Below are 115,343 nucleotides of genomic sequence, written 5' to 3'. Positions count from 1 at the left end.
AGCGGGACTCGGTGACGGTGGACGTGGAGCAGGCGCCCGCCTCGGTGCGCACGTCGGAACTGACCAACCTCCTGGTCATGATGACGGCCGCGTTCAAGCGCGTGGAGGATGATGACGAGGTAGAGGCCCACCTCGCCAGCGGGCCTGTGCTGCGCCTGGAGCCCAGGGACTCGCGCGTGCGCCGGACCGGGCCTTCCCGGATGTGGCTCACCGCCGCCGGGGTCGCCGTGCTCGCGGTGGGCCTCGGTGTCTGCTCTTCGTTACTCTGGCATCGCGAACCTGAGCCCATGCGGACGGATGAGGCACCCGGCGAGTCTCCGATCTTCGCGGATGGACAGGACCTCTCCCTGGCGGTCATTGCCTATCCGATGCCGGAGACGCCTTTCAAGGAACAGCGCAAGCCGCCGTGTCTCGAAGGGACGGAGACGGAAATCCGGGGGGGCTGCTGGATCCAACACAAGCGGGATGCGCCCTGTCCGCGAAACACGGCCGAGTACCAGGGCAAGTGCTTCATCCCCGTGAAGAAGCCGGAGCCTTTGCCGCGCTCCGTGATGCCCTGAGCTCCAAGGGGGGCAGGGCGTGACAGCACGGGCGGCACGGAGGCAGGACGTGGTGTTTGGACGACTCGTAGGGAGTGAGGTGTTGGCACGAGTTCAACGAGTCCTTTGACACCTTCCCGGAGGCCACTCAGTGCGCATAGTGCAGATGCCCGTCGCCTCGGCGTGACTGCCTCGCGGCGTATCCACTGGCACCGAGGTCCGCCACGTTTCCCGATAAAGGCCGCCCTCCAAGTGGGGAGCGAGCCCCAGGGTCCTCACCAGTTCGTCGACCATGGACGCAATGTAGGACCGCCGAAGACAGCTGAACTCAAGAGCTTCTCGCAGCCTTTTCGATTCAATCCTTGGCGCTTCAGAAGCAGTACGGTGTGGGAGTCCACAGACAGTGGATGCCCTGGTGCGCTACTTCATTTAGGCGTGTGCTTATCTTTAAGGCGTTTCTCGCACGCCTCCAAGTAGGCCTTCTGGTACCACTTGCCTAGAGGTCCATCAAATGCCTCATGTTCCGCAATGATAACGCCCACCTCTGCGTCGCCGAGAAAATCTCGAAGAACAAGCCATCCCAACAACCGAGGAGTTGTCTGAAGTCTGCCATCTACCAACGAAGCGATGGCGAGGAAATCTCGTTTGTTATCAGTCATTACGGCCTTGCTGATTTTCCTGGCGGCAGCGGCGCAGGAAAGTTCGCCTTGACCTAGCTTATTGGAGAGCTTTGATACTTCATGCAAATCATCTATTGAAATCGGTATTTTTCCAATTGCACCCGTCTCCAAGTGAGAGTTCAAGCGATCCTGAAGTGCGCTCTGTGCCGGGGTGGCAGGGGTGCTCCGTGGCTTGATGAAGCATTCATAAAGAACAGTTTGGGTGGTTATATACGTGTGTTTACATGCCCGCGACCGACGAAAGAGCGTCTCGGATGAGAGCAGATTCCAGAGCGCGCATGTGTCGATGACATTGATGTCTACAAAGTCTTCTGGAATCATGTTTCACTCCAGATTTGCTCGCCGTATGCTGCAGCAATTGGTGGGATCTGTGGGATACTTACACGCAGTGTGTCGGCTAGTTTCCCTATTGAAATAAGCTTTCGATGATAAGCTTCGAAACAAGTTTTGACGTAGTCTGGAGAAAGACCACGCTCCAAGATGTAGTATCTTCTCTGCTTGACCAACCCGGGCTCCCCCTCGATTTCCGGGTCAACCTTGCTTGCCATCGCAACTTTTCGCTTTTGCCTCAAGGCTTGAAACTCGGCATCATCAATGCGGCCAGCATCTTTGAAAGAGATGAGCCCTACGTCATAATTTACCTTATAATGCAGGCACACCTTAAGGATGGTGTCAGCTTTTTCCTCGGGACTGCTTCCCAGGGAGATGTCGCTGATTGCCGAAGGGGGAATGAGCAGTCTTCCTGCAAAGGTATTGGCGCGAACCTCTCGATAGTATTTGTCGTCTGCTCCTCTGCTCTTCAATCCCGACACAAGATCTTCCTTGAACGTCAGATTTACCTTGTAGTCTGTATCAAAAAGTGCATGGCCAAGTTCATGCAGGGCTGAGAATTTTTGCCGATAGATATCCTCGTCGTAATTCACGAGAATGCACTGCCCGATCTCTGGGTGTCGCATAAAAACACCGGAGATTTTAGAGTTGCCGAGTTTTCGGCGAAAAATATGACATCCCAACTCGCGCGCCAAATGAAAGGCATTTGCGATCGGGGATGTTCCCAGGCCAAAGTCTCGTCTCAACTTCTCGGCATTCTCTTGCCCATGTCCTTTTCTGTACTTTTTGTCTGGGGTCGGAACATAATTCCGGGTGCGAGGGCGGCCTCCCATCATGGCTTCTAGTTCGTGCTCGAGCCGACATAGGAGTAGAAACTCTTGTATTTGCTTTCTGTCGCTTGGACTGAATTGGTCGCCATGCATCCGATAAAGGTCAGTGGCTCTTTCCAGTGTTGCTGACTTTTGATGTGTTATGAAGTACTGAAAGGGCTCGTTATAGATGTCTGACAGGATTAGAATCTGATCTCCCGTCGGTTCAAGCAGTCCATTCTCCATCTTCATCAGGTCTGATGGGGGAATGCTTGTGTGTTCGGAGACCTCCTCTACAGACATCTGGAGAATCTCCTGCCGAATATTGCGGAGCTTTCGACCAAGCTCTGTTAGATCTATTGGCATACAACCAACCCTGCCGGTTCCTGATATGCAGCGCGACGTTGTTGAGTTCGAAGCTGCGGGTACCCAGAAGGGCCCAGGTCCCCTGCCGCGTCCCTCATAGTACATGCACCTGAGTCTGGCGGCCAAATCGGTGGCCATCCGGATGATGGAGGAGTAGGCGGGATGGGAGCCCTGTTGCGGGAGAGGGACGGGGTAGGTGGTAGGCTAGGGGGGCCGCGCGACACGACCAGGACAGAGCAGGATGGTCCCCATGGCTACAGTGGTGCGCGCCGCACCATTTCACGCGCTCGGAGGGCCTCTGCCCGGGGATGAACGCCATGCCCCGCCGGATGATGTCGCCCGGGCCGTGCAGCGCCGAGCGGTCATCCGCAGAAGAGATGGCGCTGGAACTGGCTCAGGAGTCGTAGCCGTGGTGCCCATCGGGCACGATGACCTTGCGGCTGGCCGGGTAGAAGAGGACGCCCCACTCCTTGAAGTCGTGGCAGTTGTGGCAGGCCACCTCTCCCCCGGAGAACCAGGCCTAGACGTCGCCGCCGCCGACGTAGGCATCCAGCTGCGAGAGCAGCGCGACGCCAGGCCCGCGCGGTTCGTGACGGTGCCGTCAGTGAAGGACGGCAGGGACTGGTCCGCCCTGAGGTGCTCCACGATGGCCTGCAGCGTCACCGGCTGGGTCGGGCTCTCGGGCGTGGCGTAGGCTGCGATGGAGGAGATTTCATACTAGGACAAGGGGGTGGACCCCACGTTCCACGCCGCGCGCGTGGGCTCCAGGGACGAGGTGTCGGCGGCGGTGATCGAGAACGGCTGGGGGGGACACCTCGCAGGCGCTCGCGTACGTGCAGCGCAGGACCTGGCGGTAGGTGCCGCATTGGCCGAAGTCCGTCGTGCCCGCGGGCTGGGAGTGGTAGCAGTTGTAGACGGCGGGGTCGCAGCCTGGGCTGGGCCAGACGTCGTAGGCGTCGCCATCGGTGACCGCCAACTCCGTCACGCGCGCGACGAGGCGCGCCGTCTTCTGCATGGCCACGCCGTCATCGGCTCCCGCGCTGAACAAGCCTGTGACATGCCTCAGGCGGGGACTGTGTCAGTCCCGTGCCGTGAGCCTCCAGCCCACGAGGTTCTGGAGGCTCCGTTGCCGGGGAGGGCAGGGCGGGTGCTTCGGCTCAGTAGGCCTTGGAGAAGACGATGCGGCCCGGAGAAGGCTCGCCCGTCACCACGCACTTGCCGGGCTCCTGCTTGAGCGCGAACGGCCGGTTGCGCGTGGTCAGGCCCGTCTCCTCCTTGATGCGCGCCTCCACCTTCGGATCCAGGTTCCAGTGCGCCAGGAGGAAGCCCGCGTCCGCCTTCTCCTTCATCTCCTCGTAGCTGTTCACCTCGAAGGTGTTCGCCTCGCGGAACGTCTTCGCCTTCTCGAACAGGTCCTTCTGCATCTGCTCGAGCATCTCCTGGGCCCGCGCCACCGCCTGGTCCAGCTGGACGAACTCCTTCTGGCGAGCATCGCGGCGCACCATCACGCACGAGCCCTTCGCCAGGTCCTTGGGACCCAGCTCCACCCGGAGGCACGTACCAATCAGCTCGTGCTCGCTGTACTTCCAGCCGGGGCTCTTGGTGTCGTCGTCGTCCACCACCACGCTCAGACCGGCCTTCTTCAGGTCCGCCGCGAGCGCGTGCGACTTCTCCAGCACCTGCGTCTTCTCCGCGTCCGTCGCCTTGCCGGCGATGGGGATGATGACCACGTGCGTGGGCGCCAGCCTCGGCGGGACAATCAGGCCCGCGTCATCCGAGTGCGTCATGATGAGACCGCCGATGAGGCGCGTCGACACGCCCCACGACGTCTGCCACACGTGGTGCTGCTTGCCGTCTCGGCCCTGGAATGTCGTGTCGAAGGCCTTGGCGAAGTTCTGCCCCAGGTTGTGGCTGGTGCCCGCCTGCAGCGCCTTCTTGTCCTGCATCATCGCCTCGATGCTGTAGGTGCGCAGCGCGCCGGCGAACCTCTCCGACTCGGACTTGCGCCCCGTCATCACCGGCATCGCCATGTAGTCCTCGGCGAACTTCCGGTAGACCTCCAGCATCTGCAGCGTCTCCTTCTCCGCGTCCTCCTCGGTCTCGTGGCAGGTGTGACCCTCCTGCCAGAGGAACTCGGTGGTGCGCAGGAACAGGCGCGTGCGCATCTCCCAGCGCATCACGTTCGCCCACTGGTTGATGAGCAGCGGCAGATCCCGGTAGCTCTGGATCCACTTGGCGAAGCTGCGGTTGATGATGGTCTCCGACGTGGGCCGGATGACGTAGGGCTCCTCCAGCTTGCCGCCGCCCGCGTGCGTCACCACCGCGAGCTGGGGGTTGAAGCCCTCAACGTGCTCGGCCTCCTTCTTCAAGTAGCTCTCGGGGATGAGCAGCGGGAAGTAGGCGTTCTTGTGGCCCAGGTCCTTGAACATCTTGTCCAGGACGCGCTGCATGTTCTCCCAAATGGCATAGCCATTGGGCCGGATGACCATGCAGCCCTTCACGTCCGAGTAGTCGGCGAGCTTCGCCTTCTGGACCAGGTCCACGTACCACTCGGAAAAGCCCTTCTCGCGCGGTGCCAGCTTCTCGGCCATCTGCTTGAAACCCTTCGAAAATGAGTGAGGGCTGTTGCCTACGCCAGCCCCTGCCCAGAATCAATGGTTGCGGGCTACTCGCACCGCTGGGCCTCGTGCCGGCAGTCATGGCCGGAACGATCCAGCTCCAGCTGGTAGAGGGACTGGAGGGCCTCGTTCTCCAGGGAGACCCCCACCCGGCGGGGGCCCGTCCCCGGCTCGTTGAGGAGGATGTCCACCGTCTGGAGGTTGCGCTGGGGCACCGGGTCCGCCGGGGCCGCCACCACCTCCCGCTGGCTGAATCGCTTCCAGCTCGGGGGGGCCCCCGTCGCGCTCACCGTGGCGAAGCCCTCGGCGCAGTCGGCCGTCCCCCCCACGAAGCTCGCCTGGTAGACGCGCGCGCTGTGGCTCCCCGCGGCTGCGCACATGCCCCCGGACGCCCCGGCCTCGAAGCTGTTCCACACCACGCACCCGCTGACGATGGCCGTGCCGCTGCCCGTCTGCTCGTGGGGCGCGCCGTACCTCACGTACCAGCCCGCCTCCAGCGCCCCGGCTTCTTTCGCCCCCGCCGTCACGTCCCCGTCGGCGTTGAACTGGGACACGTCCACGAGCTCGTCCTCCGTCAGCAGGGCCTTGTCGTACTTGGTGGCCTCGGCGTCGGTGCCGAAGGTGCGAGCCTTCTTCACCCCGTAGCTCCAGAAGCCATAGAAGCGGTGGGGGCTGGTGGCCGGCGGCGGCTTCGTCGCGGCGACGGGAATCCAGTCATCCTTCGACACCCGGCAGCCCCACGAGGTGCCGGTGCCGTCACAGGTGTACTCCAGCCTGCCCGAGGCGCTCGCCGTGCAGCCGTTCTCCGCGCCGTAGTTCCAGGCAAGTGACACCTTCGTCGAGCCACAGGTCCCACCGGCCGTCCCCGAGGTGGGGGGACTGGGGGTGTACGTGTAGTTGGCGTAGGTGGTGGTGGAGCTCCAGGCCGTCGAGCCCCCGCGCTCCACGGTGACGGTCTGGCTCGCCCGGCAGCCGAGCTGCGCGCACCCCAGCGGGTTGGAGAGCCGGCACGTCGTCCCGCCGCTCTCCGCGAGGTTGTAGCGGTCTCCCGTCCCCACGAAGGTGCGCAGGTAGCCCGTGTCCGCCTGCACCGTGTTGGAGGTCATGTAGCTGAAGGAGGGCCGCACGGCGTCCTCGTCCGAGGCCTTCACCTGGAAGGCGCGGGCCGCGAACCAGTTCTCCACCCGCCCCTCGGCCGAGCGCACGCCTGGCTGCCAGAAGCGCACTGTCCATACCTGGCCGCCGTAGTCCGCCACCGTAGCGGTGTCGAAGAGCAGGTCCCCGTCCGGCTTCGAGCTCAGCTCGCCGCCGATGTCCATCATCGCCACGCTGGCGGCGAAGGGGTGGCGCAGGTGCTCGGAGCGTGCGGTGCCGTCACCGTGGAAGAAGCTCCACAGCGTCTCGCCCGTCTTCAGGTCCACCATGGCCAGGCCTCGGCCACGGCTGAGCGAGCGGTCATAGCCCCCGTTCAGGAAGACCACCCACTCCTCACGGGCCGGCGAGCCGTCCACGCGCCACGGGCCCTCGGGGTCCGCCATCGCCACCGGGCCGATGGGGGGAGGCCGGGGCGCGAAGTGGCCATCGCTCTCACCCAGTTGCAGCGCGAGCCCGTCGCACGGCTGCGGCCACATCCATAGGAAGTCACCCTTTTGGTTGGGAGCGCGGCCTGGCTGCCCAGCGCCCGGGCTCTTCAGCAGCTCCGTCAGGTCCAGCGCGAAGCGGTGCACCCCGCCCGTGCCCGAGCCCACGACGGCCACCGTGCGGAACTCACTGGCCTGCTTCTTCCCGTCGGCTATCGCGTCCCGAGCCTTGCCTACGCCGTCCAGCCAGGCCTCGCGCACCATGGGCGTGCCGTCCACGAACCAGCCATGCTTGCCCAGCTTGGGCAGCAGCTTGGGCAGCATGTCCGGCGGAACGAAGGCCCAGAGCTCCTCGCCCGTGCCCTCGTCGTGCTGCGGCAGGCCGGTGAGCGGGTCCTTCCCGGAGCGGCTCCCGTTGTGGAAGGCGTGCAGCATGCCGCCGTTGGAGCCCACCAGCACCACCCGGTCGCGGTCCTGGTGCAGCTTCACGTATTCGTCATAGGCCCCGTGCGTGCGGCCCGAGCTCGTGTCCGTGTACGCCGCCTGCTCCGTGCGGCCCGTGTGGAGCGTCTGCAGGCACTGCTGCGAGAAGCCACAGTAGTCCCGGGGCATGGGGGGCTCCACGCTCTGCGGCGCCGAGTGGAAGATGTCGTGCAGCAGGAAGGGCCGGTCGAAGTCGCGCCGGGTCCTGTCCACGTTCAGCACGTCCGCGCCCCGGTAGTAGCGGATGACGGCTCGGGCGCAGGCGTCCGGGCCCAGCTTCTCGCCGGCCACCGTGCACCCGCCCTCGCCGATGCCCAGGTAGCCGCGCAGCGCCGTGGCGTTCTCCTCGGTGAAGGCCACTGGCGTGTCATTCGAGTCGATGCGCCCGTCCGGCACGCCCGTGGGGCCTCCGTTGTCCACGATGGTGTAGAGGGCGCGCGTCTTCCACCGCTGGGTGGGCGCTGCCGAGGCCTTCAGCTTCTGGCCCGCCTCCCAGAAGGGATTGGCTGGCTGCAGCCGGTCCTTCAGCTTCACGAAGTCCCCCAGCTCGTTCTCCACAACGGCATCGTCGTCCGCGTCGATGAGGTGGGCGTCCTCGCAGTCCTTGTCTCCGTTGAGATCCCACGGGTCATCGCCCGCGCGGGCCCGCGACGGCGTGCAGCCGAGCAGCAGCTCCGAGGCGAGCTTGTAGCGGTACAGGTACCCGCGCCACGGCTCGTCGTGGTCTCGGCCCGGACGCAGGCGGGGGACCAGCGTGCCCGTCGTGCCCCCGAGCTGCCCAGACATGGACGCCGCCGAGAAGGACGTGGAGCGCCGGTTCACGTTGGCGATGATCTCCTCCAGGGCCTGCTTCAGCCCCGCGCCGTCGTTGGCCTGGTGGTAGAGCCCGCCGCCCACGCGCGCGGCGTTCTTGAGGATGTTGGCGTTCACCCCGAAGCCGATGGCGTGGATGGTGAGGCTCTGCCGGCCCGTTGTGTCGAATTCACCCACTATCTCGGGGCTCGCGCGCTGCAGGTCCTGCGTGGCGAGCAGCTTCGCCACGTCGTCCAGCTTGTGCTGCGCGTCCTCCACGCACGGCTCCGAGGCAGGGCACTCCACCGCGCCTCCGTTGAGGGCCTCGAGGGTGCCGGCCGGGACGTGGTCATCGGCGCTCGGCTCGCCGTCCGTGACGATGACGATGGAGGTGGACTGGCAGCCCCAGCACCAGCTGCGCTCCGGACGCGCGAGGAGCGTGTTCTGGAAGCCGCTCTTGAGGTAGCTGCTGTCGAAGCCAAAGGTGTCCGTGTAGAGCGCGTTGCTGGAGGAGAAGTATTGCCCGAGGTTGAGGAGTGACTCGGCCAGCGGGGTGGCGGCCTTGAAGCGCAGCGCGTCCACGGCTGCCAGGTAGTTGGAGCGTACGGTGTCGAAGGCCCGCGGGTCCGCGCTGAGCTGGTCACACGCGGGGCCCTGCGGCATGGCCATGAGCGCGCCGTGCACCGAGTTGTCCGCGTCAAAGTAGCTGAGGCCCACGCGCACCCGGCGCATGTCCTTGATGATGGACTTGAGGACCGCCTTCGCCGTCACGTACTTGGGCGGGTTGAAGTTGAGCAAGCGGCCCGAGAAGGCGAAGGTGAGCTTGCGCGGATCCGTGCCCGGCCTCGCGCCCGTGGCACCGGGCCGCTTGTAGAAGCCCTTCGTCTGTAGGCACGAGAGGCAGGCGTTGTAGAGCGCTCGGGTCGGATCCGCGCTCGTCGGGTGCTGGAACGCGCAGACCTCCTCCTTCGTGTTCCACTGAGAGGCCGGTGCGTTGGAGTCCTCCCAGAACATGTACCCGTAGAACTTGTCGTTCTGGAACAGGGTGGGGTGGTCCGCGTCGGGCACGGGGTAGTTCACGGCCGGGTTCCACCCGTTGGCCGCCTGCATCGCGAGCAGGTCCGGCTGGGAGCAACCGTCGCCCGAGGCGAAGAAGGCCTCGTGGTTGCCTTCCTGCACCTGGGGCAGCTCGCGCATGGACGCCGAGGTGTCGATGAGGAAGTGGACGTTGGGCGGCGTGCCCTCGCTCATGAAGAAGCGCTCGTCGCCGGTGAGGTCCTCCCCGCGCAGGGCCTCGGCGGCCAACGAGGTGGTGAGCTGACAACAGGCGGCCTTCGCCTCGGGCTCTTCCGCGTGGGTGAGGGCGGAGGTGAGCAGGAGCGCGGCGGCGGACAGGCGGGGGAGATGGCTCCAGGGGTTCATGGGGGTGGTTCCTCGGAGGGGGGCTACTGAAGGCCGACTCGGACGACGAACTCGACTTCCCGCTCGGGGCCGCCCGGGTACTCCTGGCAGAGCGCCGTGACGGAGTACCAGTAGGCCCCCTCGGCCGCGTCGCCGAGCGTGTTGCTGATGTCTCGGGCCGTGTCGCGCGAGGCACCCACGAGGTTGGCGGGCAGTCGCTCCACGTGCGTCAGCGTGGGCGTCGGAGCCGTCTCGGAAGCGGGTGCCGCGGGCGTGCCGGTGAAGTGGCCGGCGCGGATGAGGCCCTGGCCATAGGCGTCATCGAGCCGCACCTGACCGGCGGTGCCCGGGGTGAGCACCCGCAGGCGTGCGAGGAAGAGGTTGCGCGCCGCCTGGGTGCAGGCCGAGAGCGAGTCCTCGCGCGTCTGGAGCACCGCGGCGTTGCGCTCGGTGCCGGTAAAGGAGATGGCCCCCGCCACCAGCAGGGTGACGAGGACCACGACGATGAGCGCCAGCACGAGGGCCATGCCTCGGGGGGCGGCGCGACGGGGACGGAGAGGCATGGGCTCAACCTCCTCCTGGGTGGATGGGGATGAATTGCGAGCGCATCAGCAGGTTCTTGGGGGCAATGGCCTCGCGCATCACGGCGCGGCTGAAGCCACCCCCGCGCGGGTCGAAGGTCTTCGCGGGCGTGGTGCCCAGGTTCTCGAGTTGCCGCCAGGAGGTGGTGCCGGAGGGGAGGGAAGGGCCCTCGGTGCCCTCGACGCCTGGGGTGAGCACGTCATCCCCCGGGCGCTGCGTGTCGGCCTTGGTGCTGCGCGCGACGAGCGTGAGCCGCACCTGGCGGATATTGGCGGGGTGCGAGCCGAGACGCCGGGGCGAGGCATAGGCATCATCCAGGCGCGGCCGGTCCGTCTCGGGCGTCCCGGTGTGCCACGTCTCGCCCCAGGGCACGGTGTCCTCCACGCCCACAAGCGGCGGTGGCGTGTTCCCCAGTGTGTTGAGGATATAGGCCACCTGGAGCTGCTCGATGCCCACGGCGATGGGTGCGGCGTCCGCTCCGTCGATGGTGCCGTCTCCGTTGATGTCCGTCCCCCGGTGCAGCATGAGGTAGGGCGTGGCGTCGGGAGTGGCCGGGTCCCCGTCATCATCGAAGGCCGCGACGTAGAAGCTGGAGCGCTCCACCTTCACCACCACGGGCGACTCCGTGTCGTGGAAGCAGGCGTCACTCAACTGCTCCTGCTCGTGGAAGAGCGCGCCCGGAGGTCCCGAGGGCGAGTCCACCGGAGAGGCGGCGGTGTCCAGTTGGACGGTGGTGGCTCCCTCGGGAGCGGTCTCACCTACCGTCACGTAGGCGTAGCGGATGGCGCCGGGGCAGAGGACGAGCAGAATCTCTCCCTTGTGCAGCGGACGCTGGAGCTCGCGATCAAACTGCAGGAAGTCCGTGCCCACGGTGGTGGCGCGGCGGCGGAAGTACAGGTCACGCGCGTGGACGGTGATGCCGTCCGGGTACCCGTTGCCGGGCGCGTTGCCAGCCGCGTCGAAGGAGTCGTAGGCGAGGATGGCCCGGTCCGGGTCCACGCCATAGCCCGCGTTGCGCACGTGCCGCTCCACGAAGCCCAGCGCCTGCCGCACGCTGGACTGCACCGCGCGGCGGCTCGCGTGGGCCTGGTACTGCCAGGCCTGTGAGATGAAGACGAGGCAGATGCCAGTGAGCACCACGCCGCCGATGGCGGTGGCGACGAGCAGCTCGACGAGCGAGAAGCCGCGAGGGCGACGAGGCGCGCGCATGCTCAAATCTCCGGGATGGCCGCGGCACCCCGGCCAATGGCCTGAGGGTTGAACTTCACCGCCCAGACGTTGACCTGCTTGAGGCTCCCGGCCGTGGTGGGGAAGCGCACCATCACCAGGATGCGGCGGGCCTCGGTGGTGCCCTCGTCGTTCTTCAAGGGCGCCACCCGCCACGCCACCTCGTAGGCGCTCTCCGTGCTCACGCTCGCGTGGGCCGCGCCGAGCAGCGGGCGCTCCCCAACGAGCGCCACCGCGTCCGCCAACATCACCCGGCCGTCGGCCTCGTCGAAGCGGGCGAAGCGTGGATCTCCCGGGTCGATGGTGCTCTCGGTGGACAGCAGCGCGTGCTCAAAGGGCAGGCGCTCGAAGGCGTCCACCATGTCGCGGGCAATCTTGCTCGCGGTGGACTGGCGCCGGGCGAGCCCGTTCTGCTGGCTGGCCAGCACGTTCATCTGCAGCACGCCGAGGATGCCGATGGTGAAGACGACGAGGGCCGCCATGGACTCAATGAGGCTGAATCCACGGAGCCTGCTGCGGGCGTGAGGAGTCGGAGACATGGTGACGAGTCCTCCTAGAAGACGCGGATGGCACCGGCCGGCGCGGCGATGACGACCCACCGGGACGGGCCGGACCTGCGCGAGTCGGGCGCGAAGGCGATGACGCCGCCGGCCTCCGTCTCACCTGTCATCAATTGGACGGTGCCATTGGGAGAGAAGCGGATGACGCCTCGGGCGCCGCCGGTGCCCTCGGTGCAGAAGGTGCACCCACCGAGCAGTCGACCCGAGCCGGACGGCGTGAGGGTGATGGACGTGAAGGGCGCGGGCAGCGTCTGGAGCTCCGTGCGCGTGGCGCCGAGGTCCAGGAAGCCCAGGCCGCTCTCATGGGACAGCCGCAGACGCTCGTGCACGAGGCCGCCCACGGCGGAGAGGTTCGTGACATCGTCGCCGGCCCAGTTGAAGGCGCCGAGCGAGTCGGCACGCTCCAGCAGCGACACGCCGAACTCGGAGCCGTCGTCATGGAAGACGACGTAGTGCGGCACGCCCATGCTGGTGGCCCGCATCTGTGCAGCGGTGTACAGCGCGCTCACCTCGAAGGCGGCATTGCTGACACGGGAGCGCGCGGTGCCGTGGAACACCGCCAGGCTCGCGAGCGTCGCCAGGACGCCGAGGATGGCGACTCCCACGAGCAGTTCAACGAGGGTGAAGCCTGTGGAGCGGGACCGGGTGGACACGCGGAAACTCCTTCCGCTCGGCCGCTTGTGCAAAGTGCGGCCCACCCATCCCCTGGGGCAGGGACTCCCTTTCCAAGTCCTTGGAACAAGAGGGAACTTCTCTTTCCCGAGTGACCGCCGGAGTTACCTCTGGCTGGCCTTTCTACTGGGAAAGGATTTTCCCTTCTTGTAACGATTGCACCCCTGCCTGCCCTGTCTGTCCATCAGCTGCCTCTGCCCATCAGCAGGGGCGAGGCGAGCCGGTTCTCGGGGTGCATCCGGAGCAGGAGGTGGATGACGCCGCTGAGCCCCGGCATCAGGCCGGGGGAGAAGGCCTCTCGGGCCAGTCCGCCTACCGGTCCGCGCTCCTCCAGGCTGGAGAGGATTTCCGCGTCCATCCACTCGCGGTCGAGTCCCGTGTAGTCGGGGTCGATGCGCCGCACGGTGTTCAGCAGCTCCCACAACCCGAGGTCGCCATGGCAGAGCGTGTGGCTCCACCCGAAGCCTTCGCGGAGGCCGGCGGCGCAGGCCCGCCGGGCTACGTCCAGGTAGCGTCGTTCCTTCGTGCGGACGTAGAGATCGCAGGCGGCCAGCCCGATGCCCGTGCTGCCATGGCACCAAGCCGTCAGGAACTCGACGGCGCTGCCCTTGCGCGCATCGGCCCAGTTGCCCGCCTCCGCGCGGTACAGCGACTCCTCGAAGGCGAAGGCGCGGTCGGCGAGCTCGAGCCACCGTCGACGGTCGGACTCCGTGCCGGCGGCGCTGAGCCCCAGCCGGGCCAGTGCCCAGCCGATTCCCGTCGCGCCGTGGGCGAAGCCACCAATGGCCTCGGGGAACATGGAGGTCGACCACCGCGCGCCGGTCTCGTCGAGCTTCGCGGTGCTCTCCAATCGGCGGCTGGCCGCGGCGGCGGTGTGCAGCCATCGCTCCTCGCCGGTCTGCTCGGCCAGGTTGAGCATCGGCACGATGGCGCCGGACACCCCGCTGATGAGCTCCAGCAGGTTGTCCTCCTCGCCCATTCGCTGGTCGAGCACCTGGGCGCGGGCGCGCGCACGCTCCAGCATCCACGGCTCGCCCAGCAGATCGTACAGCGTGCTCCAGGTCCACACCTGGGAGGCCAGGCCCAGGAACGCACCGAGCTGCGGCGTGGGCACCTGGTCCTCCGTCGCGCGGAGCACCGCCAGGGCGCCGACGAGGGTCTCCGCCACGCTGTCCACCGCATCGGCTCGCCGGCGACGCACCTCGTGCAGGTATTCGGCGAGGACGATCGAGACACCGCCCTGTCCGCTGTAGACGTCGGCGGTCAACGGGCGGATGGCCCAGCCGAACTCGGTGAGCACCGGGCTGATCCACGTGGCGGTGCCGTCCTTGCCGCGGATGGCCGCGTCGCACAGTTGTTTGACCAGCCGGGCGGCGACGGCCCTGCGGCGGGTGTCCAACCGCTCCCGATTGAGTCGCTGCGTGGGGACCTGCTTGCGAGGCGGCAGGACGCGCTCGTTCAGGTAGGCGCTGACGAGTGCGCCCTGGATGGTCATCTCCTCTCGGGGGAGGTCGGCAGACCGCCACGTGTGGACGGTCTTCTCGAGCAGCGCATCGTCCACGAGGGCCGTGAAGACGGGGACGTCGCCCGCGAGCAGGTCGCCAATCTCGCGGTGGATCTCCTCGGGCCCGGTGGGTGCGCCGGGAATCGCATGGGCATTGCGGAGCAGGATGTCCCTGGCGCGCTCCACCGCGGCGGGCTCGTTATGCAGCGAGGCGGGATGCCACAGCATCCGGCCGATCTCCGCATAGGCCTGGGTCGGCCGGAGGATGCGCCGGGCCTCGCAGCCGCGGAAGGGGTGCAGCAGCTCGGTCATCCCGCGCTCTGCGTCCAGCTTCACGAGGTGCGCGGTCAGCTCCCGGAAGCCGGTGACGATCTGGTCCCAGTAGCGTTCAAGGACGGGACGTGGACTGGGGTGGTTCTTCGTCGGTGGCAGCTCCACCGTGGTCATCCCCAGGCGCGCGGAGGCGCTACCTCCGTCGACGATGGTGGGGACCTGAATCTTTGGTTGCTGCCCGGGCAGCGCGCCCACGGCGGAGATGTCCACGCCGGCCAGGGCGAGACCATCGGCGCGGATGGGCAGCAGGCCGGTGCGCAGCACGGTGCCGCGGATCGTCTCGGCGGCGAGGTCCACCGCGTGGCCCCGGCCGGAGGGTGGAACCACGGGGTCCTGGGTGAACAGGCTCTCCACGTCTACCACCACGGGGACGGGGCCGTGCGCGATGAGGTTCTCCGAGTGCAGGTCCGTGCCGCCGAGCAGTCGCATCACGGCGAGCCAGTGGCCGAGGTTGCGGTAGAAGCGGATCAGCTCGGCCTCGCCCTCGCAGTAGCGGTGCTCGACGAACTCCGCCCAGCCATAGCCGTCACGCATCAGCACTTGTGGAATCCGGATGCGCTCCTGGGCGGGCGTATCGGTCAGGACGCGGTCCAGCAACGCCTGAAGCGCGCTGTCGACCTGGACCGATCTCGGCTTGTACATCACCGAGCCGTGCGCGAAGTCGAGCCGCGCCACGGTGTGTCCGCCGCGGTGGGAGTCACCGGCGCCGAGCGAGAGGGCGCGCAGCTCTCCACCGGGCTGGCCCGGCAACTCCTTGAGGGCGTCCCGATCGGCGACGAAGCGCTCCACCAGGGTGAGCACCGCATCCATCTGCAACCGGCAGACGGTGGCGAGCCGCTCGTGCAGCGTCGGATAGCGGCGACGCAGGTGTTCGCCGAAAGGGGCTGTGCAGGCCAGCTCGATGAATTGTGCCCACCGCTGCTGCTCGTCGGTGGCGCTGAGCTTTCCCGTCATTCCCGCGGCGTGGAGCTCCAGCAGCAGCACCCGGTTGAGCCTGGCCTGGGCGTTGTTGCGGAGGGCCGCATCCGCGGCTGCGTGGATGATGGCACGCTCCGCCTCACCCAGGCCGCGCACCTGGCCCAGCCGTTCGGCCAACGTCGCCAGGAACGGCGCGATGAACAGGGCCACTGGGCGTGCGAATCCTTCCGAAGAGGGGCTCTCGGCCACCTTCGACTCCTCATTTCCCATGACAAGGCTCTCCCGCTCGACTCAACCATCCCATGATGAGCGTGCGGCACCGGAGCCAAGGCACGATGCCGCACGGTGTTTCACGATGACTTCCTGGGACGGCGATCAGCAGCAGTAGCTGTGCAGCGACCCGGTGCAGGAGCTACAGCCGGTGTACAGCGCATCCGTCGAGTTGGTCAGCGCCGCCTCCGTCGCCTCGCCACCCAGATACAGCGGGCCCGCCGGATTGTTCATGCCAAAGGCAGACTCGGAGCCAGACAGCCAACCAGCCAGGATCTCGTCAACATGGGAATCAGTCATTGAATCCTCCAGGTGATGCGAGTTGGGACGGCAAGGCATGATAAGCGTATAAGCGTTCAGAATGCCAACCCCTACCCCATCTTTTGCTGCTTCTGGGGCTCCGCCTCTGTGGCGGCCCCGTTCGTAGGTGCCTCTCCCCGCAGCAGTCGCTCCAGCGCGCCCGAGGAATCCAGCACCCGCGCCCGGTCGAGCACCTGTTGCTCCTCGGCTGCCAGTGCCGCCTGGAGCGTCGCGTCGAGCTCGCGCAGCCCCTCGCCCGTCTCGCCCTTGCGGACGAAGTTGCCCCGGCGGCTCAGCCGCGGGTCGAACCGCGCTTCGAGTTTCTTCATGAAGGCCACACTGCACTGCTCCACGAGCAGGGGCAGGCGCTCCTCGTCCAACGCGATGCCACTGAACTGGGCCACACGCCGGATCGTCCCGGGCAGATCCGCCTGCATCTCTTCGTAGGAGAGGAACAGCACGTTCGGCGCGTTGCGGTGCTCCAGCCAGGAGAGGACATGCCGCGCCCAGCTCCCTCCGTTCGTGCGCCGGTTCACCAGCATCTTCACGAAGACGTCGAGCCCGCCCCGGAAGTCCTCCATCAGGAGGTGGTGGTAGTAGTACGAGACCGCGACGTCCTTGAGGTTGCGGACGACGTAGATGTACCGGGCCCCGGGTGGCACGTCCTCGTAGGAGAGGTGGCTCTTGAAGAAGCGGGGGGACTCGAGCGCCTCCAGTCGGGGCAGCTCCGCCGGGCCGCAGCGATCAATGAAGGGGACCACGTCCTCGATGTGACGGAAGTCCAGGCTCCCTCCCGACTTCAACTGCCAGGCGATCATCTGCATCCAGGTGGTGCCGGACTTCGGATACGTCACGATGAACACGTCATCCGGGCGCGTCTTGAACTGATACATCCGGAAGCGCTTCCACCGCAGCCGCATCAAGAGCGAGTGGAGGGGCCCCATGAGGCCCCAGACCCCTGACGCCAACAGGCCAAGGACGGTGATGCCATAATCGAGCAGACGTCGATGCATCGGGGAGCGGCTCCTGGGCGACAGGCCGGTGGTCGGGGGCGGATGGGGTCAGGATAGAACGCCAGGTGCTTCCAGGTCAGCCACCGAGGGTCACCGGGAGGTGCTCCAGGCCTCGGATGAAGGCCGTCTTGCGCCACTCCAGTTGCTCGGGCGGCACCGCCAGCCGCACCCGAGGTGCCCTCTCCAGGAGCAGCTCGAAGGTCACCGCAGCCTCCAGCCTCGCTAAGGGCGCTCCCAGGCAGAAGTGGATGCCGAAGCCGAACCCCACGTGCTTGTTGGGCGTGCGTCCCACGTCGAACCGCTCCGGCTCGGGGAACACCTCCGGGTCGTGGTTGGCGGCCATCAGCCCGGCAATCACCAACTCCTCCGCTGGAACCGTCTGGCCATGGAGTGTGAGGGGCTCCACCGTGAAGCGCGTCGTGCTCGTCTCCACCGGGCTGCAGTAGCGCAGCATCTCCTCCACTGCCGTTCCCATCAGCGTCCGGTCCGCGCGCAGCCGCTCGAGTTGCTCGGGGTGCTCCATCAGCGCCAGCAGTCCGGTGCCCAGCAGGTTCACCGTCGTCTCGTGGCCCGCCACCAGGAGCAGGAAGAGCATGCCGATGAGCTCATCGGCACGCAGCCGGTCTCCCTGCTCCTCGGCAGCGATCATCGCGCTGACCAGGTCGTCACCCGGCTCGGACCGCCGCCGCTCGAGGAGCGAGGTGAAGTACTGCACGAAGTTCATCCCCGCTTGTTTGACGGGCTCGAGGTCTCCGTTGGTGGGGGGGACGAGCAGGGTGTGCGTCCACTCGCGGAAGGGCTCGCGGTCCTCAACGGGCACGCCCAGCAGCTCGGCGATGACGATGACGGGCAGGGGGAAGGCGAAGGCATCAATGAAATCCACACTCCCACGCGCGAGCGCCGCCTCCATCAGCTCCGTGGCGATGGCGGTGACGCGTGGGCGCAGCGCCTCGATGCGCCGGGGGGTGAAGGCCTGGGAGACGAGTGAGCGCAGCCGGGTATGGTCCGGCGGGTCCGAGTTCAGCATGTGCCGGGTGAGCTCATCCAGGGAGAGCCGGAAGAAGTATGCGCGTCTCTCCGGGCTCAGCTTGCGCGAGTCCTTCGCCAGACGTCCATCGCGCAGCAGCGCCACGACATCGTCATGACGCGTCAGCAGCCAGAAGGGCATCTTCCGGACGGGATCCACCAATCTGACGAGTGGGGCCTCCTGTCGCATGCGCGCGTAGAGAGGCCGGGGGTTGGCGCGATGGGCGGGCGTCCACAGGTCATAGGCGTTCTGTGTCATGCGATACTTCGTAGCGCGAAGTGCTATGGCTTTCCGGCAACAGGTTTGTTTTTGGTACAAGGGTCAACAGCCAAGGAGCGCGCCATGCTGCGTCCGCTGTCCGAGGATCTCTTCATCAAGGATGTTCCCTTCCGCGTGAGCGGCTTTGACCTGGGTGCACGGATGACGGTGATTCGCCTGTCGGAGGGAGGCCTGTGGCTGCACTCGCCCGTGAAGCTGGATGCGGAGACTCGGAGCGCGGTGGACGCTCTGGGGCCGGTGCGCTTCCTGGTGGCGCCCAATGTGATGCACCACCTGTGGCTCGGGGACTGGGCCGCCGCGTACCCCTCTGCGAAGGTGCTCGCGCCCGCGGGGCTGCGGAAGAAGCGGCCGGATCTGCGCATCGACGTGGAGCTGTCGGACGTGATGGATGTGGGCCAGTCACCGGACATCGAGCTGTTGCTGGCGCACGGCATCCCCAAGTTCGAGGAGTTCGTCTTCCTGCACCGCCCGAGCCGCACGCTGCTGCTCACCGACGTGGCCTTCAACATCCATGAGTCCTCCTCGTGGCTGACGCGCAACTACCTGAAGCTGTGCGGGGCGTATGGCCGGCTGGCGCCCACCTGGGTGCTCAAGTTCATGGTGAAGGACAAGGCCGCGCTGCGTGCCTGGAGGGATCGCGTGCTCTCGTGGGACTTCGACCGGGTGGTGCCGTGCCACGGCCGGGTGCTCGAGAGCGGCGGTCGAGAGGCGCTGCGAGAAGGCTTCGCCTGGCTCTAGTTCCCCATGCTCCCCTCGATTGCCCGGCTGCTCTCCTGCCTGGCTTCTCGGGGTAGGGAAGACGGTCTGCCTTATTGCTGCGATGATGGGTCCCCCCCTCCATGCGAATCGACCGACTCCTCGCCGGCCTGTTCCTGGCGACCCCGCTCGCCTGTTCCTCTCCCGCCCTCCGCACCGGGTCTGCTCCCGTGACGCTCTCGGCCCCAGGGGCCCTGGCGGTTCCCGTCATGGCGCGGACGCAGTCTGAGGGGGACCTGCGGGTCATGACCTTCAACATCCAGTCCGCGCTCCGTGGCCTGGACAAGGTGGCCGAGACCATCCGCTCCGCCGAGCCCGACATCGTCGCGCTCCAGGAGGTGGATGTGAACACGCGGCGCTCCAACGGGTTGGACCAGCCCGCGGAGCTGGCCCAGCGCACCGGGCTGCCCTACTACGCCCACTTCCGCACCACCTCCCTGCACGGAGGGGACTACGGTGTGGCCATCCTCTCCCGCTTCCCGTTGGAGTCCGTGGAGCAGCAGCCGCTGCCCGTGGATCCCGGCACCGAGCCTCGTACCGTCGCGCGCATCCTCATGAAGGTGCATGGGCAGGAGGTGAGCGTCTATGTCACCCACCTCACGCGGCGCCCCTTCAACGGGGACATCCGCGTGCGCCAGAGCGCGGCCATCATGAGGTGGATGAGCGAGGATCCGCGGCCCAAGCTGTTGATGGGCGACATGAATGACACGCCCGAGGCGGGCTCGCTGCGCCTCTTCAAGCGCGAGCTGATGGACGTGTTCGCCCTGCGCGGCGAGGGGGCCGCGGACACCTACCCGCTGCCCATCATCCCCAACCTGCGCATTGACTATGTGCTGGCGTGTGATCGCTTCATGCCCAAGCGGGGCAAGGTGCTGCGCGTGAACGCGTCCGACCACTACCCCGTGGTAGCGGACCTCACCCTGCTCGAGCCCGTGAAGGCGCCCACCGTCGAGGTGGTGCAGCGCCCGAGCGACGAGGCCTCCGCCTCCTCCAGCCAGTAGTCACCGCCCAAGGGCGGCGGCTCACTCGAGCTGCAGTCCGCAGTCGCTGCACGCGCCCTTGACCAGGGGCGCCGCCGTGCCGCACGCGGGGCACGGCAGCTCGCCGTCCTCGGGGACGGCCCGCGGGGCCTGGCCTTCCGGGAGGAGCCCCTCACGCTGAAGGCTGTCCATCCAGCGCTGCTGGAGCAGGCTGGCGACCCGGGGCGCGTCCTCGGGACGCACGAGCACCTGGAATTTCGGGGAACAGCTCGGCTTGCTACACGCCTCGCGGTGGACGAGGGCGGGCACGCCCTGTGCCAGGCATGCCTCTACCAATTGGCGCGCGTCCGCGAGCTGCATCTCCACGCACGGCACCACTTCCGCTTCCGCCAGGGCCTTTTCCGCTTCGTGAGGAGTCATTGGCCCGCAGTGAAGCGCAGCCGGAGGCACCCGTCCACGGTCTCCCGCGTGACATGTCTGGCAGGAGGGGAGGGGAGCCACCGGGGCCTTGCGAGCCCCCGGTCACCCGCGAGGCCGGTCCTTCGACTCGGCCGAGGCGATGAGCTTCTCGAGGATTCGGAAGAGGGCCCGTCGGTCGGTGGTATCCAGGTACTCCAGCATCCGCCCCATATCCTGGACGACGGTTCGGTCCAGCTTGCGGTGGAGCCGCGAGCCCGAGGCCGTCAGCCGACAGCGGATGACCCGGCGGTCCTCGGGGCTGCGCTCACGCTGCACGTGACCCTCGCGCTCGAGCCTGTCCACCACGCCGGTGACTGTCTTCTCGGTAATGCCGAGCCGCCGGGCCAGCTCGCCCATGGTGAGTGCCCCGTCCTGCCCCAGCCACAGCAGGGCGTGGATTTGAGGCGCCGTGAGCTCCATCCGCTCGCAGCGCCTGGCGAGCGGATCTCTCAGTGAATGCAGTCGGCCCAGTTCAAACAGGAGCTGCCGGAATCGGTCGACGTCACCTGCTGCGCCTTCCGTTATAGAGACATTCCGTGACACGGAGCTTCCTCATCCCGGGCCGCTCGATGGTGCACCCGCCCCGATACGGCGCAATGTTGTCCCGCCGCGCCCGGACGAAAAGCCATGTGCTTGCCTCCAAGGCGTCACACCCGTGCCTGTTGCGCCGGAGAGCAGGCATGCATTCAAGCCTCTCGGACACCACTGGAGAAGTCCCTGGGCAGACGGGACCTGCGGGGTCAGGTTCCCTTCAGGCCCGGCGGGGAAGAAGCCTGACAGTTGGCGTCCCCGGGAGCCGTGCCGAAGTTAAGCCCAGGAACGCATCACGCGACTCACACAGGACGGGAGAGAGAGAGCATGGACGCCATCGAACTGTTGACGCAGCAGCACCGCGAGGTCGACGAACTGTTCGAGAAGTTCGAGAAGGCTGGTGAGGGCAAGGATGAGTTGCTGATGGACCTGTTCGTGCGCATCGCGGACAACCTCGCGGCGCACGCCATCATCGAGGAGAAGATCTTCTATCCCAGCGTCTACGTGGGGCCCACGGCGGACAAGCTCCAGGAGGCGGTGGAGGAGCATCTGTCGGTGAAGCGCGTCATCGCGGATCTGCTCGACATGGATCCCTCCGACGTGCAGTTCAAGGCCAAGATGAAGGTGCTCCAGGAGTTGGTCGAGCACCATGTCGAGGAGGAGGAGAAGGACCTCTTCAAGAGCGTGAAGAAGCTGATGACCAAGGAGGAGCTGGCCGTCATGGGTGAGCAGCTCGAGGCCATGTTCTCCGAGGTCATCCAGACCCAGCCGCGCATGCAGGTGCCTCGCGAGACGGACGAAGCGGCGCCGCTGGCCTGATACTCTGGGTCCGTCGTCAGGCCGGGGCGCGCTCTCCTAGAGTGCGCCCCGGAGGACGACATGGCCCGAAGCAGCACCCGAGCTCCCGCACTCACCATTTCCCTCGAGCGTGCTCGCGCGCATTGGCACCGGAAGCAGGGGCTTGCCGAGCCCCTCGGAGGGAGTTTGGAGGAGGTGGTGGCGGCCACGGGCTGGCCGCGTACCCTCGGGGGTGTGGACGTCTACCTGGCGCTGCGGGCCCGGGTGCCCGGGTTGAAGCGCCAGCAACTTGACGATGCCGTCGCTCAGTCACGGCTGCAGGTGATTCCTGCCGTGCGTGGCTGCATCTACCTGGTGCCGCGTCCGGAAGTGCCGCTCGTGTTGCGCATCGCCGAGGAGCAATACCGCAAGCGTGCCGACCGTGAGCACGAGAAGGCGGGTATCGCTCCCACTGAGCTCGCTGACGTGGGCGAGGCCGTGCTGAAGGCCCTGCGCAAGGGGCCGCTCTCCACGGATGCGCTGCGCAAGGCACTGCCTGAAGGCACCGTGCGCAGCCTGGGTGACAAGGGCAAGAAGGTGGGCATCTCCTCAACGCTGCCCCCGGCCCTGCGGCACCTCGAGTTTGAGGGCAAGCTGGAGCGCACGCTGGAGGGCGGGCGACTGGACACCGAGCGCTACCTCTGGCGGTTGCCGACGAGCAATCCCTTCACTGGCGCGAAGGTGCCTGGTGAGCCCGTGGAGCGGCACGCGCTGATCGCTGCGCTCTTCTTCCGGCAGGCTGGGCCCGCCACCGTGGAGAACTTCACCACCTGGGCGGCGCTCTCCCAACGTGAGGCCCGTGCCGCGATGGAGAAGCTGCCGCTCGTGCCGGTGGCGGTGGAGGGCTTCGCTGACGAGGCCTGGGTGCTGGAGGAGGAGCTCGCGCACTTGCGTGAGAAGGCGCCCGCTACGTCGTCCGTGTCCATGCTTGCGTTCGAGGACGGCTACCTCGCCTTCCACGGAGGCCCCGCGCTCTTCACCGACCCCAAGCACCACGCTTGGAAGGTGCCGGTCTGGGGCAATACCCGGGGCGGCACGCTCGGCGACGCACGCCACATGTTCATGCGCTCGCTGTTCGACGGGGACAGGCTGGTGGGCTTGTGGGAGTACGACCTGGACGCGGGCGCCGTGGTGTTCGGCACCTTCGACACGCTGGCCCCCAAGCGCCGCAAGGCTGTCGAGGCCCTCGCCGAGGAGGTCGCGGCCTTCCTCCGCGACGACATGGGCCACGCGCACAGCTTCGTCCTCGACAACGACGAGGCTGTCCGGGAGCGTGCGGCAATCGTCAAGGCGCTGTGAACCATCGCCGGTCCACGGTGGCGAAGCCTGCAAGCAACTCCCCCGCGAGCCGTGGCCGCGCAACCTTTTCCGAGCGCCGCAGGTAGTCATTGAGGACTCGGCCGCGGGCGTCTCGGCGGAGACTCGGCCGGGTGAGGTGCAGCTTCGAGCGTTTCACGCCTCCGCCCGCGCGGTGCACGAACGTCACCGTGCCGTCCCGCTCTACACGCTCCACCACGCCGATGTGCGTGAGCCCGTCATTGCGTCGCCCGTCGCGGTTGCGGTCATACGTCTCACGGAAGAAGACCAGGTCACCCGGACGCGGTTTGTCGTGCAGCGCGCCAAGTGCCTTGGCCTTGCGGTAGATGGAGGCGACTCCACCCTCTCCTGGGATGGGGCGGTCATGCATCAGGCTCAACCCTCGCTTGCGGTAGGCGAGGTTGGCCAGCCCGGAGCAGTCATCATTGACCGAGCGGCTCACCCGCGAGAGCGAAGGGAGCCCCACCCACAGGGAGGCGCGGACCGCGGCTCTGTGTGCGAGCGGACCAGAGGCGACCCGAGTGCTCTGGCTTGAGGCGGCACGGCGAGCGGCTCTGGCTTCGGAACCCGGGAGCAGGAGGCCCAACAGGGCACACATCAAGAAGGCACGATGCATGCCGGATTGCCCAGAGCAACCCGCGTGCCCCTCCGTTTTCCGGGTGTGCTGTCCGCTCGCCGACGCGAGCGGTCCCCCGATGTGTCCTGAACGTGGAAGATGTCTGCCCAGCCTGTTTCTCGGGCGACGTGCTCCAAGCCAGGAAGGGCGACCCGCGGAGTCAGTGCATTCGCACCCCGTGGGCCAACCAAGAGCTCCCCCCGCCTCGGGTGTGCGCAATCCAACACGTGCGCGCTCCTCGCGGCTGGGGGGTGACTCGAGTTGTCAGCCAACCAGCATGTCCACGGCTTGAGAGGGAGCTGCCAAGTTCAATCTTTTCACCGCAGGTCGCACCCTTACGGATGGGTGATTAACCGTCGTTTCCCACCCTTACAGGGACGGCGTTGATGAATTCCGCACCAGGCCAGGACTCTTCCCCCGTCATCCGCGCGGTGGAGCGCCTGCTTCCTCCCCACTATGCCCGTCAGGAGCAGATCATCGGAGCCCTGCGGGACATGTGGGCCACCCGGCACTTCAACATCGAGCGGTTGGAGGAACTGCATCGCTCGGTTCGCGTGGATGGACGCTTCCTCGCGTTGCCCATCGAGAAGTACCCCTCGCTCGTCACCTTTCAGCAGCGCAATGACGCCTGGATTCAAGTCGCGCTGGAGCTGGGCGAGCAGGTGGTGCGTCAGGCGTTGGATCGCACGGGGCTCACCCCCCGGGACGTGGACCACATCTTCTTCGTCACCGTGACGGGCATCGCCACGCCGAGCATTGATGCGCGGTTGATGAACCGGCTGGGCATGCGCCCGGACATGAAGCGCACGCCCATCTTCGGCCTGGGGTGCGTGGCGGGCGCGGCGGGCGCGGCACGGGCCTCGGACTATCTCCGGGCCTGGAAGGGCCAGACGGCGCTGCTGCTCGCCGTGGAGCTGTGCTCGCTCACGCTGCAACGCGAGGACCTCTCTATCCCTAACATCATTGCCTCGGGGCTTTTCGGCGACGGCGCAGCGTGCGTGGTGCTCCAGGGCGCCGAGCGGAGCGGTGCGGCAGCCGGCCCTCGCGTCGTCGCCACGCGCTCGGTGCTCTACCCAGACACCGAGCGCATCATGGGCTGGGACGTGGTGGACTCGGGCTTCAAGGTGGTGCTGTCCGCGAAGGTGCCGCAGCTCGTGCGCGAGTTCATCCGCCGGGACGTGGATGGGTTCCTCGCCGAGCATGGCCTCACGCTCAAGGACGTGAAGCACTGGGTGGCGCACACCGGTGGCCCCAAGGTGTTGCAGGCCTTCGAGGAAGCGTTGGAGCTGACGCCGGACTCACTGGCGCACTCCTGGGCCTCACTGCGCGAGGTGGGCAACCTGTCCTCGGCCTCCGTGCTCTTCGTGCTGGGCGACATGCTGGAGTCCGGCCGAGCCCAGCCGGGGGACTGGGGCGTGTTGATGGCCATGGGACCGGGCTTCTGCGCCGAGCTGGTGCTCCTGCGATGGTGAGCTCGCTAAACGGGTACCTGGCCTTTCTGGGGCTGCTCGCCGCCGAGCGGCTCGTGGAGCTCGTCATCTCCCAACGCAACGCGGCGCGGGCCTTCGCGCGCGGCGGTGTGGAGACGGGGCAGAGGCATTACCGGGTGATGGTGGTGCTCCACTCGCTCTTCCTTGTCGCGTGTGTGGCGGAGGTGGTGGCGCTCGGGCGTCCCTTTCCGGGCGGTATTGGCTTCGCCGCGCTGGGTGTGGCGCTCGTGGCCCAGGCGCTGCGCTACTGGTCCATCGTCTCACTGGGAGCGCTCTGGAACACGCGCATCATCGTGGTGCCGGGCCTGTCGCCGGTGACGCGCGGGCCCTACCGTTACCTGCGTCACCCCAACTACGTGGCGGTGGTGCTGGAGCTGGCCGCGGTGCCGCTCATCCACGGAGCGTGGGTGACGGCCGTGGTCTTCTCCCTGGCCAATGCATGGCTGCTCCTGGTGCGCATCCGCGCCGAGGAGGCGGCTCTGGGCGCGGCCTATGCCGACGCCTTCGCGAACAGGCCTCGCTTCATTCCGGAGGTGCCCCGTGGTTGAGAACGAGCTGGTCGTCCTTTCCGAGATACGCCGCATCTTCTCCCAGGAGTTGGATTGGAAGGGCCCGGTGGATCCCTCGCAGCAGCTCATCCGGGACCTGCAGCTGGACAGTCTGGGATTGACGGTCCTGGCGGTGGAGCTGGAGAACCGCTTCCGCATCCGTTTGTCCATGGAGGACTCGGTGGGGGTGCGCACCGTTGGAGATCTCATGCGGCTGGTGGCCTCGCGCGCCGCCGAGGAGTCCCAGATGACATGTGCGGGAGGCGCGCCATGAGGGGACCGGCGTTGCCTCGGGTGAAGCACGCCACCCTTGACGAAGCACTCGCCGCCGCGGCACGGAGCTCGCACGGGCTCGTCTTCGTGGACGCGACCGAGCGCGAGACGTCCCTGTCCTGGGCGCAGGTGTACGGGCGGGCTCGTCGCACCGCCGCGGGCCTGCAACGCCTGGGGGTCTCTCCCGGAGAACGTGTGGCGCTGCTGCTGCCTACCTCTCCGGGCTTCATGGATGCCTTCTTCGGCGCACTGCTCGCGGGCGCGGTGCCGGTGCCGCTCTACCCGCCAGTGCGCTTGGGGCGGCTGGATGAGTACCACCGCTCCACCGCTCGCATGTTGGAGGTGTCCGGCGCGGCGGTGGTGCTCACGGACGCGAAGGTGCGGCTGCTGCTCGGCGCGTCCGTGGCGGCGGCGCGTCCAAGGCTCGGCTGCCACACGGTGGACGAGGTATCCCGCGAGGAGGGAGACCTGGTTGTGTCCGTCACTCCTGAGGCGCTCGCCCTCATCCAGTTCTCCTCGGGCTCGACGGTGGACCCGAAGCCGGTGGCGCTTCGCCACGGCCATTTGATGGCGCAGCTCGCGGCGCTGGAGGCGGAGCTTCCACCCGCGCCGGGCCAGGCTCCCGTGGGGGTGTCGTGGCTGCCGCTGTACCACGACATGGGGCTCATCGGCTGCCTGCTGTCGGCGGTGTACTACCCGGGCAGCATGGTGCTGCTGCCTCCCGAGGTGTTCCTCGCGCGCCCGGCGTTGTGGCTGCGTGCGTTGTCGCGGCACCGTGGCTTCGTCTCACCCGCGCCCAACTTCGCCTACGGGCTGTGCCTCAAGCGGGTGAAGGATGCGGAGTTGGAGGGCGTGGACCTCTCGGCCTGGCGGTACGCGCTCAACGGCGCGGAGCCGGTGTCACTGGAGACGCTGCGCCGCTTCACTGAGCGTTTCTCTCGGTGGGGCTTCCAGGCGGGAGCGCTGCGGCCAGTGTATGGGCTGTCCGAGGCCTCGCTGGCCGTCACCTTCCCGCCAGCGGGTAGAGGGCCGCACGCGGTGGGCGTGGACGCGCGGGTGCTGGCCACGGAGCGGCGTGTGGTGGACGGTTCGCGCGAGGTGGTGTCCGTGGGGCGTCCGGTGCCGGGCTTCGAGGTGCAGGTGCGCGACGGGCTGGGCCAGGTGCTGCCGGAGCGTCGCGTGGGGCGGGTGTTCGTGCGAGGGCCCTCGGTGATGGCGGGTTACTTCGGCCTCTCGGAGGCGACGCAGCGCTCGCTGGACGCCGAGGGCTGGTTGGACACGGGGGACCTGGGCTTCGAGCAGGACGGGGAGCTGTTCCTCACCGGCCGAGCCAAGGATGTGGTCATCATCCGCGGCGCCAACCATGCGCCCCAGGAGTTCGAGGAGTGTCTGGAGACAGTGGAGGGCCTGCGCACGGGCTGTGCGGTGGCGCTGGGCTTCACCCCCGAGGGAGAGCAGGACGAGGCGCTGCTCATCCTCGCCGAGCAGGCGCCGGGCGCGGAGGTGGAAGGCCTGGAGGAGCGGGTGCGCGAGGCCGTCGTAGCGGGCACAGGCGTGCGTCCGCACACGGTGCGGGTGCTGGTGCCAGGGACGTTGCCGCGCACCTCGAGCGGGAAGCTGCGCCGGAGCGAGGCCTTGCGGCGCTACCTGGCGGGTGAGCTGTCGGCGCCGAAGAAGGTGGGCACGGTGGGGCTGGTCGTGGAGATGGCGAAGAGCGCGCTGGCCCTCGCCCGAGCAGGGGGCCACGAGGGGTGAGCGCCTGGGACGTCGTGGTGGTGGGTGGAGGGCCGGCGGGGTTGGCGGTGGCGCTCACCACGGCGAAGCGAGGCCTGCGCACGGTGGTGTTGGAGCGCGCCGCCGTGCCACCGGACAAGGCGTGCGGTGAGGGGCTGATGCCCTCGGGCGTGGCGGCGCTGGAGCGCTTCGGGGCGCTCTCGCTGTTGGACCGGCGGGAGTGCGCGCCCTTCGTGGGCATCCGCTATGTGCAGGAGGATGGGAGCGGCGCGGAGGGCCGGCTGCCGGCGCCCGGAGGCCTGGGCGTGCGGCGGGTGGCGCTCGTGACGGCGATGGCCGAGCGAGCGCGGATGCTTGGCGTGGAGCTGCGCGAGCGTTGCGCGGTGCGGGGCCAGCGGCGCACGGCGGAAGGGTGGGAGCTGGAGACATCGACCGGGCCACTGCGGGCGCGGATGCTCGTGGCGGCGGATGGGCTGGCCTCGCCGCTGCGGCGCGCGGAGGGGCTGGAGCTGGACGTGGCAGGTCCGAGGCGCTTCGGATTGCGGAGGCACTTCCGGATGAAGCCGTGGACACCCTTCGTGGAGGTGTACCTGGCGGAGGGCGCGGAGGCGTACGTCACGCCGGCTGGGGACGAGCGGGTGGGCGTGGCCATCCTCTGGGCGGACGGGCTGCCGGGGCGCATCAGCTTCGAGTCTCTGCTCACGCGCTTCCCCTCGTTGGCCGAGCGGGTGATGGGCGCGGAGCCTGACTCGAGGGCCCGGGGGGCGGGACCGTTGGCGCGCGCGGCGAGGGCGCGGGTGGCGGACCGTTTCGCCCTGGTGGGTGACGCGGCGGGGTACGTGGACGCGGTGACAGGGGAGGGGTTGTCGCTGGCCTTCACGTGCGCGGAGGCACTGGGACACCTGCTGCCGGACGCGCTGGCGAAGGGCGCAACGCGTGAGTCATTGCAGCCCTACGAGCGGGTGTTTCAACGGACGTTCCGCAAGTATGCATGGTTGACGCGGAGTCTGTTGTTGCTGGCCAGCAGGCCGAGGCTGCGTCGTCCCCTGGTGCGCTGGCTGGGCACGAATCCGCGCGTCTTCGAGCAGATTCTCGCCCACGCCATCGTTTAGCAATTCAGGGCGCTGGAGCGCCGCTTGGTTGGAACGCTACGGTGGCGCATGGAACCAGCTTCCTGACATCAATCATGGGGAAGCTTGCGCAGTACCTCGACAGCATCCTCGTACACCCTGCCAAGCACCTCGTCTCGAGGTTTGTGTTCCGCCAGCAGATCGGCGTCTTCTCTATGCCCCACATACTCAAGGAGGGTCGCGGCCTTGATGATGCGGATAGCCTCTGGTGCAGCGGCCATGCTCCGGGCCACCTCGCGCAGCACGGTGCGAGCCTTGAATGGGAGCGCGGGAAAGAGGCGCTCGCGATGCAGGAGCAGCAGGGTGAAGAGGCGATCACAGAAACGCCGTTCCTGCCCCTTGCGTGTAGATGCCACTTCGATGATGGACCCGGCCAGGAAGATGAATGAGGGGAGCAAAGGGACCAGTTCATCTGGCACCTCCTCATCCAGCATGGTCAGGACCTTGGTTTTTTGCTCGACAGGCACTGATTCATCCTCGATCCACGCTCGCAGCTGTTCCGGGGAACTCTCCAGCAAGCGGAGGAGGGCTTGCAGGCCCTCGGAGGCGGGTGGGGCGATCCTCTCCAGTGCCTCGCGAACAGCGTGGATCATCTCTGGATGACGCTTGCGCCAGATTGCGTAGGTCAAGTCATCCACATCGGACGCCACTGGCTTGCCAGCGGCTAGTCGATTCAGCCTGCGCACGAGAGTTGCCCTCGCGCTAGCGCTTTTGAGGTGACTGAGTGTCTGGGTGATGACTTGCACGACTGACGAGGCGTCGTGGTCCCCTCGTGACTCCTCCAGGAGGAGTTGCTGCTCCAATCGTTTGGCGCTCGTGGAACCACCCAGCTCGCCCAGGCCGAAGGCCGCTGCCTGGCGTACCTTCCCGTCGGGAGACTGGAGCATGTGTTCCAGAACGCGCTGCGCTCTTCTGGGCTGCGCCTCGCGCAATGTCGCTACCAGGGTGCGCGCCCTCTCCTGTTCTCCCCAGTGGAAGGCGTCAACCAGCTCTGCCTGCCATTGCTCCAAGTCGATTTCCCGCGCCATGTGTCGATCCAGAATCCTGGCTATGGGTATTGAACTCCGGGAGGCACATACCGCCGGACGAGCGTTCCATTGAGCAGGTAAAGCTCGTGAATGGCATCCGGGTCTGCTCGGCACATGGCTTCAAACGCATCCAGCTCACGCCGCAGGTCCTTCGCACTAGAAACATAGTTGGTATTGTGTCGTACACCATCGGGGCGTAGCGAGGACGCATCGGGCTTGCGGAAGCGTGTGCCCTTCACGGGTCTGGTATCGAAGACACGATCACCTGCGGAATCCCTCTGGACCTTGTTCTTATCGAGCCTGGTATGTCCGGCGCTCTCCCTGGAAGCGAGCTCATCCTCAATGGCTTCATTGTGGGGTGGGTTGCTCCGAGTATGCGGAGGTCCATAGCGGGTTGAGAGCGCCGGGCTTCTGCCACTGGAACTGCTCGCCATGGAGCACACGCCCATGTTGACGCAGGTGGACGAGATGGCGAGGTCTGCCGAGACTCCGGTGACAACAATCGTTCCATCCGCCACCACCTGCGCCGTGCTGACTGTTCCTACCGAGGCTCCTCTTGCCAGGGCTGCGCTCCAGGAACGAACCTCTCCGGCAATGCCCCCAGCCGGGACATCCGGAAGCAGACGCCCCATCCCCATGGTGGCCACCAACACCACCACCCGGAAGCCCACGCCCCCTATTGCTGCTCCGAAGTGCTCCGAGGCCGCCTCCAGTTGCGCTGGCGACCTCGCCGCCTGCGCCTCCTGGTGAAGCCGCAGACACGCCTGTGCCACGCGCGCCAACTCCACCAACCCCACCACCATCGCCAACCTGACCGTCAACGTCGCCGCGAATGCTTTTGAGAAGAGGGGCTCGGGCATGAGCCACGCGGAGAAATACAGCATGACGGACAGGTACACGCCGTGGATGAAGAGTGGCGAATTGAAGAGTTCCTCGGCTGCTTCTCGGACGCCCTCGCCCATGAAGCGAGGAGACATCTTCAAGGCGGCCCACAGAGGACTCCCCTCGGCGGAATCCGGCAGTGGCAACACGCCAGACCCGAATCCGGCGAGAAACTCCTTGCGCACCTGTAACTGGAACTGCTGGGTGGCATATTGCGGCGGGTGCCTCGGGCCAGCCACCTCCAACAGGCGGAGGCGAGGTTCGGGAGATGGCTGCACTGCCGTCAGGGTCTCGAGCAGGATGCGCGCTTCCGTAACGCTCAGGGTTCCAAGAGACGGAGGCACAGGGCGCGGAGGCAGGAACACCTTGACGCTCCCGTTCTCCATCGCTCGTATCCCAACAGGAAGAGTGGGAGTCTGGGAGGCTGAGGGGGCGCTGCGGGCACGTACTGCGGAGGGGTGCTCATGCGGTGGTTGATGAGGCGCTGCCTTTTGAGTCGGGCCCTGGGCGTGGGCGGAGCTTGCGGATGGTGAAATCTGCGTCCCTCCTGGAGGCTGCCTGGGCGGGGTGGCACAAGTGGCTGCCAGCAGCGAGAGGCTCACTGCGATGCCAAGACGCAACAGGGAGGGAGGGAGACCCATTAGCCGTGGAGACTACCTCACTCCGCAGTACCTTCGTTTTGGCTGACTGACTGCTGCAGTCAGACTCTCGCGACAACTCCGTTGACACTCACCGGTTTATGGCGCTGGAGCGCCGCTTGGCTGGAGCTGCTCCACCCGCTGCTTCAGCATCGGATCATCCGGCACCGCCAGGCCCAGGGTGACATAGGAGAGCTGGTGCGCGCGCCCGCCGGTGGGAGGCTTTACGTCCAGCTCCGTCTCGAGCTGCCGCAGACGGCCCTCCAGCTCCACGATGGTACGGGTGAGCTCGCCGCGCGTCTGCTCGTCCCGAGCGCTGGCCAGCCGCTCGTGGGCCTGCTGGAGGTTGTTTTCCACGAGGCGCAGCTGCTGGCGGGCCCGCGACCCCGAGCCCAGGTCCACCGAGGGTCCCGGTCCGTCCACGCTCAGCTCCAGTCGCGTCACCTGCTTCCCGAGCTCTCCCGCGGGGAAGACGGCGGTGTGGCTGCCCACCAGCTCGCCAATGCCGATGCCCTTCGCGTCGTGGGACTGCACCACGAAGTCCACCGCGTCCCCGGCCAGCAGGGCCATCTTCACGGCCTGTTGGTAGGGCACCGCTGCCAGCACCACCACCACGTCCACCTTCTTGGTCTGGCGCAGCCGGCGGGCCTCGGCCAGCGCAGTTTCGACCGGCGGACGGCCCTTCAGCCCGGGCTCTCCAGCCGGCGTGCCCTCGGGGGACACTCCCACCACGCCCAGCTTCAGTCCTCCGGCCTCCATCACGGTGGAGGCCGCGAAAGGCGTCTTGCCCGCCTTGTCCACCAGGTTGGCGGACAGCAGCTTCATCTTCTTGCGCCCCCGCGTGGCCTTCTGAAGCCAGGACAGGCCCTGCGACAGGTCGCGCTCTCCCACCGCCATGGCCGCCGTGCCCTGCGCCTCCATCTGCTCGAGCACCAGTTCCGCCCGTTGTTGGAGCAGGGCCTCCTCCCGGTGCGTGGGCTCGCGGAACAGCGCATTGCCCGCGTCCATCAACACCACCGGAAGGCCCCGGGCCCGCTCCGCCTCAAGGGCCGTCTTCCTCCGGGCCAGCCCTCCCTGGGGCTCCTGCTTGCAGCCACACGGGGCAATCTCTCCCCGGTTGTCTCCCGTGAAGAGCAGCACCAGCCGCCGGGGCTCCGCCTGGGCCCCCAGGGGCATCAGCAGCAGCAAGGTCATCACCATCAGTGTGAATCGGGGCTTCACTTCTTCTCCTGGAGAGTCGTTGCGACTGAAACTTGTTTGCCCGTGCAAGCTCGGAATTCTTCCTTAACCTATAACTTGAGATTTGATCATTTTATCGGATTCCTGTAAAAGTCGCGCCTCCCCCTCGGGAAAGGCGGCGTTTCAATGCGTACGATTTTCGGGAAGACGGTTGTGGCTTTCGGTGCGCTCGCGGCGATGACCGGCTGCGGCCCCATTGATGAGGCGGAGCGGTCCTCTGACATGGTGGACGCGGAGGCGGTGGCGGACCCCCGCAACTGCGGCAACCCTGATTTCGAGCCCGAGGAGGTTGCGCGGATCGAGGCCCACTTCGAGGCGGAGCAGGTGAAGAAGGCGATGGCCGGGCAGGTGCACGCCATGGCCGTCTCCATCCCCGTGTACTTCCACGTCATCCGCGACTCGAACGGCAACGGCGGGGTGACCACGACGCAGATCAACAACCAGATCACCGTCCTGAACAACGCCTACGCGTCGGCCGGCTTCAGCTTCTATCTGGCGGGGACGGACTACACCAACAACTCCACGTACTACACCTGCACGGGCGGTACCTGCGAAACGAACATGAAGAACGCCCTGCGCAAGGGCACCGCCACCGCGCTCAACTTCTACACCAACAACATGGGCGGCGGCCTGCTCGGTTGGGCCACCTTCCCCTGGAGCTACGCCAGCAACCCGAAGAAGGACGGCGTGGTGGTGCTCCAGAGCTCGCTGCCCGGCGGCTCGTCCACCAACTACAACCAGGGCGACACCGGCACCCACGAGGTCGGCCACTGGATGGGCCTGTACCATACGTTCCAGGGCGGCTGCACCAGCCCCGGTGACAGCGTGAACGACACGCCGTACGAGGCCTCGTCGGCCTCCGGGTGCCCCACCGGCCGCGACACGTGTACCTCGACCGGCGTGGATCCCATCACCAACTTCATGGACTACACCTACGACTCCTGCATGAACACGTTCAGCGCGGGGCAGAACAGCCGCATGAACAGCATGTGGACCTCGTACCGCGCGGGCAAGTAGTCGCCCCGGACCGGCACACTTCTCGTTCCGGACATGAGCAGCGGGCCTCCCACGCGCGTGGGGGCCCGCTGTTTGTCTTTGGCGTTTCAGCCCAGCATCCGGTAGATGCTGATATCCAGCTGGCTGCGCACCAGCCCCAGGAGGCTCTCCATCTCGAGGGAGCCCTGCTTCAGCCGAGAGGACAGCTCCGCACGGACGCGCTCGAGCAGCTGCTCGCGGGCACTGGCGACCTTGCGCGCCACGCCGGAGCGTGAGTCGCCGTACATCACCGCGAGCCGGTCCATGGTGAGGCCATGGAAGTGGTGCAGGCGCAGCAGGGTGCGATCTCTCTCGGAGAGCGCCGCCACCGCCTTCTGGAGCACCTCGACGAGGTGTTGGCGCGCGTCCTCGCGGAGCAGCTCGTGCTCCGGGTTGCCCGAGGCCAGCATCCGCGCGAACGCCTCCGGGGGCTCGGTGACGAGGAGCTCGCGCCCGTTGCGGTCCACCAGCTCGCCGGCAATGCGTGCGGCGGTGATGCTCACCCAGGTCAGCAGCGGCCCCCGGCCCCCGTAGCTCTCAATCTTGGGAGGCGCCTCCTCGGTGCCCACCAGCAGCCGCTCGCGGAGCACCTGCAGCACCTCCTCCACCATGCTCGGTGACAACGCCCCGAGCCGGGCGGGGATGTACCGGAGGATGTTCTGCTCGAAGGCCCGGAGGGCCGCGGGCTCCCCGGTGGCGCAGGCGCACGCGAGGTACAGGTCGGCACCGTGGAGGATGCGCATCACCTCCGAGGCTTTTCCCGCGGGCAGGTGCCGGGCCAGGTGTCGCACGAAGGCCTCGACTGGGAGCGACACCGTGGGCCACGCGGCCCGGGCCGCCTCGACGTGCTTGCGCAGCAGCGCCTCGAGCCCCTCCACGGCCTCCAGCTCCGCGCGCTGCGCCTGTGGCACGTGCTCCCGCAGCAGCGCTGCCAGGGCGTCTGTCTTTCGTTCCTCGCTCATCGCTTCCCCTCACGCCGCTGCCAGGCGAGCACCTTCTGGAGATCCATCTGGCCCCGGACGCCCACGGACTCCAGCCGCGTCCGGGCTTCCTCGGCCATGGCGAGCGCACGCGCCCGGTCCGGAGCGGAGCGCTGTTCCAGGAGCGCCCGGGCCAGCACGAAGGCGGTCTTGCTGACAGCCAGCGGGTCTCTGCGTTTGCCCTCCTGGGTGTGTATGTGCCAGGCGCGCTCGAGGAGCGGTACGGCCTTGTCCGTGGCGCCCAGCGCCAGATACGCCTCCCCGGTACAGGTCAGGGCTTGGGCACCGTCCTGGGACTCCAAGCCATCGGCCTTCTCGGTGACCTTCCGCGCACGCTCGCAGTACTCGAGCGCCTCCTTCGGAGCTCTGGTTTCAAGGGCCACCTCGGCCAGGGGGAGTAGCACCGGCACCGCGCCCGCCCCATCCGGGCCTTGCGACTTCTCTATCCGCTTCAGCGCGTCCAGCAGATCGCGCCGTGCCTCGGGGTAGTGAGCCGAGAACAGGTTCGCATACCCCCGGATCATCAGGGGCAGGGTGGCGCGTGGTGTGTCCGGGCCCATCGAACGTTGGATGCGCTCCAGGGCGTCGGTGGTGAGGGCGATCGTCTTGTCGTGCTGGCCCGCCTCGCCGTACACCATTGCTTGCTCCACGAGCGTTTGGACGACCGTGAAGTGGTTGGGTCCACGGGCGCCCTCGAAGATGGGGCGCGCCCGCTCGAGCATGGAGCGCGCCTCGTCCAGCTTGCCTTCGACGCGCAGGTGCACGGCGAGGCCCAGGAGCAGGGTCGCGAGGACGGTGTGCTCCGGGACGGGAGCCGCCTCCTGGAGGGCCAGGCCTTTGCGCAGCATGTCGACGGCCTCGGCGCGCCGGCCCACCTGATGGTAGGCCGAGGCGACTCTGTCGTAGGAAACCGCGAGGGCCGGGTTGTCAGCGCCCAGCAGGCGCTTACGCATCTCGAGGGCCTGGAGGTGGAGCTCCAGCGACTCCTCGTTGCGGTGCTGGCGCATGCGGAGCCGGCCGAGCACGTGGAGGAGGCTGGCCGTGCGGAGGCTGTCCGGACCATCCCTCCTGCGCGAGAACTCCAGGCCCTGGAGCGCCTCTTGCTCCGCCTCGGCGAGCTTGCCTTGCTGATCTCTCAGCGAAGCCAGGCGGATGTGCAGCCCCGTCGTGATGTCCGGGAAGCGCTCGCGCCCCAGTCGCTCAACGGCGGCCTGGGCGTGACGGACGAGCTTCTCCGCGTCCGCGGTGCGGGACAGCGACTCGCCCACCACCCAGATGAGCTCCAACCAGGCGCGCGCCACGGTCTCGTCGTCACGCCCGGCCTCGGCGGCCCACAGGGCCTGGTAGAGGAACTCCTCCGCTTCCTTCGGTTTGTCGTTCTGCCCGTGGATCGTGCCGTGGGTCAGGAGCACCTCCGCCGCCAGGGGCTTGAAGTCGAGCCCCTTGAGCTCCTCGAGGAGGGACGACGTCACCGCGAGGCCGTCGGAGAACCGGCGCGACACGAGATAGGCCTGGGCTTGAGCCAGCTTCTGCCGTGCCTCATCCACCCGTGGGCGGAGGTCGTCGGGGGGCTGAGGGCGGCTGGAGAGTCCAGGCGAGTCCCGGCAGCCGGCGAGCCCCTCGAGGGAGGCCGTCAGTTGGGGCGCGTTCTGCACCGTCAGCGCGTCCGCCTTCTCGAGCACCTCGGTGGTGGCGGCGAGCTGCCAGAGTCGCGTGTCGAGGCACGCGGCGGTCTGCCAGGAGGAGGCGTTCGAGGTGTCACGGCCTGCGGCCACGCAGGCCTCGGTGCGCAGCGTGCGCCACTGGTCGGCGTAGGCGTCCAGCGCGGACGAGAGGCGCTCCCAGGCCGGAGCGGCGTAGGGGGCGCCCGTGGCGAGGAAGGCGGCACGCACCCGCTCGCGCCGCGAGGGGCTCCAGGCCGCGGCGAGCTTCTCCACCTCCTGCTCGCAGCGCGCCTCGCGCCGTTGGGTCACTCCGTAGGCGGCAAGGGCGCCCAGCACGCCGGCCACGGTGGCCGCGGCGACTACGCGCGTGACTATCCGCCGGGGAGGGTTGAGGGCTGAGAGCAGGGGCTCCATGGAGGGGAAGCGCTCGTCGGGATTGGCTTTCAGTCCCCGGAGCACCGCGCGCCGCACCCAGGCGGGCACCTTCACCTCGCGCGCGGGCGGAGTCACCTGGCCCTGCTGTATGGCGTCGGCCAGCTCCCGCAGGGTGTCACCCTGAAAGGGACGCACGCCGAAGAGGGCCTCGTAGAGCGCGACGCAGAAGCTGAACTCGTCGGAGCGAGCGTCGGCGCGCTGGCCGCGCAGCAACTCCGGGGCGAGGTAGGCGGGCGTACCCAGCACGGAGCCCGTTCGGGTGAGGGGGCTGGTGGGTGTGGCAGGGGCCTCGGGGCTCGCCCGCGGAGAGGGGCCGTCCTCCTGGTGGAGCAGGCGGGCGATGCCGAAGTCCGTGACGTACACCCGACCGTCCCGGCTCAGCAGGGCGTTGGCGGGCTTGAAGTCGCGGTGCACCAGGCCGGCGGCGTGAGCGGCGGCCAGTCCCCGTCCGGCGTCGAGGAAGACGCGCAGCACCTCGCGCCAGGGGTGAGGCGCTTTCATCCACTCGGCCAGGGTGGAGCCGTCCACCAGCTCCATGGCGAGGAAGATGCCGTCGCCATGGGGGCCCACGTCATAGAGGGTGACGACGTTGGGGTGGGAGAGGCGGGCCAGGGACTGAGCCTCGCGCAGAAGCCGCTGTTGCAATTCCTCGCGGTGGTGTCCTTCAGGACGCAGCACCTTGAGGGCGACGCGGCGGCCCAGCTCCGGGTCATCCGCGGAGTAAACGACGCCCATGGCGCCGGAGCCGAGGCGCTCGCGCACCACGTAACGGGAGACGGAGGAGCCGGGGGCCAGCAGCGGCGGGGAGAGCGCGTCGGCGAGGGCCTCCGAAGGGCTGACGAGGGCCCGAGCACCCTCACCCGCGGCCAGCACCCACTGGCAGTCGGCACAGTGCTCCACGTGAGCCAGGACTGCACCTCTGTGCTCCTCGGAGAGCACTCCCGCCAGGAAGTCGCTCAGCGTCGTTTCTTGGGGGCACGTCTTCAAGGGGTGGGATTCCACGAGGAGTTCTTGTTTTCCAATGTCTCAGAGGCAGAGGGGGGCCGCGCGAGCGACCGAAAGATTTTTTGGGACGCCGACCGGGTCATTTCCTCTTTTACCCCCGAATGCTCCAGGGTGAGCCCTGGCTGTTTCACGCACGGAGTGGAGATGAGCCTGCCTGAATTTTTGAAGTCCGCTGGTATCCCTCGCCCCGTCGCTCCTTCCTCACCGGCCGCGGCCGTGCATGTCTTTCCCATGGAGAGCGTGGATGCATGCCCCACGGTCCCGCCCCTCGCTCAGCGCTTCCCCTCACGCCGCTGCCAGGCGAGCACCTTCTGGAGACCCATCTGGCCCCGGTCGCCCAAGGACTCCAGCCGCGTCCGGGCCTCCTCGGCCATCGCGAGCGCACGCGCCCGGTCCGGGGAGGGGCGCGTTTCCATGAGCGCTCGGGCCAGCACATAGGCTGTTTTGGCGGTACCCAACGGGTCTCCGAGTTCACCGTTTTGGGTGAGTATGCTCCAGGCGCGCTCGAGGAGCGGTACGGCCTTGTCCGCGGCGCCCAGCTCCACATACGCCTCTCCGGTACAGGTCAGGGCGCTGGCTCCCTCCTCGGACTCCGCGCTCTGGGCCTTCTCGGTGAGCTTCCGCGCACGCTCGCAGTACTCGAGTGCCTCCTTCGGCGCCTTGGTTTCAAGGGCCACCTCGGCCAGGGGGAGTAGCACCGGCACCGCGCCCGCCCCATCCGGGCCTTGAGACTTCTCTATCCGCTTCAGTGCGTCCAGCAGATCGCGCCGTGCCGCGGGGTAGCGAGCCGAAAACAGGTTCGCATACCCCCGGATCATCAGGGGCAGGGTGGCGCGCGGTGTGTCCGGGCCCATCGAAAGGTGGATGCGCTCCAGGGCGTCGGTGGTGAGGGTGATCGTCTTGTCGTGCTGGCCCGCATCGCCGTACACCATCGCTTGCTCCACGATTGTCTGGACGACCGTGAAGTGGTTGGGTCCACGGGCGCCCTCGAAGATGGTGCGCGCCCGCTCGAGCAGGGGCTTTGCCTCCTCCAGTTGGCCCTGGGCGCGCAGGTTCACGGCGAGGCCCAGGAGCAGGGTCGCGAGGACGGTGTGCTCCGGGACGGGAGCCACCTCCTGGAGGGCCAGGGCTCTGCGCTGGATGTCGATGGCCTCGGCGCGCCGGCCCAGCTGCGTGTAGGTCGAGGCGACTCTGTCGTAGGAGGCGATGAGGGCCGGGTTGTCGGGGCCTAGCAGGCGCTTGTTCATCTCGAGGGCCTGGAGATGGAGCTCCAGTGCCTCCTCATAGCGGTGCTGGGTAAAGCGGATCCGGCCGAGCACGTGGAGGAGGCTGGCCGTGCGGAGGCTGTCCGGGCCATCCCTCCTGCGCGAGAACTCCAGGCCCTGGAGCGTCTCCTGCTCCGCCTCGGCGAGCTTTTCTTGCTGATCTCTCAGCGAAGCCAGGCGGATGTGCAGTTCCGTCGTGATGTCCGGGAAGCGCTCGCGCCCCAGTCGCTCAACGGCGGCCTGGGCGTGACGGACGAGCTTCTCCGCGTCCGCGGTGCGGGACAGCGACTCGCCCACCACCCAGATGAGCTCCAACCAGGCGCGCGCCACGGTCTCGTCGTCACGCCCGGCCTCGGCGGCCCACAACGCCTGGTAGAGGAACTCCTCCGCTTCCTTCGGTTTGTCGTTCTGCCCGTGGATCGTGCCGTGGGTCAGGAGCACCTCCGCCGCCAGGGGCTTGTAGTCGAGCCCCTTGAGCTCCTCGAGGAGAGACGACGTCACCGCGAGGGCGTCGGGGTAGCGGCGCGCCGCGATGTGAGCCCGGGCCTGGGCGAGCTTGTGTCGTGCCGCATCCACGCGGGGGCGGAGGTCGTCGGGGGGTTGAGGGCGGCTGGAGAGGCCGGGAGAGTCCCGGCAGCCGGCGAGCCCCTCGAGGGAGGCCATGAGTTGGGGCGCGTTCTGCACCGTCAGCACGTCCGCCTTCTCCAGAACCTCGGTGGTGGCGGCGAGCTGCCAGAGGCGCGTGTCGAGGCATGCGGCCGTCTGCCAGGAGGAGGCGTTCGAGGTGTCACGGCCCGCGGCGAGGCAGGCCTCGGTCCGCAGTGTGCGCCACTGGTCTGCGTAGGCGTCCAGCGCGGACGAGAGGCGCTCCCAGGCCGGAGCGGCGTAGGGGGCGCCGGTGGCGAGGAAGGCGGCACGTACCCGCTCACGTCGCGCGGGGCTCCAGGCGGCCGCGAGCTTCTCCACCTCCTGCTCGCAGCGAGCCTCACGCCGTTGCGTCACCCCGTAGGCGGCAAGGGCGCCCAGCACGCCGGCCGCGGTGGCCGCGGCCACCACGCGCGTGAGCATCCGCCGGGGCGGGTTGAGGGCCGACAGCAGGGACTCCATGGAGGGGAAGCGCTCGTCGGGATTGGCGCGTAGCCCCCGGAGCACCGCGCGCCGTACCCAGGAAGGCACCTTCACCTCGCGCTCGGGGGGAGTCACCCGGCCCTGCTGCACGGCATCGGCCAGCTCCCGCAGGGTGTCACCCTGAAAGGGACGCAGGCCGAAGAGGGCCTCGTAGAGGGCCACGCAGAAGCTGAACTCGTCGGAGCGAGCGTCGGCGCGCTGGCCGCGCAGCAACTCCGGAGCGAGGTAGGCGGGCGTACCCAGCACGGAGCCCGTTCGGGTGAGGGGGCTGGTGGGGGTGGCAGAGGCCTCGGGGCTTACCTGCGGCGAGGGGCCGTCCTCCTGGTGGAGCAAGCGGGCGATGCCGAAGTCCGTGACGTACACCCGGCCATCGCGCCCCAGCAGGACGTTGGCGGGCTTGAAGTCGCGGTGGACCAGGCCGGCGGAGTGCGCGGCGGCCAGTCCGCGCCCGGCGTCGAAGAAGACGCGGAGCACGTCGCGCCAGGGACGAGGGTGTTTCATCCACTCGGCCAGGGTGGTGCCGTCCACCAGCTCCATGGCGAGGAAGATGCCGTCGCCGTAGGTGCCCACGTCATAGAGGGTGACGACGTTGGGGTGGGAGAGGCGGGCGAGGGACTGGGCCTCGCGTAAAAGCCGCTGCTGCAATTCCTCGCGGTGGTGTCCTTCAGGACGTAGCACCTTGAGGGCGACGCGGCGGCCCAGCTCCGGGTCATCCGCGGAGTAAACGACGCCCATGGCGCCGGAGCCGAGGCGCTCGCGCACCACGTAACGGGAGACGGAGGAGCCGGGGGCCAGCAGGGGCGGGGAGCGTTCCTCGGCGAGCGCCTCTGAGGGGCTAGCGAGGGCCTGAGCACCCTCACCCGCGGCCAGCACCCACTGGCAGTCGGCACAGTGCTCCACGTGCGCCAGGACGTGAGCCCTGTGTTGCTCGGAGAGCAACCCCGCCAGGAAGTCGCTCAGCGTCGTTTCTTGGGGGCACGTTTTCATGGGGTGAGAGTTCGTGAGGCGTACGTGGTGTCCGGTGTGTCAGAGGCGTGGCACGGTGGTAACGCACGCGCGCGACCGAAATATCTTTTTTGGGACGCGCGTCGGGTCATTCCCTCTTTTACCCCCGAAAGCCCGGAGCAGCCCTTGCTTGGTTGCCACACGCACGGAGTGGAGATGCGCCTGCCTGAATTTTTGAAGCCTGCTGGTACCTCCGCCGCAAACTCCCTCTCCCCCTGGGAGAGGGTCGGGGTGAGGGTATTTCAGCTCCGTGTTCCTCGCCCCGCTGCGAATCGCGGGACGTCCGTGCCGCATCGCCGCCCGCTGTCTCGCGCACCCGTGTGATGACGCACTCCAGGGGGAAGCCCCTCACTGCTGGCACGGCCGTGCCATGGCCCTGTCTGTTCTAGCCATCGCTTGTCAGTTCGTTGGAAGTGTCATGGGGCAGTGGGAGCCTTTGCTTATGTCAAAGGCTTGCGGGGTCGCGGCGCGGCCGTGCATGTCTTTGTCTGCGTTTCCTGTCGGCCCATCGAAAATGACATGAAAATCAATGGAGGAAACATCTGTTAGCCTCCGCTCGACAAAGAAATATCGATTCCAGCCAGGGAGGGATTAACCATGGGGCATGTGGCACCAGCCAGTGGTGGTTCTGGCAAGTCAGGGGTGAATACAGTCAATAACGGGAGTGGCGCCGATTGAATTCGTCCGAGCGCGCGTCGGCGCGCTGGCCCTGCGGCAACTCCGGAGCGAGGTGGCGAACCATTCCTGCCTCGGAACGAACTCAACGGTAGCATGCAACACTTTATTCGTGGGGCCGATAAATAGAGCAGTTGTCAGCCTTTCTCGCTTCCCCTCTCACTCTCATCTCTGGAGATTTCAATATCAACAGTGCCCCAATCCTTCCTGTGCTTTGACCGTAACCGGATTTTCCCTCTCACCGTATCACCATGCGCACACGATGTGCGCTAATAAGGAGACGACGATGTCCAGGCTACTCCCTCCTGATTACCCCGCACGCCCCACCCCTCCCAAGCATAAGCCTCCCACGAAACCAAGCAAGCCAAAGGAGCCAAAAAGTCCCGGTGGCAACAGCATGACGTCCAGTCCGGGGAGCGCGTCCAAAGCCAAAGCCAAAGCCAACACCGACCGCCATCGGGACACGTTCGAGCTGCCAATTCGCCCCCGGCCGGCGCACCGCACCTGACGGTACTCGCCTGGGTTGGGCATTGACGGAGCCCCAGGCTGGCGGCCCAGTCACCCTCGCGGTGATTGGGCCGTTTCCATTCCAGCGGTTCCACACCAGCGCTGATATGGCGAAGGCGACGTCCCTTCGCACCGCGGCACAGACCGCATCACGGAATTTTGAGATTGAGGTCTCGACTCCGCGTGAACTGGAGCGGCGCCTCTTAGCGCTTCCCCTCACGCCGCTGCCATGCGAGCACCTTCTGGAGATCCATCTGGCCCCGGACGCCCACGGACTCCAGCCGCGTCCGGGCTTCCTCTGCCATCGCGAGCGCACGTGCCCGGTCTGGGGAGGGGCGCGTTTCCATGAGCGCTCGGGCCAGCACGAAGGCGGTCTTGCTGACGACCAACGGGTCTCCGTGTTTGCCCTCTTGGTTGAGGATGTGCCAGGCGCGCTCGAGGAGCGGTACGGCTTTGTCCGTGGCGCCCAGCGCCAGATACGCCTCCCCGGTACAGGTCAGGACGCTGGCTCCCTCCTCGGACTCCAAGCCATCGGCCTTCTCGGTGAGCTTCCGCGCACGCTCGCAGTGCTCGAGCGCCTCCTTCGGAGCTCTGGTTTCAAGGGCCACCTCGGCCAGGGGGAGTAGCACCGACACCGCGCCCGCCCCATCTGGGCCTTGTGACTTCTCCATCCGCTTCAGCGCGTCCAGCAGGTCGCGCCGTGCCTGGGGGTAGTGAGCCGAGAACAGGTTCGCATACCCCCGGATCATCAGTGGAAAGGTGGCGCGCGGTGTCTCCGGGCCCATCGAACGTTGGATACGCTCCAGGGCCTCGGTGGTGAGGGCGATCGTCTTGTCGTGTTGGCCCGCATCGCCGTACACCATCGCTTGCTCCACGATTGTCTGGACGACCATGAAGTGATTGGGTCCACGGGCGCCCTCGAAGAGGGTGCGCGCCCGCTCGAGCAGGGGCTTTGCCTCCTCCAGTTGGCCCTGAGCGCGCAGGTCCACGGCGAGGTTCAGGAGCAGGCCCGCGAGGACGGTGTTTTCGGGGACGGGAGCCGCCTCCTGGAGGGCCAGGGCTCTGCGCTGGATGTCGATGGACTCGGCGCGCCGGCCCAACCGCGAGTAGGCCGAGGCGACTCTGTCGTAGGAAACGATGAGGGCCGGGTTGTCGGGGCCCAGCAGGCGCTTGTTCATCTCGAGGGCCTGAAGGTGGGACTCCAGCGACTCCTTATAGCGGTGCTGGGTAAAGCGGATCCGGCCGAGCACATGGAGGAGGCTGGCCGTACGGAGGCTGTCCGGGCCATTCCTCCTGCGCGAGAACTCCAGGCCCTGGAGCGCCTCTTGCTCCGCCTCGGCGAGCTTTTCTTGCCGATCTCTCAGCGAAGCCAGGCGGAGATGCAGTTCCGTCGTGATGTCCGGGAAGCGCTCGCGCCCCAGTCGCTCAACGGCGGCCTGGGCGTGACGGACGAGCTTCTCCGCGTCCGCGGGTCGGGACAGCAACTCGCCCACCACCCAGATGAGCTCCAACCAGGCGCGCGCCACGGTCTCGTCGTCACGCCCGGCCTCGGCAGCCCATAGCGCCTGGTAGGTGAAATCCTCCGCCTCCTTCGGTTTGTCGTTCTCCCCGAGGCTCGTGCCGTGGGTCAGGAGCACTTCCGCCGTCAGGGGCTTGTAGTCGAGCCCCTTGAGCTCCTCGAGGAGAGCCGACGTCACCGCGAGGGCGTCGGGGTAGCGGCGCGCGACGATGTGAGCCCGGGCCTGGGCGAGCTTGTGTCGTGCCGCATCCACGCGGGGGCGGAGGTCGTCGGGCGGCTGAGGGCGGCTGGAGAGGCCGGGAGAGTCCCGGCAGCCGGCGAGCCCCTCGAGGGAGGCCGTCAGTTGGGGCGCGTTCTGCACCGTCAGCACATCCGCCTTCTCCAGAACCTCGGTGGTGGCGGCGAGCTGCCAGAGGCGCGTGTCGAGGCACGCGGCGGTCTGCCAGGCGGTGGCGTTCGAGGTGTCACGGCCTGCGGCCAGGCAGGCCTCGGTCCGCAGCGTGCGCCACTGGTCTGCGTAGGCATCCAACGCCGCCGAGACCCGCTCCCAGGCGGACGCGGAGTAGGGGGCGCCGGTGGCGAGGAAGGCGGCACGCACCCGCTCACGCCGCGAGGGGCTCCAGGCGGCCGCGAGCTTCTCCACCTCCTGCTCGCAGCGCACCTCGCGACGTTGCGTCACCCCGTAGGCGGCAAGGGCGCCCAGAACGCTGGCCGCGGTGGCCGCGGCCACCACGCGCATGAGCATCCGCCGGGGAGGGTTGAGGGCTGAGAGCAGGGGCTCCATGGAGGGGAAGCGCTCGTCGGGATTGGCGCGTAGCCCCCGGAGCACCGCGCGCCGCACCCAGGAAGGCACCTTCACCTCGCGCTCCGGTGGAGACACCTGGCCCTGCTGCATGGCGTCGGCCAGCTCCCGCAGGGTGTCTCCCTGGAAGGGACGCAGGCCAAAGAGGGCCTCGTAGAGGGCCACGCAGAAGCTGAACTCGTCGGAGCGAGCGTCGGCGCGCTGGCCGCGCAGCAACTCCGGAGCGAGGTAGGCGGGCGTGCCCAGCACGGAGCCCGTTCGGGTGAGGGGGTTGGTGGGGGTGACAGGGGCCTCGGGGCTCACCGGCGGAGAGGGGCCGTCCTCCTGGTGGAGGAGACGGGCGATGCCGAAGTCCGTGACGTACACCCGGCCATCGCGCCCCAGCAGGACGTTGGCGGGCTTGAAGTCGCGGTGCACCAGACCGGCGGCGTGAGCGGCGGCCAGTCCGCGCCCGGCGTCGAGGAAGACGCGGAGAACGTCGCGCCAGGGACGAGGGTGTTTCATCCACTCGGCCAGGGTGGAGCCGTCCACCAACTCCATGGCGAGGAAGATGCCGTCGCCGTAGGTGCCCACGTCATAGAGGGTGACGACGTTGGGATGGGAGAGGCGAGCCAGGGACTGGGCCTCGCGCAGCAGCCGCTGCTGCAGCTCCTCGCGGTGGTGTCCTTCAGGACGCAGCACCTTGAGGGCGACGCGGCGGCCCAGCTCCGGGTCATCCGCGGAGTAAACGACGCCCATGGCGCCGGAGCCGAGGCGCTCACGCACCACGTAACGGGAGACGGAGGAGCCGGGGGCCAGCAGCGGCGGGGAGAGCGTGTCGGCGAGAGCCTCCGAAGGGCTGACGAGGGCCGCCGGAGCGCCATCACCCGCGGCCAGCACCCACTGGCAGTCGGCACAGTGCTCCACGTGAGCCAGGACGTGGCCTCTGTGCTCCTCGGAGAGCAACCCCGCCAGGAAATCACTCAGCGTCGTTTCTTGGGGGCACGTTTTCATAGGGTGAGAGTTCGCCACGCGAGCGACCGAAAGATTTTTTGGGACGCGCGTCGGGTCATTCCCTCTTTTACCCCCGAAAGCCCGGAGCAGCCCTTGCTTGGTTGCCGTACGCGCGGAGTGGAGATGCGTCTGCCTGAATTTTTGAAGCCTGCTGGTACCTCCGCTCTGTTGCCGCTGCCGCACGGGCCAGGCTCCCGCCCAAGGTGTGACGGGAATCCCGTAGAGGAGACGTGCACATCCTCCCTCTCCCTCTGGGAGAGGGTCGGGGTGAGGGTATTTCAGCTCCGTGTTCCTCGCCCCGCTGCGAATCGCGGGACGTCCGTGCCGCATCGCCGCCCGCTGTCTCGCGCACCCGTGTGATGACGCACTCCAGGGGGAAGACGAAGACCCTCACCCTAGCCCTCTCCCAGGGGGAGAGGGGACCTCCACGGGCTCTCGGAGCAGGTCCAAGGATTTCATCGCTTGTCAGCTCGTTGGAAGTGTCATGGGGGCAGTGGAGGCCATTGCTTGCTTCCATTGAGATGTTCCTTTGATGCCATGTCAAATGTTTGCAGGGTCGCGGCGCGGCCGTGCATGTCTTTTTGCATTTCCTGTCGGTCCATCGGAAATGCCATGAAAATCAATGGAGGAAACATCTGTTTGCCTCCGCTCGACAAATAAATATCAATTCCAACCAGGAAAGGGATTAACCATGGGGCTCGTGGCACCAGCCAGTGGTGGTTCTGGCAAGTCAGGGGTGAATACAGCCAATAACGGGAGTGGCGCCGATGCGGCTCGCCAGCAAGCGGAGGCCGCGCGCCGAGCCGCGGAGGCGGCGGAGAAAGCGCGCCGGGCCGAGGCAGCCGCGCGAAAGGAGGCCGAAGCCGCGCGCGAGAAGAAGGCCGCGGCGGAGAAGGCGGCCGCTGACGCGAAGAAGGCCGCGCAGAAGCCAGGGCAGACACCCGAGGCCGCGCGGAAGTCCAAGAAGGACGCCGAAACCGCCGAGGAGAATCGCCAGCAGGCCACCAAGAATGCCATCGCCGCGGAGAAGAAGCTCCAGGAGGCCGAGGAGAAGGTGGCGCTGACGGCGAAGCGGGCCCAGGAAGCCATGGTGAAGGCGAACACGCTGGCCACGCAGGAGAAGAAGAAGCCGCCCTTCAGCCAGAAGGAGATTGACAGAGTCAAGCCGAAGGCCAATGAGCTGGCCTCGGCCTTCGAGGGCACCAGCCGCAAGGCGGAGCTGGAGAAGCTGTTGGGCACCGCCGCGCCGGTGAAGTCCGAGCCCGCGCGCAAGCCGGTGAAGGGGGAGAAGCCTCCCGAGTCCCTCGACTTCGTGGACGCCAAGGATGTGCGGGAAGCCACCAAGCTGGCGGGTAAGACGTACAGGGACCCGTCCACGGGCACGAAGTACCAGGTGAAGAAGAACGCCAGCACGGGAGAGACGGTGCTGTCGGACGCGGCGGGCGGAAACACCGTCACCATCAAGCCCGACGGCAGCTTCACCTCCACGGTGACGGTGAAGGAGCCGACGAAGTCGGGTGGCACGCTCGAGACGACGTGGACGAAGTCCTCGGATGCGCAGGGCAGGGCGACGGGGCTGGAGTCGCGCAAGAGCCAGACGGAGCAGCACCCGGAGACGGGGGCCACCACCACCACGTCCACCACGAGGTACGACGCCACCAAGTCTCCTCCCGTGCCGCGCTCGCGCACGGAGGAGGTGCACATGGAGAAGCCGCCGGCGGAGGTGGCGCGGCGGAAAGGTACGCCGCAGGGCCCGGCGACGGTGAAGACGGAGACGCAATTCAACGCGCAGGGCCTGCCGACGAAGGAGGTGAAGACGACGGAAATCCATACACCGGGCTTCAAGGCCGGTGACGTAATCGCCTTCGAGTCCGACCAGGGCTCGGCCCTGAGCAATGCGGCCAAGGGGGAGGACCACCACCGGACGAACAACGCCCCCACTTCCCTGAAGCCCGGGGAGTCCAGCCTCACCATCACGGAGGAGACGCTCTTCAATGCGAAGGGAGAGCCCGCCGTCTCCACGAGGAAGACGGACTCGGTGGCCACCGAGGCGCTGAAGTCAGACAAGAATGGCAACGGCGTGCAGGTGGTGCGCAACCATGAGGAGGTGACGCGCGGGCCGAAGGGAGCCGCCGCCACCGACACGTTGCCGGCCCTCACCCCGAAGACGCCCGGCACCGTCAACAAGAGCACCACGGTGACGGGGTATGACCCGGACGGAAGCCTCTTCGGCGAGGGCCATGCGAGGCGCTCGCAGACGGTGTCCAAGTCCTCCGGCACGGTGGACGGCCACGGCCAGTATCAGCTGAAGCACCAGCCCACCGAGGTGAAGGGCCTCCAAGAGGCCAGCGACAACCGGTGGAAGTATGACCACGTCGCCTTCGAGGTGGGCGCGGACGGCAAGCGGGTGCCAGGCAAGGAGCCCCGGCAGCTGGACAAGGAGCGTCAGCTCCCCTGGTACGAGGACGCGACGGACTCCATTGGCGACGGGCTGAAGGAGTTGGCGGACACGGCGGGCGAAGCCGTGGACGGCGCCGCCGACTTCGTGACGGCGCCGCTGGAAGAAGCGCTGACGGACGAAATCAAGAAGCTCAACAGCGCGGGAGACTCGCTGACGCTCAGTGGAAACCTGGACGTCAAGGTGGGGCCGAAGGTGGGCATCGAGGGGGAGGTCGGAATCGAGCGCACGGAGGACGGAAAGTACCAGCTGTCGGCGGAGGTGACGGCGGACGTGGGGGTGGGCCTGCTGGGCTCGGCGTCGTTGGGTGCCGGTGGGCGAATGGAGTGGAAGTTCAACACGCCGGAGGAGGCGTCGAGGGCGGCCCTCATTCTGGGCAAGGGGCCCGCGGCATTCGCGTCGGGAGGTGAGGACCACAAGTTCCTCATGGAGCACCTGTCGGCGGTGGAGGCGAACGTCACGGGGCAGGTGGAGGCGGGTGTGGGAGGGAAGGCCGGCACGGGAGGAGCGGAGTTTTCGGCCAGCCTGGAGGCGACGGGGAGCCTGCGTTTGGAGTTCGACAAGGGCAAGCCGACGAACCTGGTGAAGACGGCGGAGTTCTCGGGCTCGGGAGCGGCGGGAGTGGCCACGGGGCTCAAGGACAAGGCGGACCTCAACATGGGCGGAGAGGTCAGCGGCTCGGTGAGTATCGAGACGAAGACGCCACTGGATGCGAGCAAGCTGGAGGGCAAGGACGTGCTGGCGCTGCTGACGGGAGGCGAGAGCGACGCGGCGGCGGGGCCCTCGGAGACGAGCATCACCGTGGAAGGCTCGGTGGACGCGGGGGAGCACGGTCGGTTCTTCACGGCGGAGGTGAGCGGGCTGAGCGATGAGGAAGTGAAGTCGGTGACGGATAAGTTGAAGGGAGGCAAGTTCGAGAGCGCCTTCGAGGACTTGAAGAAGGAAGCGAAAGTCACCACGGGAAGCTTCAAGGACCGCGAAGCCGGGTTTGGGGGGAAGCTGGTAGTGGTGGACGCCGAAATCAACGCGCGGCACCGCGACGTGACGGCGGAGGGAGGCAACGGCAACGGCGGCACCACCATCAGCCTGGGGGGCGAGAAGCGGCGAGGGGGCAGCGACGGAGCGTCGGGGAGCAATGGCTCGACGGGTGGAACCAATGGCTCAAAGGGTGGATCCAATGGCTCGACGGGCCCCAGCGGCTCAACGGGCAACACGCCGACGGGTGGGGCGGACAAGCCCGCGCGGAAGTCGGGTAACACGAATACGGGAGGGCCGGAGCAGTCCGCGAAACCACCTGGGAACACGGTGACGAATCGTCCTCGGCCCAAGGAGTACCGGGTGAGCTTCGCCACGGGCCATCTTGTTCCCGTGACGCCTTCGGAGGGTGGCCCATCGCGGTCGGGACGGTCCGATCTCCCCAGCACCCCGGGGGGCACACCGGCTCCTGGGAGAAAAGGACCAACCACTCGGCCGACGCTGCAGCAGACCCTCGCTACACTTCCCCAGGGCACCATCCCAGCCAATGACCTCGTGCGGATGAATACTCGCTTGGCGAAGATGGACCCCGCCACGCGCACGCAGGAGGAGGCCTATCTCCGGACAATGTTCTCCTCGCCCTCCTCGACGAATCCGGACCGTGCGCTCTCGACCTATCTTGAGCTCAAGACGCTGCAGGACACTCATCCCGACCGCATCACTAACGACGTCATCCACACGCTCACGAATGGTGTGGCGCGGGAACGGACCGGCAGCTCCGAGGGGGCCGAGGGCGTGCTCGGCAAGAATCAGGCGCTCAACGCGGCCCAGGCGATGAGCTCCATGCCATCGTCCGAGTACGAGCAGCTCAAGAAGACGCTCGACTACGGCGGCTCGCGCGACAACGTGAGAGAAGCGAATGGCGCTGACGTGCAGACCGAGCGCGCCCTCATCCTCAAGGCGGTCGCCGCGCGCAAGGAAGAGCTGACCAGCCCGGCGGGCTTCTGGGACAAGGCCCGCAGCCTTGTGGGTCTACCCACCTCTGAGATGCAGAAGGTGCTCAACTACGCCGCGCAGATCAAGGGCATGCCCCGTGATGAGCTAGTCCGCAAATCCACCTTCATCGACCTGGACGGCATTACCAACGCCCTCCAGCAGCGCTACACCACGTCGTGCGTCCCCGCCACGATGCAGATCGCCCGGGCGGACGCCGACCCCATCTACGCGCTCGCGGGGCACAAGAAGCCCATCCACACCTCCAATTCTAGGGGGAAGCTTACGAGAGAGCAGCGCGCCATCCTCAAGGCCAACGGCGGTATTGCCAAAAAACGCGACCCCTACCGGACCGGTGGTGAGGGTATGGGGCTAGGGGCGGGCAACACGCTCAACAACATGGTGGGCAAGTACACCAACAAGACCTATAACCGGCTCGACATTCCCGACGGGCTGCCCCCATCCATCGCAGCGCCGGTCCGCTCCGTCGTGATGGACCGCGCCGACGAGCTGCTGCGCAACGGGGAGGACGTCCCCATCGTGGTGGCGTGGCCCACCCTCCCCCCAGCCCCCCGCGCCTCGCACGCGATGATACTGACCGACGTGCGCGGCCAGGGTAATGCCCGCCAGTACCTCCTCACCGACCCATGGGAAGGCAAAACCGGATGGATCAACCACCTGGACATCGTCAATGGGAACACGGACTTCTTTTGCGGTAAGGGAGATCTCGTCGCTATCCTCGAGTAGCCCTGACGACCTTGTTGCTGGCACTCGGCGGTTGTACCCGTCAGCCCTCTACCGACACGACCATGTTCATGTAAGGAGTCATCCATGCAGCCAAGTGAATTTTCCACTATTCATCCACGGGAGTACCTGAAGGAGGGGCCATTGAGCCCCGAGGGCTCGATGCGAGAGGGTATCAACGGGTACTTCTCGCTGGGCATGGCGTATCGCCTCCGGGCCGAGGGCGTGACGCCCGACGTGCTCAAGGCGATTGTCGATCGCATCGAGAAGATCGGCTCAGCCCACATGCCCAATGCACCCCAGCCGGGCCAGAAGATCAGCGAGAAGGCCCAGAAGGAAGTGGCCTCTCTGTGGACGGGCAAGGAGTCCGGCGCCCTGGCCGAGCTGAGGGATGGACTCGCGCCGTGGTTCACGGTGGACTGGATGAACTTCGCCGCCTGTGCCCTGCACTTCGAGCGCATCATGAAGCAGCTCGCGCTGGTGACGATGCCGCGCCCCGAGCTCTCCGAGGATTGAGTCCCCGCTTCTGACGCAGCCCCCGCTCTCTTCTCCTGGAGCGGGGGCTGAGCCTGCTCCTTGGGATGTGTACACGCCTGACGGACGGCGCTCGGTAGTGGCAGGACGGAAGAGCGACCTACTGCTTCCCAAGCTGCCGATCCCAGGCATACAGCAGCGCGAGCAGATCCGAAGTGCACGCACCGGACACCCGCTCGAAAGCACGCGAATCGAGTGCGGCAATACGCTCGCGCTGGAAGGAGGGATCGGCCACCACGTCCCGGTGTTTCAAGTCGCGCGCGGAGATGAGGGCACGAGGCATCTGCCGGAAGATGGCCTCCAAGCTGTCCTCCCGGCTCGCCTGAGCCATGCGATTCACCGCCGTCTCCATGCGCGCGTACACCGAGCCCTCTCCCGTGGGGCACCACGCGTCCAGGGCCCAATGACAGGAGGCCACCATCAACTCCTCCAGCGAGAGGGCATCATTCGGAGTACTGAAGACATAGCGCGCGGACTGGAGCGGCTCCCAGAAGCGCAGCACCGCCTGGAGTCGCCGTGCCGTAATCTTTGCGCTCTTCGGGGATGTTGGCGAAATGGCGAAGTACAGCGCCCCCCACCCCGTCTCCCGGATGAACTCCTCATAAGCGTCTCTCAATGGGATGGGGCTCTGCCAATCCATGGCTTCGTACAACCCTTGCATCACACCAGAGACCATGTGCAGCCGCCAGGCTGGGCGTTCGCGATGGAAGTCAACGACCTCGTGTGTGACCACCCACTCATGAGGGGGGACCTCCAGCATCTGCTGGGGAGCGGGGAAGGAGCCGCTTTCTCGGTATTGTTTGCCGCATCGCAAGCCCTCCTCTTTCGTCTTCTGTTGGACCAGAGAGTAGGTGCCATGCAGGAAGGACGGCAGTTGCAGCAAGGGGGGTTGTCCAGGTGCCATGGTGCGCGTCCTATCAAAGCGGGTCATCGGCCGGGAAGGGACATGCCAGCGGCGGCGGGCACCTGGGCTGGCGGAGTCGTGGGGATGGGCCTAGCGGGGAACGGGATGACCTTCCCACTTCCTTGGGTGGGGGGGTTGCTGAGCACCATCGCCCGAACCCATCCGGCTGAAAAGCGCACCCGAGAAGAAGCCTGTTGCCACAGTGCCGGCGACATCAATGACGATGCCAATGGCGCCGCTGAAGGTCGCGAGCCGCTCACGTCGGCTGACCATCCCATCCACCGCCTGGCCCACCCACCCGCCGAATTGTCGCAGTTCTTGCTCGGTGAGTTCCACCCACTGCCCATCCTCATATGCCGCCACCTCTGACGCGAAGCGCTGTTGGCTGCGAGTCCACTTGTATTGGAGCACTCCTGCTTCACTGGTCTGCCACTCCAGGCGCCAAATGTATTGGCCCTGCGCAAAACGGATCAAAGTTTCTCCCTGGAAGTTCGTACCTCCCGAGAAACTCATCTCTGGTTCTACGGCTCGGTTCAGTGCAGCCAGGTAGATTTGTACTTCCTGCCTGCCTTCCCGCAGGCCTTGCTCATTCCAGGGTTTGATCTCGAACACAGATAAGGCAGTCACGTCGGTGACGTCCGGGCGCAGATTGCGCTCGTTCGGAAGCAAGCGAGACGGCTCTCCCATGTCTAGATTCGACAGAATTCCGAAGAGTGTCTCCTTGTTGTAGTAGACCTCACGGTCCGGGTGCTTCACTTTGTACATGTACGCAATCAGCCGATGCGCGGCGTTGCCAAGAAAGAACTCCCAAGGTGCTTTCGAGCTCGGACTGCGTCCAGGCACTTTGTAGCCCATCACTGCTGGACCCGATGGCTCTCCACGTGTTGTCGGACCGTCGCTCGTGGCCAGCAGGAGTCGCGGCGGTGAAGCAGAGTTTCGCGGTGCGCTGAATCGTGACCTCTTCTGATTCCACACACAGGGGGCCTGCCCACCGGGAACTGTGGCGCAGCCAACGAGCACCCACCCGAGGAGCAGGGCCATCCAACAACGCGCGGCACAAAACCTGGGTGGATACCTGATGCTGGAACTCACGGGCACCTCCTGCTCCGCACGCCCGGACAGGCGCGAAGTCAGGGAGTAATAGAGGCCAGGAGTCACAAGGAATCCATGTCCTTCTAGGCCAGGCCATGACTTAAGGTCGGACCGGACCTCGGCGCCGCGAACTGCCCAAGCGGCCTCCGAAGCTGGTCCCAGCGCAGGGGCCACCTCGGTGGTTCGAGTCCTGTAGAGCGACAGCAAAATTGACCCCCTCGCGACACTAAAACTGACCCCCATCCCGGGGCCTCCACACCAGGGAGGTAACCTCGATGGGAGAGACGGCAGCAGTTGTGGCACCCCGCGCGGCGGAGGTGCCGATGGTCGAGCAGGAAGTGGTGCGACGCATCCGCGTGCTGGCGGAGGCGGGCTGGGGCCACAAGCGGATAGCGCGCGAGGTGGGCGTGGCACGCAATACGGTGCGGCGCTACCTGCGCGAGGGGAGCGCGGCTGACAAGCAGGTGCGGCCCAAGGCGCGGCGGCTCACCGGGCAAGAGCAGCAGCGAGCGGTGGAACTGTGGAGTGGAGCGGCGGAGGGCAATGCCGTCGTCGTCAAGGCGCTGCTGGCGCAAGAGGGCGTGGAGGCCAGCGTGCGCACCGTGCAACGAGCGGTGGAAGAGAGACGGCGGCAGGTGCACGCGGCGCAGGTGGCCACGGTGCGCTTCGAGACGAAGCCGGGGCAGCAGATGCAGGTGGACTTCGGCGAGAAGAAGGTGCGGCTGGGCGGGCAGCTGGTGAAGGTGTTCCTGCTGGTGGCAGTGCTGAGCTTCTCGCGCCGGCTGTTCGTGCGCGCCTTCCTCAATCAACGTGGAGACGACTGGCGCGAGGGCGTGGCGGCGGCCTTCGTGCACTTCGGAGGAGTGCCGCTGGAGGTGCTCGGAGACAATGCCCGGCCACTGGTGGACGAGCACGACAGGCAGGCCGGCACCGTGCGCTTCCACCCGGCCTGGGTGGAGTTCTGCAAGGACTGGGACGTCACGCCCAAGGCGTGCGGGCCGTACCGCGCGCGCACCAAGGGCAAGACGGAGTCGGGCGTCAAGTACGTCAAACGCAACGCGCTGGCGGGCAGGGACTTCGAGTCCTTCGCCGCGCTGGAGAAGCACCTGGTGGAGTGGATGGCCGAGGCGGATGCGCGCGAGCACGGCACTACGCACGAGCGCCCCCTGGACAGATTCGAGCGTGAGGAGAAGAGCGCGCTGCGCCCGCTGCCCTCGCGTGCGCTGCCGCGACGGCAGCAGCGGCTCAAGCGCAAGGTGGCCAACGACGCGCTGGTGGACGTGGACACGGTGCGCTACAGCGTGCCGCACCGGCTGGTGCGCGAGAGCGTCGAGGTGCAGGTGGGGGAGGCCGAGGTGCGCATCTTCCACGCGGGCAAGCTGGTGGCCACGCACGCACGTGGCAAGGAGCCGCACGGGCGAGTCGTCGACCCAGCACACTGGGAAGGGCTGTGGCGAGCACGCGCGGTGGAGCCCGCCGGGGACGGCTCCAAGCTGGCCGTGCTCGGGCGCTCGCTGGAGGACTACGCCGCCGTGGTGGAGCAGGGCGCGAAGCGAGGTGCCGCATGAGCCACGAGCTGGTACACGCGCGCGTGCTCGAGCACCTGGAGCGGCTGCGTCTGGGACACCTGGCTGAGCGGCTGGACGCGCTGCTGGCGGAGGCCGCGCGGGGCGAGCCCACGTACCTGGACTTCCTGGACGCGCTGCTGCGCGAGGAGATGGGGGCCAAGCAGCGCAAGCGCGTGAGCATGGGGATAACAATCGCGCACTTCCCGGCGGTGAAGACGCTGGAGGACTTCGACTTCAAGGCACAGCCCTCGGTGGACCAGAAGCTGGTGCGGGAGCTGGCCACGGGGCGATTCATCGCCCAGGCCGAGAACGTCCTGCTCTTCGGTCCGCCGGGCGTGGGCAAGACGCACCTGGCGATTGGACTGGGCCGCGCGGCGGTGGAGACCGGGCACTCCGTGCTCTTCACCAGCGCCACGGCGCTGCTGGCGGCGCTGGCCAAGGCCGAGAGTGAAGGCATCCTCAAGGACAAGCTCAACTACTTCGCCAAGCCGAAGCTGCTGGTGGTGGACGAGCTGGGCTACCTGCCCTTCGAGAAGCGCAGCGCCCATCTCTTCTTCCAGCTGGTGGCGCGTCGCTACGAGAAGGGCAGCATGCTTCTCACAACCAATCAGATGGTGGGGCAGTGGGGCGGCGTCTTCGGCGATGACGTGCTGGCCGCGGCCATCCTCGACCGGCTGCTGCACCACAGCCACACGCTGCTCATCCAGGGCGACAGCTACCGGCTGCGGCAGAAGAAGAAGGCCGGACTGCTGAGCCGGGGCGTGCCGCAGGCCACCAGCAGCGCGGCTGAACCCGAGCGCTGAGCCTCGGCGGTCGCCTCCGCTCGCCCTCGCTCAAGAAGCAGCGAGGGCGAGCTCCGGCGGACGCAGGACGCAGAACGACGTAGCATCTCGACGTAGAGCACCGGGCCCTGGGAGGGGGTCAGTTTTAGTGACGTAAGGGGGTCAAAAATTCCTGTCGCCTGACAAGTCCTTGACTCCTTGCCGTCTTCCGGGAGGGGAGGTGGCAGGGGCTGCTGTCGCGCTAGTCTGTCGTGCCACGCAGCTTTGGAGGCACCATGCGCGCGAGCGCCAGCATCGACTTGATGAGTGAGAGCTTCTTCGCCAATCCCTTTCCCACGTTCGCGCGGTTACGCACCCAGGCTCCTGTCTATTTCTTCGAGCCCTTCCAGTGCTTCATCCTCACGCGTGGCGCCGATATCGAGGCGATCACCAAGAACCCGTGCTTCTCCTCGCGGCGCGCAAGGGAGATGCTGGGGAGCCTTGGGGTGCTGCGAGACGATGCGGCGTCGAAGGAGATGCTCGAGACCTGGTCACGGCTCGTCTTCTTCCAGGATCCGCCCCGCCACACGCTGGTGCGCCAGCTCGTCATGAAGGGCTTCACGCCCGCGGCGCTCGAGCGCTTCCGGCCCCGGCTTGCGTCGCTCGTGGAGCGGGCCCTGGAGAAGGGACGGCGCCAGGGAGAGATGGACGTCGTCGCGGACTTCGCGGAGCCCATCGCCATCAATGCCATCGCCGAGCTGTTCGCGCTCCCCGAGGCGGACCGGCCGCAGTTCATGCACTGGTCCAAGGACCTGCTCAAGCCCACGAGCTCGGCGGTCCGCACGGACGAGGTGAGGGACTCCGTGCGGCGGACCTCCCATGACATGGTGGTCTACCTGAGGGACCTCGTCGAGAAGCGCCGTGCGGCGCTCGGGGATGAGCTCATCAGCCAGTTCATCGCGGGGGAGGAGGGCAACCCGCAGCTCGCGGGCGAGGCCGTCTTCCAGACCTTCCAGATGATCGGCGCGGGCTTCGTCACGTCGACGAACCAGCTCACCAACACGGTCCTCGCGCTCCTGAAGCACCCCGAGCAGCTGCGCGCGTTGAGGGCGGACCCGGGGCTCACCCGGGGCGCCATCGAGGAGAGCCTGCGCCATGAGCCGGCCATCCTGTCCATCAACCGGCTGTGCGTGGAGGACACGGAGGTCGGCGGCACGCGCATTCCCAAGGGGCGGTTCGTCCACGCGATGACCGCCGCGGCCAATCGCGACCCCGAGGTGTTCCCCGACCCGGATCGCTTCGACATCACCCGGACGCCCAACCGGCATGTGACCTTTGGGGTCGGTGCTCATTACTGCCCAGGGGCCACCCTCGTTCGTTTCGAGGTCGAGGAGGCCCTGCGCGCCCTGCTCACGCTTCCTCGGTGGGAGCTCGCTGACAAGCCCTACAACTACCAGGGCTCCAACTTCCAGGATCGCGGGCCCAGCGCGCTCCACGTGCGCTTCCCGAGGAACTAACGGGAGGTTCAACCGGCTTATCGCTTCCCCTCACGCCGCAGCCAGGCCTGCACCTTCTGGAGCTCCGGCCGACCCCGGAGCCCCACGGACTCCAGCCGTGTCCGGGCCTCCTCGGCCATGGCGAGCGCACGCGCCCGGTCCGGGGAGGAGCGCGTTTCCAGGAGCGCGCGGGCCAGCAGGAACGCGGTACTCCCGGCGGTTGCCGGATCCTTGGGCTCGCCCCAGCGGGTTTGTATGCGCCGAGCGCGCTCGAGCAGCGGTACGGCCTTGTCCGCGGCACCCAGTGCCAGGTACGCCTTTCCGACGCAGGACAGGGCGTTGGCACCGTCCACGGACTCTGGGCCCTGGGCCTTCTCGAAGACCAGCCGCGCACGCTCGCAGTACTCGAGCGCTGCCTTCGGCGCTTGGGTGGCCAGGGCCCACTCGGCCAGGGGGAGCAGCACCGATGCCGTGCCCGCCCCCTCCGGGCCTTGCTCCTTCTCCAGCAGCTTCAGCGCCTCCAGCAGGTCGCGCTGTGCCTCGGCGTAGCGGCCCGCGTTCAGGTGCACCTGCCCCCGAATCGTCAAGGGCAGGGAGGCGCGCGTCGTGTCCGGGCCCAGCGAACGCCGGGTGCGCTCCAGGGCCTCGGTGGTGAGGGCGAGCGCCTTGTCGTTCTGGCCTATCTCGTCGGACACCATCGCTTGCGCCGTGAGCGCCTGGACGACCGTGAAGTGGTTGGGTCCACGCGCTTTCTCGAAGAGGGTGCGCGCCCGTTCGATCATGGACAGAGCCTCCTCCGGCCGGCCCTCGACGCTCTCGTTCTGGGAGAGGTTGAGGAGCAGGGTCGCGAGGCCGGTGTTTTTCGGGTCGGGAGTCGTCTCCTGGAGCGCCAGGGCTTTGCGCCAGATGTCGACGGCCTCGATGCGCCGACCCATCATGCTGTAGGCCGTGGCGACTCTGTTGTAGGAAGTCACGAGGGCTGGGTTGTCGGGGCCCAGCACGCGCTTGCGTTCCTCGAGGGCCTGGAGGTGGGACTCCAGCGCCTCCTCATAGCGACGCTGGCCAAAGCGGATCCGGCCGAGCTGGTGGAGGAGGTTGGCCGTGCGGAGGAGGCTGTCCGGGTCATTCCTCCTGCGCGAAAACTCCAGGCCCTGGCGTGCCTCTTCCTCCGCTTCGGCGAGCTTGCCTTGCAGTTCTCGCAGCGAGGAGAGGCGGAGATGCAGTTCCGTCGTGATGTCCGGGAAGCGCTCGTGCCCCAGTCGCTCGACGGAGGCCTGGGCGTGCCGGACGAGCTTCTCCGCATCCACGGGGCGGGACAGCTCCTCGCCCACCACCCAGATGAGCTCCAGCCAGGAGCGCGCCTCGGTCTCGTCGTCACGTCCGGCCTCGGCGGCCCACAGGGCCTGGTAGAGGAACTCCTCCGCCTCTTTCGGTTTGTTGACCCCTCCGAGGGCCTCGGCGTGAGTCAGGAGCACCTCCGCCGCCAGGGGCTTGTAGTCGAGCCCCTTGATTTCCTCGAGGAGGGCCGACGTCACCGCGAGGGCGTCGGGGTAGCGGCGCGCCACGTAGTGGGCCCGGGCCTGGGCGAGCTTGTGTCGTGCCGCATCCACCTGGGGGCGGAGGTTGTCGGGCGGCTGAGGGCGGCCGGAGAGACCGGGAGAGTCCCGGCATGCGGCGAGCCCCTCGAGGGAGGCCGTCAGTTGGGGCGCGTTCTGCACCGTCAGCGCGTCCGCCTTCTCGAACCCCTCGGTAGTGGCGGCGAGCTGCCAGAGCCGCGTGTCGAGGCACGCGGCCGTCTGCCAGGCGGTGCCGTCCGAGGTGGCACGGCCCGCGGCCAGGCAGGCCTCGGTGCGCAGCGTGCGCCACTGGGTGGTGTATGCGTCCAGCGTCGCCGAGACCCGCTCCCAGGCGGACGCGGCGTAGGGGGCGCCGGTGGCGAGGAAGGCGGCACGCACCCGCTCACGCCGCGAGGGGCTCCAGGCGGCCGCGAGCTTCTCCACCTCCTGCTCGCAGCGCACCTCGCGCCGTTGCGTCACCCCGTAAGCGGCCAGGGCGCCCAGCACGCCGGCCGCGGTGGCCGCGGCCACCACGCGCATGAGCATCCGCCGGGGAGGGTTGAGGGCTGAGAGCAGGGGCTCCATGGAGGGGAAGCGCTCGTCGGGATTGGCGCTCAGTCCTCGGAGCACCGCGCGCCGCACCCAGGAAGGCACCTTCACCTCGTGCTCCGGTGGAGTCACCCGGCCCTGCTGTATGGCGTCGGCCAGCTCCCGCAGGGTGTCACCCTGAAAGGGACGCAGGCCGAAGAGGGCTTCGTAAAGGGCCACGCAGAAGCTGAACTCGTCGGAGCGAGCGTCGGCGCGCTGGCCGCGCAGCAATTCCGGAGCGAGGTAGGCGGGAGTGCCCAGCACGGAGCCAGTTCGGGTGAGGGGGCTGGTGGGGGTAGCAGGGGCCTCGGGGCTTACCTGCGGAGAGGGGCCGTCCTCCTGGTGGAACAGACGGGCGATGCCGAAGTCCGTGACGTACACCCGGCCATCGCGCCCCAGCAGGACGTTGGCGGGCTTGAAGTCGCGGTGCACCAGGCCGGCGGCGTGAGCGGCGGCCAGTCCGCGCCCGGCGTCGAGGAAGACGCGGAGAACGTCGCGCCAGGGACGAGGGTGTTTCATCCACTCGGCCAGGGTGGAGCCGTCCACCAACTCCATGGCGAGGAAGATGCCGTCGTCGTAGGTGCCCACGTCATAGAGGGTGACGACGTTGGGGTGGGAGAGGCGGGCCAGGGACTGGGCCTCGCGCAGAAGCCGCTGCTGCAGCTCCTCGCGGTGGTGTCCCTCGGGACGCAGCACCTTGAGTGCCACGCGGCGGCCCAGCTCCGGGTCATCCGCGGAGTAAACGACGCCCATGGCGCCGGAGCCGAGGCGCTCGCGCACCACGTAGCGGGAGACGGAGGAGCCGGGGGCCAGCAGCGGCGGGGAGAGCGCCTCGGCGAGAGCCTCCGAAGGGCTGACGAGGGCCCGAGCACCCTCACCCGCGGCCAGTACCCACTGGCAGTCGGCACAGTGCTCCACGTGCGCCAGGACGTGAGCCCTGTGTTGCTCGGAGAGCAACCCCGCCAGGAAGTCGCTCAGCGTCGTTTCTTGGGGGCACGTTTTCATAGGGTGAGAGTTCGCCACGCGAGCGGCCGAAAGATTTTTTGGGACGCGCGTCGGGTCCTTCCCTCTTTTACCCCCGAAAGCCCGGAGCAGCCCTTGCTTGGTTGCCGCACGCACGGAGTGGAGATGCGCCTGCCTGAATTTTTGAAGCCTGCTGGTACCTCCGCCGCAAACTCCCTCTCCCCCTGGGAGAGGGTCGGGGTGAGGGTATTTCAGCTCCGTGTTCCTCGCCCCGCTGCGAATCGCGGGACGTCCGAGCCCCATCGCCGCCCGCTGTCTCGCGCACCCGTGTGATGACGCACTCCAGGGGGAAGACGAAGACCCTCACCCTAGCCCTCTCCCAGGGGGAGAGGGGACCTCCACGGGCTCTCGGAGCAGGTCCAAGGATTTCATCGCTTGTCAGTTCGTCGGAAGTGTTTTTGGGACGCACGCCGACTCATTCCCTCTTTTACCCCCGAAAGCCCGGGGCAGCCCTTGTCTGGTTGTCTTCACTTGGAGTGAAGATGCGTCTGCCCGAATTTTTGAAGCCCGCTGATATCCCTTGTCCTGCTCCCGCCCGGGCCAGGCCCGCGCTGCTCGCCGCACCCCAGGCGTTTGACGGGACACCCGTTGCGGAGATCTCACACTCGAGGAGCGACCCGTGAACGTCAGTTCTGCATCCGATGGAACGCACCGCGCGGTAGCGCGAGCGAAGAATGAGAAGAAACCCGAATCGAGTCCCACGCCCGCCAGCTCAACCCGGTCCAACACCTTCCAGAAGACCTATCAAAAGGACACCTTCACTTCGCGTGTCTCGCAAGTGAACCCCAAGCCGATTGATCCGGTCATGTTGAAAACCCAGCGCGACTTGTCTCTCGCGCGCCAGAAATTGGGAGCGGAGCAGCTCGCTCAGAAGCCCCCGCTTCTTCAGCCACCACCAAACCCATTACCCCCCCAATTCATTGAGCAGCAGAAGCGGATTGATGCAGCGGAGAAGGAGGTCAAGAAGCTCGAGGCCCTCGAGGCCAAGCAATACGCTCGTAATCCATCCGAAGTGGAAAGGGCACGCTTCCAGGTCTTCATGGAGCGTCTTCCCGCGCTTGAGCAGCAATACGGCAAGCAGCGCGCCGCCGAGATTGCACGGCAGACCTACTACAACAGCGCGGTCTGGAACGGGGTTGGAGGTGCGGCGTCCGCTCAAAAGGGGCAGATCAACGCCGCGGGCCTGCCCCACGATCCCAAGTTCCTGGGCCGGCAAACCCGAGGCGGCTACGAGGGCAACTTTCGCACGCCCGATGGCCAGCCCCTGGAAATGGGCCATGTACTGGCCGGCGTGGACTGGGAGCTCAACGGCCGTGGCAAGAAGTTCAACAACCCCTTTGACCGCAACGCCGTGACGGTAGTCGGCGACCTGGCCTGGCTCATTGGCGATGGGCTCAAGAAGCCAACTGAGACCAAGAAGCGGTTCGATGCCGAGGGGGACAACAATTGGAATGGCGACATCGATGGTCTCAACATCGCGGAGCGCCTGAAGAGGAACCCGAACCTCGGTCTCGCCCAGGCGTTCAAGGACTATTACGGTGGGAACGCCTATCAACGCCGCGTGGACGAGTGGGCCCAGCACAGCAAATACTTCTTGCGGCAAGCGAATGGCGAGCCGGCTCGAGACAAGAATGGCAACTATCAACTGAACCAGCGCCTGCTTCAGAAGGATGCGGAGAACTTCTTCAGGGTGCTGAATCTCGGTAACGACCCTGGCCAGATTGTCGGTGGTCTGGTCATCGGCCACTTCAACGATTGGTTGGCGGCCCACCGGGCCCGCTGATGCGGTGTTCCCACCCCGGAAGCAGCCCTTTACCCATGTCAGGCAGCACGTCTCGCGCTCACCCTGACCGAGGAGAAAAGCCATGGCCGCCGCAGACGCAGTCAAGAACCGCCGAACGACCAGGGTCCCGCCGCCTACGAGGGACGATGCCAGGCAACCGGTGAAGAGGGACGCCAAGGAAACGAAGCCCCGGCACGGTACCCGTGACGGCTTTGTTCCCACCGCCTCCAAGCCCCCGGTTCAGCTCAATCCAGAGGGGACTCCCAAGCCCACTCCCGAGAAGGAGGCCTGGCGAAAGTTCGACAAGCATCTCGCCGCAGGCGAGCCGAAGGGCTCGGACTACCCGAACAGATACGAGTATGCCGAGGCGCGTGCGGCCTACCATGAAACCACCCGACGGCTCGAGACCGAGGCCGGCGCGGAATCGCTGGCGAGGCTCCGGAAGGAGGTCGGTGCGACGTCCGAAGGACAGGCCCTCCTCAAGGACCTCGAGGCCCGACACATCCCCGTGCATGTCGTGGACGAAAAATCCTACCCGGAACTGCCGGGCTCGAAGACCGATGCCTATGCCATACCGGGCAACGGCCCCATCTACATCAGGCGCTCCCAGACCACGGCGGATGTCTTCCTGCGCGAGGCCAGGAACTCCGCCAACACCCAGCGCCTGACCTTGCCGACGACCGCCGACGACGGCAGCAAGCTCGCGACCGCGCTGAAGCAAAAGACCGACACGAATCCTAAGCAGCCGGTTGAATTCAAGGACCGCGGCGTCAACGTCGTCGCGATGAGGCTGCCCCAGCCCTATCTGGTGGACAGTGGTTGGTCATTCAAAAGCTCGGCGTTGAACAGTGACAAGCAAGGAACCAGCGAAACCGTCATCAACACCAGCTTTTTCAGTAAGCTCCTCACTCCGGAAGGCCGGGTCGTGGAGAATGGGGAGGTGGTTGCCGGGGTGCCATCCCCGGAGAAGTTCCATCTCGCGTGGACACCAACCTCGAGTTCCAACTTGAGCTCCAACTGGAAGTTCGGGAAGGGCGATCCACCGGACAACGTGGCCCTGGGGTTCGGTGGAGCCATTCCTGTCATCATCAACAAGACTCCCTACGGAGTCGGCAACACGTACAAGCCAGGCGCTTCGGCGAATGCTCCCGCCACGGGGGAACCCGGTGCGGATGCACCGTACCTGACGCAGCGAAACAATAGAGGTTTCAAGGAACTGGAGGCGCGCGGACCGGATGTCGGCAAGGTCATCATTGGAATCGATCGCGACAAGGATCTGCTGTACGTCGTGGCACAAGAGGACGGAGCCAAGCCAGGCATGCGAGCCTCGGAGATTCGCGATTCGCTCCTCAAGCTGGGGGTCGACGACGCGGTTGCTTTCGATGGCTCCGATTCAGCTACGCTCACGCGCGACAACAAGGTCGTCGTCGAGCCCGGGCTCAGAAAGGACCTGACCATTCCATATGGGCTCGGTTTGAGGCTCTCCTGACATCGACACGTCCTCGCCTGCTCTCATTGTGGATGTAGGCGGACCCGACGATGCGGTGGCGTCAAAGAAGTCGAGCAGCCTGACCAGGTGTTACCGCGCAGGCTTGTTGATGGGGATGTGAGCACGCTTGCTGATGGACTTTCCTTGGTGGCTCTATCGCTACAATGGAAGATGGGGAGGGGTCCGGGGAGGGGCGGCCCAGGGGTTGCAAAGGGGAGGCGGCCGACCCTCATGAGGGAGGGCACGGGATACGGCGAGGGGAATCGGGCGTCGCTCGCGCAGCCCCTCCGGGCCATCCGGAGTGCTGGATGTCCCGAGCACGGGAGGCAGCGACTGCGTGCACCGCGCGAGATCGATTCCGGAGCGGTCGAGCACCAGCACGGAGTCAGGTGGGCTCATTGCCCGGTTGCCGCGAGTCCGCTCCACGCGACGGGAAGAGCCGCCTTCCGGCAACCTCGATGGAGGCCGAAGGAGCGGAGGGCGGCAGCGGAGGCATCAGCGCTCGGCCTCGCGGCAATAAGTGGTGGAGCTGGCCGGAGTACGCAGCCAGGCCAGTCGCGGGGCAGACCTGCCCCCTCCAGCCTCGCTGTCCGACGCGGGCCCAGGGGTGTGGGCGTGCGTCGACAGGCCGGATTCGAGCGCCGTATGTGCAGCGGCTACCCCCAACCCAGTGGGCGGTTCGGTGCCGCTGCTGGCGCCTGGGTTCCCATCAGTTCACATGGCAAGCCCCGGCGAACGCCTGGTGGGGCAACCCGGCTGCCCGTGCCCAGGGCGGTGCCCGGCCGCACAAGGCCTGGGCGACACGTGCCGCCACCTGCCAGGGTGCACCCTTGGCCCGCGAATCCAGCGAGGCCCACAGCTTCCCATCCGCCACCTGCCGGGCCCAGGCCGACGCGAGGGTGTCTCCCGCGCTCCAGCGGATGATGGTGGCCGACCCGCCGGCGGTTCCCTCGGAGGTGCCCAACGCCGCCACCGCTCAGCCCTTCAAGGTGAAGCTCCCCGGCCAGGCCGGGCCGGTGTCCGTCGAGCTCAGCGCCTCGCTCGACAAGAACGTGAAGAAGAAGGATGGCTACACCACGGTGACGCTCACCGCAGAGGTGGCTGCGTCCGCGAGCGGTACGCTGGACCTGAAAAAGGTGAGCATCGGCGGTGGCGTCTCCAAGTCGAACACGCAGACGTACGAAGTGAAGCTGAAGGACGCGGACTTCGAGAAGCTGAAGAAGGGCGAGATTCCGCCCCCGCATCCGCTCAAGCCGGAGACGCTGCCGGAGGGCTCGTCGGTGACGATGGATACCTCCCAGCTCACGGGCAAGTCCTACGAGGTCAGCGGCGAGCAGTTTGGCGTGTCGCTGGGGCTGGGTGAGGAGATCAAGAAGGGCCGCGGCCTGTCCATCCAGGCCGAGCGCAAGGGCGACGACGTCACGCTGACGGCCGGTCCCACGGAGCTGCTCGAAAGCAACCCCGCCATCACCGTTGGTGTCGACGGGGCCTCCGTCAATTTCACGAGCAACACTTCGCTGAAGGACTACAAGCTCCGCACCGCGACGTTCGACGTCAAGAGCAAGGCAGGCAAGGACGCCTTCGAGAAGTTCGCGAAGACGAAGCAGCTGCCCACCCAGAATGGCAACGGTGTCTCTGGTGTCGCCACCGTCGAGAAGCTGGACCTCAACTCGAATCTCAGTGCGGAAGCCAAGCTGGGGTCCTTCAGCAAGATCGTGGATGTCGTTCCAGAGAGTAGCTTCAGCTTCACAACGACAAACCTATCCGGACGGCTCGCGGGACATCTCGCAGGAGTTGCAGCGCTCTTCCGGCTTCACTATCGAGTACAAGAGTCACGTCGGCCCGGACGGGAAGGAGGACGCCTCCAAGCAGGAGTTCTCCATGTTCATGAAGGGCCAGGATAGAGACGTCGAGGGTATGTACGCCCGTGCCTACAAGGTCGACGAGCGCGCTTTCGACAAGAACAACGACGTCCACCTGAGCTTCATGTCGGACCAGTTGACCCAGCGCGCCCGTGACTTCATCGCCAATCAGCGGAAGGTGACCGTCAATTGGGTTTCCCCCAGCTTCGGCTACCTTGCAATCATCAACGACCTGGCGAATGCGAAGACTCCCGGTAACGTCGCCAACCTGCTGACGAAGCACTCCAGCCCGCCCGGCAACCTGGCCGCCGCCTTGTCCGACCTGCAGATGGGCATCAACCGCGACACCCCGCTGCCGGGCACCATCACCGCGCGCAATAAGAACGCCTGAACATGACGGGCCTCCGGACGCATTGGACGGAGGGGTCATCCGCGGAGTAAACGACGCCCATGGCGCCGGAGCCGAGGCGCTCGCGCACCACATAGCGGGAGACGGAAGAGCCGGAGGCCAGCAGCGGCGGGGAGAGCGCGTCGGCGAGGGCCTCTGAGGGGCTGACGAGAGCCGTCGGAGCGCCATCACCCGCGGCCAGCACCCACTGGCAGTCCGGACAGCGCTCCACATGCGCCAGGACGTCACCTCTGCGCTCTTCGGAGAGCACTCCCGCCAGGAAGTCGCTCAGCGTCGTTTCTTGGGGGCACGTTTTCATGGGGTGAGTTTTCACGAGGCAGAGAGGGGTGGTCACGCGAGCGACCGAAGATTTTTTGGGACGCACGTCGGGTCCTTCCCTCTTTTACCTCCGAATGCTCTGGGGCGGCTCTTGCCTGGCTGCCTCACGTACGAATTGGAGATGCGCCTACCTGAATTTTTGAATTCAGCTGATAACCCTCGCCCTGCTCCCGTACAGGCCAGGCACGCATCGCCCTCCGGGCCCCCTGCGCGCTTGGTTGATGAGTATTGGCTTGGCGAGCCATTCCTGTCTTGGAAATAAATCAGCTGGGGTATGCAACTCTTTGTTCGTGAGGCCGATAAATAGAGCAGTTGTCAGTCATTTTTGTCTCACTCTCACTTTTGGAGATTCTCATGGACCGCCTCATCAAGGCAGGTGACACGCTGTCTCGCATTGCGATGAACAACGGGACCAGCGTCAGAACGCTGATGAAGATGAACCCGCAAATCACAGATGCGAACCACATCGTGGCGGGCAAGACGCTGCATCTTCCTGGCGATTCGGATGGGTTCGATGACCTGCCCAACAGGAGCGCGAAGGGTGCCAGGACGGACGGCGCTGGCGGTTCCAGCTCCGGGAGCGACGACACCTACACCCCGGCCGCCGCGAAGAAGGGCGGCAAGTCGGGCCCGGTGCGCGACGACGACGGCCGCGAGTTCCCGACCTCCGAGGACGGAACGCCGCTGTACCGTCAGGGCGACAAGGCGTGGGGCTCGCGCACCCTGGGTCATGACGACAGCCTGGCTTCCGCGGGCTGCGCCATGACGGCTACCGCCATGGCCATCAGCAAGATTTCCGGTAAGGTCATCAACCCTGGCGAGCTGGATAAGTACCTGGACACGCACAATGGCTATTCGGGGGACGGCCTCAAGTGGGATGTGGCCGCGAATGCCGCGAAACTGGGGGCCAAGCAGATGCCCTGGAGTCTCGGCAACGTCAACAAGCAGATCGACGCGGGCCGCCCGGTGGTTGTAGGCGTGAACTACAAGGCGGGTAACGGTGGAGGCGGCAACGGCACGGACCACTGGATTACCATCACCGGCCGCGGCAAGCAGAACGGCAAGCCTGTCTACTACGCCAATGATCCGGCCACTGGGAAGCAGATCACGCTGGGGGTGGACGGCAATCGGCTGAGGGGGGGCCCCAAGGACTACAAGACGACGGGCCTGCTGTGGACGTTCTCCGGCGGCAACCCGAAGTCCAACAAGCCGGAGCAGACAGCCGACGCGGGGGGCACGGGTGGCACGAAGTCGTCGAAGGGGCCGGACGGCTCCAGTCCGGTGAAGGGCAACAACAACCTGAGTGGCTTCTCGTCCAACAAGTACGACAACATCATCAACGAGATGTCGAAGAAGTACAAAGTGCCCGCACGCCTCATCAAGGCGGTCATCCAGGCGGAGTCGTCGTTCAACCCGAACGCTACTTCATCGGCGGGCGCCAAGGGGTTGATGCAGCTCATGCCAGCCACTGCGCAGGGGCTGGGCGTCAAAGACCGCTCGGATCCCCGCCAGAGCATCGAGGGTGGCACCAAATACCTGTCTCAGATGCTCAAGCGCTACAAGGGCAATGAGCGCCTGGCGCTGGCCGCTTACAACGCGGGCCCGGGCAACGTGAAGGATCACGTGCCTCAGAACGGGCGGACCCCGGCCTACGTGAAGAAGATCATGGACTGGTACAACGGTGCGGGCCCGGCGGCGGCGTAGTCTCCAGATTCTTGACCGCGGGCCCGCGCGTCGAAGGGCCGCACCCCGTACAGCGCCTCGTGCAGCGTCACGCAGAAGCTGAACTGGTCCCCGCGCGCATCCACCTCTCGGCCCATATGGGGGTGCGCCAGCCGCGCCATCGCCTGGGCCTCGCGCACCAGCCGTGCCCGTTCCTTCTCTCCGCCCATTCCCGGCCACAGGAGTTTCAGCGCCACCGTGCGCCCCAGCATCGGATCTCTCGCCGCGTACACCACCCCCATCCCTCCTTGCCCCAGCCGGCCCTCGAGGAGGTAGCGGCCCAGCCGATGGCCCGTTCAACACGGAGGTTTCCTGGGGGCTGAACGGGGAAGGGGTGGTCTTGAGGACACATTTTCATGGGGTGAGATTCCGCAGGGAGTCTTTGTTTTCCAGTGTGGCGGATGCAGGGCACGGTGGCCGCGCGAGCGACCGAAAGATTTTTTGGGACGCCGGCCGGGTCATTCCCTCTTTTCCCCCCGAAAGCACAGCTTCGAGTCATCCCGCTTCATCCACTCTTTGTCGGACCCTTTTATGTCCTCTCCACCTGTCTGTGACACAGGCGTAAGCGCGGAACCGCAAGCAAAGAAGGCCGCTGAGGACAAGGCGAAGGCGGTGTCCCTTTGCACCGCGGCGCAGATCGCGTCGCGAAAAGCCCGTGCGGACTGGACGAGGCTCCAGCGAATCCAGATCGTCCATGGTATCGCCAAGAAGAGGATGGCCGCCGCCGAGAGAGAGCTCGAAAGCTCCAGGAAGATGCATCAGGCGTTGGTCGACTCGCTGAATCCACCAGCGAATTGCCACCCAGGCTCCAGCGAGTCACTCGTGGCGGCGAAGGCGAAGGTTGAGCGCGACGAAGCGGCGTTGAGGAAAGCGACTGTCGTGGTCAACGAGACCGCGCATTCCGTGGCGAATGCGGAGGTCACCGCTTCGAACTCCAAGGCGAAAGCCACTGGCGCCGCGGAAAGAGCGCTCCAGGCCCAAAAGGCAGCCAACGTCAGTGCGAAGGAGGCGGGCCTGGCCGAGCCCTTCCCCAAGGCGAACGAGGTCGGTGGCACCTGGATTCGATTGGAATGAGGAGCGGGACGATGGGGACACAGCAAGGTTCCAATGCCACTATCAGCCGCGTGCGCGTGGGTACCATCAACCACGTCCGCATCGCTGGCATCATCGATGAGACATTCCCGCTGACGTCCTCGTCGCCAGACCTCGGTGGGCTCATCATCGTCGATCTCGGCCGGGTGGAGCGCATCAGCTCCTTCGGCGTGCGGCGGTGGAGCGAGTTCGTCAGCAAGCTGCCTCCCGAGGGCCTTTCGCTCCACGTGGTCAACGCGCCACCGGTGATGGTGGACCAGCTCAACATGGTGGAGGGCTTCGCCGGCGTGTCGCGGGTGTTGTCGGTGCTGGCACCCTACACGTGCCGCGCCTGTGGCGAGGACCGGCTGCGCCTGGTGGACCTGCAGGCGGAGGCGCTCCTCCTCGCCGAGGGCCGCGCCCCCGAGCACTCCTGCCCGGTGTGCGCTGGCAAGCTGGAGTTCGCGGAGCTGCCGAGCGAGTTCTTCGACTATGCCCGGCGCCAGCAGCTCGGCACGGTGGACCCGGTGGTGATACGCTACCTGCGAGCCACCACGCCCAGCGCGCCCAGCCCGCTCACCGCGCACCTGAAGATCGTCCAGGACGACATCACGTACATCACCCTCGCCAGCGAGCTGAAGGGGAGCTTGAACGTGCGCCGGCTGGCCTCGGGACTGGAGGGGCGCGTCGCCTTCGACTTCTCGCACGTCACCCGGGTGGAACCGGAGGCCATCCCCAAGCTGGAGCAGGTGCTGAGCACGGGGGCGCAGGGCGCCAAGGTGGTGCTGTGCCGGGTCCCTCCGCCGGTGCTCAGTGCGCTGGCGCGCTTCTCCCAACAGCTCACCGCGCAGCTGGGGACGTTGTGGCTGCCGTGCGAGTGCCGCAACTGCGGCCACCAACACCACCAGCGAGTCCTGGCTTCCGAGTACCTGGCCAGGCTGCGTGCCAAGGCCAGCCCGGAGCGCGAGTGCCCCATCTGTGGAGGGGTCGCGCGTTTGCCTTCCATTCCCCAACTGGTGTCGCTGCTCAGCCGCTCGTCGCTGGTGAAGCAGCCGCTAAAGGACATGGAGGCGCTCGAGGCGCGGGCCCTCAGTCAATACCTGTTCGGCTCCACGAACCCGGACCCGAACGTCAAAGCCAGCAGCGCGGACATCGGCAGCTCCATCAGCGCGACCCAGTTGCAGCTCATCCGCAAGCTGGGGCAGGGCGGCATGGCCGAGGTGTTCCTCGCCAAGCGGATGGGTGTGAAGGGGTTCGAGAAGTTCGTGGTGATGAAGAAGATCCTCCCGCAGTTCGCGAAGAATACGGAGTTCGTCGACATGCTCTTCGCCGAGGCGCGGGCCAACGCGCGCCTCACGCACCCCAACGTCGTGCAGACGTTCGACGTGGGCATGAACGACGGCGTGGCGTACATCCTCATGGAGTACGTGCGCGGCCCGGATCTCAAGAGGCTGATGATCGAACTGCGGCGCAAGGGGCTCACCCTGCCTCTCGAGCATGCGCTGCGCATCGTCGCCGAAACGGCCGCGGGCCTGCACTACGCGCACAGCTACGTGGACCCGGCCGGCGTGCCCCACCCAGTGGTGCACCGCGACGTGAGTCCCCACAACATCTTCATCTCGCTCGACGGCGCCATCAAGCTGGGTGACTTCGGCATCGCCAAGGCGCAGGGAGAGGAAAACACCCAGGCGGGCGTGCTGAAGGGGAAGATCTCCTACCTCTCCCCTGAGGCCGCGGTGTGCCGCCCCCTGGACGCGCGCAACGACGTGTTCGCCCTGGGCGTGGTGCTCTTCGAGTTGCTCACCGGCCAGCTGCCCTTCAAGCGCGACCACGACGCGGCCACGCTCAAAGCCATCGTGCGTGAGCCCGCGCCCGTGCCGTCGCAGCTCATGCCGAACATTCCCCAGGACGTGTCGGCTCTCATCCTGCGTGCCCTGGTGAAGGACCCGGCGCGCCGCACGCCGTCCGCCGCGGCCCTGCGTGAGGAGATCGAGGCGGTGATGGCTCGCCACCGGCTCAACTCGTCGCCGGCGGCGGTGGCTCAGTTCTTCAAGGACATGCTGGGTGCGCAGCTCGCTGAGTTCGGACCCACCCAGAATGGCCCACAGCCCCGCACGCGCTCCGGGGCGGTGGCAGTGCCGCGTCCTCCCCCTCCGCCTCCCGAGGCGGTTGGCTCGGACGAGCGCACCGAGGTTTGCCGTAGGCCCTTGCCTCCCAATCCTCCGACGCAGAAGGCCGTGGCTTCAACGCCTGTGGCCCCGGTGGCGGTCATGGCCGCGATGAAACCCGTTGCTCCCTGGTCCTTGCCGCTCAAGTGGGTCGTCAGGGGCATCGTCGGGCTCCTGACCGTCGGTGGGGCCGGGGTGGTGATTCCTAAGTTGCTCTCGGGAGGCGTTGGGGGGAGCGGGGATGAGGCGCGTGATGCGGAGCGTGGGCAGCATGCGACTGTACGCATTCACCGTCGCCTCCAACCTTTTCCTCCCATGGATGGGACGGAGTGATTGTTCGTCTGGTTTTGGGGCCGCGAATCCGAATCAAAAAAACCAGCAGGGTGCGCAACTCTTTAAATGCAGACACGAGAATGAATACATCAATCTCACCTGAAAGAGGAGCACGCCATGCCGGATTCCATCAAGCCTTCCATGTTCAACGCCTTCTCCACCACCGCCCTCAGGCAGCCTTCTATTCCTATCAATACGAGCGATGTCTCTGCTGGAGGGGGAGCCCAGCCCTCCGTGTCCCCCCTGGCCAACAACTGGATGCGTGACTCGTTCGTCGGGAGCCGTGAGCTGAAGTCCAACGATGTACGGCTCGGCGGGTGCTTCCCCATGACTGACAAGGTTTCACAGGCCGGCGGCATGGAGAACAACGCGGAGCTCTTGAAGGACGCCATCAAGGAGTTCATGGCTCTCCTCGAGAAGCTCATGTCCGGCATGGAAGGCGAGATGCCACAAGGCATGGAGGGTGCTTCGCCCGAGGGCGAGGACATGGCCCTGGAGGGCGATGCCACTTCCGTCGAGGGCATGGATGCCACCGGAGCGCCAATCCAGATGGGTGGCGGCACGGAGAGCCCCTCGAGCGTCGAGGGCTCCGGCCCTCAGAGCGAGAAGGGCGAGAAGGCTGCGAAGAGCTCCGGGAGCACCGCCAAGGCCAAGAAGGCCCAGTCTGCTCAGGACGGCGGCGAGGGGAAGATCAAGAGCTCGGATGTGATGAAGCGGGCGAAGACGGAGGGCGAGGAGATCAACCGGACCGGCGGTTACCAATTCGATGGGAAGAACGACTGCTACGGCTTCGTGCGGAGGGTGTGGGATCCCATCCTCAAGGCGCAGGGCAAGTCCGGCCTGCCGGTGAACGACTTGGGCAGCAAGAACTGGGAGCGCATCGACTGGGACAAGCTCAAGCCGGGCGCCGTCCTCTCCACCCACCAGGGCCATGCCTGGGGCAAGAAGTGGCACGGCGCCCTGTACGCCGGGAAGATGAACGGGAAGCACTACATCTACGACAACTCGAGAAGCAATGACGCCAAGCTCCGCCCGCTGCCCAGCCCGGACTACTTCAAGTATGTCCACACCCCGACGCTGAAGATGCTGAACGGCAAGGCCTGAGCAAGGCGGGGCAGTTCGTTGAGACGGACTGCCAGCCCTTCATCGCATCTGTTCATCAGGAGCTGGGCAGGTGATGTGCGCCTGCCCAGCTCCGCGGGTGAAGAAGCCAGGGGTCGTACAGGGCACTGCCCAGCAAGGGTCGAAGGAGAGCAACCGGTGAGAATGTCTGTGAACGTGCTCGTGCTCAGTGGGATGCGGCTCACGATGGTGCTGGTGGGCTGTCTCTTGCTCATGCCCTGGAGCGCGCACGCGCGGGGCAGCGTGCGGGACTATATCCTTGCAGCACGAAGCCTCTACGAGGATCTCGAATACGAGAATGCCCTGGAGCAGCTCTCCCGTGCCAGACCCTTCTCCACCGGTTCGGCGGACGAGGCGCTCCTCTCGCTCTACGAGGGCTGCATCCTGGCGGACCTCGGCAAGCAGGAGGCGTCCAGCGCGGCCTTCAAGACGGCCCTCTATCTCCAGCCGGACGCGATGCTGCCCATGAAGGTTTCGCCCAAGGTGGTGCGGCGGTTCGAGTCCTTGCGCGCTCAGGTGAAGCGCAGTCTGGCGAAGCGGGGGGACGTACCGCGCCGAGAGGCCGAGGCGCGGCCTGTGCCACCGGTCGTGCCTGCTCCCTCGCCTCAGGTCATGCAAGCCTCTTCGGCTGCGCCCGTCTCGCTCGCTGTGCCCGTCGCGGAGGTGTCTGGGGTTGGCGGCATGCGAGGCCGTGCGTGGCTGCCCGCGAGCGTGGGCGGGGTGTTGCTGGTGGGCAGCGGCGTATCGTACGCGCTGGCTCTTCACGAGCGCTCCAGGCTTCGAGGGGAAGGGCCGCCCTTCGCCTCGCTCCAGGACGCGGAGCGCAGCGCCGCGCGCGGACGGACGTACCAATCGGTGAGTTGGGGCCTCATGGGGGCCGGGGTGGTGGGACTGGGTATCTCCGCGGGGATGTATTTGTTGGGAAGGCCCGAGGAGCCAGGGAAGGTGGGGCTCAGCGTGAGTACGGATGGAACCTCTGCCTTCCTGTCTGGGAGATGGCCGTGAAGACGTCTTCTTGTTTTCTCCTGTCGTTGGGTGCGCTGTCGGTCTTCCTCTCTTCCGGATGCATTGATTTCGGCAAGGAGCTGGAAGACCATCTCCTGCGCAACTCGATGCAATGCGAAGGGCGAGCGGACGGGGACCCTTCCAAGACACCGTCTTTCCGCGAAGTGCCCGGGTCTTCGCTCTATGTGGAGAGTGGAGGCCGGCTGGCCTTCCAGGTCACCGCGGAGGACCCACGGGGATGCGAACTTCGCTTCTCGTGGTCCGCGAGTGTCGGCACGTTGGACTTCGTGCAAGAGACCGCCACCACGAGCGAGGCCCGCTGGACGGCCCCTGCGTGTCTGGGACCGGGAGAGACCGCGTCCTTCACGGCCACCGTGAGCAATGGATTGGACTTGTCGGTCACCACCCGCTTCTCTGCCGTGGGCATTCCGGACTGCCCGAGCTGGTCTTCCACAGGCGAGTTGGGCGAACTCCGCGATGGCCACGCGGCGACGCTGCTGCCGTCGGGCAAGGTCCTGGTGGTGGGTGGCGACATCGACTCCGCGGTCACCAACAAGGCGGAGCTGTATGATCCAACGACAGATGCCTGGGTGCTCGTCAGTCCCATGAATAGGGGCCGCGCTGGTCACACGGCGACGCTGTTGCCGTCGGGCAAGGTCCTGGTGGTGGGCGGGTCTGTAGTACAGCTGGACGACGCTATTGCCAAGGCGGAACTGTACGATCCGAAGACGAACACCTGGACTTCCTCTAGCTTATGGTCCACGGGCCGCGAGAACCACACGGCGACGCTGCTGCCGTCGGGCAAGGTCCTGGTGGTGGGCGGCACGGACAGCGGGGGGTATGCCCTTGATCCAGAGCTGTACGACCCAGCGACGGACACCTGGTCCTTCGCTGCCAGTTCGGAGACAACCCGCTATTACCGCTACCATGGGCATACGGCCACACTGCTGACGTCCGGCAAGGTGCTGGTGACGGGCGGAACGGCGTATAACGATGGCGAGTACTCCGCCCATGCGGAGTTGTACGACCCGGCGACGAACACCTGGACGCCCACCCAAAACATGAATGCGAGGCGCAGGTTCCATACGGCGACGCTGCTGCCGTCGGGCAATGTGCTGGTGACGGGCGGCGAAGGGCCCGACGCGATCCTCACCACCGCGGAGTTGTTCGATCCGGCGAAGGGGACCTGGACGCCGTCCACCTCGCTCCTCTCAGTGAGCCGCATGCACCATGAAGCCACGCTGCTGCCCTCGGGCAGGGTGCTGGTGACGGGCGGGGAAAACGAGCATGAGTACCCTGCCGTGGCGGAGGTGTATGACCCTGTAACGGACACCTGGGCTTCCTCCGGCAGCATGTCCGGAGGCCGCGTTGAGCACACGGCGACGTTGCTGTCGTCGGGCAAGGTGCTGGTCGTGGGTGGCTACAGTCCTGGGTGGGATCTCCTCTCGGCGGAGGTGTACGACCCGGGCGCTGGCACCTGGGTCTCGACCAGCGGCATGTCCGCGTCTCGTCGTGACCACACGGCAACGCTGCTGACCTCGGGCAAGGTGCTGGTGGCGGGCGGCGGCGGAGGTTCCTCCACGGCGGAGGTATACGACCCAGGTGCTGGCACCTGGGAGCGGGTCGGCAGAGCCATGACGGAGAGTCGCACTGGCCACACGGCGACGCTGCTCCCGTCGGGCGAAGTGCTGGTGACGGGAGGCTTCGACCCCCAGGCGAACTCCTTGGGGACCGCGGAGCTGTATGAGCCGGTTGCGAGCACCTGGACGTCCACCGGCAGCTTCGGCGGCATGGTCGGCCGCTATTTCCACACGGCGACGCTGCTGCCATCAGGCAAGGTGCTGGTGACGGGCGGTATCGACAACCAACGTGGATCCCTCGCCACCGCGGAGCTGTACGACCCGGCGACGGGCACCTGGACGGTCACCGGTCAAATGACCACGGCCCGTCATTCCCACACGGCGACGCTGCTGCCGTCGGGCAAGGTGCTGGTAACGGGCGGCGTGGACCTGGGAAAGGCCGGGTCTCCCGACAGGGCGGAGGAGTACGATCCGGCGACGGGCACCTGGACGGTCACCGGCCGAATGGCCACGAACCGGAAGGACCACACGGCGACGCTGCTGCCGTCAGGCAAGGTGCTGGTGACGGGGGGCGAGGGGAGTGAAACGTCTTCCGTCACGGCGGAGGTCTACGAGTCGGCAACGGGGACCTGGACGTCCGCCGGACGCCTGACCCGGGGTCGCAGCGCTCATACGGCCACGTTGCTCCCGTCGGGCAAGGTGCTGGTGGTGGGCGGCCTCAATAGCCAGATGTCGTTCAGCCCGGCGGAGCTCTATGATCCGGCGACAGGCGCCTGGACCGCCACCCTCAGCCAACCCATGGAGCGCCAATCCCATACGGCCACGTTGCTGCCATCGGGCAAGGTCCTGGTGTCGGGAGGCATCCCTTCGGATAAGCACCGCTCCACGGCCGAGGTGTACACCCCCTGAGCGTGGAGCTACGGCAGCCCTCGTTCGCGGACCTCGACCGCGGAAAAAAAAGACGCCGGAGCGCTCTGGGGGTCGCTCCGGCGTCAGGACTTCGAGACGTCAGGACTTCTCAGACGTGAATCACAGGCCGCGGTACTGGGCGACCAGCGCGTCCATGCGATCAGACTGGCCCGCGGAGAACGTGTTCATGCACGAGTCGTCGGTGTAATCCATGAAGTTGGTGACGGGATCCAGGCCGGCGGTGGAGCAGGTGTCGCGGCCAACCGGGCAGCCGTAGGCGGCGGAAGCCTCGGCCGGGGTGTCGCTCACGTAGTCGCCCGAGGCGGTGCAGCCGCCCTGGAACGTGTGGTACAGGCCCAGCCAGTGGCCCGCCTCGTGGGTGAGCGTGTCACCCTCGTTGTACGGGGCCGCGGTGCCGCCGGGCAGCGAGCTGTAGAGGACGACCACGCCGTCGTTGGTGGGGTTGGAGGTGTAGCTGGAGGGGAACGTCGCCCAGCCGAGCAGGCCCTGGCCCATGTTGTTGGAGTAGATGTTGAGGTCGCCCGCGCCGCCCTTGCGCAGCGCCGTCTTCATCTTCTTCTCACAGGCGCCGCCGCTGCAGGTGTACCACTGGGAGTTGGTGGTGCGATCCGTGCCCACCAGGGTGAACTTGAACGGCGTGTTGCTGTACGCCGCGTTCAGCACGGAGATCTGGCTGGCGATCTGCGCGTCCGTGATGTTGCCCTGGCTGGTGCTCGTGCCGTTGTTGATGACGTGCCAGTAGACGTTCACGTTCACCGAGCCGTTGGCGCGAGCCTGCGTGCGCGTACGGCCGCTGATCGCCATTTCCACCGTGGCCTTTTCGGCCTCCGAGAGGTCCTCCGTAGCGCAGCCACTCTTCACCACCTGCTGCGTGGGCTGCTGCTCCTCGGCCGGCTGCTGCTCGGCGTTGTTGCAACCCGTCAGCGCCATGACAGCGCCGAGCACCACCGCGAACTTGCCACTCGAGACAACGCTACGGGACATTTCCAACTCCTCAGGAAAAGTTGGTCTAACTTATATCCCAAGGATTTGAGACTCACAAGGGGAGAAATGCATTTTCTGGAAGATTCCAGTTACACGGACGTGGGGGAGTCTCGGAGAGTCCAGAAAAAGCAAAACGCCGGAGCGCGAAGGGCGCTCCGGCGTCGGGATGTCGGAATCCGTGTGAATCCCGCCGGGGATGGTCAGTGGACGATGGCCTGCCGGGCCGGGGGCGCCACCAGCAGCGAGAGGTTCTCGAAGGCCTCGATGTTCTGCCGGATGTAGGCGCGCTTGATCTTGCCGCTGGTCGTCTTGGGGACGGTGTGGGGGGCGACGGGGATGACGCGGTTGGGGCGCACGCCGGAGCCCTGGTAGACCATCTCTTCCACGTGCTTGCACAGCTGGCGCAGCGCGTCGGCCTTGGTCTCGGTCGTCTCGCAGACGATGACGATGTCCTCGGTGCCCGTCTGGAGGTTGTTGACGCCCACGGCGGCCACGCAGCCCACCCGGATGCCGGCCACCTGGGAGGCGGCGTTCTCCATGGTGTACGGGTGGTGGTTCTCCCCCGCCTTGATGATGAGATCCTTGCTGCGCCCGCAGATGAAGAGCTCGCCGTCGGCCACGTAGCCCAGGTCCCCGGTGTACAGCCAGCCGTCGCGCAGCACGGCCTCGGTGGCCTCGGGGTTCTTGAAGTAGCCGCTGAAGAGGGACGTGCCCCGCAGGAGGATTTCACCCTCCTGGCGCTCGCTCACCGGACGGCCCTCGTCGTCGACGATGCGCAGCTCGATGCCATTCAGCATCCGGCCCACGCTGAGCACGGTGAAGGCGTCCGGGCCTCTGCCGTCGGGGTGGGGCTCGGCCCGCCGCCGCGAGGCCAGCGCGGAGCGGGAGAGCGTCTCCATGCGCAGGGGCTCGTTCCGGGCCCGCGAGGACACGCCCACCACCATCTCCGCCATGCCGTACGAGGGCAGCCACGCGTCCTGCTCGAAGCCACAGGGCTGGAAGCGCTCGGTGAACTGGCGCACGTTGTCCGCGTGGATGAACTCCGCGGCGTTGTAGGCCCGCTCCCACGCGCTCAGGTCCAGGCCCTCCAGCTCCGCGTCCTTGATGCGCTTGACGCACAGCTGGTAGGCGAAGTTGGGCGCGAAGCACGAGGTGGCGCGGAAGTAGTGCATGGCCCACAGCCAGCGCGAGGGCTTGAGCAGGAAGCCGAAGGGCGGAATGAGCGCCGTGGGCAGGCCGTGCACGAAGGAGGACAGGGTGGAGGCCACCAGTCCCATGTCGTGGTAGAGCGGCAGCCAGCACACCATCAGGTCATCCGAGTCCCACTGGCCACCCTCGCCAATGGCCGCGCAGTTGGCCATGAGCGCCCGGTGGGAGATTTGAACGCCCTTGGGCGCGTCCGTGGTGCCCGAGGTGAACTGGATGAAGGCCACCTGCTCCGCGTCGACGGTGGGGGGCTCGAAGGACTCGGCGTCCGCCACCAGGTCCTTCGGGGTGGCCACGAAGGGGGCCTCATGGCCCGGCTCGGGCTGGTAGTCCAGGAGGGCCTCGTGCGCCAGGTCCACGAAGTCCGGGTCAATCAGCATGGCCCGGGCGTTCAAGAGCCGCAGCTTCACGCGCAGCCGCTCGCCCCAGGACTGCACGGAGACCTTCGAGGAGGGCAGCTCGATGAGGCAGGGCGTGGCGCCCACCAGGCCGCAGGCGAAGAAGCACTCGAGGAACTCGGGGCTGGTGTCGAAGGAGAGCACCACCATGTCGCCCGGCTTCACGCCGCGCGCGCGCAGGTTGGAGCCCAGGCGCATGGCGTTGTGGTGCAGGTCCCCCGCGGTGAGGACGCTGAGCCGGTCCTCCAGGTCCACGAAGTAGAAGAGGGGCTGCGAGGGGCGAGTGCGTCCCCAGTGCACCACGGCCTCGGCCAGCGTCTGCACGGGGGCCGGGGTGGCGCGGGTGGGGGCCCGCTGGGGAATGTCTCGGGTGGGGTGACGCCCCACGCCGGGGCCGAGTTGGACGTGTCCCGTCTGTCGCCGCAGGGGCGCCTGGCTCATCGGTGTGTGTCCTCGGTGTAGGAACGGCTCAGAACCGGACCAGCATGCCCTCGACGGTGAGGCCGGGGCCGAAACCCATCATCACGCCGTACTCGCCCCGCTTGGGCTTGTCCGTCTTCAAGACCTCTTCGAGCACCAGCATCACGGTGACGGCGCCGCAGTTGCCGTACTCGCTCAGCACATGCCAGCTGGCGCGCATCCGCTCCTTGGTCAGCTTGAGCTGCCTGGCCAGCGCCTCGAGAATCTTGGGCCCGCCCGGGTGGATGAGCCAGTGCTGGATGTCGCCAGCGGTCAGCTTCTCCGGACCGAGCAGCTTCTCCAGGAAGGCGTCCACGTGCTCGCCGAGCACGAAGGGCACATAGGGCGACAGGGTCATGCGGAACCCGTCGTTGTGCATGTGCCAACCCATCAGCTCGTGGGTTTCGTAGAGCTGCTCGGTGTGGGAGCGGATGAACTGGACGCCCTCTCCATCCGGGGCGCTGCCGATTACCGCTGTGCACGTGGCATCCCCGAAGAGGCCATGGATGACGGCCTGCTCCGGGTCCGGCGTGGGGTGGTAGTGCAGGGAGGCGTACTCGGAGGCGTTGGCGATGACGTACTCGTCGGGGCGCGCGGCGATGCTGTCCATGGCCACCCGCAGCGTGGGGAAGGCGGCGAAGCAGCCCATGTGGCCCACGAAGGTGCGGCGGATGCTGGAGCGCAGCCCGAGCTTCTTCGCGATGAAGAGATCCAACCCGGGTCCCGAGTAGCCCGAGTTGGTGGTCATGGTGAAGGCGCCCACGCGGGTGCGATCCAACTGCCCGAGGGCCTTCTCCACGGACTGGCCCGTCACCTGGAGTCCCACGCGCTCGTAGACGCGCACGCGGTCACCCACGCCGAGGTTGCCGTTCCTGAGCTCCACGCGCGGATCCCACGCGAAGAACCTCCGGCGCACACCCGTGTTCTTGATGATGCGCTCGGCGTTGCGGATGTCTTTGTACCAGTGCTTGAACAGGTCCTCGTAGATCTCATCCTGGGTGATGGCCAGGGGAGGGAAGGCCGAGGCAATGGACAGCAGGGTAGGACGGCGGGGTGCTGCGAGCGTCATGCCGCCTCCACGTCGAGCTCACCTTGCTCGGCGGGGGAGATGTCGACGGCCTGCGTCTGGGAGGTGCTCGCGGAGGGGCTCTGCGACAGGCGTTCATCGATGAAGTCCACCAGGCTGCCCACGGTGTCGTGACCGCGACGCGAGGCCTTGATGTACCAGGGGGTGAACTCGATATCGGCGACTTCGTCCTTGAGCCGGGAGATCATCGACTCGAGGTGGAAGGAATCCATTCCCAAATCATACGTCATCGAGGCGAATTCGCTCACGTCGTCCGGGAACAGGCCACTGTTGGTGGACAGGATGATGTTGCGGACGTGATCGAGAATCTCCTGCCGGTGCATATGGACCTCCCGCCTCGGGCGAGTCAGCGCGTGGTGGCCCCCCCTTGCAGCAATGACAGAATATTACAAGTACGGGGCATGCCCGGTCAATCAGGAAAATCCCTCTAGAACCGCAATGTGGGATTAACGCGGAGTGTCACCTACATGGCATTTCATCCGCGCTTCCGAGGGAGGGGGGTTCCCCGGCCGGGCAGAAAGCATCGTGTGCACCCGCTGAGAAATTGGAAAGCCCGGAAAGACCTGCCCAGTGGGAGGAGCCTTCCATTGACTACTCGACGTGGTACTGGCCGGCAACCTGGCTGACCTGGCCGGAGACCTTCTGGAGGGTTTCGGCCGCCTCCTGGGTGGACTCCAGCCGCTCCATGGCCTGATCCATGCTGCGCGACAGGTCGGCGATGGCGTTGAAGATTTGAGCGAAGCCGGCGTTCTGCTGGCTCACGGCGGAGGTGATTTGAGACACGGCCGCGGAGCTCTCGTTCACCATCAGCGAGAGCTGGCGAAGGCTGTCACCGGACGTCTTCACCTTGCCGAGGCCACCTTCCACCTGGGCGGCGCCCACGTCTGTCATTGCAACGGCGTCACCGATGGCATTGCCCACCTCGTCGAGGATGGTGCTGATGCGGGTGGTGGCGCGGATGGACTGATCGGCCAGCAAGCGGATTTCACGGGCCACGACGGCGAAGCCCTTGCCGTGCTCACCCGAGCGCACCGCCTCGATGGCGGCGTTGAGCGCGAGCATGTTGGACTGGTCGGCCAGGTCCTTCACCGTCTGGGTGATTTCACCAATCTGCACGGCGCTGGCCTGCAGGCGCTCCATCTTGCCGCGGATGGCGAACACCGAGTCGCGGATGGCGCTGAAGCCCGCGATGGTCTGCTCAATGGCCTGGGTGCCGGCGCGGCTGAGCTCCTCGGCGTGACGCACCACGTGCAGCACCTCGCGAGCGCGGTGCGCGGTGAGGTCGGAGGTCTGTTTAATCTCCTGCGCGGTGACGTTGGTCTCCTGGATGGCGGTGGCCTGGGTGATGAGGGCGCGGCGCTGGTCGTCGTTGGCGTGGCGCAGGGTGGCGCCGGCCTGGACGAGCTGGGCGGCCGACTGCTGGAGCGTGCGGGGCAGGGCGCTCAGCTGCAGGACGACGGCGTTGAGGCCAAAGGCCAGGTCGCCAATCTCGTCGGTGGACACCCACTGGGGCGGGCGCACCTTGCCCACGGAGAGGCCCTCAATGGCCTGGAGCACCGCGAGCGAGCCCTGCTCCTGGCGGCGCGCCAGCATCCACGCGGAGACAGTGGCGAGGGTGAGCAGGAAGACGGCCAGCACGGCCACGGGGATGCTCAGCTCGGAGAGGAGCGAGGCGCCCAGCCCTTCGAGCATGAAGGCGGCCTGGTGCTGCCCGGCGGCCTGCAGATCCTCGATGTAGCGGCGCTGCACGTTGCCGGTCTGCACGGCCACGGTGAGGCCGCCCAGGACGATGAGCGACAGCACGCAGACGACGAAGGCATAGGGCAGGAACCAGGACTGGCGCACCCAGAAGAAGCCGCCGCCCACCACGCGCAGGTGGGGGTGACTCGCCTGCTCCTCGAGGGCCAGGGGCTGTATCCAACGCTCAATGACGATGCCGGCGGGAAAGGACAGCAGCAGGCTGAGCGACAGCGCGATGGCGGTGCCCCAGACCACCAGCCACAAGCTCTTGTCGAACCACAGGCAGACGCCGGTGCAGAAGAAGATGGCACCAAAGGCGTAGGAGCCCGGCAGCACGTAGAAGGCGATGCGCCAGGGCAGCTTCAGCAGGCGGCCCAACCGCAGGCCGGGGGGCTCGCCCGGAAGCGGCTGGATGGCGCTGTTGTGCAGGTAGTGGATGAGCAGCGGCGGGTAGAGCACGCCCCAGACGAGGATGGTGGGCGGCAGCAGCCAGAGGACGGATTGGGAGAGCTGGTCGCCCTGGAGCCCGAGCACCATCCCCACCAGGTAGGCCAGGAAGGGGGCCAGTGGCATCGCGCACGAGCGCAAGAGCGCATCGATGCGTCCGGGCAGGGAGCGGTGGCTGCTGCTCATCGGATTGGATAACGCCATGGTAGTGGCCCGGGGCGGAGCGGTAACGCCGGCGGTATACGTGGCCGCCCTGGGAGCCGACCACGCCTTCTGAATGCAACGCTATCACCTTTGTCCACCAGGGCGGGAAGGGGGCCGGAGTCACACCCGTGGCGTAGCCCACACATGGCGTGGAGTCTGGCTGCTCGGTAGCCCTCTGTGCGGACTCGGTCGCTTGCTTCGCGCGTCACAGCTTCATGCGTTTGAAGACGCGCTCGGGGATGCTGCGGATGGCGAACATGATGGGGCTCCAGAAGCCGGGCAGGTACACCTCGTCCTTGCGCGAGTCCGCCGCCCGGACGATGCCGCGCGCCACCTTGTCCGGCGTGGCGAAGAGCGCGTTCTTCTTCACGTCGGCCGTCATCGGCGTGTCCACGAAGCCCGGCTTCACCGTCACCACCGCCACGCCCGAGCGCGCCAGCCGGTTGCGCAGCCCCTGGAGGAACACGCTCAGGGCGCCCTTGGAGGCGCCGTACACGTAGTTGCTCTGCCGGCCCCGGTCTCCCGCCACCGAGGAGATGACCACCAGCGTCCCGGCCTTCTGCGCCTCGAAGCGGTTGGCCAGCGGCGTGAGCAGTGACACCGCGCTCAGGAAGTTCGTTCGCAGCACCTTCTCGGCCTCCGCGAAAGAGCGCTGCGCCGCTTCCTGGTTGCCGAGAATCCCGTGGGCGAGCAGGGCTCCGTCGAGCCCTCCGAGCGCCACCGTGGCGCGCTCCACCAGCGCCTCGTGCTGGGCGAGGTCGTCCAGGTCCAACGCCTCGGTCTCCACCTTGGAGGCGCCCCGCGTCCGGGCATCCTTCGCCACCGCATCCAGCCGCTCGGCGTTGCGGCCCACCAGGTACAGCGCTGCGCCCCGTGCGGCCAGCAGCCGCACCGTGGATTGGGCAATGGCGCTCGTGGCGCCGAGGACGAGGACCTTCTTCATCATGGGGGGGTGGTTTATCCCGCGCCGTTCACCCTGCGCCAGAACGATGAGGAGAACGCGGGATCTACGTACTTCGCGAAGCGCTCGCGCTCCGGGTAGTACGCCGCGAAGCTCTCCGGGCTCATCCGCGCATCCTTCGCGGGGTACACCCGCCCGCCCGCCTCGCGCGTCACCCGGTCCAGCTCCTCCACCAGCCGGTACGTCCGCTCTCCCCGGTTGGCGAAGTCCAGCGCCAGCGTCATGCCCCGCTTCGGGAAGCTCATCATCCCCGGCGAGGGCACGTCGCCGAACATCTTCAGCACCGTGAGGAAGCTCGGCATGCCGCTGCGCGCGCCCCGGTCGAGGATCTCCTTCAACGCCGCCGTGCCCGTGTCACTCGCCGGCACCACGCACTGGAACTGCAGGAAGCCCCGGCGCCCGTAGATGCGGTTCCACCGGTGCACCCCATCCAGTGGGTAGAAGAAAGGATCGTAGTGCACCAGCCCGGTCCGGTTGAGCCGCTGCCGGTGGTAGTAGAGCCAGTTGAAGGCCGCCACCGACAGCCGGTTGAGCGCGAAGCCCGGGAAGTCGAAGGGGACGGCCAGGCCGCTCCGGCGCGACAGGTGGCTCTTCGAGAGCGGCACCGCGTCGAACTGCGGCGGCGCGTGGTTGCCCCGGTAGAACAGGCCCTTGCCCAGGTTCCGGCCCCGCCCCAGGCTGTCCACCCAGGCCACGGTGAAGTCGTAGTCCTGCTCGGACTCCATCGCGAGCTTGAGGAAGTCATCCACGTTGGAGAGGGGAATCGTCTCCTGGTAGATGTACGGGTTGCTCATCCGCCGCAGCTGGATGTCCGCCCAGGTGATGAGCCCCGTCAGGCCGAGTCCGCCGATGGTGGCCTCGTACCAGTCCCGGTTCTGCTCCAGTGAGCACTCCCGCCGCGAGCCGTCCGAGCGCACCAGCTCGAAGCGCGGTACGTGCCGCCCGAAGGTGCCCGCCCGGTGGTGGTTCTTCCCGTGGACGTCGTTGGCGATGGCCCCGCCCACGCTCACGAACTTCGTCCCCGGCGTCACGGGGAGGAACCAGCCCTGCCATGACACCAGCCGGAGGATGGCGTCCAGCGTGACTCCCGACTCGCAGCGCAGCACACCCGTGGCCGGGTTGAAGTCGAGGAAGCGATCCAACCGCGTCGTCGTCAGCAGCGCGCCGCCCGCGTTGAGGCACGAGTCGCCGTAGCTCCGGCCTTGCCCGTACGGCAGCAGCGAGCCGCCTCCGGCGGGGAGCGGCAGAGGCTCCGTGGTCCACGTGACGGGGAGCTCCCGCTGCTCCGTCACGCGTGGGTACCTGCCCCAGGATTTCAGCTCCATCCCCACGTCCGTTACTCCCTCATGTCGCGGCCAGCAGTACGCCCGCGGCGATGAGCCCCACGGCGTAGCTGACCTTGTCCTTCAGCGCGAAGACGAGCGGGTCCTCGTTCACCTGGCCGCGGTGCGCCAGCAGCCAGACCCGTCCCACCCAGTACATCATCACCGGACACAGCAGCCACAGGCGCTCCGGGTGGAGGTAGAGCGCCGTCACTTCCTTGCTGGTGATGTAGAGCGCGAGCACCAGCACGGACAGGTAGCCGCTCGACACGCCGAGCATGGCCAGCTGCTCGTAGTCCCCCGCCACGTACCCGCGCCCCGGCGCCGCCGACTCGTTGGTCAGCCGCAGCCGCCGCACCTCGCTCAGCCGCTTCACCAGCGCGAGCGACAGGAAGAGGAACATGGAGAAGGTGAAGAGCCAGCTCGAGGTGGGCACGCCCACGGCCAGCGAGCCGCCGAAGATGCGCACCGTGTACAGGCCCGCCAGCACCAGCACGTCCAGCATCAGCACCTGCTTGAGGTACAGCGAATACGCCAGCGTAATCCCGTAGTAGGTGCCCAGCAGCGCCAGGAACTCGCGTGGCAGCAACAGCGCCACCGCCGCTCCGGCACCCAGCAACACGGGGGCCAGCCACAGCCCCGCGCGCACCGACAGGTCTCCCGCCGCGAAGGGCCGCTTGCGCTTGGTGGGGTGCTTGCGATCCGAGTCCAGGTCCAGCAAGTCGTTCAGCACGTACACGCTCGAGGCGCACAGGCTGAAGGAGATGAAGCCCAGCAGGGCCTGGAGCAGCAGCGACGCGTTGAGGGCCTTGTGCGCGGCGAGCAGGGGCACGAAGACGAGCACGTTCTTGGCCCACTGGTGCACTCGCAGTGCCTTGAGCAGCGTGCGCGGGAGCGACCGGGTGGGCGCGGAGCGGCGCACCTCCTCGCGAGGGCCGCTGAGGGGGTTGTCGCTCGTGTGGACCGCGTCGAAGAGGCCCAGGTGCGCGGCCACCGCCTCCGCCACCCGCCGAGCCGCCTCCGTGGCCAGCACCACCCGGCGACCACGGGCCCGCTCCTCGGACAGGCGCGACAGCAGCTCCTCGTCGTAGGGCAGCCGCGTCACATCCAGCTCCACCCGCCGAGCCACCTCCGCCCGCAGGAAAGCCGGGCCCCGCAGGCTCCACCCCACCACCGCCGGAGCCAGGTACGGTTGGCGCTTGAGCAACCGCAGCAGCCCTTCGTGCAGCGTGTCCGTGCGCGCCAGGACGCCATCCAACTCGACGGCGAGCGGCGTTGCTTGCTGCGACTCGGGTGGGGTGGGAGCGGTGGTCAACATGGGTGGCGGCGCCGCAGGGTAGCGCAGCGGGTACCTACCGCACCCTTTCTGTGTGAGGCCAGTGTCCAAGAACTCCCGGACAGCCAGGGGGCAGGCGAGCCCCGCTCACTCAGGGCGGGCAATGAGGAGCGTCTGCAGCGGCAGGTTGCGAACCGGCTTGCTGCTCTCAATGCGGAAGCCCGCGTCGTCCAGGAAGCCCTCCACCTCCGCGGGCGTGTAGGCGGCCGCTTTCGAGGTGAGGAAGTAGTGCAGTCCAATGAGCGGCGCGGCGCTCGGGGGCTTCTCCCGGTCCTCGCGCAGGTACTCCAGCACCGCCAACGTCCCCTTGTGCGTGAGCGCCGTGCGCACCCGGCGCAGCAGCGCCACGTTCTGCGCGGGCGTCAGGTGGTGCACCACCTGGAAGAGGAGCACCGCATCGTAGGGGCCTCCCAGCTCCGAGGTGAGGAGGTCTCCCTCCTTGTGGGTCACCAGGTGCGACAGGCCGGCGCGGGCGATGATCTCCCGCCCCACCTGCACACTCCCCGCCAGGTCCAGCACCGTGGCCTTCAGCCCTCGGTTCTGACGGCACAGCTCCGCCGCGTACCAGCCGTGCGCTCCCCCCAGGTCCAGCACATGCCGCGCTCCTCGGGGCAGGGGGATGGCGCGCACCACCTCAGGCGCCGACAGCCGCGCCATCTGGTGCATGGCATGGATGTAGGAGCGCCAGCGAGGGTCCTCCGGGGAGAAGTGGTGGATGTCCACCGCCTCTCCCGTGCGCACGGCCTCCTCCACGTGGCTCCACCACTCCCACTGGGTGTAGTTGAAGTCCAGGAAGCCCCCCACGTACTGAGAGGAGCGCGGGTCCAACCAGCGCCGGGCCCGGTCCGCCATCCGGTAGCGGCCCTTCTTGCGCTCTACCGCGTCACAGGCCTCCAGCGCCTCCAGCAGCGCGCGCGTGCCCTCCGGCGACAGCTGCAGCCGTGCCGCTAGCTCCTCCACCGTGGCCGAGCCGTCAGCGAGCGCCGAGAAAATCCCCAGCCGCTCTCCGGCCATCAGCGTGCGCGCCGCCATCATCCCGAAGAAGGCGTGCGCCAGCGGCTGGGGGGCCAGATTCAGCCAGTCCGCCACCCGCTCCAACAGGTTGTCTGCCTTGAGCCCAAGCCTCATCGTTCCTCCCGGCGACGCCGCCGGGCCGCCACCACCAGTCCCAGCCCCACCACCGCCAGTGTGTCCTCTGGACCAAGCAGGCAGCCTACGCGCTCGGCCTGACGCACGCCCGTATAGCGGCACGTGCCCTGAGAGCAGCTGAAGCGTGCCGCGCAGTCCCCGCTGGTGCGGCAGGCCCCGCCGGGCCGGCCGGTGGAGTCATCCCCCTCGGGGTTGTCACGATCCGCGCCCCCGTTGCCCACCGAGGCGTCCGGGACGTCGTACAGGATGCCCGAGTCCGGGAGGCCCCCGTCCTGGGCTCGGGCCGCCACTGGCAGGAGCAGGGCGAGGAAGAGGGTGAGGCGCGACAACATGCTACGGGTCGGGGAGGCGGTCTTCATGGAGCGCTTCCAACCTATCCGCCCGGCGGGCGGGATGCACCCATTGGGAAGACAAGCTCTTACGGAAGCTCGGGCTTTTGGTTAGGGTGGGCCCGCGATGGCTCCCCGAATCCTCGTGGTCGATGACAACCAGGAGCTGCTCTCCCTCCTCACCCAGCTTTTCGAAGATGCCGGTTACGAGGTGGTCGGAGCGAGCAAGGGCAAGCAGGCAGTCGAGGTCTCCCGGGCCCAGCCGCCCGCCGTGGCCGTGCTCGACATCCTGCTCCCCGACATGATGGGTTACCACCTGGCGGATGCGCTGCGGAAGGATCAGCCCCAGCTCCCCCTCATCTTCATCACCGGTGTCTTCAAGGGCGGCAAGCACGCCATGGAGGCTCGGCAGAAGTACGCGGCCGCCGGCTACTTCGAGAAGCCCTTCGAGGCCGCCAAGCTGCTGGAAGCGGTGCAGAAGCTGACGCCCGTGGACAAGAAGGCCGCGCCCCCAACCGCCCCGGAGGATGCCTTCGACGTAGAGCTCGACATCGACGTCGAGGAGGAGGGCCCTCAGGACGCGATGGAGCTGACGGGTCGCATCAAGGTGACGGGCGGCGACAACCTCACCGCCGAAATCCGCGGCGCCAACCTCACCGCCACGCCCCTGCACAAGGTGCCTGCCACCCTGGTGCGTCCACCCGTGCCGGGTCGCCCGCCGGATCCGCTCCCCGTGGGCGCGGGCTCTCCGGGCCACCGCCGCGGGGAGCTCAAGGACAACCTGCCCTCGTTGCTCACCGCCTTCTACCTGTCGCGCGAGACGGGCGAGCTGGGCGTGCAGCGCGGCAAGGTGCGCAAGGTCGTCTACTTCGAGCGTGGCACCCCGGTGTTCGCCCTCTCCAACCTGCTGGCGGACCGCTTCGGTCAGTTCCTGGTGCGCGTGGGGAAGATCAAGCCTGAGCAGCTCGAGGACGCCTCGGCGGTGGCCTCGGCGAGCAACCGGCGCACCGGCGACGTGCTGGTGGAGCGTGGCCTGCTCAAGGACACCGAGCGCCTGTACTACGTGGGCCAGCAGGTGAAGGCCATCATCTACTCGCTCTTCTCGTGGGAGGAGGGCACCTACGTGATGAGCTTCAAGGAGAAGGCCTCCGCCGAGTCCATCAAGCTGGACGTGCACCCGGCCAACCTCATCGTCCGGGGCATCAAGAAGCTCTACAAGCCCGAGCGCCTGCGCCGCATGCTTCGGCCCGAGGACCGGCTCATCCCCTCCGTGGCCCCGGCCTACCAGCTGCACGAGGTGGAGCTGGAGCGGTGGGAGGCGGAGCTGCTGCCGAGGATCGACGGCAACCGGACCGTGGGCGAGTTGCTCGCGTACGCCAATCGCCCCGACCAGCTCGTCTACGGTTACCTGGTGGCGATGGTGTCGCTGGGCATCCTCGAGCAGCGCAGCTAGCGCCACCCCGGTGGGGGTGGCGCTAATCCGGTCCGCTCAGAGGCGGCTGGCAATCCAGAAGAGGCCGAGCGCGGCGGAGCCGACAGCCACGACGCGCTGGAGCCGCTCGGCCAGCCCCGAGCCCAGGCGGGAGAGGCCCTCGGCGAAGAGGAGGCCCACCGCGCCCATGCCCACGAGGATGCCGAGCGCGAAGCCGGGGAGGTACGTCCACCCGGAGGTCTGCAGGCTGCCGCCCACCAGCAAGGGAGGCAGGGCCAGCAGCAGCGAGCGCACACCGCTGACGGCCATGAGGGCGCCAGCGGCGGTGCTCACCCGGTCATGCATGTGGGCGCCATGCATGTGCGAGTGGGGCTCCTGCGTGTGACCGGGCAGGTGGGGGTGGCCGTGGCGCAGCACGTTGGGGAAGAGGAGGGCGGTGACGGCCAGTGCCACCAGCACCACGCCGCCGAACACCTCTGCCCAGCGCTCGAACGTCTCGGAGAGGCCCACGCCCGCCAGGAGGCAGAAGGTGGCCACTCCGCCGAGCACCGCTGCGTGTCCCACGGCGAAGCGCAGCGCGATGAGGAGGGTGGTGCGGCGTCGCGCCGGGCCCAGCGTACCGAGCGTGGCCATGGCAGCGCAGTGGTCCGGCCCTACCGCGTGGAGCAGGCCCTGGCCCAGACCGATCAGGAATGCGAAGAAGAGGGGCGACACAAGGGAGCACCCTACCCCCCCTTGGTGTTCGAGGCCAGCAGGAGGGTTGTACATGTCTCCCATCTACCGAAATCGTCTGGCTCTGGTGGCGCTCCTGCTGGGCCTCGTGCTGGCCGGGGCGGCCTGCCGGAAGGACGAGGGGTCCGAGCGACTCGCCCGTGCCGAGGCGAGCTACGCCGCTCTGGTCGAGCGCGGTGTCCCTCCGAAGGACCCGGCCTGGGACGCCGTCATCGCCGAGCTGGAGTCCGTGCCACGAGACTCCAAGGCGAGGCCCGAGGCCGAGCGGCGGCTCGCCGTCCTGCGCGAGCTTCGGAGCACTCCGCTGCCACGCCGGCCCCTGTCGAGGCCCGGCGTGCCGGATGGTGGCTCTCCCTCACTGGATGAGCACGGCCATCCAATGGACGGACACGCCCACCCAAGGTGACCGGAAAAGTTGGGCTTGCGCAGCCGCGGGGATGGGTTATCCAAGCGCGCACCATGCCCATTCCGCAGACAGGCACTCCGGCTCCCGACTTCCAACTGCAGGACCAGAACGGCAACGACGTGAAGCTCTCCCAGCTCCGGGGGAAGAACGTCGTCCTCTACTTCTACCCGAAGGATGACACCCCGGGCTGTACGCGGGAGGCGTGTGACTTCCGGGATGAGCACTCGGCGCTCCAGGAAGCCGGGGCGGTGGTGTTGGGCGTGTCGCCGGACGACATCCGGAGCCACCAGAAGTTCGCCACGAAGTTCTCGCTGCCCTTCCCGCTGCTCGCGGATACCGGGCACCAGGTGGCCGAGTCCTATGGCGTGTGGGGCGAGAAGTCGCTGTATGGCCGGACGTTCATGGGCATCACGCGCGCCACCTTCCTCATCGACACCGAGGGCAAGGTGGCTCGCGTGTGGCCGAAGGTGAAGGTGCAGGGCCACGTGCAGGACATCCTCCAGTCGCTGAAGGGAGGCGCGGAGGAGGAGGGCGCACCGGTCCAGAAGAAGGCGCCGGTGAAGAAGGCGGCCGCGGCGAGCAAGCCCGCGGCGACGGCGAAGAAGGCCCCGGCGCGCCGCAAGTAGTCCCCTAGACGGTAAGGGAGCATCCATCCCCTCTCCCTCTGGGAGAGGGTCGGGGTGAGGGTCTCGTCCCCTCGCATGTCCGCTCGCCGCTACCGACCTCCCGCTCGCATGAGCACCCCTGTCCGTAAGGGAACGGAACGGACGAAGACAGGGAGGCGGTCATGTCGAAGAGGGGTGTGAAGCTGGGCGTGGTGGGCGTGCTCGCCACGGGGGCGTTGCTCACCGGATGCACCAGGGACGGCTACAGTGAGGGCCGGACAGGCTCCCTGTCGGCCCAAGAGGACTACTACGCCGATCAGGCTCAGGAGGAGACGGGAAAGGCTCATTCCAACCTCGACTCCAGTGCCTCGTTGTTCGAGACCAACGAGCAGAAGCGGGAGGCCAACGATCCGGAGCGAGGCACGGGAGGCGCCGGTGATGCGTCGCCCGCTTCGCAGCTTGCCAACCCGCAGCGCATCCAGGCGCAGGGGGACCAGTGGTTGCGGCAGGACTTCCGCGTCCCGTACCCGCCGCCTGAGTACAGCGCGCTGATGGCCATGCCTCTCGGAACGGGCAAGCCGCTGCGGGCGGGCCCCAATGGCGCATGGGTTCAAGGCACCTACGCCGTCGAGCTGGGCTCCGGTACCGCATCGTCCATCGCGCCTTCCAGTGGTTCCCTTCAGCCGCAGGAGCCGGCGGTGGGCACCCAGGCGCCTGCCCAGCGCCCCCCAGTCGAAGAGGGAGCGTCGTCAACCCCCGGCCAGAAGGGGGAGAACCTGAGCCAGTAGTGCCCGAACGAGCCGGCTTCCCTCACTGGAGGGCGGCCGGACGAGCGGGCCCTCGCCGGAAACCCGCTTGGTAGCCGGGATGCATCCGGGTGGCCATCCCTGAAGACGCGGCTCGCTCGCCCCTCGCAGCCCGCGAGCGGCGAGAGCGCTGGACATGGTCTCTGGAGACGACATGCACGACAGAGGTTTCAAACGGTGGGTGGTGGTGGGGGCGCTGGCCTCGGCCGCGTGGCTGGTTTCTGCGTGTGAGTCCGCGCAGCAGCCTGGGAACGAATCCTTCTCGCCCGGCTTCGTCCGGAATCCGGCCCAGGCCGGCTTCAACGGAACCATCAAGGACATTCCAACCAGCATCGATCCCCGGACGCCTCAGACGGAAGGCACTCCGGGCCGCAGCTTGCCGCTGGACGCCGGGGAGCGGGCCCTGCTTGAGCAACAGCGGCAGCAAGGGATGGGGGGCAGCGGCGGCGCTGCGTACGAGGCACAAGGCCCCGAGGGCACGATGATCGAGCCGGCGAATGACGAGCCCGCCGCGCGGAGCCTCCCTGGGGAGAGCCTCGAGCCCGCGGACGCGACCCAGAAGCCTCGGAAGCCGCTGAGTCGTTAGCGCCAATCCAAGCCTGGACACATCTGGATTCACCGGGCTGCCGATGACGGTGCCCGGAAGAGAGGAGCGAACATGCGCGGAAACATTCGCAGGTGGTTGGTGGTGGGGGCGCTGGCTTCGGCCTCGCTGTTGTTCCCGGGTTGCACGAACACGAATCGCGGGGGCGACGAAATGCAGCCCGAGATGGGGACGGGCGGCTCGGGCAGCGCGGGCCTCGAGGACCAGAGCGGGATGGGTGGCTCGGGGGACGTGAGCCTCGGAGAGCAGGGGATCGGCGGCTCCGGTGGCGCGCAGAAGGGCGGCGCCAAGACTCAGGACGCGGGGACCTCGGGCCCGACGGACGCGGGCACGGGCGGCGCGGGCCTCGAGGGGAGCCAGGGCTCGGGCACCACGGGCCAGGGCGTCACGGGCTCTGGCACCGATGAGCAGGGCGGTAACACCCGGACTCCGACTGGCGGCGTTCCCACCAAGTAGCCAGTCGAAGTCGCAGTCGGCGTTACGGTCAGACCGGACGGGACGCCAGCATCACCTCGGTGGGGTCCTTCCCGTTGAAGCTGCTGGCGAGCCCCTCGGCGAGCGCGCGGTGCTGGGCGTCGCCGAGCGTGGCCAGCCGGTCCTCAGGGCCGTGAGCGAAGCGCGCCTCGAGCCGGGCCAGACGGCGGTGGGCCTCCTCGATGCGCGCGCGCGGCACGCGGCCGGACTCCACCGCGCGCACCAGCGCCTCAATGGCCCGCCGCTGCACGTCCGCCTGGTGGCACACGAGGAACAGGTCCACGCCGGCCAGCGTGCCCTGCACCGCGGCCTCTTCCACCGAGTAGTGGTCCGCGATGGCCTTCATCTCCAGGTCATCGCTCACGAGCACGCCGTCGAAGCCCAGCTCCTCGCGCAGCACGCCGTGCAGCACACGGTGGCTCATGGTGGCGGGCAACTTCGGGTCGAGCGCGTCGAAGAGCACGTGCGCCGTCATCAACGAGGCGAGCCCCGCCTGGGCGAAGGCGCGGAAGGGCACCAGCTCCACGCGGCGCAGGCGCTCCATGTCGTGCGGGAGCCGAGGCAGCGTCAGGTGGCTGTCCGTGGTGGTGTCGCCGTGCCCAGGGAAGTGCTTGCCGCACGAAGCCACGCCGCCGGCCTCCAGGCCTCGGGCGAGCGCCACGCCCATGCGCGCCACCTCGTCCGGGTCGCGGCTGAAGCTGCGGTCACCGATGACAGGGTTGGTGGCGTTGGTGTCCACGTCCAGCACGGGCGCGAAGTCCCAGTCGAAGCCCACCGCGCGCAGCTCGTGCGCGAGCAGCTGTCCCATGCGCTCCACGAGCGCCAGGTCTCCGCGCTGGCCGAGCTCGCGCATCGGGGGCAGGGTGGTGAAGGGCGCGCCGCGCAGCCGGGCCACGCGTCCGCCTTCCTGGTCCACCGAGAGGATGAAGGGCCGGCGTGCGCGTGACTTGATGTCGCGGCACAGGGCGGCCGTCTCTTGCGCGGTCCCCACGTTCCGTTTGAAGAGGATGGCACCGAAGATGCCGTCGTCCATCAGCGCGGCGAAGTTGTCGTCGATGCGCGGGCCAGGAAAGCCCACCATGAACAGCCGGGCACAGTCTCGGTAGAGGGCATTGCTCATAGAGGCCCCACCTTCTCACGCCTACCGGAGCGCGGGGAGGGAAGAGCGCAGTGGATGCTCGCCTCCACACGCGGCTGCCTGCCCATCCGTCAGGAATGCCGCATTGGGCCGGAGGGGAGCCAGGCGGGCCAGCCGTGCCTCCCCAGCCGGAGGGGGTTCAGGCTGGAGGCTTGGCCCATGACGGGAAGAAGGAGGGCCGAGGGGTGGGCAGGGTCGTGGAAGACGCTCTGGTCGGCGGGGACGAGCATCTTCGCGGTGGCGAGCGGCTCGCCGCTGCCGGTGTTGCGAGCGAAGCGTGGGTGGGCCCCGCTGGAGACCTGGAGCCGGAGGCGGTGGCCAGCGAGGAAGCGGTGGGCGGTGGGCCACAGGTCGATGACGACGTGCAAGGTGCCATCGGGCTCGGACGCGGGTTGGCCGGGGACGAGGCGCAGCAGCCCATCGCAGATGTTGGTGGACCTGCCCGAGGGGTCGACGTCGCACACGCGGGCGAAGAAGTCTCCAGTTGGCGGTTGTCTCTCGGCCCCGCCTCGTTCGTCAGGAGCGCACCGCCCACGGTGGGTGTCGGGTCCGCTGGGTCGTAGCGGTAGCGATCGGGCTCCGAAGTCGAGGGCGTGGCAGGAGAGAGGCCCCGGCCTGCTTGCAGGTGCCAGCGCTGGGCATGGGCACCGCGAGGTCCTGCTCGACGATGACGTCATGGGTGTCCGCGGGTGGAAATTCCAGGAGACGCGCGAGGACGCGGCTGACAATGGTCATGGCTGACCATGAAATCACACCGGAAGTGAGGGTGACTCCTCCCAATTGAGGGGCGCGAGATTGCCATTCAGGTTAGGCGCTCCGGAAAGAGAGGCTGCCACCGTGAGCATGATTCTCTTGGTCGACGACGAACCAGACCTGTTGGACCTCTACACCGACGTGCTGGAAATCATGGGCGACCAGGTCATCCAGGCGCACGACGGCATGGAAGCACTGGAGAAGGCCCATCAGCAGCGACCGGATCTGATCGTGACGGATTGGATGATGCCTCGGATGGATGGGGTCGAGCTCTGCCACAGCGTGCTCCGGGACCCGGGACTTGAGGGCATTCCCATCATCCTGCACAGCTCCAGGCGGGCGCCCCGGATCCCGGGCGTCCACGTCCTCTCCAAGAGCTGCCCGCTGGAAGAGTTTGAAGATGCCGTGGCTCAGGCGCTCGACAACATCCAGGAGCCAGTGCCGGCCCCAGACCCCGTGCAAGTCGCTGCAGAGGCCCACTGAGGGGCACTCGCTCCACGCGAGAGGAGCTCAGCCGTGAACACCGTCACTTGACGGTTACACGGTGGAGCGGGTTGGGCGTGATAGGCGGGTTGGGATGGGCGCTTTCTTGCGACTCGTTGCAGTCGTGGGGCTGTTGGCTGCTTCCGCGTGCGTCTCGATCTCGGGTGGGCCGGGCGGTATATCGCCATCGCAATTCGAGTTCGTCCCTGTTGTTTCCCATGATGGGAAGGGCTCCGGTGGGTGGAAGGCAGCCCGGTTGATCATCAACCTCTTGCGCTTCCTGGACGAACCGGACTTCGTCACCTGCTACCTGTCAGTGCAGGTTCCTGAGAGCAACGTTAACGGAACCGTTACGGATGGCTTCGCTCAGCGGATGGCTGCACAGGCCGCGGATGCTGCGGCAGCACGTGTGGCCGGGCAAGGCCATCTGTCCGCGGAATTGTGCTTGCGGTTCAAAGTCGAGATGCTGCGTGAACTCGAGCTGTTGATTCCTGGCTCTCGCATCGAGCAGCTCCTACCCTGAGATCACCGGGACTTTTCATGACAGAAGGTACAGAGTCAGAGTTTCCCACTGCCTCGCAGCTCGTCGATTTGGTCCACCATTACCTCCCGGCGAACATCTGGGAGTCGGAGCCGGGCTACGGTGCGACGCCCGAGTACCAGCGACTCAAGGCCGCTCGCAGTGCAGCCGCTGAAACCGGGAAGGAGCGCTGGAAGGCGCTTCTGGCGCGACTGCGCGAAGAAGTGCCTCAGTGCAAGGTGGAGGATTGGACCATCCTCATCTCGGATAATTGTTGGCGGGTGCGGTTGCTTCTTCCCGACAGGGTTCCCGTAGAAGGAGGTGGAGAGGAATTCCGATACGTGGTGGGGCTGGTGAGCATCTTCGCGCCCGTAGCGGCGACGTATACTTCCTTCAAGCAACGCATCGCCGAGCACCGGTGGCGTCCTTCCCAGACCTTCTACGAACCGGTGCCCGCAACGCGGGAGTACGAAGAGGTTCTGGTGCGTCTCTTATGCGAGGAACTGGGAGCGCCACGGCTGCCAAACGAGACACTTTTTACACCGGTGCCCGACATTCAATACCGCTGTGTCGCGATGAAGGAGGCACGGCTCATCGACTGCCTCTTCACGGACGACCGGTGGTGAGCAGACCCTCACCCCAACCCTCTCCCAGAGGGAGAGGGAGTTACTTGCGCAGCAGAGTGCCCTCGAAGAAGAAGGCGAATGCGGCGGCCACGATGAGCCACGTCCACAGTGGCACGGGCGGGCGCTCCGCATCCGAGCTCGACGCCTTCACCGTCTCCTCACCGAAGTGCGCGGAGAGCGCATCCTGCGGCAGTCGGCTCAAGTCGCTCTCGGCTGGGTCGAGCGTCGCGGCAAAGGCCAGTGCGCTCACCGGCTTGCCGTCTCCACCCAACACAGAGAACGTCCCCGGTTGCTCCACCGGACCCACCAGCACCGTGCCGTCCGGCTGTGCCTTGTGTGGCACCTCCGCGCCGTCCGGCGCCTTCACCGCCGATACCGTCTGCGTACCCTCGGGCCTCAGCGCGAGCGTCTCGCCCACGCGGACCTTCTGCTCCTCACGCTCCTCCAGCGAGCCCGCCAGGTACGCCGCGAAGCGCTGCATCAACGGCAGGAAGCTCGTGCGGATGGCGAAGTCGCTCCAGTCGCGGTCCACCGTGCTGGTGAAGAGCGCTACCCGGCCCTTCCCACGTCGCGCCACCGCCACCGCTGGAGCTCCGTCCTCGTACGTGGCCAGCACCTGGCTCGCGCCCTGCGGCGTGCCGCTCCCATCCGCCTCCAGCAGCATGTACCGATAGAAGCGCGCCCCCACCAGGCCCTCCTCAGCCCGGCCCGTGAAGGGTGCGAAGAGCGGATGCTCTACCCGCACTTGCGCCAGCTTCGCCGCCTTGTCGTCTGCGTCTGGGTCTTCGCGCTCCACGCTGGTGCGCACCAAACGCAGGTTGCGCGGCAGCAGACCTCCGAATCGCGCGTTGTACGCCTCCGGGTCCACGTGGTCGCCCATGCTGACGAAGAGTCCGCCGCCGTTCTCCACGAAGGCCCTCAGCTTCTCCGCCTCCGTCTCGGCCGGAGCCGGCGCGTTCAGCAGGTACACCAGGTCGTACTGGGCGAGGTCCTCGCGCCACCCGGCCTCCGCGTCCCGCACCGCCACCTGCACCGGCGAGCCCGGGGCCGACAGCGCCGCCTCCATGAAGAAGGCCTCGTCCCGGTAGCGCGTGGGGTTGGGCGAGCCGTTCACCACCAGTGCCTTCAGCGGCCTTGGCACCGCGAGCACGAAGGCCCGCCGGTCATCCTCAGCCAGCCCATCCGGTGTCAGCGCTCCGTGGCCCACCACCGTGCCACCCTGCTGGAAGCGCACCGTCAGAGACTTCTGCGCCGTGCCGTTAGCGGGCACGTCCACGAAGCCCTTACCCAGCGTGGTGTCCGCCGTGCGCACCGCCGCCTCGAGGTCCTTCAGCGGGGTGTCGCTGAAGTTCTTCACCGTGAAGGTGAACTGGAAGGCGCGCGGTCCCGCCTGCAGCGCGGGCTCCACCTTCAGGTCCACCAGCGCGTGGTTGGGCAGCGCGTCCTTGCCGTTGGCCGCGTCGCGCAGCACCACCTCGGGGCGTACCGCCTCACCCGTGGGGCCCTTCACCGTCGGAGTCGGCGCCTCCAGGCGCATGGAGCCGGCCGTCAGGTCCGACACCACCACCAGGCGCTTGCCCGCCATCGGGTTCTCCTCCAGCGAGCGCGCCGCCAGGTCCAGGCAGCGCGACAGGTCCGCTCCCGCGTACGTGGGCTGTGCCTCGTCAATCACCTGGCGCAGCCTCGAGCGGTCGAAGCTCGGCGCCGCAGGCGGCAGGGGTGAGCCCGTGCACACCAACACCGTCGCGGGCTCCTCGGGCCGCAGGTCCGCCAGCGCGTCGCGCGCCTCGTCCCGGGCCCGCTCAAAGAGGGGCGTGCCGTCCGACCAGCGCATGGACAGCGACGCGTCCAGCACGATGGCCGTGGCCGCCGGGCCCTTCACCACCGCCGCCGCCGCCTCGTCCCGTTTCCACTCCGGCCGGGCCAGTGCCACCGGCAGCGCAATCAGGATGAGCGTGCGCAGCGCGTACAGCAGCAGCCGCTTGAGCTTGAGCCGGCTCGCGGTGCGCTTCTGGCTGCGCAGCACGAAGGCCAGGGGCCCGAAGGGGTGGGGCCGGGGCCGCCGCCGGTCGAAGAGGTGGACGAGCAGCGGAATGAGCGCCGCCAGCGCGCCCAGCAGCATCCACGGATGCGCGAACGTCACCGGCGCCTCCCCCGCTTCCCCAGGAAGCGCAGCAACACCTCGTCCAACCGCTCGTCGGTGCGCACCAGCTCGTAGTCCACGTCCGCCTCCGCGCAGGCCGACTTCACGTTCGCCAGGAAGGCCCCGAACTCCTCCAGGTAGCTCTCCTTGATTTCACGCGGGTTCACCTCGATGCGGCCCTGGCCCTCCATGTCGAGGAAGAGCGTGGGGTCATCGAAGGGGAACGTCAGCTCCGCCGGGTCCACCAGGTGGAACACCGCCACGTCGTTCCTGCGCTGGCGCAGCGCGAGAATCCGCTTGAGCGCGTCCTGGTTCTCGTCGAGGAAGTCCGACAGCACGACGACGGAGGAGCGGCGCGGGAGCACCTCGGCCAGGTGGTCCGCGGCGGCCACAAGGTGGGTGCCGCCGTTGGGCGTGGCGTGCTCGAGCGCGTCCAGCAGCACGTTGAGGTGGCCGGCCGAGGCGCGCGGGGGCACGTCCTGGAAGCGCCCGTTCGTCATGAGTGCGAGCCCGGCCGCGTCCTGCTGGCGCACCAGCAGGTAGCACAGCGCGCCGGCCAGCGTGGTGGCCACGTCCAGTTTGGAGAGCGCGCCGCTGCGGTAGCCCATGGAGGCGGACGCATCCACCACCATCACCGCGCGCAGGTTCGTCTCGTGCTCGAAGCGCTTGACGTAGTACTTGTCGAACTTGCCGTAGGCCTTCCAGTCCAGGTGGCGCAGCTCGTCACCGGGCGCGTACTCCTTGTGCTCGGCGAACTCCACGCTCTGGCCCTGGTGCGGGCTCTTGTGGAGGCCGGACAGCACCCCCTCCATGACCGCGCGGGCGCGCAGCTTCACGCCCTGGAGCCGAGCCAGTGTCTGGGCATCCAGCAGCATGCGCGGGCGCTATCCCTTCACCAGTGCGACGAGCTGGTCCACCAGCTTCACCGAGGTGGTGCCCTCGCTCTCGGCGGTGAAGTTGGGCAGCACGCGGTGGCGCAGCACCGGGCGGGCCACCGCCTTCACGTCCTCCACCGAGGCCACGAAGCGCCCATTCAGGATGGCGCGCGCCTTGGCCGCCAGCACCAGGTACTGGCTCGCGCGAGGGCCCGCTCCCCACGAGACGTTCTTCGCGATGAAGTCCGGCACGCCCGGCTCCTTGGGCCGCGTGTGGCGCACCAGCTCCACCGCGTAGCGCACCACGTGGTCCGGCACCGGCACCCGGCGCACCAGCTCCTGCAGCGCCAGAATCCGCTCGGGCGAGAGGATCTTCTCCAGCTTGGGCTGCGACCCGCCGGTGGTGGACTTGACGATCTCCACCTCCTCCTCGGCGGTGGGGTAGCCCACGTCCACCAGGAACATGAAGCGGTCGAGCTGGGCCTCGGGCAGCGGGTAGGTACCCTCCTGCTCGATGGGGTTCTGCGTGGCGAAGACGAGGAAGGGCAGCTCCAGCGGGTAGGTGCGGCCACCGGCGGTGACGCGGTACTCCTGCATGGCCTGCAGCAGGGCGGCCTGCGTCTTGGGCGGGGTGCGGTTCACCTCGTCCGCGAGGATGATGTTGGCGAAGAGCGGCCCCTTCAGGAAGCGGAAGGCGCGGTGCCCGGTGGCCTTGTCCTCCTCCAGGATGTCCGTGCCGGTGATGTCCGAGGGCATCAGGTCCGGCGTGAACTGGATGCGGTTGAAGGACAGGTTGAGCACGTCCGCCAGGGTGGAGATGAGCAGCGTCTTGGCCAGGCCGGGCACGCCGACGAAGAGGCAGTGGCCGCGGGCGAAGAGCGCGATGAGCAGGTGCTCCACCACGTCCCGCTGCCCCACGACGCGCTTTTCGATCTGCGCGAGGATCTGAGCTTTGGCCCGGGCGAGCTCCTCGACGGCCTGGAGGTCCTCGCGGGTGGCTTCCGGAGCGGGCGGCGGGGCAATGGGGGCGGCGTTTTCCATGAGAAGCGTTCTCTTAATCGCGGGCGGCGCGCGGTCCAAGGGGTTCGCGAGGGGGGCGCGGCTCGAACGTGGGGTGCCAACCGTTCCGGCGTCCTCGTATTCCTGCCATCGGACGTTCATCCGTCCTCGGGCTCCCGAGGCTGTCCCCCTGCCCCCCGGGGGGGTTCAGACGACCCCATGCACGGGGGGATGCCGACGGGAATGACCCCCTTACCTTCCCCCGGTTCGTGTCTCCAGGCTTCTCGGCCGGACACGACGGTGGGGAGAACGCATGCACCAGGACTCAGGAGTACACACCAACCGTCTGTGGAAGGGGCTTGTGCCCGCCGCGCTGCTGGCGCTGGTTGCTGGGTGTGGAGCGGACCCAGGCCCGCAGGAGTCCTCTCCCACCGACCTGCCTCCAGGTGAGACGACGGGGCCGGTGGCCTCGAGGCCTCCCAGCCCTCCTTCCGAGGAGCCGCCCGCGACGGCGGTGCCCGAGCCGGTGGAGCCCGGGCCCCAGGCGGGGTCCTGGTTTCACCGCTTCGGGGGACCGCAGGATGATTCCGGCACGGGGCTCGCTGTGGACGGCTTGGGGAACATCTCCGTGGTGTGGCTCTCCACGCCTCGTGAGGATGACGATCGCGAGTCCGTGCCTGGCCAGCGGCGCGGCCTCTCGGTGGCGCAGTACAGCCCGGATGGGACGGAGCGGTGGGTCCGTGATTTCTCGCGGATGCGTGTGGCCTCGCCGAACGTGGCGGCCTCGCCCTCGGGGGACCTCTTCCTCTCTGGCAACGCCTTCTTGTACCCGCTGGACTTCGGCCTGGGCGCGGCCACCGACGGCTTTGTGGTGAAGTTCTCCGGCGAGGGCCAGCCCCTCTGGCAGCGGCGCGCGGGCCAGAAGGTGTACGGAATGGCGGCGGACGGGGAGGGGGGGGTGCTCGTCGTGGCCGAGGAGTGGACTCCGGAGGGCCATGTCCCGGTGCTCGCCCACTATGACGCCCAGGGGGCCTTCGTCTGGACGCGGCAGCTGGACCTGGTGGCTGAGGGGACGGAGTTGCACGCGGTGGCGCTCGATCCCTCCAGCCGGACGCTGCTCGCCGGACGCCTCGTGGGGACACTCACGGTGGATGGTCGCGCCTTCGGGGCCGAGGGTGGACAGGGGTTGGTGCTCCTCGCCTTCGAGAAGGACGGGAGCCTCGCGTGGGGCAGGGACTGGCGCGGGGTGGATGGCCACGTCACTGGGCTGAAGCTGAACCCGGAGGGAGGCGCGGTGTTGGTGGGCGGGTTCCGCGACACCCTGCCATGGGGCGATACGCGCCTCTCGGGTCCTGGGGCCTTCGTCGTCGCGGCGGATCCGGACGGTGCCGAGCGTTGGGCTCACCCGCTCGACTGTGGCGCCGCCTCGGCTCCTCCCGTGGTGGCAGTGGACGAAGCGGGCCAGGTCGTGGCCCTCTGTGGAGGCATGCTGAGCGCGTACGCCCCCGAGGGGACGCAGCGGGACCAGCGCCTGTTGTCTCCTGGTGAGTGCCCCGAAGGGGACTGTCCGGTGATGGGCACCGCGCTGGGCATCGTCCCCGGCCAGGGCGTCACCCTCGCGGGCTACCAGCGGCACGGCGGCGCGGGGGCGGGGAATGCCTGGGACCAGGAGGCCTTCCTGCGTCTGCTGACCCCGTGAACTTCCAGCCCGAAGCCCCTGCGATTTCCCAAAAAGCGCGAAGAACCTGAAGGGGTTCGCAGGGCGAGGTCTGCCGAGGGCGCTCATGTGCGCACCTGTGTCGTGTGAGCGGCGGGCAGGCAGGCAAAGGAGGACAGAAAGACTTGAGCGGGACAGTGGGACCCGCGACAGTCAGAAACATGGATCAGGGACGGCGCACCACGGAACGCAAGGCCGTGGGCCTGCTGGTAAAGCTCAAGCACACGGACATCGGCAGCTTCGTCGAGGAGTTCGCCGTCAACATCAGCCCTGGGGGCATGTTCATCCGTTCACGCGAGCCGCAACCGGTGGGGACGCCCGTGAAGTTCGAGGTGCGCATCGCCGATGGTCTGCGGGTGATGCGGGGCGCGGCCATTGTACGCTGGGTGCGGCCCCCCGAGGACCTGTCCGGCCCGCCCGGCATGGGCATTCAGTTCACGGAGCTGGATGAGCCTTCGCAGGCCCTCGTCGAGCGGATGTTGCAGCGCAAGGGCGCGATGCCCGCGGCGGTTCCCACGATGCCCGCGAACACGCCGCCCCCGGTGGCCGCCGTGCCAGTGGCCACCGTGAGGCCGCCCGCCGCGGCGCCGGTCGCCCCGGTGGTGCCTCCGGTTCGGGCAGTTCCCGCGGTGTCTCCGGTGTCCCCCGGCATGCCCGTCGCACGGCCCGCCCCCGTGGCCCGCCCGAGCGAGCCCATCGCTCCACCTCCTCCTCCGCCGATCACCGCTGTCGACATTCCGATCGACGAGCTCATCGCCGGCACGCCTCCGCCCGCGAGCCCGAGGGCGGAGGCCCCGCCCGCCGCGAAGCCACGCTCGTCCGGGAGCATGCAGGAGTTCGACCTGGCGGACCTGTCGGCGGCGGCCACGCCCGCGCCCGTGGCCCCGAAGCCGGCGGCCTCCGTCCATCGCGGGAGCGCGGTGGAGTTCGAGCTGGAGTCATCCGATGACGACGAGCCGCTCGAGTTCGCGCGGCCGGTGGCGGGGAAGCCCCAGAGGCCCGTCGCGAGGAAGCCGGCTCCGCCACCCGCGGCTCGGCCCGTGACTCCGGCCGCGCCCGCCGTTGCGCCACAGCCCCAGGTGAGTGCGCCCGCGCCCGTTGCCGCGAAGCCGGCGACCTCGCTTGCTTCCGAGCCCAAGAGCTCGCCGGGGCAGGTGAGCACCGTCTTCCTCACGCCGCCCGCGAGCATCGAGAGCAAGGGCCCGGTTATTGGCATTGACCTGGGCACCACCAACTCGTGCGTGGCGGTGGTGGTGAACAACAAGCCCATGGTGCTGCGCTCGCGCGAGGGCTACAACACCATCCCCTCGGTGGTGTCGCTCTCCTCGCAGGGCAAGCTGCTGGTGAGCCACCGCGCGAAGAGCCAGGTGCTGCTGCGCCCGGAGCAGACCATCTACGGCGCGAAGCGTCTGGTGGGCCGCCCCTTCGACAGCGCGGTGGTGAACCAGGTGCGCGAGCGCTTCCACTACGAGATTGTCCCCGACGCGCGAGGCCGAGCCGCGGTGCGGATGGGCGACAAGGTGCTGTCGCTGGAGGAGGTGCAGGGCATCATCCTGCGCGAGTGCAAGGAGTTGGCGGAGCAGCACCTCGGGCAGAAGGTGGAGCGCGCGGTGGTGACGGTGCCGGCGTACTACTCGGAGCCACAGCGCGAGGCGATGCGCCGGGCGGGGTGGATGGCGGGGCTGAAGGTGGAGCGCATCCTCAACGAGCCCACCTCGGCGGCGCTGGCCTACGGGCTCAACCGCGAGGTGACTCGGAAGGTGCTCGTCTACGACCTGGGCGGTGGCACCTTCGACGCGACCATTCTGCGCATCGACAAGAACGTGTTCGAGGTGCTGGCCACGGGAGGCGACATCTTCCTGGGCGGCATGGACTTCGACAACGTGCTGGTGGACCTGTTGCTGGAGCGCTTCCAGCAGCAGGAGAAGGTGACCTTCCAGGGAGACCGCATCGCGCTGTCACGGGTGACGGACGCGGCCGAGCGGGCGAAGGTGGCGCTCTCGGAGGCCAACTCCTACGACGTCCACATCCCGATGTTGATGATGGACGAGGCAGGGCAGCCGCGAGACCTGCACGTCACGCTGACGCGCGCGGACATGGAGAAGGCGTGCTTGCCCATGGTGATGCGCACGCTGGACGTGGTGCGCGACGTGCTGCTGGACGCGAAGATGCGGCCGGGGGAGATCGACGACATCCTCCTGGTGGGCGGGCAGAGCCGCATGCCGCTGGTGCGCGAGAAGCTCAAGGAAGTGTTCGGCAAGCCGCCCCACGCGGGCGTGAACACGGACGAGGCGGTGGCCTTGGGCGCGGCGCTGTACTCGAACGCGGTGGACAAGGTGAGCAGCGTGGTGCTCATCGATGTGTTGCCCATGACGATCGGCGTGGCGATGCCCGGAGGCGCGTTCACCCGCGTCATCGAGCGCAACACGCCGCTGCCAGCGCAGCGCTCGTTCGCCATCTCCACGACGCGGGACAACGAAGAGGTGATGGAGCTGTCCATCTTCCAGGGCGAGGACACGCACATCTCGGCGAACGAGTACCTGGGGACGGTGCGGCTGGAGGGCCTGCCGAAGGGCCCGAAGGGTTCGGTGCGGGTGGCGGTGACGCTGCGGCTGGATTCGGAGTGTGTGCTGCACGTGAATGCGCTGGAGTACTCGACACGCAAGGAGATGAAGGCGACGTTGGCGACGCGCTACACGCCGGAGGAGTTGCGGCAGCGGCTGGGCGTGGCGTCGGACGCGGCGCGGGCGGCAGAGGAGCGGCGAGGTCAGGACCTGAAGGAGCGCTCGGGTCGCTTCTGGGGTTTCCTGAAGAAGGTGGTGGGCAAGGCGTAGCGGGGGCACGGGCCTCATGCACGATGTAATCTGGTTCGTCATTGTCGGGGCGCTGCTCATCGCCATGGCGCTCGGGGGCTCGGTGCTCAAGCGCCTGCCCCTGTCCACCTCGATGCTCTACCTGGTGGTGGGCTTCACCGTGGGGCGTCTGGGCCTGGGCCGGGTGGATCCCTACGCGAGAGCGAAGCTCCTCGAGCATCTCACGGAGATTGCGGTCCTCATCTCTCTCTTCACCACGGGGCTGAAGATGCGGGCGCCATTGACGGCACCGGAGTGGCGCATCGCCGTACGGCTCGCCTCCTTGACGATGGTGCTCACCATCGGGCTCGTGACCGTCGTGGGCGTCTGGTTGATGGGACTGCCGCTGGGCGCGGCCGTGCTCCTGGGCGCGGTGCTCGCACCGACGGATCCGGTGCTCGCCTCGGATGTGCAGGTGGAGAGCCCCTTCCGGCACGAGACCCTTCGCTTCGGGCTCACGGGAGAGGCGGGCCTCAATGACGGTACTGCCTTTCCCTTCGTGATGCTCGGCGTGGGGTTGCTCGGGTTGCACCCCCTGGGCGAGGGATTGTGGCGCTGGGTGGCGGTGGACCTCCTGTGGGCGGTAGTGGCGGGGCTCGGCGTGGGTCTGCTGTTGGGGGGCGCCATCGGACGGATCATCCTCTACCTGCGGCGCACCCACCGTGAGGCCGTGGGGCTCGACGACTTCCTGGCGCTGGGACTCATCGCGCTGTCCTATGGCGTGGCATTGCTCATCCACGCCTATGGCTTCCTCGCGGTGTTCGCCGCCGGGTTCGCGCTGCGACGCATCGAGAAGAGGTCAAACCTGGGAAAGCCGCCGGAGCTCGTGGAGAAGAGCGCGCACGCACGTCTCAAGCACGAGGCGGCGACGGATCCGGAGCATGCTCCCGCCTACATGGCCCACGCGGTGCTCGACTTCAACGAGCAGCTCGAGCGCATCGCCGAGGTGGGCATTGTGCTGCTCCTCGGTCTCTTGCTCGCGGGGCTGCCGTTTTCATCCGAGGCGCTCTGGTTCACGCCGCTGCTCCTGCTGGGCATCCGTCCCGCCGCCGTGCTCCTCACGTTGGTTGGAACGCGCACCTCACGTCCCCAGCGCTGGATGATGGGCTGGTTCGGCATCCGAGGGATTGGTTCGCTCTACTACCTCTTCTATGCCCTCACCCATGGGGTGGAGGAGTCGCTGGCGCGCCAGCTCGTGCCACTCGTGCTCACCGTGGTGGCTGTGTCCATCATGGTGCACGGCATCTCGGTGACGCCCTTGATGCAGCGCTACGAGGAGAAACAGTCACAGGAGTCGAGCGGGTGACCTTCCCGAGAAAAGCGTCAGCTGTGGAGAGAGCAGGACGGTGGGAGTGGCGCTATTCTTTCAGACATGGATCAGGACACCGAACCTCGGCAGCGTGAGCGGTACTTCGAGCTGCTGCGCGCCCAGTCTCCGGCGGAGCGACTCCGCAAGGCGGCTGCGCTGACACAGGCAGCGCGATGGATGGCGGAGGTGGGTATCCGCCAGCGCTTTCCCAACGCAGATGAGACCGAGGTGCGGGTTCGACTGGCCGAGCGCCTCTATGGTCGCGAGGTGGCTCGCCGCCTCTTCGGCGCACACACAGCCCTGTTGCCATGAGCGAGCCGTTTGTCATTCAGGTTGCACTCCTGTGCGCCGAGGCCTTCGAGCAGGTGCAGGCGGGCTACTTCCTCGGAGGCAGCCTGGCTAGCTCCCTGCAGGGGGAGCCGCGCGCAACCAACGACATCGACTTCGTCGTGGACCTCCAGCCTGCCCAGGTTGAGCCATTGAGGCAGGCACTGGGGAGTGACTTCGAGGTCGATGCGGAGGCGCTGCGGGACGCCGTCATGCGCCGAGCCTCTTGGAACATTTTCCACCTGCCGACGGTGACGAAGGTGGATGTCTTCCTGTTGCGTCCAGGTGCATTCGACAGGAGTGAGTTCTCTCGCCGCCGCCGGGTGGTGCTGACATCCGATGGCAGGGGGCTCTACATCAAGAGCCCCGAGGATTCCGTACTGCGCAAGCTGCTGTGGTTCCGGGAGGGAGGAGAGGTTTCCAGCACCCAGTGGCGAGATGTCGTGCAGATCCTCCGCCTTGCCGCAGGAACGCTCGATAGCGCATATCTGCGGGAGTGGGCTGGCCAGCTCGGCACGCAGGATTTGCTCGCGCGGGCTATGGCCGAGGCCGGGTAGGTAGTACCTGCCTCAGTGCCCCCGAGGCGGATGCTGCTCGGGAGGCTGGGGTGCTTCCCCGACCTGCCGGTGTACGCCTCGAATCTCCGCGCTGCGCCAGGGCCAGTGCCCCTCGAGCTCCACAGCGAGGGTGAAGCTCAGGAAGGTGCGGATGAGCACGATGAGCCCGAGCACGACCACGCCGCGCAGCGTGGGCTCCTCGCTGACGGTGCGGATGATGTCCGCGGCCACGAGCAGCTCCAGCCCGAGCAGGATGGAGCGGCCGACCTTCTCCCGGAAGCTACGGAATGCGTGCTCACCGCCCCCGCGGCGGTAGTGGAACAGCACGAGCACGATTGAGACGATCGTGCCCACCACCATGACCGCCACGCCGGCGCCCTCGAAGAGGCGCGCCGACAGCGAGACCCACTCCGTAAACTCCATAGGGAGCCTTTCAGTCGTAGCTCTCGGCACCTGGCGGGCAGCTGGGCTTCTCGCCCATGAGCGCGCGCAGCGTGTTCTTGAGCTTCATGTTCTGCACGAACAGGTCGTGCTCGGGAGAGCGGCCCGGGTCCGTCATGGGGCTCTTGAAGTAGAAGCTCAGCCAGTCCTGCGTGCCGATGCAGCCACCGCGCTGCGCCAGGTCCAGCAGCAGCGCCAGGTCCAGCACGATGGGCGCCGCGAGGATGGAGTCTCGGCACAGGAAGTCGATCTTCATCTGCATCGGGTAGCCCATCCACCCGAAGAGATCGATGTTGTCCCAGCCCTCCTTCGCGTCGCCGCGGGGCGGGTAATACTCGATGCGGACCTTGTGGAAGATCTCCCCGTAGAGCTCCGGGTTGGCGCTCGCATCGAGGATCTCATCGAGCACGCCGCGCTTGGTGAGCTCCTTGGAGCGGAACGACTCCGGATCGTCGAGCACCTCGCCATCTCGGTTGCCGAGGATGTTGGTGGAGAACCACCCGCGCACGCCGAGCATGCGGGCCTTCAGGGCGGGCCCGATGACGGTCTTCATCAGCGTCTGGCCCGTCTTGAAGTCCTTGCCGGCGAGCGCCACCTCGTGAAGACGCGCGAGCTCCGCGGCGGCCGGGAAGTCCACCGCCAGGTTGGGGGAGCCGTTGGCGAACGGCACGCCCTCCTGGAGGCAGGCCCAGGCGTAGATCTGCGAGTTGGTGATGGCCGGGTCGTTCTTCTGCAGGCCGGCCTCGAAGGCGCGGCGGGAGGAGTGCACCTGGTCGGCCGCCACATAGGTCTCGGTGGAGCCGCACCAGACCGCCACCGCGCGAGAGCACCTGTTGTCGCGGAGGAAGGTGCGGATATCCGCGCGCACCTGCTCCACCATGTCCGCCTTCGTGGCGCCTTCCTTCACGTGCGTGCCGTGCAGGCGCTTCACGTATTGCGGATAGAAGACGCCCTTCATCGGGCGGATGGCCTCGAGCTCCTCGCGCACGGGCTCGAGCTGCGAGGCCTCGAGCACCTTGGCGTGGATGGCCGCGTCATAGACGCTGTCCGGGAAGATGTCCCAGCCGCCGAAGACGAGCTGATCCATCCGGGCCAGCGGCAGGTACTCGTTCATGCGCACCTGCTTCCCGCCCGCGCGCATGCTGCCCATCTGCGTGAGCGAACCCACCGGAAGTCCCAGCCCCTTGCGCGCCAGTAACACGCCCGCGATGAACGTGCTGGAGACAGCTCCCATCCCGGGGAGCAGGACGGCGAGCTTCCCTTCGGGCGGGCGGATCGCGTCTGGTCGTTTCATCTGTTCCTCGCTAGTTGTACCGACACTCGGATTGCCCTGCCGGGTCGGAAGACGTGCTGGGAGAGGAACCACCACACCCGCATCCCCACCCCCATGTGCTCGTCTAAGGCTTAAGTACTCGTCGACCAGGTCGCCACTCGTCCCGTGGGCCAATAGCGCCAGGGCAATGTTCTGCTCGCGGGACACTACTCCTCGGGACGATGTCCACAGCGTGACGTGTCCGATTGGATGGACTCGCCTTCTCTTGGAAAGTCTGGCGTCGCTGTGCACCCTCGGCACGGATTCAGCTTCCGAGGTGTTGATGGCTCCGGGTGAGATGTCGAGTGAACAGATCGAGCAGCGGGTGCGCTCTCTGGGTGAATGGTTCCACAACCTGGACTTGAAGGGAGTCCGGACGGCTCCGGGACATTTCCTGGGCGACTTCCCCTCCGTCTTCTGGAAGACCTTCCAGCACGCCTTTCCGCGGGACCTGACGGGCAAGTCCGTCCTCGACATCGGGTGCAACGGAGGCTTCTACAGCCTCGAGATGAAGCGGCGCGGCGCGTCGCGCGTGGTGGGCATCGACTCCGACGAGCGCTACCTGGCCCAGGCCCGCTTTGCCTCCGAGGTGACGGGCCTGGAGGTGGAGCTGCACAAGATGGACATCTACGACGTGGGCTCGCTGGGCGAGACCTTCGACGTCGTGTTGTTCATGGGTGTGCTCTACCACTTGCGCCACCCTCTGCTGGCGCTGGACCTGCTGTATGAGAACGTCGTGAAGGATCTGCTCATCTTCCAGACGATGGAGCGCGGTAGCGAGCAGGTGGGCCAGTTCGCCCCGGACTATCCCATCACCGAGCGCTCCATCTTCGACCGGCCGGACTACCCGAAGATGCACTTCATCGAGCACGAATACGCGGGGGATTGGACCAACTGGTGGGCGCCCAATCGGGCCTGCACCGAGGCGATGCTGCGCTCGGCGGGCTTCGACATCCTCGAGCGCCCCTCGAACGAGGTCTACATCTGCCGGCGCGGCAAGCGTACTGGCAAGTGGGGCGCGGCCTATCCGCGCCAGACCTTGAGCACCACCACCGTTGCGCACCCGGAGACGATTCAATGATTGAAGCGGTGAAGCTGTGGAACGAGCCCAACAACATGTCCCACTGGGACTTTGGGATCGACAAGGACTGGAGCGTCTTCTCGCGCATGGTGCGCCTGGCCGGTGAAGCCGTGCGCGCGGAGAACCCGAAGCTCACCCGCGTCCTCGGGGGCATCTCGCCCATTGATCCCGCCTTCATCCGCCGGATGAGCGACCAGGGTGCGCTGGACGAGGTGGACGTCGTGGCGGTGCACGGCTTCCCGCTCGACTGGAACCACTGGCAGATCCACGAGTGGCCGGAGCGCATCGCGGAGATCCGCGCGGCGTCACGCCACCCGGTGTGGGTGACCGAGGTGGGCGTCTCCACCTTCGGCGCCGAGGAGGTGCAGGAGTTCGGCCTGCGGCGCACCGCGGAGCTGCTGCTCGGCAAGGTGGATCGCATCCACTGGTACAGCCTCTATGATCTCCCGAAGGCCTGGCCGGCGACCACGCGCCACCGTGAGGCGGAAGGCTCGTCGTACTACCGGCACTTCTACATGGGCCTGCTCAAGGAGGACGGCACGCCCAAGCGCGCACTGCGCCACTTCGCGGACTACACGCCGGAGATGGGCATCTGCCAGTGGTTCCACTTCGAGGACCACCGGCTGGATGACGCGGTGAAGTGGCTCAAGAAGCTGGGCGTCAAGAAGCTGCGCACGGGCTTGAGCTGGGCGGACAGCCACCGGCCCAACTACGAGGCCTGGTTCGACCGGCAGATGAGCGCGCTTGAGGATTTCGACCTGACGCTCACGTACTGCTTCACCCCGGGGTCGTGCGGCATGGTTGACCACCACACGAGCCCACCCCGGAACGTGGAGGAGTTCGCCGACTTCTGCGCGCGCATGACGCGGCGCTACGCGAAGTAGGAAGTGGGTGCCGGGTCGCGCAGCAGCGCGGTGTAGCGCTCCGCGGCCCGGCGCAGTCTCGCGGACTCCTCCGGGACGAGCCCCTCCAGTGCCGAGGCCGCCATGACATGGTGGCCCAGCTGGAAGGCCAGGTAGCACGGTCGGTAGAAGTCCATGAGCGCGGCGCTGACGGCGCGGCCACTCGCACGCTCCACGTACTCGGCGAGGATGGACTGCTCCGCCGGATCCAACCCGAGCTCCACGGCGGCCCCCACCACGTCCCAGGCCACGTCCTGGCATCCGACCAGGTCGTGCGCGTCGTGATGGTCCACCGCGTCCGTCTTGAGGAGTCGGCAGTCCGGAAGCACGAGCCACTCCCACGCATGGAGCTTGTTGTCAGTCTCCACTGGGCGCACCTCGGCGGAGAGCCGCTCGAGGCGCGGCGCCCAGACACCGAGCGCTTCGGCGTACCCGTCGCCCAGGACCTGGGCCGTGTTGTAGCGGGCCATCTCCAGCAGCTTGGCGAGTGAGGCGCCTCGCCCGGGCTCGGAGAGGAACCGCCGAGCGCGGAAGCCGAGGTAGGCCCCCACGCGCGCCACGAGCTCCGCGCGGTCCAGCCCGCGTGCGACGGGAAGGGGCCTCGCCCCCTCGAGCCACCGCTGGATGAGGAAGCCGTGTCGCAGTCCCTCGACGGGCGGTGTCAGGCTCGCATCCGAGAGCTGACGTGCGCGCGCCAGGCGCCGCTCTCCGTAGGTACCAAGGCCGGCGAACTTGAGCAGGAACGTTCCGCGCGCCGTCAGGAGGAGGTACTTGCGCCGCTCCTGCTGGATGTGCACCGCGGGCCAGGTGCGCTCGTCTGGGAAGTGCTTGCGTCGCCACGCACCGCCACTGACATCCACGAGCGGACCGACAGCGGTGCCGGTGACGTCCTCAACCCAGTCGACGAGGGGCGCGCGGGTGTCGCTGGGGTGGACGAAGAGCGCATCGAAGTCGGCCGTGTACCGGCGCGCCCGAGCCCAACGTTTCCGGTGTCGCTCGCTGGCCATCGGCCCGAGCTCACCTGCGTGGCTCGGGAAGAAGAGCAACCTGTCCTCGGGGACACCCCGGTCCTCGAGGAAGTCCGCCACCGCGCCGAAGGAGCTGCCCGACAACCCGGGCCCCTCGTCCACGATGGCGACGTGCGACTCCTTGGCTCCGGCGAGGAGCTTGCGCTCGAGCTCGGGGCCGAGACTGAGGGTTCGCTGGAAGGGATGGCCTCCTGGCCTGACGGTGACGGGCGGGGTGGTTGTTCCCGCGGCGGCCGAGACCAGGCACGAGAGGCCCGTTCCAATGCTGCGAATGCCAATCACCACGGGAGGACGCGGCAGCAACCGGAGCGAGCGCGCGGCCTCCAAATACAGCTCTGGGTAGAGCGCGTAGTAGGCGTAGCCCTCGGGCATCTTGACGGTGACCCGCTCTGGGAGCTCCAGACGCTCGAGCGTGTCGATCACCTCGTCCGGGATGGGGCTGTAGCTTGCGAAGCCGCTCGAGTGGGAGTAGCGGATCGCTCGCGCGAGGGCCAGTGGGAGCGCGAGGCACGCCGTGCTCCGCGGGTTCAGCTCGTCCTGACGCTGCGCGGCGAAATCCGCATCGAGCAGACCCTGGGCGAGCTCACCCGCCTCGATGAACAGGGACACCAGCGCGGCGTGACGGACGATGCCCGTGGGCAGGGTGTCGAGTTGACGCAAGCGCTCACGGAGAGCCGCGAGCACCTCGGTTGGTCTCACCTCGCGCTCATGGTCTCCGTAGACGAGCATGGTGTTGTTTCCCCTCCTCGTGGCTGCGGTTTGCTCCCCGGAAGATAGGAGGCCCCTGCTGGAGCGGTTCGGTGTCGTGTAGTGCGCGGTCGGTAGGCAGGCACTCATGCGGGCGCCTGGTGTCTGGTCGTCAGGTGGACAGTGGATGCGACAAGTCGCGAGCGTGCGCAGGGGCTGGACGCAGACTGCCGCCGGACCTTTGCGCCCAGAGAAGTCATGTCTCCTCGCCCGTTCCTCCGGCTGGTTCCGATTGCGCTTTTGACCCTGGTGGCCTGTGCCGCACCTCGCACGCTGTCTGCTCCTTCCCAGGGGGCACTTCCCGAAGTGGAGCGCCTCGCGCGCTTCGAGGTCGGCTTCGAGCTGCCGGAGCGCACGCGTCACCCGGATGATGTGAGCATCGAGGCCCGCTTCACCGCGCCCTCCGGTGAGGTCGTGACCGTGGGGGGCTTCGCCGTTGTCGGGGGCGGCTTCCGCGTGCGCTTCACCCCACAAGAGACGGGTGAATACCGCTACGTCATCCGGGCGGATGGAGGCTCCGGCCTGCGTGAGGTGTCCTCGGGAGGTTTCCGGGTGCGGCGGAGCGACCGGCGAGGCTTCGTGCGTCGTGGCGCTGGCTCCGCGCACCAGCTCGCGTGGGAGGACGGCAAACCCTTTCTCCCACTCGGGGAGAACCGCTTCAACCTCTACGACCCGACGTGGAACTACAACCAGCTCTCGGCACCCGAGTACGTGGCCTACATGGCCAGTCACGGGATGAACACCCTGCGCATCTTCATCTTCACCGATTGCGAGCGCGAGGAGCCTCAGCCGGGGCCGCAGCCGGGCTGTCTGGAGCCCCAGGTTGGACGTTTCGACCCGGAGGTGGCGGCGCAGTACGACGCCATCCTGGAGGCTGCCGAGAAGCACGGCCTCTACGTCATCCTCACGCTCTTCGCCGTCGGGTTCACGCCTGGCGAGACGTGGAAGAGCTGGGAGGACAACCCCTACAGCACCGAGCGTGGAGGCCCCGCGGAGACTCCCATCGACTTCTTCGAGCGTCCGGACATTCGCGTGCTCGCGGAACGCAAGCTGCGTTACGTGCTTGACCGGTATGGCTACTCCCCGCACCTGCTCGCCGTGGATCTGCTCAACGAGCCGGAGTGGGACGGCAATAACGGAGAGGAGTTCTGGATTCCCTGGGGCGAGCACATGGCGGAGGTATGGCATGCCGCGGACCCGTATGGCCACCTCGTCACGCTGGGCTCCGTGGGGCTGCACTGGAACGAGTCTGAGGGAGACGAGCGCCCCTGGTACGCCAGCCCGCACAACGACGTCCTGCAGTGGCACCTCTACGGCAAGGAGTACTACCAGGTCCACGCGCTGGCGGCCGAGTTCACACGCAAGGTCGCGGAGAGCTGGGGTTACGGCAAACCTGTCCTCTGTGGCGAGTTCGGCTACGGCCTGGATGATCCCCAGACGTTCGACCACACCCACGTGGGCATCTGGAGTGCCACCTTCTCGGGGGCAGGAGTGCTGGCGCACAGCGCGCCGCCGTTTACCGCCGACTCGGATGTGCTGATGACGCCCAAGCGGGGCCGTCACTTCCGAGTGTTGTCGGACTTCCTGTCGAGGCTGTCGCTGTCGCCGCCGCTCCACCCGCAGCTCGCCCCGCTCGCCACACCCGAGGGCACCCGGGCCTGGGTGCTCGGACGCTCTGGCTACTGGGCGCTGTGGATTCTGGGGGCGGAGAAGGGCTACGGCTCCCCTGTGCGGGACGCCACCGTGCGGATGGGCGCGCCCTCCGGGAAGTACCGAGTCACCTGGTGGAACGACGTGACGGGCGAGCAGCTCGCAACAGAGGAGCTGACGGCGCAGCAGGAGGGCCTCGTGCTGCGCCTGCCTGGCTTTGTGCGGCACGTGGCGGGCGTGGTGGAGGCCCTGCCCGCCGTGCCTTGAGGTCAGTCGCTCAGAGAGAGGGGCCCGCGTCCGCCAGCGTCTCGGACTGACGTGTGGGGCTCGGGCGCTCAGCCACGCTGCGGAAGTAAGAGATCGTTTCTCTCAGACCGTCCTCGAGCCTCACCCGGGGCTCCCAGCCGAGCAGCGTGCGCGCGCGGGTGATGTCCGGCTGGCGCTGCTTGGGATCGTCCTTGGGCAGCGGCTTGAAGGTGATGCGGCTCTCGCCTCCCATGGCCTCGCGCACCGCCTCCGCGAATTGGAGGATGGTCATCTCGCGCGGGTTGCCGATGTTGACTGGCTCCTCCACGTCCGACAGCGCCAGCCGCACGATGCCGTCGATGAGATCCGACACGTAGCAGAACGAGCGCGTCTGGCTCCCGTCTCCGAAGATGGTGAAGTCCTCGCCCCGGAGCGCCTGTCCCACGAAGGCGGGCACCACGCGCCCATCATTGAGGCGCATGCGCGGCCCGTAGGTGTTGAAGATGCGCACGATGCGCGTGCGGACCCGGTGCACGCGCCGGTACGCCGCCACGATGGCCTCTCCGTAGCGCTTGGCCTCGTCGTAGCAAGAGCGCGGGCCGACGCTGTTCACGTTGCCCCAGTAGTCCTCGCGCTGCGGGTGCACCAGCGGGTCTCCATAGATTTCAGAGGTGGAGGCCTGGAGGAACACCGCGCCCTTTTGCTGCGCCAGCCTGAG

The 115,343-nt window shown here is 67.3% G+C and carries 91 protein-coding genes and 1 pseudogene (2 of these 92 cut by a window edge); 43 read left to right on the top strand and 49 right to left on the bottom strand.

Annotated elements, in window-relative coordinates; genetic code table 11:
- Positions 1 to 560: the 3' portion of a hypothetical protein gene (locus tag F0U60_RS47390; protein WP_395810538.1), read on the top strand. Its footprint begins 202 nt before the window's first position; 560 of the gene's 762 nt are visible here — the last part of the coding sequence; the start codon falls outside the window, past its left edge; it ends in the stop codon at positions 558 to 560.
- A gap of 93 nt (positions 561 to 653) precedes the next feature.
- Here F0U60_RS47390 and F0U60_RS47385 read toward each other — a convergent pair whose 3' ends face one another.
- From F0U60_RS47385 to F0U60_RS47320, 14 genes are all read right to left on the bottom strand, one after another.
- On the bottom strand, positions 654 to 833 hold the full coding sequence (locus F0U60_RS47385) for a cupin domain-containing protein (protein ID WP_395810536.1): 180 nt from the start codon (positions 831 to 833) through the stop codon (positions 654 to 656).
- Positions 834 to 964: 131 nt separating this feature from the next.
- Positions 965 to 1,540 carry a hypothetical protein gene (locus tag F0U60_RS47380; RefSeq protein WP_395810534.1) on the bottom strand — a complete coding sequence of 192 codons (576 nt, stop codon included), beginning with the start codon at positions 1,538 to 1,540 and terminating at the stop codon, positions 965 to 967.
- Positions 1,537 to 2,661 (bottom strand): ImmA/IrrE family metallo-endopeptidase, encoded by a 1,125-nt coding sequence (locus F0U60_RS47375; RefSeq protein ID WP_395810532.1) that lies wholly within the window; start codon positions 2,659 to 2,661, stop codon positions 1,537 to 1,539. Before F0U60_RS47375 ends, F0U60_RS47380 begins: the two co-directional genes overlap by 4 nt.
- A 775-nt stretch (positions 2,662 to 3,436) precedes the next feature.
- Positions 3,437 to 3,772: a hypothetical protein gene (locus F0U60_RS47370; protein ID WP_395810530.1), complete on the bottom strand. Its 336-nt coding sequence runs from the start codon at positions 3,770 to 3,772 to the stop codon at positions 3,437 to 3,439.
- 109 nt (positions 3,773 to 3,881) lie between these two features.
- A complete protein-coding gene (gene proS, locus F0U60_RS47365; RefSeq protein WP_395810528.1) occupies positions 3,882 to 5,315 on the bottom strand; it encodes a proline--tRNA ligase in 1,434 nt (477 codons plus the stop codon).
- 74 nt (positions 5,316 to 5,389) lie between these two features.
- Positions 5,390 to 9,619, bottom strand: a complete 4,230-nt coding sequence (locus tag F0U60_RS47360; protein ID WP_395810526.1) for a pilus assembly protein PilY — start codon at positions 9,617 to 9,619, stop codon at positions 5,390 to 5,392.
- Positions 9,620 to 9,642: 23 nt separating this feature from the next.
- A complete protein-coding gene (locus F0U60_RS47355) occupies positions 9,643 to 10,161 on the bottom strand; it encodes a hypothetical protein (RefSeq protein ID WP_395810524.1) in 519 nt (172 codons plus the stop codon).
- A 4-nt stretch (positions 10,162 to 10,165) separates the two neighbouring features.
- Positions 10,166 to 11,389, bottom strand: coding sequence for a PilW family protein (locus tag F0U60_RS47350; protein ID WP_395810522.1), 1,224 nt, complete (start codon positions 11,387 to 11,389; stop codon positions 10,166 to 10,168).
- 2 nt (positions 11,390 to 11,391) lie between these two features.
- Entirely contained in the window at positions 11,392 to 11,946 is a 555-nt protein-coding gene (locus F0U60_RS47345) for a prepilin-type N-terminal cleavage/methylation domain-containing protein (protein ID WP_395810520.1), read from the bottom strand.
- A 14-nt stretch (positions 11,947 to 11,960) separates the two neighbouring features.
- Positions 11,961 to 12,620, bottom strand: coding sequence for a Tfp pilus assembly protein FimT/FimU (locus tag F0U60_RS47340; protein WP_395810518.1), 660 nt, complete (start codon positions 12,618 to 12,620; stop codon positions 11,961 to 11,963).
- A 203-nt stretch (positions 12,621 to 12,823) separates the two neighbouring features.
- The gene (locus F0U60_RS47335) at positions 12,824 to 15,664 is read right to left on the bottom strand and encodes a type 2 lanthipeptide synthetase LanM family protein (RefSeq protein ID WP_395810516.1); all 2,841 of its coding nucleotides are present in this window, start codon (positions 15,662 to 15,664) and stop codon (positions 12,824 to 12,826) included.
- A gap of 105 nt (positions 15,665 to 15,769) precedes the next feature.
- Complete coding sequence (locus tag F0U60_RS47330) at positions 15,770 to 15,964, bottom strand: DUF6229 family protein (RefSeq protein WP_395810514.1); 195 nt, start codon at positions 15,962 to 15,964, stop codon at positions 15,770 to 15,772.
- 71 nt (positions 15,965 to 16,035) lie between these two features.
- Complete coding sequence (locus F0U60_RS47325; RefSeq protein ID WP_395810512.1) at positions 16,036 to 16,977, bottom strand: sulfotransferase domain-containing protein; 942 nt, start codon at positions 16,975 to 16,977, stop codon at positions 16,036 to 16,038.
- Positions 16,978 to 17,053: 76 nt separating this feature from the next.
- Positions 17,054 to 18,262 carry a cytochrome P450 gene (locus tag F0U60_RS47320; RefSeq protein WP_395810510.1) on the bottom strand — a complete coding sequence of 403 codons (1,209 nt, stop codon included), beginning with the start codon at positions 18,260 to 18,262 and terminating at the stop codon, positions 17,054 to 17,056.
- A gap of 84 nt (positions 18,263 to 18,346) precedes the next feature.
- Between F0U60_RS47320 and F0U60_RS47315 the strand changes: the two genes are divergently transcribed.
- Positions 18,347 to 19,021, top strand: a complete 675-nt coding sequence (locus F0U60_RS47315) for a DUF4336 domain-containing protein (protein ID WP_395810508.1) — start codon at positions 18,347 to 18,349, stop codon at positions 19,019 to 19,021.
- Positions 19,022 to 19,122: 101 nt separating this feature from the next.
- Complete coding sequence (locus F0U60_RS47310) at positions 19,123 to 20,040, top strand: endonuclease/exonuclease/phosphatase family protein (RefSeq protein WP_395810506.1); 918 nt, start codon at positions 19,123 to 19,125, stop codon at positions 20,038 to 20,040.
- A 21-nt stretch (positions 20,041 to 20,061) separates the two neighbouring features.
- Here the strand turns inward: F0U60_RS47310 and F0U60_RS47305 are convergent, their stop codons facing one another.
- Both F0U60_RS47305 and F0U60_RS47300 read right to left on the bottom strand, forming a co-directional pair.
- The gene (locus F0U60_RS47305) at positions 20,062 to 20,439 is read right to left on the bottom strand and encodes a hypothetical protein (RefSeq protein WP_395810504.1); all 378 of its coding nucleotides are present in this window, start codon (positions 20,437 to 20,439) and stop codon (positions 20,062 to 20,064) included.
- 102 nt (positions 20,440 to 20,541) lie between these two features.
- Positions 20,542 to 20,898: a MarR family winged helix-turn-helix transcriptional regulator gene (locus F0U60_RS47300; protein ID WP_395810502.1), complete on the bottom strand. Its 357-nt coding sequence runs from the start codon at positions 20,896 to 20,898 to the stop codon at positions 20,542 to 20,544.
- A 438-nt stretch (positions 20,899 to 21,336) separates the two neighbouring features.
- On the opposite strand from F0U60_RS47300, the gene F0U60_RS47295 reads away from it, so the two are divergent.
- On the top strand, positions 21,337 to 21,828 hold the full coding sequence (locus F0U60_RS47295) for a hemerythrin domain-containing protein (protein ID WP_395810500.1): 492 nt from the start codon (positions 21,337 to 21,339) through the stop codon (positions 21,826 to 21,828).
- 60 nt (positions 21,829 to 21,888) lie between these two features.
- The gene (locus F0U60_RS47290; RefSeq protein ID WP_395810498.1) at positions 21,889 to 23,145 is read left to right on the top strand and encodes a DNA glycosylase AlkZ-like family protein; all 1,257 of its coding nucleotides are present in this window, start codon (positions 21,889 to 21,891) and stop codon (positions 23,143 to 23,145) included.
- On the opposite strand, the gene F0U60_RS47285 is transcribed toward F0U60_RS47290, so the two are convergent.
- Entirely contained in the window at positions 23,132 to 23,605 is a 474-nt protein-coding gene (locus tag F0U60_RS47285) for a CHAP domain-containing protein (RefSeq protein ID WP_395810496.1), read from the bottom strand. The genes F0U60_RS47290 and F0U60_RS47285 overlap by 14 nt on opposite strands.
- A gap of 560 nt (positions 23,606 to 24,165) precedes the next feature.
- On the opposite strand from F0U60_RS47285, the gene F0U60_RS47280 reads away from it, so the two are divergent.
- Genes F0U60_RS47280 through F0U60_RS47260 form a run of 5 tightly spaced genes read left to right on the top strand, consistent with a single transcriptional unit; the run spans position 24,166 to position 28,936 of the window.
- Positions 24,166 to 25,251 carry a type III polyketide synthase gene (locus tag F0U60_RS47280; protein WP_395810495.1) on the top strand — a complete coding sequence of 362 codons (1,086 nt, stop codon included), beginning with the start codon at positions 24,166 to 24,168 and terminating at the stop codon, positions 25,249 to 25,251.
- Positions 25,245 to 25,817, top strand: a complete 573-nt coding sequence (locus F0U60_RS47275) for an isoprenylcysteine carboxyl methyltransferase family protein (RefSeq protein WP_395810493.1) — start codon at positions 25,245 to 25,247, stop codon at positions 25,815 to 25,817. The genes F0U60_RS47280 and F0U60_RS47275 overlap by 7 nt, the downstream gene beginning before the upstream one ends.
- Positions 25,810 to 26,091 (top strand): acyl carrier protein, encoded by a 282-nt coding sequence (locus F0U60_RS47270; RefSeq protein WP_395810491.1) that lies wholly within the window; start codon positions 25,810 to 25,812, stop codon positions 26,089 to 26,091. Before F0U60_RS47275 ends, F0U60_RS47270 begins: the two co-directional genes overlap by 8 nt.
- Positions 26,088 to 27,845 (top strand): fatty acyl-AMP ligase, encoded by a 1,758-nt coding sequence (locus F0U60_RS47265; protein ID WP_395810489.1) that lies wholly within the window; start codon positions 26,088 to 26,090, stop codon positions 27,843 to 27,845. Before F0U60_RS47270 ends, F0U60_RS47265 begins: the two co-directional genes overlap by 4 nt.
- A complete protein-coding gene (locus F0U60_RS47260; protein WP_395810487.1) occupies positions 27,842 to 28,936 on the top strand; it encodes an NAD(P)/FAD-dependent oxidoreductase in 1,095 nt (364 codons plus the stop codon). The genes F0U60_RS47265 and F0U60_RS47260 overlap by 4 nt, the downstream gene beginning before the upstream one ends.
- 68 nt (positions 28,937 to 29,004) lie before the next feature.
- On the opposite strand, the gene F0U60_RS47255 is transcribed toward F0U60_RS47260, so the two are convergent.
- The 3 genes from F0U60_RS47255 to F0U60_RS47245 all read right to left on the bottom strand — a co-directional run bounded on the left by F0U60_RS47255 (position 29,005) and on the right by F0U60_RS47245 (position 32,723).
- Positions 29,005 to 29,982 (bottom strand): hypothetical protein, encoded by a 978-nt coding sequence (locus F0U60_RS47255; protein WP_395810485.1) that lies wholly within the window; start codon positions 29,980 to 29,982, stop codon positions 29,005 to 29,007.
- A 20-nt stretch (positions 29,983 to 30,002) separates the two neighbouring features.
- Positions 30,003 to 31,250 (bottom strand): hypothetical protein, encoded by a 1,248-nt coding sequence (locus F0U60_RS47250; protein ID WP_395810483.1) that lies wholly within the window; start codon positions 31,248 to 31,250, stop codon positions 30,003 to 30,005.
- A gap of 351 nt (positions 31,251 to 31,601) precedes the next feature.
- Entirely contained in the window at positions 31,602 to 32,723 is a 1,122-nt protein-coding gene (locus F0U60_RS47245) for a 5'-nucleotidase (RefSeq protein WP_395810481.1), read from the bottom strand.
- A 144-nt stretch (positions 32,724 to 32,867) separates the two neighbouring features.
- Here F0U60_RS47245 and F0U60_RS47240 point away from each other — a divergent pair, with 144 nt between their 5' ends.
- The gene (locus F0U60_RS47240; protein ID WP_395810479.1) at positions 32,868 to 33,758 is read left to right on the top strand and encodes a zinc metalloprotease; all 891 of its coding nucleotides are present in this window, start codon (positions 32,868 to 32,870) and stop codon (positions 33,756 to 33,758) included.
- An 86-nt stretch (positions 33,759 to 33,844) separates the two neighbouring features.
- Here F0U60_RS47240 and F0U60_RS47235 read toward each other — a convergent pair whose 3' ends face one another.
- The 4 genes from F0U60_RS47235 to F0U60_RS47220 all read right to left on the bottom strand — a co-directional run bounded on the left by F0U60_RS47235 (position 33,845) and on the right by F0U60_RS47220 (position 45,754).
- Complete coding sequence (locus tag F0U60_RS47235) at positions 33,845 to 34,738, bottom strand: RNA polymerase subunit sigma-70 (protein WP_395810477.1); 894 nt, start codon at positions 34,736 to 34,738, stop codon at positions 33,845 to 33,847.
- Entirely contained in the window at positions 34,735 to 37,842 is a 3,108-nt protein-coding gene (locus tag F0U60_RS47230) for a tetratricopeptide repeat protein (protein WP_395810475.1), read from the bottom strand. The genes F0U60_RS47235 and F0U60_RS47230 overlap by 4 nt, the downstream gene beginning before the upstream one ends.
- 290 nt (positions 37,843 to 38,132) lie before the next feature.
- Positions 38,133 to 41,240: a tetratricopeptide repeat protein gene (locus tag F0U60_RS47225; protein ID WP_395810473.1), complete on the bottom strand. Its 3,108-nt coding sequence runs from the start codon at positions 41,238 to 41,240 to the stop codon at positions 38,133 to 38,135.
- A 1,403-nt stretch (positions 41,241 to 42,643) separates the two neighbouring features.
- The gene (locus tag F0U60_RS47220; RefSeq protein WP_395810471.1) at positions 42,644 to 45,754 is read right to left on the bottom strand and encodes a tetratricopeptide repeat protein; all 3,111 of its coding nucleotides are present in this window, start codon (positions 45,752 to 45,754) and stop codon (positions 42,644 to 42,646) included.
- A 691-nt stretch (positions 45,755 to 46,445) separates the two neighbouring features.
- On the opposite strand from F0U60_RS47220, the gene F0U60_RS47215 reads away from it, so the two are divergent.
- The gene (locus tag F0U60_RS47215; RefSeq protein ID WP_395810469.1) at positions 46,446 to 50,927 is read left to right on the top strand and encodes a hypothetical protein; all 4,482 of its coding nucleotides are present in this window, start codon (positions 46,446 to 46,448) and stop codon (positions 50,925 to 50,927) included.
- Positions 50,928 to 51,086: 159 nt separating this feature from the next.
- Complete coding sequence (locus tag F0U60_RS47210; RefSeq protein WP_395810467.1) at positions 51,087 to 51,440, top strand: hypothetical protein; 354 nt, start codon at positions 51,087 to 51,089, stop codon at positions 51,438 to 51,440.
- A 118-nt stretch (positions 51,441 to 51,558) separates the two neighbouring features.
- On the opposite strand, the gene F0U60_RS47205 is transcribed toward F0U60_RS47210, so the two are convergent.
- Together F0U60_RS47205 and F0U60_RS47200 are read right to left on the bottom strand one after the other, a co-directional pair.
- On the bottom strand, positions 51,559 to 52,362 hold the full coding sequence (locus F0U60_RS47205; RefSeq protein ID WP_395810465.1) for a hypothetical protein: 804 nt from the start codon (positions 52,360 to 52,362) through the stop codon (positions 51,559 to 51,561).
- Between the two features lie 90 nt (positions 52,363 to 52,452).
- The gene (locus F0U60_RS47200) at positions 52,453 to 53,217 is read right to left on the bottom strand and encodes a hypothetical protein (RefSeq protein ID WP_395810463.1); all 765 of its coding nucleotides are present in this window, start codon (positions 53,215 to 53,217) and stop codon (positions 52,453 to 52,455) included.
- 560 nt (positions 53,218 to 53,777) lie between these two features.
- Here F0U60_RS47200 and istA point away from each other — a divergent pair.
- The 3 genes from istA to F0U60_RS47185 all read left to right on the top strand — a co-directional run bounded on the left by istA (position 53,778) and on the right by F0U60_RS47185 (position 57,300).
- Complete coding sequence (gene istA, locus F0U60_RS47195) at positions 53,778 to 55,022, top strand: IS21 family transposase (protein WP_395810101.1); 1,245 nt, start codon at positions 53,778 to 53,780, stop codon at positions 55,020 to 55,022.
- Positions 55,019 to 55,825, top strand: a complete 807-nt coding sequence (gene istB / locus F0U60_RS47190; protein WP_395810103.1) for an IS21-like element helper ATPase IstB — start codon at positions 55,019 to 55,021, stop codon at positions 55,823 to 55,825. The genes istA and istB overlap by 4 nt, the downstream gene beginning before the upstream one ends.
- Positions 55,826 to 56,079: 254 nt before the next feature.
- Positions 56,080 to 57,300 (top strand): cytochrome P450, encoded by a 1,221-nt coding sequence (locus F0U60_RS47185; RefSeq protein WP_395810461.1) that lies wholly within the window; start codon positions 56,080 to 56,082, stop codon positions 57,298 to 57,300.
- A 17-nt stretch (positions 57,301 to 57,317) separates the two neighbouring features.
- On the opposite strand, the gene F0U60_RS47180 is transcribed toward F0U60_RS47185, so the two are convergent.
- The gene (locus F0U60_RS47180) at positions 57,318 to 60,428 is read right to left on the bottom strand and encodes a tetratricopeptide repeat protein (RefSeq protein WP_395810459.1); all 3,111 of its coding nucleotides are present in this window, start codon (positions 60,426 to 60,428) and stop codon (positions 57,318 to 57,320) included.
- A gap of 637 nt (positions 60,429 to 61,065) precedes the next feature.
- On the opposite strand from F0U60_RS47180, the gene F0U60_RS47175 reads away from it, so the two are divergent.
- The 4 genes from F0U60_RS47175 (at position 61,066) to F0U60_RS47160 (ending at position 65,971) form a co-directional block, all read left to right on the top strand.
- Positions 61,066 to 62,229, top strand: coding sequence for a hypothetical protein (locus F0U60_RS47175; RefSeq protein ID WP_395810457.1), 1,164 nt, complete (start codon positions 61,066 to 61,068; stop codon positions 62,227 to 62,229).
- An 82-nt stretch (positions 62,230 to 62,311) separates the two neighbouring features.
- The gene (locus F0U60_RS47170; protein WP_395810455.1) at positions 62,312 to 63,718 is read left to right on the top strand and encodes a phosphodiester glycosidase family protein; all 1,407 of its coding nucleotides are present in this window, start codon (positions 62,312 to 62,314) and stop codon (positions 63,716 to 63,718) included.
- 830 nt (positions 63,719 to 64,548) lie between these two features.
- On the top strand, positions 64,549 to 65,622 hold the full coding sequence (locus F0U60_RS47165) for a hypothetical protein (RefSeq protein WP_395810453.1): 1,074 nt from the start codon (positions 64,549 to 64,551) through the stop codon (positions 65,620 to 65,622).
- Positions 65,600 to 65,971 carry a hypothetical protein gene (locus tag F0U60_RS47160; protein WP_395810451.1) on the top strand — a complete coding sequence of 124 codons (372 nt, stop codon included), beginning with the start codon at positions 65,600 to 65,602 and terminating at the stop codon, positions 65,969 to 65,971. The genes F0U60_RS47165 and F0U60_RS47160 overlap by 23 nt, the downstream gene beginning before the upstream one ends.
- On the opposite strand, the gene F0U60_RS47155 is transcribed toward F0U60_RS47160, so the two are convergent.
- Positions 65,946 to 66,287, bottom strand: a complete 342-nt coding sequence (locus F0U60_RS47155) for a zf-HC2 domain-containing protein (protein WP_395810449.1) — start codon at positions 66,285 to 66,287, stop codon at positions 65,946 to 65,948. The two genes, F0U60_RS47160 and F0U60_RS47155, sit on opposite strands and share 26 nt — an antisense overlap.
- A gap of 374 nt (positions 66,288 to 66,661) precedes the next feature.
- Here F0U60_RS47155 and F0U60_RS47150 point away from each other — a divergent pair, with 374 nt between their 5' ends.
- A complete protein-coding gene (locus tag F0U60_RS47150) occupies positions 66,662 to 68,011 on the top strand; it encodes a transglycosylase SLT domain-containing protein (RefSeq protein WP_395810447.1) in 1,350 nt (449 codons plus the stop codon).
- Here the strand turns inward: F0U60_RS47150 and F0U60_RS47145 are convergent.
- Complete coding sequence (locus tag F0U60_RS47145) at positions 67,957 to 68,271, bottom strand: hypothetical protein (protein WP_395810445.1); 315 nt, start codon at positions 68,269 to 68,271, stop codon at positions 67,957 to 67,959. The genes F0U60_RS47150 and F0U60_RS47145 overlap by 55 nt on opposite strands.
- A 472-nt stretch (positions 68,272 to 68,743) precedes the next feature.
- On the opposite strand from F0U60_RS47145, the gene F0U60_RS47140 reads away from it, so the two are divergent.
- The 5 genes and pseudogenes from F0U60_RS47140 (at position 68,744) to F0U60_RS47120 (ending at position 76,217) form a co-directional block, all read left to right on the top strand.
- Positions 68,744 to 69,103 (top strand): hypothetical protein, encoded by a 360-nt coding sequence (locus tag F0U60_RS47140; protein WP_395810443.1) that lies wholly within the window; start codon positions 68,744 to 68,746, stop codon positions 69,101 to 69,103.
- Positions 69,100 to 71,367 (top strand): annotated as a pseudogene (locus F0U60_RS47135) (serine/threonine-protein kinase); the annotation flags it as partial. The gene F0U60_RS47140 and the pseudogene F0U60_RS47135, both read left to right, overlap by 4 nt.
- Before the next feature lie 351 nt (positions 71,368 to 71,718).
- Positions 71,719 to 72,705, top strand: coding sequence for a hypothetical protein (locus F0U60_RS47130; protein WP_395810441.1), 987 nt, complete (start codon positions 71,719 to 71,721; stop codon positions 72,703 to 72,705).
- A 156-nt stretch (positions 72,706 to 72,861) separates the two neighbouring features.
- Entirely contained in the window at positions 72,862 to 73,728 is an 867-nt protein-coding gene (locus F0U60_RS47125) for a hypothetical protein (RefSeq protein WP_395810439.1), read from the top strand.
- A complete protein-coding gene (locus F0U60_RS47120; RefSeq protein ID WP_395810437.1) occupies positions 73,719 to 76,217 on the top strand; it encodes a kelch repeat-containing protein in 2,499 nt (832 codons plus the stop codon). Before F0U60_RS47125 ends, F0U60_RS47120 begins: the two co-directional genes overlap by 10 nt.
- A 120-nt stretch (positions 76,218 to 76,337) precedes the next feature.
- Here F0U60_RS47120 and F0U60_RS47115 read toward each other — a convergent pair whose 3' ends face one another.
- From F0U60_RS47115 to F0U60_RS47070, 10 genes are all read right to left on the bottom strand, one after another.
- Positions 76,338 to 77,222: a zinc metalloprotease gene (locus F0U60_RS47115; protein ID WP_395810435.1), complete on the bottom strand. Its 885-nt coding sequence runs from the start codon at positions 77,220 to 77,222 to the stop codon at positions 76,338 to 76,340.
- A gap of 200 nt (positions 77,223 to 77,422) precedes the next feature.
- Entirely contained in the window at positions 77,423 to 79,267 is a 1,845-nt protein-coding gene (locus F0U60_RS47110; RefSeq protein WP_395810433.1) for a fatty acyl-AMP ligase, read from the bottom strand.
- 28 nt (positions 79,268 to 79,295) lie between these two features.
- Complete coding sequence (locus tag F0U60_RS47105; protein WP_395810431.1) at positions 79,296 to 80,354, bottom strand: type III polyketide synthase; 1,059 nt, start codon at positions 80,352 to 80,354, stop codon at positions 79,296 to 79,298.
- A complete protein-coding gene (locus F0U60_RS47100) occupies positions 80,351 to 80,695 on the bottom strand; it encodes an acyl carrier protein (protein ID WP_395810429.1) in 345 nt (114 codons plus the stop codon). The genes F0U60_RS47105 and F0U60_RS47100 overlap by 4 nt, the downstream gene beginning before the upstream one ends.
- Before the next feature lie 268 nt (positions 80,696 to 80,963).
- Positions 80,964 to 82,763, bottom strand: coding sequence for a methyl-accepting chemotaxis protein (locus F0U60_RS47095; protein ID WP_395810427.1), 1,800 nt, complete (start codon positions 82,761 to 82,763; stop codon positions 80,964 to 80,966).
- Between the two features lie 205 nt (positions 82,764 to 82,968).
- A complete protein-coding gene (locus F0U60_RS47090) occupies positions 82,969 to 83,706 on the bottom strand; it encodes an SDR family oxidoreductase (RefSeq protein WP_395825753.1) in 738 nt (245 codons plus the stop codon).
- A gap of 14 nt (positions 83,707 to 83,720) precedes the next feature.
- Positions 83,721 to 85,049 (bottom strand): FAD-dependent oxidoreductase, encoded by a 1,329-nt coding sequence (locus F0U60_RS47085; protein ID WP_395810425.1) that lies wholly within the window; start codon positions 85,047 to 85,049, stop codon positions 83,721 to 83,723.
- Positions 85,050 to 85,068: 19 nt separating this feature from the next.
- A complete protein-coding gene (locus F0U60_RS47080; RefSeq protein ID WP_395810423.1) occupies positions 85,069 to 86,364 on the bottom strand; it encodes a UbiA family prenyltransferase in 1,296 nt (431 codons plus the stop codon).
- 105 nt (positions 86,365 to 86,469) lie between these two features.
- Positions 86,470 to 87,510 carry a methyltransferase gene (locus F0U60_RS47075; protein ID WP_395810421.1) on the bottom strand — a complete coding sequence of 347 codons (1,041 nt, stop codon included), beginning with the start codon at positions 87,508 to 87,510 and terminating at the stop codon, positions 86,470 to 86,472.
- A complete protein-coding gene (locus tag F0U60_RS47070; protein WP_395810419.1) occupies positions 87,507 to 87,890 on the bottom strand; it encodes an MXAN_6627.5 family MYXO-CTERM protein in 384 nt (127 codons plus the stop codon). The genes F0U60_RS47075 and F0U60_RS47070 overlap by 4 nt, the downstream gene beginning before the upstream one ends.
- A 97-nt stretch (positions 87,891 to 87,987) precedes the next feature.
- On the opposite strand from F0U60_RS47070, the gene F0U60_RS47065 reads away from it, so the two are divergent.
- Positions 87,988 to 89,313 carry a response regulator gene (locus tag F0U60_RS47065; protein WP_395810417.1) on the top strand — a complete coding sequence of 442 codons (1,326 nt, stop codon included), beginning with the start codon at positions 87,988 to 87,990 and terminating at the stop codon, positions 89,311 to 89,313.
- A gap of 36 nt (positions 89,314 to 89,349) precedes the next feature.
- Here the strand turns inward: F0U60_RS47065 and F0U60_RS47060 are convergent, their stop codons facing one another.
- On the bottom strand, positions 89,350 to 90,006 hold the full coding sequence (locus tag F0U60_RS47060; RefSeq protein WP_395810415.1) for a hypothetical protein: 657 nt from the start codon (positions 90,004 to 90,006) through the stop codon (positions 89,350 to 89,352).
- A gap of 52 nt (positions 90,007 to 90,058) precedes the next feature.
- On the opposite strand from F0U60_RS47060, the gene F0U60_RS47055 reads away from it, so the two are divergent.
- The 5 genes from F0U60_RS47055 (at position 90,059) to F0U60_RS47035 (ending at position 92,901) form a co-directional block, all read left to right on the top strand.
- On the top strand, positions 90,059 to 90,430 hold the full coding sequence (locus F0U60_RS47055) for a hypothetical protein (protein WP_395810413.1): 372 nt from the start codon (positions 90,059 to 90,061) through the stop codon (positions 90,428 to 90,430).
- A 53-nt stretch (positions 90,431 to 90,483) separates the two neighbouring features.
- Positions 90,484 to 91,056: a thioredoxin-dependent thiol peroxidase gene (gene bcp / locus F0U60_RS47050; protein WP_395810411.1), complete on the top strand. Its 573-nt coding sequence runs from the start codon at positions 90,484 to 90,486 to the stop codon at positions 91,054 to 91,056.
- A 161-nt stretch (positions 91,057 to 91,217) separates the two neighbouring features.
- Positions 91,218 to 91,823: a hypothetical protein gene (locus F0U60_RS47045; RefSeq protein ID WP_395810409.1), complete on the top strand. Its 606-nt coding sequence runs from the start codon at positions 91,218 to 91,220 to the stop codon at positions 91,821 to 91,823.
- A gap of 172 nt (positions 91,824 to 91,995) precedes the next feature.
- Positions 91,996 to 92,427, top strand: a complete 432-nt coding sequence (locus F0U60_RS47040) for a hypothetical protein (RefSeq protein WP_395810407.1) — start codon at positions 91,996 to 91,998, stop codon at positions 92,425 to 92,427.
- A 72-nt stretch (positions 92,428 to 92,499) separates the two neighbouring features.
- The gene (locus F0U60_RS47035; RefSeq protein WP_395810405.1) at positions 92,500 to 92,901 is read left to right on the top strand and encodes a hypothetical protein; all 402 of its coding nucleotides are present in this window, start codon (positions 92,500 to 92,502) and stop codon (positions 92,899 to 92,901) included.
- Between the two features lie 28 nt (positions 92,902 to 92,929).
- On the opposite strand, the gene nagZ is transcribed toward F0U60_RS47035, so the two are convergent.
- Together nagZ and F0U60_RS47025 are read right to left on the bottom strand one after the other, a co-directional pair.
- A complete protein-coding gene (gene nagZ / locus F0U60_RS47030; RefSeq protein ID WP_395810403.1) occupies positions 92,930 to 94,039 on the bottom strand; it encodes a beta-N-acetylhexosaminidase in 1,110 nt (369 codons plus the stop codon).
- A gap of 89 nt (positions 94,040 to 94,128) precedes the next feature.
- Positions 94,129 to 94,521 (bottom strand): CocE/NonD family hydrolase C-terminal non-catalytic domain-containing protein, encoded by a 393-nt coding sequence (locus F0U60_RS47025; RefSeq protein WP_395810401.1) that lies wholly within the window; start codon positions 94,519 to 94,521, stop codon positions 94,129 to 94,131.
- Positions 94,522 to 94,900: 379 nt separating this feature from the next.
- Here F0U60_RS47025 and F0U60_RS47020 point away from each other — a divergent pair, with 379 nt between their 5' ends.
- The 3 genes from F0U60_RS47020 (at position 94,901) to F0U60_RS47010 (ending at position 96,439) form a co-directional block, all read left to right on the top strand.
- A complete protein-coding gene (locus F0U60_RS47020) occupies positions 94,901 to 95,293 on the top strand; it encodes a response regulator (protein ID WP_395825750.1) in 393 nt (130 codons plus the stop codon).
- A gap of 256 nt (positions 95,294 to 95,549) precedes the next feature.
- Positions 95,550 to 95,816, top strand: coding sequence for a hypothetical protein (locus F0U60_RS47015; protein WP_395810399.1), 267 nt, complete (start codon positions 95,550 to 95,552; stop codon positions 95,814 to 95,816).
- Positions 95,817 to 95,833: 17 nt separating this feature from the next.
- Positions 95,834 to 96,439 carry a hypothetical protein gene (locus F0U60_RS47010; RefSeq protein WP_395810397.1) on the top strand — a complete coding sequence of 202 codons (606 nt, stop codon included), beginning with the start codon at positions 95,834 to 95,836 and terminating at the stop codon, positions 96,437 to 96,439.
- Between the two features lie 40 nt (positions 96,440 to 96,479).
- Here F0U60_RS47010 and F0U60_RS47005 read toward each other — a convergent pair whose 3' ends face one another.
- The 3 genes from F0U60_RS47005 to F0U60_RS46995 are packed head-to-tail and all read right to left on the bottom strand — an operon-like array spanning position 96,480 to position 100,498.
- Complete coding sequence (locus F0U60_RS47005; RefSeq protein WP_395810395.1) at positions 96,480 to 98,582, bottom strand: BatA domain-containing protein; 2,103 nt, start codon at positions 98,580 to 98,582, stop codon at positions 96,480 to 96,482.
- Positions 98,579 to 99,457: a DUF58 domain-containing protein gene (locus F0U60_RS47000; RefSeq protein WP_395810393.1), complete on the bottom strand. Its 879-nt coding sequence runs from the start codon at positions 99,455 to 99,457 to the stop codon at positions 98,579 to 98,581. The genes F0U60_RS47005 and F0U60_RS47000 overlap by 4 nt, the downstream gene beginning before the upstream one ends.
- A gap of 9 nt (positions 99,458 to 99,466) precedes the next feature.
- On the bottom strand, positions 99,467 to 100,498 hold the full coding sequence (locus F0U60_RS46995) for an AAA family ATPase (RefSeq protein ID WP_395810391.1): 1,032 nt from the start codon (positions 100,496 to 100,498) through the stop codon (positions 99,467 to 99,469).
- 271 nt (positions 100,499 to 100,769) lie between these two features.
- Between F0U60_RS46995 and F0U60_RS46990 the strand changes: the two genes are divergently transcribed.
- From F0U60_RS46990 to F0U60_RS46970, 5 genes are all read left to right on the top strand, one after another.
- Complete coding sequence (locus F0U60_RS46990) at positions 100,770 to 102,155, top strand: SBBP repeat-containing protein (RefSeq protein WP_395810389.1); 1,386 nt, start codon at positions 100,770 to 100,772, stop codon at positions 102,153 to 102,155.
- Positions 102,156 to 102,334: 179 nt separating this feature from the next.
- Positions 102,335 to 105,007, top strand: coding sequence for a TIGR02266 family protein (locus F0U60_RS46985; RefSeq protein ID WP_395810387.1), 2,673 nt, complete (start codon positions 102,335 to 102,337; stop codon positions 105,005 to 105,007).
- Positions 105,008 to 105,023: 16 nt separating this feature from the next.
- Positions 105,024 to 106,331, top strand: a complete 1,308-nt coding sequence (locus F0U60_RS46980) for a cation:proton antiporter (protein ID WP_395810385.1) — start codon at positions 105,024 to 105,026, stop codon at positions 106,329 to 106,331.
- A gap of 66 nt (positions 106,332 to 106,397) precedes the next feature.
- Positions 106,398 to 106,646: a hypothetical protein gene (locus F0U60_RS46975; RefSeq protein WP_395810383.1), complete on the top strand. Its 249-nt coding sequence runs from the start codon at positions 106,398 to 106,400 to the stop codon at positions 106,644 to 106,646.
- Complete coding sequence (locus tag F0U60_RS46970) at positions 106,643 to 107,218, top strand: hypothetical protein (RefSeq protein WP_395810381.1); 576 nt, start codon at positions 106,643 to 106,645, stop codon at positions 107,216 to 107,218. The genes F0U60_RS46975 and F0U60_RS46970 overlap by 4 nt, the downstream gene beginning before the upstream one ends.
- Positions 107,219 to 107,230: 12 nt before the next feature.
- On the opposite strand, the gene F0U60_RS46965 is transcribed toward F0U60_RS46970, so the two are convergent.
- Entirely contained in the window at positions 107,231 to 107,641 is a 411-nt protein-coding gene (locus tag F0U60_RS46965) for a DUF1622 domain-containing protein (RefSeq protein ID WP_395810379.1), read from the bottom strand.
- 10 nt (positions 107,642 to 107,651) lie between these two features.
- Entirely contained in the window at positions 107,652 to 108,953 is a 1,302-nt protein-coding gene (locus tag F0U60_RS46960) for an inositol-3-phosphate synthase (RefSeq protein WP_395810377.1), read from the bottom strand.
- Between the two features lie 244 nt (positions 108,954 to 109,197).
- Here F0U60_RS46960 and F0U60_RS46955 point away from each other — a divergent pair, with 244 nt between their 5' ends.
- Complete coding sequence (locus F0U60_RS46955) at positions 109,198 to 110,052, top strand: TIGR04290 family methyltransferase (RefSeq protein ID WP_395810375.1); 855 nt, start codon at positions 109,198 to 109,200, stop codon at positions 110,050 to 110,052.
- Positions 110,049 to 110,936 (top strand): beta-xylosidase, encoded by an 888-nt coding sequence (locus F0U60_RS46950; RefSeq protein ID WP_395810373.1) that lies wholly within the window; start codon positions 110,049 to 110,051, stop codon positions 110,934 to 110,936. The genes F0U60_RS46955 and F0U60_RS46950 overlap by 4 nt, the downstream gene beginning before the upstream one ends.
- On the opposite strand, the gene F0U60_RS46945 is transcribed toward F0U60_RS46950, so the two are convergent.
- A complete protein-coding gene (locus F0U60_RS46945) occupies positions 110,924 to 112,711 on the bottom strand; it encodes a hypothetical protein (RefSeq protein WP_395810371.1) in 1,788 nt (595 codons plus the stop codon). The two genes, F0U60_RS46950 and F0U60_RS46945, sit on opposite strands and share 13 nt — an antisense overlap.
- Positions 112,712 to 112,927: 216 nt before the next feature.
- Between F0U60_RS46945 and F0U60_RS46940 the strand changes: the two genes are divergently transcribed.
- Complete coding sequence (locus F0U60_RS46940) at positions 112,928 to 114,646, top strand: cellulase family glycosylhydrolase (RefSeq protein ID WP_395810369.1); 1,719 nt, start codon at positions 112,928 to 112,930, stop codon at positions 114,644 to 114,646.
- Between the two features lie 10 nt (positions 114,647 to 114,656).
- Here the strand turns inward: F0U60_RS46940 and F0U60_RS46935 are convergent, their stop codons facing one another.
- A protein-coding gene (locus F0U60_RS46935; RefSeq protein WP_395810367.1) for a UDP-glucuronic acid decarboxylase family protein crosses the window boundary here: on the bottom strand, positions 114,657 to 115,343 show its 3' portion. Its footprint extends 321 nt past the window's final position; 687 of the gene's 1,008 nt are visible here — the last part of the coding sequence; the start codon falls outside the window, past its right edge; its stop codon occupies positions 114,657 to 114,659.

The organism is Archangium minus, assembly GCF_044360475.1.
Classification (GTDB): domain Bacteria; phylum Myxococcota; class Myxococcia; order Myxococcales; family Myxococcaceae; genus Archangium; species Archangium minus.
This window is presented reverse-complemented; position numbering and strand designations above follow the sequence as displayed.

Coding starts and splice junctions, on each gene's coding strand:
- F0U60_RS47145 (WP_395810445.1), bottom strand. CDS start 68,271: ATGGGGGTGGTGTACGCGGCGAGAGATCCGATGCTGGGGCGCACGGTG.
- F0U60_RS47010 (WP_395810397.1), top strand. CDS start 95,834: ATGACAGAAGGTACAGAGTCAGAGTTTCCCACTGCCTCGCAGCTCGTC.
- F0U60_RS47160 (WP_395810451.1), top strand. CDS start 65,600: ATGTTCATGAAGGGCCAGGATAGAGACGTCGAGGGTATGTACGCCCGT.
- nagZ (WP_395810403.1), bottom strand. CDS start 94,039: ATGAGCAATGCCCTCTACCGAGACTGTGCCCGGCTGTTCATGGTGGGC.
- F0U60_RS47085 (WP_395810425.1), bottom strand. CDS start 85,049: ATGGAGCTGAAATCCTGGGGCAGGTACCCACGCGTGACGGAGCAGCGG.
- F0U60_RS47265 (WP_395810489.1), top strand. CDS start 26,088: ATGAGGGGACCGGCGTTGCCTCGGGTGAAGCACGCCACCCTTGACGAA.
- F0U60_RS47045 (WP_395810409.1), top strand. CDS start 91,218: ATGTCGAAGAGGGGTGTGAAGCTGGGCGTGGTGGGCGTGCTCGCCACG.
- F0U60_RS47345 (WP_395810520.1), bottom strand. CDS start 11,946: ATGTCTCCGACTCCTCACGCCCGCAGCAGGCTCCGTGGATTCAGCCTC.
- F0U60_RS47200 (WP_395810463.1), bottom strand. CDS start 53,217: ATGGGCTACAAAGTGCCTGGACGCAGTCCGAGCTCGAAAGCACCTTGG.
- F0U60_RS47020 (WP_395825750.1), top strand. CDS start 94,901: ATGATTCTCTTGGTCGACGACGAACCAGACCTGTTGGACCTCTACACC.
- F0U60_RS47360 (WP_395810526.1), bottom strand. CDS start 9,619: ATGAACCCCTGGAGCCATCTCCCCCGCCTGTCCGCCGCCGCGCTCCTG.
- F0U60_RS47325 (WP_395810512.1), bottom strand. CDS start 16,977: ATGCATCGACGTCTGCTCGATTATGGCATCACCGTCCTTGGCCTGTTG.
- istA (WP_395810101.1), top strand. CDS start 53,778: ATGGTCGAGCAGGAAGTGGTGCGACGCATCCGCGTGCTGGCGGAGGCG.
- F0U60_RS47310 (WP_395810506.1), top strand. CDS start 19,123: ATGCGAATCGACCGACTCCTCGCCGGCCTGTTCCTGGCGACCCCGCTC.
- F0U60_RS47215 (WP_395810469.1), top strand. CDS start 46,446: ATGGGGCTCGTGGCACCAGCCAGTGGTGGTTCTGGCAAGTCAGGGGTG.
- F0U60_RS47220 (WP_395810471.1), bottom strand. CDS start 45,754: ATGAAAACGTGCCCCCAAGAAACGACGCTGAGTGATTTCCTGGCGGGG.
- F0U60_RS47305 (WP_395810504.1), bottom strand. CDS start 20,439: ATGACTCCTCACGAAGCGGAAAAGGCCCTGGCGGAAGCGGAAGTGGTG.
- F0U60_RS46975 (WP_395810383.1), top strand. CDS start 106,398: ATGGATCAGGACACCGAACCTCGGCAGCGTGAGCGGTACTTCGAGCTG.
- F0U60_RS47115 (WP_395810435.1), bottom strand. CDS start 77,222: ATGTCCCGTAGCGTTGTCTCGAGTGGCAAGTTCGCGGTGGTGCTCGGC.
- F0U60_RS47275 (WP_395810493.1), top strand. CDS start 25,245: ATGGTGAGCTCGCTAAACGGGTACCTGGCCTTTCTGGGGCTGCTCGCC.
- bcp (WP_395810411.1), top strand. CDS start 90,484: ATGCCCATTCCGCAGACAGGCACTCCGGCTCCCGACTTCCAACTGCAG.
- F0U60_RS47375 (WP_395810532.1), bottom strand. CDS start 2,661: ATGTCTGTAGAGGAGGTCTCCGAACACACAAGCATTCCCCCATCAGAC.
- F0U60_RS47120 (WP_395810437.1), top strand. CDS start 73,719: ATGGCCGTGAAGACGTCTTCTTGTTTTCTCCTGTCGTTGGGTGCGCTG.
- F0U60_RS46940 (WP_395810369.1), top strand. CDS start 112,928: ATGTCTCCTCGCCCGTTCCTCCGGCTGGTTCCGATTGCGCTTTTGACC.
- F0U60_RS47235 (WP_395810477.1), bottom strand. CDS start 34,738: ATGAGCGAGGAACGAAAGACAGACGCCCTGGCAGCGCTGCTGCGGGAG.
- F0U60_RS47330 (WP_395810514.1), bottom strand. CDS start 15,964: ATGACTGATTCCCATGTTGACGAGATCCTGGCTGGTTGGCTGTCTGGC.
- F0U60_RS47150 (WP_395810447.1), top strand. CDS start 66,662: ATGGACCGCCTCATCAAGGCAGGTGACACGCTGTCTCGCATTGCGATG.
- F0U60_RS47335 (WP_395810516.1), bottom strand. CDS start 15,664: ATGGGAAATGAGGAGTCGAAGGTGGCCGAGAGCCCCTCTTCGGAAGGA.
- F0U60_RS47255 (WP_395810485.1), bottom strand. CDS start 29,982: ATGGCGCGGGAAATCGACTTGGAGCAATGGCAGGCAGAGCTGGTTGAC.
- F0U60_RS47205 (WP_395810465.1), bottom strand. CDS start 52,362: ATGGCACCTGGACAACCCCCCTTGCTGCAACTGCCGTCCTTCCTGCAT.
- F0U60_RS47180 (WP_395810459.1), bottom strand. CDS start 60,428: ATGAAAACGTGCCCCCAAGAAACGACGCTGAGCGACTTCCTGGCGGGG.
- F0U60_RS47280 (WP_395810495.1), top strand. CDS start 24,166: ATGAATTCCGCACCAGGCCAGGACTCTTCCCCCGTCATCCGCGCGGTG.
- F0U60_RS47210 (WP_395810467.1), top strand. CDS start 51,087: ATGCGAGAGGGTATCAACGGGTACTTCTCGCTGGGCATGGCGTATCGC.
- F0U60_RS47295 (WP_395810500.1), top strand. CDS start 21,337: ATGGACGCCATCGAACTGTTGACGCAGCAGCACCGCGAGGTCGACGAA.
- F0U60_RS46950 (WP_395810373.1), top strand. CDS start 110,049: ATGATTGAAGCGGTGAAGCTGTGGAACGAGCCCAACAACATGTCCCAC.
- F0U60_RS47350 (WP_395810522.1), bottom strand. CDS start 11,389: ATGCGCGCGCCTCGTCGCCCTCGCGGCTTCTCGCTCGTCGAGCTGCTC.
- F0U60_RS47155 (WP_395810449.1), bottom strand. CDS start 66,287: ATGAAAACGTGCCCCCAAGAAACGACGCTGAGCGACTTCCTGGCGGGA.
- F0U60_RS47380 (WP_395810534.1), bottom strand. CDS start 1,540: ATGATTCCAGAAGACTTTGTAGACATCAATGTCATCGACACATGCGCG.
- F0U60_RS46995 (WP_395810391.1), bottom strand. CDS start 100,498: ATGGAAAACGCCGCCCCCATTGCCCCGCCGCCCGCTCCGGAAGCCACC.
- F0U60_RS47055 (WP_395810413.1), top strand. CDS start 90,059: ATGTCTCCCATCTACCGAAATCGTCTGGCTCTGGTGGCGCTCCTGCTG.
- F0U60_RS47250 (WP_395810483.1), bottom strand. CDS start 31,250: ATGGAGAACGGGAGCGTCAAGGTGTTCCTGCCTCCGCGCCCTGTGCCT.
- F0U60_RS47100 (WP_395810429.1), bottom strand. CDS start 80,695: ATGCACCGGCAGGAGATTCTCGATCACGTCCGCAACATCATCCTGTCC.
- F0U60_RS47080 (WP_395810423.1), bottom strand. CDS start 86,364: ATGTTGACCACCGCTCCCACCCCACCCGAGTCGCAGCAAGCAACGCCG.
- F0U60_RS47185 (WP_395810461.1), top strand. CDS start 56,080: ATGCGCGCGAGCGCCAGCATCGACTTGATGAGTGAGAGCTTCTTCGCC.
- F0U60_RS47355 (WP_395810524.1), bottom strand. CDS start 10,161: ATGCCTCTCCGTCCCCGTCGCGCCGCCCCCCGAGGCATGGCCCTCGTG.
- F0U60_RS47070 (WP_395810419.1), bottom strand. CDS start 87,890: ATGAAGACCGCCTCCCCGACCCGTAGCATGTTGTCGCGCCTCACCCTC.
- F0U60_RS47035 (WP_395810405.1), top strand. CDS start 92,500: ATGCGCGGAAACATTCGCAGGTGGTTGGTGGTGGGGGCGCTGGCTTCG.
- F0U60_RS47320 (WP_395810510.1), bottom strand. CDS start 18,262: ATGACACAGAACGCCTATGACCTGTGGACGCCCGCCCATCGCGCCAAC.
- istB (WP_395810103.1), top strand. CDS start 55,019: ATGAGCCACGAGCTGGTACACGCGCGCGTGCTCGAGCACCTGGAGCGG.
- F0U60_RS47170 (WP_395810455.1), top strand. CDS start 62,312: ATGGCCGCCGCAGACGCAGTCAAGAACCGCCGAACGACCAGGGTCCCG.
- F0U60_RS47095 (WP_395810427.1), bottom strand. CDS start 82,763: ATGGCGTTATCCAATCCGATGAGCAGCAGCCACCGCTCCCTGCCCGGA.
- F0U60_RS47225 (WP_395810473.1), bottom strand. CDS start 41,240: ATGAAAACGTGCCCCCAAGAAACGACGCTGAGCGACTTCCTGGCGGGG.
- F0U60_RS46965 (WP_395810379.1), bottom strand. CDS start 107,641: ATGGAGTTTACGGAGTGGGTCTCGCTGTCGGCGCGCCTCTTCGAGGGC.
- F0U60_RS47385 (WP_395810536.1), bottom strand. CDS start 833: ATGGTCGACGAACTGGTGAGGACCCTGGGGCTCGCTCCCCACTTGGAG.
- F0U60_RS47300 (WP_395810502.1), bottom strand. CDS start 20,898: ATGGAGCTCACGGCGCCTCAAATCCACGCCCTGCTGTGGCTGGGGCAG.
- F0U60_RS47065 (WP_395810417.1), top strand. CDS start 87,988: ATGGCTCCCCGAATCCTCGTGGTCGATGACAACCAGGAGCTGCTCTCC.
- F0U60_RS47240 (WP_395810479.1), top strand. CDS start 32,868: ATGCGTACGATTTTCGGGAAGACGGTTGTGGCTTTCGGTGCGCTCGCG.
- F0U60_RS46970 (WP_395810381.1), top strand. CDS start 106,643: ATGAGCGAGCCGTTTGTCATTCAGGTTGCACTCCTGTGCGCCGAGGCC.
- proS (WP_395810528.1), bottom strand. CDS start 5,315: ATGGCCGAGAAGCTGGCACCGCGCGAGAAGGGCTTTTCCGAGTGGTAC.
- F0U60_RS47090 (WP_395825753.1), bottom strand. CDS start 83,706: ATGAAGAAGGTCCTCGTCCTCGGCGCCACGAGCGCCATTGCCCAATCC.
- F0U60_RS47315 (WP_395810508.1), top strand. CDS start 18,347: ATGCTGCGTCCGCTGTCCGAGGATCTCTTCATCAAGGATGTTCCCTTC.
- F0U60_RS47130 (WP_395810441.1), top strand. CDS start 71,719: ATGCCGGATTCCATCAAGCCTTCCATGTTCAACGCCTTCTCCACCACC.
- F0U60_RS47075 (WP_395810421.1), bottom strand. CDS start 87,510: ATGAGGCTTGGGCTCAAGGCAGACAACCTGTTGGAGCGGGTGGCGGAC.
- F0U60_RS47105 (WP_395810431.1), bottom strand. CDS start 80,354: ATGACGCTCGCAGCACCCCGCCGTCCTACCCTGCTGTCCATTGCCTCG.
- F0U60_RS46990 (WP_395810389.1), top strand. CDS start 100,770: ATGCACCAGGACTCAGGAGTACACACCAACCGTCTGTGGAAGGGGCTT.
- F0U60_RS47040 (WP_395810407.1), top strand. CDS start 91,996: ATGCACGACAGAGGTTTCAAACGGTGGGTGGTGGTGGGGGCGCTGGCC.
- F0U60_RS46980 (WP_395810385.1), top strand. CDS start 105,024: ATGCACGATGTAATCTGGTTCGTCATTGTCGGGGCGCTGCTCATCGCC.
- F0U60_RS46945 (WP_395810371.1), bottom strand. CDS start 112,711: ATGCTCGTCTACGGAGACCATGAGCGCGAGGTGAGACCAACCGAGGTG.
- F0U60_RS47140 (WP_395810443.1), top strand. CDS start 68,744: ATGGCCGCCGCCGAGAGAGAGCTCGAAAGCTCCAGGAAGATGCATCAG.
- F0U60_RS47290 (WP_395810498.1), top strand. CDS start 21,889: ATGGCCCGAAGCAGCACCCGAGCTCCCGCACTCACCATTTCCCTCGAG.
- F0U60_RS47110 (WP_395810433.1), bottom strand. CDS start 79,267: ATGAGCCAGGCGCCCCTGCGGCGACAGACGGGACACGTCCAACTCGGC.
- F0U60_RS46960 (WP_395810377.1), bottom strand. CDS start 108,953: ATGAAACGACCAGACGCGATCCGCCCGCCCGAAGGGAAGCTCGCCGTC.
- F0U60_RS47000 (WP_395810393.1), bottom strand. CDS start 99,457: ATGCTGCTGGATGCCCAGACACTGGCTCGGCTCCAGGGCGTGAAGCTG.
- F0U60_RS46985 (WP_395810387.1), top strand. CDS start 102,335: ATGGATCAGGGACGGCGCACCACGGAACGCAAGGCCGTGGGCCTGCTG.